The 115,343-nt window shown below is 65.5% G+C and carries 83 protein-coding genes, 3 pseudogenes and 1 other annotated feature (1 of these 87 running past the window's edge); of the genes and pseudogenes, 40 read left to right on the top strand and 46 right to left on the bottom strand.

The genetic code is table 11. The annotated features are described in order from the left end of the window. The 5 genes in view from SP5_RS12575 to SP5_RS12555 are tightly spaced (at most 11 nt apart) and all read right to left on the bottom strand, a layout consistent with a single transcriptional unit that may run on beyond the window. Window positions 1-397, bottom strand: partial view of a peptidylprolyl isomerase gene (locus tag SP5_RS12575; protein WP_042489199.1) — the 5' portion only. Its footprint begins 725 nt before the window's first position; only the first 397 of its 1,122 coding nucleotides appear in the window; its start codon is at window positions 395-397; its stop codon lies off the left edge, out of view. Further along, on the bottom strand, window positions 397-1,116 hold the full coding sequence (gene narI, locus SP5_RS12570) for a respiratory nitrate reductase subunit gamma (RefSeq protein WP_042489197.1): 720 nt from the start codon (window positions 1,114-1,116) through the stop codon (window positions 397-399). The genes SP5_RS12575 and narI overlap by 1 nt, the downstream gene beginning before the upstream one ends. Window positions 1,117-1,127: 11 nt before the next feature. After that, complete coding sequence (gene narJ, locus SP5_RS12565) at window positions 1,128-1,811, bottom strand: nitrate reductase molybdenum cofactor assembly chaperone (RefSeq protein WP_042489194.1); 684 nt, start codon at window positions 1,809-1,811, stop codon at window positions 1,128-1,130. A gap of 2 nt (window positions 1,812-1,813) precedes the next feature. Beyond that, entirely contained in the window at window positions 1,814-3,349 is a 1,536-nt protein-coding gene (narH, locus tag SP5_RS12560; RefSeq protein WP_042489192.1) for a nitrate reductase subunit beta, read from the bottom strand. Beyond that, entirely contained in the window at window positions 3,346-7,074 is a 3,729-nt protein-coding gene (locus SP5_RS12555) for a nitrate reductase subunit alpha (protein ID WP_042489188.1), read from the bottom strand. Before SP5_RS12555 ends, narH begins: the two co-directional genes overlap by 4 nt. A 345-nt stretch (window positions 7,075-7,419) precedes the next feature. Between SP5_RS12555 and SP5_RS12550 the strand changes: the two genes are divergently transcribed. The 9 genes from SP5_RS12550 to SP5_RS18825 all read left to right on the top strand — a co-directional run bounded on the left by SP5_RS12550 (window position 7,420) and on the right by SP5_RS18825 (window position 16,752). Next, window positions 7,420-8,676, top strand: a complete 1,257-nt coding sequence (locus tag SP5_RS12550) for an MFS transporter (RefSeq protein ID WP_042489184.1) — start codon at window positions 7,420-7,422, stop codon at window positions 8,674-8,676. Then, complete coding sequence (gene moaA / locus SP5_RS12545; protein ID WP_042489182.1) at window positions 8,673-9,671, top strand: GTP 3',8-cyclase MoaA; 999 nt, start codon at window positions 8,673-8,675, stop codon at window positions 9,669-9,671. The genes SP5_RS12550 and moaA overlap by 4 nt, the downstream gene beginning before the upstream one ends. A 20-nt stretch (window positions 9,672-9,691) precedes the next feature. After that, window positions 9,692-10,918, top strand: coding sequence for an NnrS family protein (locus tag SP5_RS12540; protein WP_084220685.1), 1,227 nt, complete (start codon window positions 9,692-9,694; stop codon window positions 10,916-10,918). A 149-nt stretch (window positions 10,919-11,067) separates the two neighbouring features. Continuing rightward, a complete protein-coding gene (locus tag SP5_RS12535) occupies window positions 11,068-12,546 on the top strand; it encodes a PAS domain S-box protein (protein ID WP_245613486.1) in 1,479 nt (492 codons plus the stop codon). Next, window positions 12,536-13,147: a response regulator FixJ gene (fixJ, locus tag SP5_RS12530; protein WP_042489175.1), complete on the top strand. Its 612-nt coding sequence runs from the start codon at window positions 12,536-12,538 to the stop codon at window positions 13,145-13,147. The genes SP5_RS12535 and fixJ overlap by 11 nt, the downstream gene beginning before the upstream one ends. A 132-nt stretch (window positions 13,148-13,279) precedes the next feature. Further along, window positions 13,280-13,723, top strand: a complete 444-nt coding sequence (locus SP5_RS12525; protein WP_042489173.1) for a globin domain-containing protein — start codon at window positions 13,280-13,282, stop codon at window positions 13,721-13,723. A gap of 63 nt (window positions 13,724-13,786) precedes the next feature. Next, window positions 13,787-14,323, top strand: a complete 537-nt coding sequence (locus SP5_RS12520; RefSeq protein WP_042489171.1) for a molybdenum cofactor synthesis domain-containing protein — start codon at window positions 13,787-13,789, stop codon at window positions 14,321-14,323. A 9-nt stretch (window positions 14,324-14,332) separates the two neighbouring features. Further along, window positions 14,333-15,514 (top strand): molybdopterin molybdotransferase MoeA, encoded by a 1,182-nt coding sequence (locus tag SP5_RS12515; RefSeq protein ID WP_042489168.1) that lies wholly within the window; start codon window positions 14,333-14,335, stop codon window positions 15,512-15,514. Window positions 15,515-15,582: 68 nt separating this feature from the next. Further along, entirely contained in the window at window positions 15,583-16,752 is a 1,170-nt protein-coding gene (locus tag SP5_RS18825) for an SIMPL domain-containing protein (RefSeq protein WP_084220684.1), read from the top strand. Here the strand turns inward: SP5_RS18825 and SP5_RS12510 are convergent. Continuing rightward, window positions 16,740-17,717, bottom strand: coding sequence for an NAD-dependent epimerase/dehydratase family protein (locus tag SP5_RS12510; protein ID WP_042489165.1), 978 nt, complete (start codon window positions 17,715-17,717; stop codon window positions 16,740-16,742). The genes SP5_RS18825 and SP5_RS12510 overlap by 13 nt on opposite strands. 175 nt (window positions 17,718-17,892) lie before the next feature. Then, window positions 17,893-18,663 (bottom strand): competence/damage-inducible protein A, encoded by a 771-nt coding sequence (locus SP5_RS12505; protein WP_084220683.1) that lies wholly within the window; start codon window positions 18,661-18,663, stop codon window positions 17,893-17,895. Window positions 18,664-18,713: 50 nt separating this feature from the next. On the opposite strand from SP5_RS12505, the gene map reads away from it, so the two are divergent. Genes map through purL form a run of 3 tightly spaced genes read left to right on the top strand, consistent with a single transcriptional unit; the run spans window position 18,714 to window position 23,341 of the window. Continuing rightward, complete coding sequence (map, locus tag SP5_RS12500; protein WP_042489161.1) at window positions 18,714-19,541, top strand: type I methionyl aminopeptidase; 828 nt, start codon at window positions 18,714-18,716, stop codon at window positions 19,539-19,541. Between the two features lie 7 nt (window positions 19,542-19,548). Then, window positions 19,549-21,060 (top strand): ABC1 kinase family protein, encoded by a 1,512-nt coding sequence (locus tag SP5_RS12495; protein WP_042489395.1) that lies wholly within the window; start codon window positions 19,549-19,551, stop codon window positions 21,058-21,060. A 55-nt stretch (window positions 21,061-21,115) separates the two neighbouring features. Next, window positions 21,116-23,341 carry a phosphoribosylformylglycinamidine synthase subunit PurL gene (purL, locus tag SP5_RS12490; protein ID WP_042489159.1) on the top strand — a complete coding sequence of 742 codons (2,226 nt, stop codon included), beginning with the start codon at window positions 21,116-21,118 and terminating at the stop codon, window positions 23,339-23,341. A 2-nt stretch (window positions 23,342-23,343) separates the two neighbouring features. Here purL and nhaA read toward each other — a convergent pair whose 3' ends face one another. After that, window positions 23,344-24,744 carry a Na+/H+ antiporter NhaA gene (gene nhaA, locus SP5_RS12485; RefSeq protein ID WP_042489157.1) on the bottom strand — a complete coding sequence of 467 codons (1,401 nt, stop codon included), beginning with the start codon at window positions 24,742-24,744 and terminating at the stop codon, window positions 23,344-23,346. Between the two features lie 83 nt (window positions 24,745-24,827). Here nhaA and SP5_RS12480 point away from each other — a divergent pair, with 83 nt between their 5' ends. From SP5_RS12480 to SP5_RS12470, 3 genes are all read left to right on the top strand, one after another. Further along, window positions 24,828-26,069: a DUF418 domain-containing protein gene (locus SP5_RS12480; RefSeq protein ID WP_245613485.1), complete on the top strand. Its 1,242-nt coding sequence runs from the start codon at window positions 24,828-24,830 to the stop codon at window positions 26,067-26,069. A gap of 81 nt (window positions 26,070-26,150) precedes the next feature. Further along, window positions 26,151-26,321 carry a (2Fe-2S)-binding protein gene (locus tag SP5_RS12475; protein WP_042489390.1) on the top strand — a complete coding sequence of 57 codons (171 nt, stop codon included), beginning with the start codon at window positions 26,151-26,153 and terminating at the stop codon, window positions 26,319-26,321. 72 nt (window positions 26,322-26,393) lie between these two features. Then, window positions 26,394-26,642 (top strand): hypothetical protein, encoded by a 249-nt coding sequence (locus SP5_RS12470; RefSeq protein WP_042489155.1) that lies wholly within the window; start codon window positions 26,394-26,396, stop codon window positions 26,640-26,642. A gap of 7 nt (window positions 26,643-26,649) precedes the next feature. Here SP5_RS12470 and SP5_RS12465 read toward each other — a convergent pair whose 3' ends face one another. Beyond that, complete coding sequence (locus SP5_RS12465; protein WP_042489152.1) at window positions 26,650-27,720, bottom strand: PepSY-associated TM helix domain-containing protein; 1,071 nt, start codon at window positions 27,718-27,720, stop codon at window positions 26,650-26,652. Between the two features lie 10 nt (window positions 27,721-27,730). After that, window positions 27,731-27,892, bottom strand: a complete 162-nt coding sequence (locus tag SP5_RS12460; protein ID WP_158069183.1) for a hypothetical protein — start codon at window positions 27,890-27,892, stop codon at window positions 27,731-27,733. Window positions 27,893-27,996: 104 nt separating this feature from the next. Here SP5_RS12460 and SP5_RS12455 point away from each other — a divergent pair, with 104 nt between their 5' ends. Then, window positions 27,997-28,971 carry a type 1 glutamine amidotransferase gene (locus SP5_RS12455; RefSeq protein WP_245613484.1) on the top strand — a complete coding sequence of 325 codons (975 nt, stop codon included), beginning with the start codon at window positions 27,997-27,999 and terminating at the stop codon, window positions 28,969-28,971. 12 nt (window positions 28,972-28,983) lie between these two features. Here the strand turns inward: SP5_RS12455 and SP5_RS12450 are convergent, their stop codons facing one another. The 5 genes from SP5_RS12450 to manD form a co-directional block, all read right to left on the bottom strand. Next, the gene (locus tag SP5_RS12450) at window positions 28,984-30,408 is read right to left on the bottom strand and encodes a L,D-transpeptidase family protein (RefSeq protein WP_042489145.1); all 1,425 of its coding nucleotides are present in this window, start codon (window positions 30,406-30,408) and stop codon (window positions 28,984-28,986) included. Between the two features lie 75 nt (window positions 30,409-30,483). Next, window positions 30,484-31,374: a hypothetical protein gene (locus SP5_RS12445; protein WP_052811533.1), complete on the bottom strand. Its 891-nt coding sequence runs from the start codon at window positions 31,372-31,374 to the stop codon at window positions 30,484-30,486. Further along, complete coding sequence (locus tag SP5_RS12440; RefSeq protein ID WP_042489143.1) at window positions 31,371-32,642, bottom strand: PQQ-dependent sugar dehydrogenase; 1,272 nt, start codon at window positions 32,640-32,642, stop codon at window positions 31,371-31,373. The genes SP5_RS12445 and SP5_RS12440 overlap by 4 nt, the downstream gene beginning before the upstream one ends. A 76-nt stretch (window positions 32,643-32,718) precedes the next feature. Continuing rightward, on the bottom strand, window positions 32,719-34,038 hold the full coding sequence (locus SP5_RS12435) for an MFS transporter (RefSeq protein WP_084220682.1): 1,320 nt from the start codon (window positions 34,036-34,038) through the stop codon (window positions 32,719-32,721). A gap of 19 nt (window positions 34,039-34,057) precedes the next feature. Further along, a complete protein-coding gene (gene manD, locus SP5_RS12430; RefSeq protein WP_042489140.1) occupies window positions 34,058-35,269 on the bottom strand; it encodes a D-mannonate dehydratase ManD in 1,212 nt (403 codons plus the stop codon). A 201-nt stretch (window positions 35,270-35,470) separates the two neighbouring features. Here manD and SP5_RS12425 point away from each other — a divergent pair, with 201 nt between their 5' ends. The 3 genes from SP5_RS12425 to SP5_RS12415 all read left to right on the top strand — a co-directional run bounded on the left by SP5_RS12425 (window position 35,471) and on the right by SP5_RS12415 (window position 44,020). After that, window positions 35,471-37,564 carry an alpha-glucuronidase family glycosyl hydrolase gene (locus SP5_RS12425; protein ID WP_042489137.1) on the top strand — a complete coding sequence of 698 codons (2,094 nt, stop codon included), beginning with the start codon at window positions 35,471-35,473 and terminating at the stop codon, window positions 37,562-37,564. Window positions 37,565-38,047: 483 nt separating this feature from the next. Beyond that, the gene (locus tag SP5_RS12420; protein ID WP_042489134.1) at window positions 38,048-41,197 is read left to right on the top strand and encodes a TonB-dependent receptor; all 3,150 of its coding nucleotides are present in this window, start codon (window positions 38,048-38,050) and stop codon (window positions 41,195-41,197) included. Window positions 41,198-41,422: 225 nt separating this feature from the next. Next, window positions 41,423-44,020, top strand: coding sequence for a GAF domain-containing hybrid sensor histidine kinase/response regulator (locus SP5_RS12415; protein WP_245613483.1), 2,598 nt, complete (start codon window positions 41,423-41,425; stop codon window positions 44,018-44,020). Here SP5_RS12415 and SP5_RS12410 read toward each other — a convergent pair. From SP5_RS12410 to SP5_RS12400, 3 genes are all read right to left on the bottom strand, one after another. Then, window positions 44,014-44,607, bottom strand: a complete 594-nt coding sequence (locus tag SP5_RS12410; protein WP_052811532.1) for a DUF2076 domain-containing protein — start codon at window positions 44,605-44,607, stop codon at window positions 44,014-44,016. The two genes, SP5_RS12415 and SP5_RS12410, sit on opposite strands and share 7 nt — an antisense overlap. A 109-nt stretch (window positions 44,608-44,716) precedes the next feature. Continuing rightward, window positions 44,717-46,228 carry an FAD-dependent oxidoreductase gene (locus SP5_RS12405; protein WP_042489131.1) on the bottom strand — a complete coding sequence of 504 codons (1,512 nt, stop codon included), beginning with the start codon at window positions 46,226-46,228 and terminating at the stop codon, window positions 44,717-44,719. 30 nt (window positions 46,229-46,258) lie between these two features. Then, window positions 46,259-46,828, bottom strand: a complete 570-nt coding sequence (locus SP5_RS12400; protein ID WP_174435540.1) for a Dps family protein — start codon at window positions 46,826-46,828, stop codon at window positions 46,259-46,261. 193 nt (window positions 46,829-47,021) lie between these two features. Between SP5_RS12400 and SP5_RS12395 the strand changes: the two genes are divergently transcribed. Continuing rightward, complete coding sequence (locus SP5_RS12395; RefSeq protein ID WP_042489129.1) at window positions 47,022-48,377, top strand: alpha/beta hydrolase; 1,356 nt, start codon at window positions 47,022-47,024, stop codon at window positions 48,375-48,377. After that, window positions 48,374-49,912, top strand: coding sequence for a GMC family oxidoreductase (locus SP5_RS12390; protein ID WP_042489126.1), 1,539 nt, complete (start codon window positions 48,374-48,376; stop codon window positions 49,910-49,912). The genes SP5_RS12395 and SP5_RS12390 overlap by 4 nt, the downstream gene beginning before the upstream one ends. Here SP5_RS12390 and SP5_RS12385 read toward each other — a convergent pair. Further along, entirely contained in the window at window positions 49,909-50,790 is an 882-nt protein-coding gene (locus SP5_RS12385; protein WP_042489123.1) for a polysaccharide deacetylase family protein, read from the bottom strand. The genes SP5_RS12390 and SP5_RS12385 overlap by 4 nt on opposite strands. 175 nt (window positions 50,791-50,965) lie before the next feature. Here SP5_RS12385 and SP5_RS12380 point away from each other — a divergent pair. Next, window positions 50,966-51,988 (top strand): annotated as a pseudogene (locus SP5_RS12380) (glycoside hydrolase family 43 protein); the annotation flags it as partial. Window positions 51,989-52,024: 36 nt separating this feature from the next. Here the strand turns inward: SP5_RS12380 and SP5_RS12375 are convergent. Together SP5_RS12375 and SP5_RS12370 are read right to left on the bottom strand one after the other, a co-directional pair. Next, on the bottom strand, window positions 52,025-53,224 hold the full coding sequence (locus SP5_RS12375; RefSeq protein ID WP_042489118.1) for an MFS transporter: 1,200 nt from the start codon (window positions 53,222-53,224) through the stop codon (window positions 52,025-52,027). A gap of 53 nt (window positions 53,225-53,277) precedes the next feature. After that, on the bottom strand, window positions 53,278-55,548 hold the full coding sequence (locus SP5_RS12370) for a beta-glucosidase (protein ID WP_439645618.1): 2,271 nt from the start codon (window positions 55,546-55,548) through the stop codon (window positions 53,278-53,280). A 168-nt stretch (window positions 55,549-55,716) separates the two neighbouring features. On the opposite strand from SP5_RS12370, the gene SP5_RS19215 reads away from it, so the two are divergent. Further along, on the top strand, window positions 55,717-55,923 hold the full coding sequence (locus SP5_RS19215; protein WP_139330371.1) for a hypothetical protein: 207 nt from the start codon (window positions 55,717-55,719) through the stop codon (window positions 55,921-55,923). A gap of 27 nt (window positions 55,924-55,950) precedes the next feature. Beyond that, window positions 55,951-56,847, top strand: a complete 897-nt coding sequence (locus SP5_RS12360) for a Gfo/Idh/MocA family protein (protein ID WP_042489111.1) — start codon at window positions 55,951-55,953, stop codon at window positions 56,845-56,847. Between the two features lie 21 nt (window positions 56,848-56,868). Here SP5_RS12360 and SP5_RS12355 read toward each other — a convergent pair whose 3' ends face one another. After that, a complete protein-coding gene (locus tag SP5_RS12355; protein ID WP_042489108.1) occupies window positions 56,869-57,585 on the bottom strand; it encodes an arylesterase in 717 nt (238 codons plus the stop codon). A 24-nt stretch (window positions 57,586-57,609) separates the two neighbouring features. On the opposite strand from SP5_RS12355, the gene SP5_RS12350 reads away from it, so the two are divergent. Together SP5_RS12350 and SP5_RS12345 are read left to right on the top strand one after the other, a co-directional pair. After that, entirely contained in the window at window positions 57,610-58,284 is a 675-nt protein-coding gene (locus SP5_RS12350) for an ABC transporter ATP-binding protein (protein ID WP_042489106.1), read from the top strand. After that, window positions 58,281-60,776 carry an ABC transporter permease gene (locus tag SP5_RS12345; RefSeq protein WP_042489103.1) on the top strand — a complete coding sequence of 832 codons (2,496 nt, stop codon included), beginning with the start codon at window positions 58,281-58,283 and terminating at the stop codon, window positions 60,774-60,776. The genes SP5_RS12350 and SP5_RS12345 overlap by 4 nt, the downstream gene beginning before the upstream one ends. A gap of 3 nt (window positions 60,777-60,779) precedes the next feature. On the opposite strand, the gene SP5_RS12340 is transcribed toward SP5_RS12345, so the two are convergent. The 3 genes from SP5_RS12340 to SP5_RS12330 form a co-directional block, all read right to left on the bottom strand. Further along, complete coding sequence (locus tag SP5_RS12340) at window positions 60,780-61,277, bottom strand: DUF427 domain-containing protein (RefSeq protein WP_042489100.1); 498 nt, start codon at window positions 61,275-61,277, stop codon at window positions 60,780-60,782. A gap of 59 nt (window positions 61,278-61,336) precedes the next feature. Beyond that, window positions 61,337-64,354: a glycosyl hydrolase family 28-related protein gene (locus SP5_RS12335; RefSeq protein WP_174435539.1), complete on the bottom strand. Its 3,018-nt coding sequence runs from the start codon at window positions 64,352-64,354 to the stop codon at window positions 61,337-61,339. A gap of 65 nt (window positions 64,355-64,419) precedes the next feature. Then, window positions 64,420-64,677, bottom strand: a complete 258-nt coding sequence (locus tag SP5_RS12330; protein WP_042489371.1) for a helix-turn-helix domain-containing protein — start codon at window positions 64,675-64,677, stop codon at window positions 64,420-64,422. 286 nt (window positions 64,678-64,963) lie between these two features. Between SP5_RS12330 and SP5_RS12325 the strand changes: the two genes are divergently transcribed. Together SP5_RS12325 and SP5_RS12320 are read left to right on the top strand one after the other, a co-directional pair. Beyond that, window positions 64,964-66,310: a GntT/GntP/DsdX family permease gene (locus SP5_RS12325; RefSeq protein ID WP_042489097.1), complete on the top strand. Its 1,347-nt coding sequence runs from the start codon at window positions 64,964-64,966 to the stop codon at window positions 66,308-66,310. A gap of 13 nt (window positions 66,311-66,323) precedes the next feature. After that, complete coding sequence (locus tag SP5_RS12320; RefSeq protein ID WP_042489095.1) at window positions 66,324-67,001, top strand: FadR/GntR family transcriptional regulator; 678 nt, start codon at window positions 66,324-66,326, stop codon at window positions 66,999-67,001. Window positions 67,002-67,006: 5 nt separating this feature from the next. Here SP5_RS12320 and SP5_RS12315 read toward each other — a convergent pair whose 3' ends face one another. After that, on the bottom strand, window positions 67,007-67,546 hold the full coding sequence (locus SP5_RS12315) for a gluconokinase (RefSeq protein ID WP_369386088.1): 540 nt from the start codon (window positions 67,544-67,546) through the stop codon (window positions 67,007-67,009). Window positions 67,547-67,692: 146 nt separating this feature from the next. Between SP5_RS12315 and SP5_RS12310 the strand changes: the two genes are divergently transcribed. Together SP5_RS12310 and SP5_RS12305 are read left to right on the top strand one after the other, a co-directional pair. Further along, the gene (locus SP5_RS12310) at window positions 67,693-70,734 is read left to right on the top strand and encodes a glycosyl hydrolase family 28-related protein (RefSeq protein ID WP_042489092.1); all 3,042 of its coding nucleotides are present in this window, start codon (window positions 67,693-67,695) and stop codon (window positions 70,732-70,734) included. 125 nt (window positions 70,735-70,859) lie between these two features. Continuing rightward, a complete protein-coding gene (locus SP5_RS12305; RefSeq protein WP_042489089.1) occupies window positions 70,860-73,835 on the top strand; it encodes a TonB-dependent receptor plug domain-containing protein in 2,976 nt (991 codons plus the stop codon). A gap of 61 nt (window positions 73,836-73,896) precedes the next feature. Here the strand turns inward: SP5_RS12305 and SP5_RS12300 are convergent, their stop codons facing one another. From SP5_RS12300 to SP5_RS12290, 3 genes are all read right to left on the bottom strand, one after another. Continuing rightward, window positions 73,897-76,827 carry a TonB-dependent receptor plug domain-containing protein gene (locus SP5_RS12300; RefSeq protein ID WP_052811531.1) on the bottom strand — a complete coding sequence of 977 codons (2,931 nt, stop codon included), beginning with the start codon at window positions 76,825-76,827 and terminating at the stop codon, window positions 73,897-73,899. Between the two features lie 387 nt (window positions 76,828-77,214). After that, window positions 77,215-79,266: a putative bifunctional diguanylate cyclase/phosphodiesterase gene (locus tag SP5_RS12295; RefSeq protein WP_042489086.1), complete on the bottom strand. Its 2,052-nt coding sequence runs from the start codon at window positions 79,264-79,266 to the stop codon at window positions 77,215-77,217. After that, on the bottom strand, window positions 79,263-79,775 hold the full coding sequence (locus SP5_RS12290) for a GAF domain-containing protein (RefSeq protein WP_042489081.1): 513 nt from the start codon (window positions 79,773-79,775) through the stop codon (window positions 79,263-79,265). The genes SP5_RS12295 and SP5_RS12290 overlap by 4 nt, the downstream gene beginning before the upstream one ends. Window positions 79,776-80,157: 382 nt before the next feature. Here SP5_RS12290 and SP5_RS12285 point away from each other — a divergent pair, with 382 nt between their 5' ends. The 4 genes from SP5_RS12285 (at window position 80,158) to SP5_RS12270 (ending at window position 87,569) form a co-directional block, all read left to right on the top strand. After that, window positions 80,158-83,157 (top strand): TonB-dependent receptor domain-containing protein, encoded by a 3,000-nt coding sequence (locus tag SP5_RS12285; RefSeq protein WP_439645617.1) that lies wholly within the window; start codon window positions 80,158-80,160, stop codon window positions 83,155-83,157. A gap of 93 nt (window positions 83,158-83,250) precedes the next feature. Next, on the top strand, window positions 83,251-84,324 hold the full coding sequence (locus SP5_RS12280; RefSeq protein ID WP_084220679.1) for a DUF2332 domain-containing protein: 1,074 nt from the start codon (window positions 83,251-83,253) through the stop codon (window positions 84,322-84,324). Between the two features lie 307 nt (window positions 84,325-84,631). Continuing rightward, on the top strand, window positions 84,632-86,404 hold the full coding sequence (locus SP5_RS12275; protein WP_245613481.1) for a HAMP domain-containing methyl-accepting chemotaxis protein: 1,773 nt from the start codon (window positions 84,632-84,634) through the stop codon (window positions 86,402-86,404). Window positions 86,405-86,543: 139 nt separating this feature from the next. Beyond that, window positions 86,544-87,569 (top strand): sensor histidine kinase, encoded by a 1,026-nt coding sequence (locus SP5_RS12270; protein WP_042489357.1) that lies wholly within the window; start codon window positions 86,544-86,546, stop codon window positions 87,567-87,569. A gap of 45 nt (window positions 87,570-87,614) precedes the next feature. Here the strand turns inward: SP5_RS12270 and SP5_RS12265 are convergent, their stop codons facing one another. The 12 genes from SP5_RS12265 to SP5_RS12210 all read right to left on the bottom strand — a co-directional run bounded on the left by SP5_RS12265 (window position 87,615) and on the right by SP5_RS12210 (window position 104,862). Beyond that, window positions 87,615-88,691 (bottom strand): PLP-dependent cysteine synthase family protein, encoded by a 1,077-nt coding sequence (locus tag SP5_RS12265; RefSeq protein WP_042489073.1) that lies wholly within the window; start codon window positions 88,689-88,691, stop codon window positions 87,615-87,617. Continuing rightward, window positions 88,681-90,720: a M3 family metallopeptidase gene (locus tag SP5_RS12260; RefSeq protein WP_042489070.1), complete on the bottom strand. Its 2,040-nt coding sequence runs from the start codon at window positions 90,718-90,720 to the stop codon at window positions 88,681-88,683. The genes SP5_RS12265 and SP5_RS12260 overlap by 11 nt, the downstream gene beginning before the upstream one ends. 10 nt (window positions 90,721-90,730) lie before the next feature. Beyond that, window positions 90,731-91,726: a thioredoxin-disulfide reductase gene (gene trxB, locus SP5_RS12255; protein ID WP_042489068.1), complete on the bottom strand. Its 996-nt coding sequence runs from the start codon at window positions 91,724-91,726 to the stop codon at window positions 90,731-90,733. Window position 91,727: 1 nt separating this feature from the next. Beyond that, window positions 91,728-92,612, bottom strand: coding sequence for a hypothetical protein (locus tag SP5_RS12250; RefSeq protein ID WP_157013709.1), 885 nt, complete (start codon window positions 92,610-92,612; stop codon window positions 91,728-91,730). After that, entirely contained in the window at window positions 92,609-92,932 is a 324-nt protein-coding gene (gene trxA, locus SP5_RS12245; protein WP_042489064.1) for a thioredoxin, read from the bottom strand. The genes SP5_RS12250 and trxA overlap by 4 nt, the downstream gene beginning before the upstream one ends. A gap of 28 nt (window positions 92,933-92,960) precedes the next feature. Then, window positions 92,961-94,421 (bottom strand): metallopeptidase TldD-related protein, encoded by a 1,461-nt coding sequence (locus SP5_RS12240; protein WP_042489062.1) that lies wholly within the window; start codon window positions 94,419-94,421, stop codon window positions 92,961-92,963. Continuing rightward, window positions 94,418-95,767, bottom strand: a complete 1,350-nt coding sequence (locus SP5_RS12235; RefSeq protein ID WP_052811530.1) for a TldD/PmbA family protein — start codon at window positions 95,765-95,767, stop codon at window positions 94,418-94,420. Before SP5_RS12235 ends, SP5_RS12240 begins: the two co-directional genes overlap by 4 nt. Continuing rightward, on the bottom strand, window positions 95,764-97,569 hold the full coding sequence (locus SP5_RS12230) for an ABC transporter ATP-binding protein/permease (RefSeq protein ID WP_052811529.1): 1,806 nt from the start codon (window positions 97,567-97,569) through the stop codon (window positions 95,764-95,766). Before SP5_RS12230 ends, SP5_RS12235 begins: the two co-directional genes overlap by 4 nt. A gap of 16 nt (window positions 97,570-97,585) precedes the next feature. Further along, window positions 97,586-99,922, bottom strand: a complete 2,337-nt coding sequence (locus SP5_RS12225) for a TonB-dependent siderophore receptor (protein ID WP_084220678.1) — start codon at window positions 99,920-99,922, stop codon at window positions 97,586-97,588. A gap of 277 nt (window positions 99,923-100,199) precedes the next feature. Continuing rightward, complete coding sequence (locus tag SP5_RS12220; protein ID WP_042489056.1) at window positions 100,200-100,466, bottom strand: type 2 periplasmic-binding domain-containing protein; 267 nt, start codon at window positions 100,464-100,466, stop codon at window positions 100,200-100,202. A gap of 39 nt (window positions 100,467-100,505) precedes the next feature. After that, the gene (locus SP5_RS12215; protein WP_052811528.1) at window positions 100,506-101,174 is read right to left on the bottom strand and encodes a LysR family transcriptional regulator; all 669 of its coding nucleotides are present in this window, start codon (window positions 101,172-101,174) and stop codon (window positions 100,506-100,508) included. Between the two features lie 163 nt (window positions 101,175-101,337). Beyond that, the gene (locus tag SP5_RS12210; RefSeq protein WP_217995702.1) at window positions 101,338-104,862 is read right to left on the bottom strand and encodes a family 43 glycosylhydrolase; all 3,525 of its coding nucleotides are present in this window, start codon (window positions 104,860-104,862) and stop codon (window positions 101,338-101,340) included. Window positions 104,863-105,476: 614 nt separating this feature from the next. Between SP5_RS12210 and SP5_RS19210 the strand changes: the two genes are divergently transcribed. The 3 genes from SP5_RS19210 (at window position 105,477) to SP5_RS12195 (ending at window position 107,113) form a co-directional block, all read left to right on the top strand. Continuing rightward, window positions 105,477-106,217 (top strand): Tle-like phospholipase domain-containing protein, encoded by a 741-nt coding sequence (locus SP5_RS19210; protein ID WP_157013708.1) that lies wholly within the window; start codon window positions 105,477-105,479, stop codon window positions 106,215-106,217. Window positions 106,218-106,308: 91 nt separating this feature from the next. Next, complete coding sequence (locus tag SP5_RS12200) at window positions 106,309-106,683, top strand: ankyrin repeat domain-containing protein (protein ID WP_084220675.1); 375 nt, start codon at window positions 106,309-106,311, stop codon at window positions 106,681-106,683. Further along, window positions 106,625-107,113 carry a DcrB-related protein gene (locus SP5_RS12195; RefSeq protein ID WP_084220674.1) on the top strand — a complete coding sequence of 163 codons (489 nt, stop codon included), beginning with the start codon at window positions 106,625-106,627 and terminating at the stop codon, window positions 107,111-107,113. The genes SP5_RS12200 and SP5_RS12195 overlap by 59 nt, the downstream gene beginning before the upstream one ends. A gap of 302 nt (window positions 107,114-107,415) precedes the next feature. Here SP5_RS12195 and SP5_RS19900 read toward each other — a convergent pair whose 3' ends face one another. Beyond that, window positions 107,416-107,544 carry a hypothetical protein gene (locus SP5_RS19900; protein ID WP_274533646.1) on the bottom strand — a complete coding sequence of 43 codons (129 nt, stop codon included), beginning with the start codon at window positions 107,542-107,544 and terminating at the stop codon, window positions 107,416-107,418. A 550-nt stretch (window positions 107,545-108,094) separates the two neighbouring features. On the opposite strand from SP5_RS19900, the pseudogene SP5_RS19985 reads away from it, so the two are divergent. Next, window positions 108,095-108,244: pseudogene (locus SP5_RS19985) on the top strand (helix-turn-helix domain-containing protein); the annotation flags it as partial. 33 nt (window positions 108,245-108,277) lie between these two features. On the opposite strand, the gene SP5_RS19980 reads toward SP5_RS19985, so the two are convergent. From SP5_RS19980 to SP5_RS12175, 3 genes are all read right to left on the bottom strand, one after another. Further along, entirely contained in the window at window positions 108,278-108,547 is a 270-nt protein-coding gene (locus SP5_RS19980; RefSeq protein WP_245613480.1) for a hypothetical protein, read from the bottom strand. A 235-nt stretch (window positions 108,548-108,782) separates the two neighbouring features. Then, on the bottom strand, window positions 108,783-110,183 hold the full coding sequence (locus tag SP5_RS12180; RefSeq protein WP_245613479.1) for a sensor histidine kinase: 1,401 nt from the start codon (window positions 110,181-110,183) through the stop codon (window positions 108,783-108,785). After that, on the bottom strand, window positions 110,180-110,896 hold the full coding sequence (locus tag SP5_RS12175; protein ID WP_042489045.1) for a response regulator: 717 nt from the start codon (window positions 110,894-110,896) through the stop codon (window positions 110,180-110,182). The genes SP5_RS12180 and SP5_RS12175 overlap by 4 nt, the downstream gene beginning before the upstream one ends. A 117-nt stretch (window positions 110,897-111,013) precedes the next feature. Between SP5_RS12175 and SP5_RS12170 the strand changes: the two genes are divergently transcribed. Continuing rightward, window positions 111,014-111,385 (top strand): hypothetical protein, encoded by a 372-nt coding sequence (locus SP5_RS12170; protein WP_042489043.1) that lies wholly within the window; start codon window positions 111,014-111,016, stop codon window positions 111,383-111,385. Between the two features lie 4 nt (window positions 111,386-111,389). After that, on the top strand, window positions 111,390-113,807 hold the full coding sequence (locus SP5_RS12165) for a TonB-dependent receptor (RefSeq protein WP_245613478.1): 2,418 nt from the start codon (window positions 111,390-111,392) through the stop codon (window positions 113,805-113,807). A gap of 95 nt (window positions 113,808-113,902) precedes the next feature. On the opposite strand, the pseudogene SP5_RS12160 reads toward SP5_RS12165, so the two are convergent. Continuing rightward, window positions 113,903-115,171, bottom strand: a pseudogene (locus SP5_RS12160) (IS3 family transposase). Then, window positions 114,751-114,890: a sequence feature (AL1L pseudoknot), on the bottom strand. It overlaps the preceding pseudogene by 140 nt. Window positions 115,172-115,343: the final 172 nt, after the last annotated feature.

Below are 115,343 nucleotides of genomic sequence, written 5' to 3'. Positions count from 1 at the left end.
CCGCATCCTCGGCATCGCGCCAGCAGGCGTCACTGGCCGAGCGAGGCTCTATCAGAATATGTCCGGCTTCGTAGAGCTTCGGCACCCGGAAACGGTCGGACTGGGCATCATAAACGCGGCGGCACTCCGCTTCGGTCGGCGTAGCGATTTCGACGTCGGTCTCGAGCACCGCGCGCACCAGCGCGGCCTCTTCGGTCTCCTCGCAGCCCCGCGCGTCCACCTCGGGCATCGCGACCAGTCCCAGTTCGCGGGCGCGGTGTAGCAATAGCGCCTTGGTCGCGAGCGCCTCGGCCGCCGCGCGGCGGGCGTCGCCGATCGACGGACCGGCGTGGTGCTGCGCTTCGGCGGCAATCAGGCGTTCGGGGATCTCAACCCCATAGACGACGACCGCGCGCATCAGCGAACCCCCTTCGCGGCCAGGGTTGCGCCCACCAGCCCCCGCTTCGAGCGCACCAGCTGCCAGCCGCGCCGGTTGAGGTACCAGACGGGCGCGGAGAGCATGTGGACCAGCCGGGTGAAGGGAAAGACGAGCAGGATCGTCATGCCCAGTACCAGATGCGCCTTGAAGATCGGGTGCACGTCGGCGACGATCTGGGCGATGCCGGGCCGGAAGGTGAACACGCCCTGCGCCCAGGTCATGAATTTCACCATCTCATGCCCGTCGAGATGCCCCGCCGAAACCGGGATCGTCGCCAGGCCGAGGCTCAGCTGGAGCATCAGCAGCACCAGGATGGCGATGTCGCTGAAACTGGAAGTCTTGCGGATCCGCGGGTCGAACAGACGACGGTGCAGCAGCAACAGCCCGCCGGCGAGGCAGAGGAGCCCCGCGAGGCCGCCCGCCGCCATCGCGAGGATCTGCTTGGCGCCATGCGGCACGCCGAGCGCATCAAACACCCAGATCGGCGTCAACAGGCCGACGAAATGTCCGCCGAAGATGGTGAGCACACCGACATGGAACAGTACCGAGCCGGCAATCAGCTGCCGACGCCGCAGCAGCTGAGAGGAGCCGGAGCGCCAGCTATATTGCTCGCGATCGAACCGCACGACCGAGCCGACCACCAGCACGGTGATCGCGATATAGGGATAGACACCGAACAATATCTGATTGAGGTCCATGGTCCTGCTCCTCAGGCGGCGTTGGCGGGCGGGTTTATCGCGGCGACCAGCGCCTCGGCCTTGGGGCAGCCCATTTCGGCCGGGCCGAACCGCACCGCGGTTTCGCCCCAGAGCCGGTCGAGTGCGGCGAGATCGTCGGGGTCATCGTCCGGCTCGCGCAGCAGCGCGGCCAGCGCCTCGGCATCGGCGGGGTCATCGGCCAGCGCGGATAGCGCGCCGAACACTGCCCGATAGGGGCTCTGCCGCTTGTGCAGCCGCTCTCCCAGCGCCGCGATCACGTGGGAGGCCTCACCCAGCAGCGACGCCGCTTCCGCTGCCGGCAGCACCGAGAGGAACTCGAGGAACACCGGCAGATGGTCCGGCAATTCGGTCGCGGCGAGGACGAGGCCGTGATGCGTGTAGAGTTCCTTCAGCCCCACCATCGCCGGCCCGCGCTCACGGCTCTCGCCATGCACATGCTCGTAAAGGTTGAGCGAAAGCGATCGGGTACGATCGAAGAGCCAGACATAGCGTTCCTGGAGATCGTAGAGATCGTCCGCCGCCAGCCCCGCCGCCAGCCTAGCCAGCGCACGCCGGATCGGCGCCGGTACCAGACCCTCGGCCTCGATGATCGCCGCGGCATCGCGCGCCGCCGCCTGCACTTCGTGGGTGGGATAGCGCAACAGCAGCGCCAATGCGCGATAGGTGGTCGCCATGATCAGCCCTCTAGCTTGGTATGGGCGTGCACCTGGGTGCTCGGCCGCTTATTGGGACCGAACAGCCCCAGCTTGGTGTGGCCATCGGAACAGCCATTTCCGAAGGTGAAGCCACAGGCACCGCGTAGCCCATAGGCATCCTCGGCCTGTTCGCGGTGCGCCGTGGGAATGACGAAACGGTCCTCGTAATTGGCGATCGCCATGTAGCGGTACATTTCGTCGAGTTGCTGGGCGGTGAGCCCCACCCGATCGGCCACCGGGTGGTCGATCCGCCCCTCCACGCTCTTCGCGCGCATATAGCTGCGCATCGCCAGCATCCGCTCGAGAGCTAGCGTTACCGGCGCTTCTTCGCCCGCGGTCAGCAGGTTGGCGAGATATTTCACCGGGATCCGCAGGGAGGCGACATCGGGCATCTCGCCGTCCATCGCCAGCGCGCCTGCGGCGGCGGCCGATTGTATCGGCGACAGCGGCGGCACGTACCAGACCATCGGCAGCGTGCGATATTCGGGGTGCAGCGGGAAAGCGACTTGCCAATCGATCGCCATCTTGTAGACGGGGCTGCGCCGCGCCGCGTCCAGCCAGGCCTCGGGCACGCCACCGGCGCGGGCCTGCGCGATCACTGCCGGGTCGCTGGGATCAAGGAATACGTCGAGCTGGGCGCGGTACAGGTCCTGCGGATCCTCGGTCGACGCGGCGGCTTCGATCCGGTCGGCGTCATAGAGGAGCACGCCGAGATAGCGGATCCGGCCGACACAGGTCTCCGAGCAGACCGTCGGCTGCCCCACCTCGATGCGCGGGAAGCAGAAGGTGCACTTCTCCGATTTGCCCGAGCTCCAGTTGTAATAGATCTTCTTGTACGGGCAGGCCGATACGCACATTCGCCAGCCGCGGCACTTGTCCTGATCGATCAGGACGATGCCGTCCTCTTCCCGCTTGTAGATCGCGCCCGAGGGGCAGGCTGCGACGCAGGTGGGGTTCAGGCAATGCTCGCACAGGCGGGGCAGATACATCATGAAGGTGTTTTCGAACTGGCCGTAGATCTCCTTCTCCACGGCGTCGAAATTATAGTCCTCGGATCTCTTGGCGAACTCGCCGCCCAGGATCTCTTCCCAATTGGGGCCGCGTTCGATCTTCTCGATCCGCTCGCCGGTCACCGTGGAGCGCGGGCGTGCGGTGGGGAACGCCTTCATTTCCGGTGCGGTCTGGAGAATGCCATAGTCGAAGTCGAACGGCTCGTAATAGTCATCGAGCTCGGGAAGGTCGGGGTTGGCGAAGACCTTCGAGAGGATCCGCCACTTGGCGCCCATGCGCGGCTCGATCTTGCCGTTGGGCTTCCGGCGCCAGCCGCCGTTCCAGCGCTGCTGATTTTCCCAGTCGCGCGGGAAACCGACGCCCGGCTTGGTCTCTACATTGTTGAACCAGGCATATTCGACGCCTTCCCGGTTGGTCCACACGTTCTTGCAGGTTACCGAACAGGTGTGGCAGCCGATGCACTTGTCGAGATTCAGCACCATGCCGATCTGTGCACGCACCTTCATTTCGCGAACTCCTTTTCGGCACGGGCGTCGTCGAGCCAGTTGATCTTGCGCATTTTGCGGACGATGACGAATTCATCGCGGTTGGAGCCCACCGTGCCGTAATAGTTGAAGCCGTAGGCGAGCTGGGCATAGCCGCCGATCATGTGCGTCGGCTTGAGCACGGTACGGGTGCAGCTATTATGGATGCCGCCGCGCCGCCCGGTGATCTCCGATCCCGGCGTGTTCACGATCTTTTCCTGAGCGTGGTACATGAAGGTGGTGCCTTCGCGGATCCGCTGCGAGACCACCGCGCGGGCGGTCAGCGCGCCATTGGCGTTGAACAGCTCGATCCAGTCATTGTCGGCAATCCCCGCCTTCGCGGCATCGACTTCGGAGAGCCACACCACAGGCCCGCCGCGATTGAGCGTGAGCATCAGGAGATTGTCGCTGTAGGTGGAGTGGATGCCCCATTTCTGGTGCGGGGTGATGAAATTCAGGACGATCTCGGTCTCGCCATTGGGCTTGCCGCCCTGGACATAGGTAGTCTTGAGATCGATTGGCGGCCGATAGACGCACAAGGCCTCGCCGAACGCCCGCATCCATGCATGATCCTGATAGAGCTGCTGCCGTCCGGTCAGCGTCCGCCACGGGATCAGTTCGTGCACATTGGTGTACCCGGCGGTGTAGCAGACATGCTCGCTTTCGATGCCCGACCAGGTCGGCGAGCTGATGATCTTGCGCGGCTGCGCGACCAGGTCGCGGAAGCGGATCTTCTCGTCCTCCTTGGGCAGCGCGAGATGGGTGTGATCGCGTCCGGTCTGCGCGCCGAGCGCCGCCCAGGCCTTCACGGCCACCTCGCCATTGGTTTCGGGCGCGAAGGTGAGGATCGTCTCGCAGGCGTCGATGTCCGTATCGATCCGCGCCATCCCCTGCGTGGCGCCGGGTTCGAGCACTTCGCCGTTGAGCTCCTTCAGGAGAGCGACTTCATGGCCGGTTTCCCAGGCAATGCCCTTGCCGCCATTACCGACCTTGCCGAGCAGCGGGCCGAGCGCGGTGAAGCGCTTGTAGGTGTTCGGATAATCGCGTTCGACGATCGTGATCTGGGGCATGGTCTTGCCGGGCACCGCTGGGCACTCGCCCTTCGACCAGTCGCGCACGTCGAAGGGCTGGGCCAATTCACCGGCGCTGTCGTGCTGGATCGGCGTGAGCACCACGTCGGTCTCGACGCCGAGCACCTCGGGAGACACTTCCGAAAAGGCCTTGGCGATCGCCTTGAAGATTTCCCAGTCGGACTTGGCTTCCCAGGAGGGGTCCACCGCTGCCCCGAGTGGGTGGATGAAGGGATGCATGTCCGAGGTGTTGAGGTCGTTCTTCTCGTACCAGGTCGCGGTCGGCAGGACGATGTCCGAATAGACGGCGGTGGTGGACATGCGGAAATCCAGCGTCACCAGCAGGTCGAGTTTCCCTTCCGGGGCTTGGTCGTGCCAGGCGACGTCGCGCGGCTTCTGCCCGCCGCTTTCCCCCAGGTCCTTGCCCTGCACGCCGTGATCGGCGCCGAGCAGGTGCTTGAGGAAATATTCGTGCCCCTTGCCCGACGAGCCGAGCAGGTTGGAGCGCCAGACGAACATGTTGCGTGGCCAGTTGGCGGGATCGTCGGGATCCATGCACGACATCTGCACCGCGCCTGACTGGAGCGCCGAGACGGTATGTGCCTTGGGGTCGGCGCCCAGCGTCTTGGCCTCGCGGGCAAGATCGAGCGGGTTGCGCTGCAGCGCGGGCGCCGAGGGCAGCCAGCCTAGCCGTTCGGCCTTGGCGTTATAGTCGATCATCGACCCGCCCCAGTCGCCCGTCGGCGCCGTAGGGGACAGGATCTCACCCATGGCCACTGTCTCGTAGCGCCACTGATCGGTATGGGCGTAAAAGAAGGAGGTAGAATTCTGCTGGCGCGGCGGCCGGATCCAGTCGGTCGCGAAGGCGAGCGGGGCCCAGCCGGTCTGCGGCCGCAGCTTCTCCTGCCCAACATAGTGCGACCAGCCCCCGCCCGACTGGCCGATGCAGCCGCACATCACGAGCATGTTGATGGCGGTGCGGTAGTTCATGTCCATGTGATACCAGTGGTTCATCGCTGCCCCGATGATCACCATGGACTTGCCGTTGGTGTTCTCGGCGTTACCGGCAAAGCCGCGCGCGGTGGCGATGATCTGGTCGCGCGGCACCGAACTGATCGCCTCGGCCCAGGCCGGCGAATAGGGTTGCACATCGTCATAGTCGGCGGGCATGTGGGCGCCGCCGAAACCCTGATCGACGCCGTAATTGGCGAGCAGCAGGTCGTAGACGCAGGCGACCAGCGTCTCGCCTTCCGGCAGCATCATCCGCTTCACCGGCACGTTGCGGGTGAGCACGTCGGGATGGTCGGTCATCGCGAAGCCGTTGGTCGCCGCCCCGCCGAAATAGGGGAAGCGCACGGGCGCGACGTCGTCGTGTATACCCTTCAGGCCCAGGCGGAGCACGGTGCCGCCGGTCCCTGCCTTTTCCTCCAGGTTCCACTTGCCGGCCTCGCCCCAGCGGAAGCCGATCGAGCCGTTAGGCACGACGACATCGCCGGTCGCCTCGTCGATCGCGACCGTCTTCCATTCGGGATTGTTCGCCTCGCCCAGGGCGGCATCGAACTCGGAGGCGCGCAGCAGGCGCTCGGGCACATAGCCGTCCCCCTGCGGCACCAACCGGACGAGCATCGGCATGTCACTGTATTTGCGGACATAGTCGCGGAAATACGGCACCTGCCGATCGACGTGGAATTCCTTGAGGATGACATGGCCGAACGCCATGCCGAGCGCGGCATCGGTGCCCTGCTTCACCGCCAACCAGAGATCGGCGAATTTCGATGCTTCGGAGTAATCCGGGCAGATCACCACCGACTTGGCGCCGCGATAGCGCGCCTCGGTGTAGAAATGCGCGTCGGGGGTGCGGGTTTGGGGCACGTTCGAGCCCCACAGGATTAGGAAGCCCGCGTTGAACCAGTCGGCGCTCTCGGCGACGTCGGTCTGTTCGCCCCAGGTCTGCGGCGAGGCGGGCGGCAGGTCGCAATACCAGTCGTAGAAGGACCCGCACACGCCGCCGATCAGCTGCAGGTAGCGCGCACCCGCCGCATAGGAGACCATCGACATCGCCGGAATGGGCGAGAAACCGAAAATCCGGTCCGGCCCCCAGGTCTTGATCGTATGGGCATTGGCGGCGCCGATGATTTCAGTCACTTCCTCCCAGGTCGCGCGCACCATCCCGCCCGAGCCGCGCATCCGGGTGTAGGAAGCACGCACGTCCGGATCGTTCTGGATCGCAGCCCAGGCCGCGACCGGCGTCCGCGTCGCCCGCGCCGCACGCCATGCTTTGAGCAGCCGCCCGCGGATCAGCGGATGCTTCACTCGATTGGCGGAATAGAGATACCAGGAATAGCTGGCGCCGCGGGCACAGCCGCGGGGCTCGTGGTTGGGCAGGTCCGGCCGCGTGCGCGGATAATCGGTCTGCTGGGTTTCCCAGGTGACGATGCCGCCCTTGACGTAGATTTTCCACGAACAGGAGCCCGTGCAGTTCACGCCGTGCGTGGAGCGCACGATCTTGTCGTGCTGCCAACGATCCCGATAGGCCTGTTCCCAGGTGCGGTCGTCATTGTTCGTCACGCCGTGGCCATCCGAGAAGGTTTCGGTACGGCGCGTGAAGAAGAAGAGGCGGTCGAGCGTGTGACTCATCCTGGAATCCCGAGCTGGCGCAGCACCGAGTCGATGGTGCGAACGCCCCTTGGCTAGGGGCGGGTGCCGGTGCTGTCGGCCTGGGTATTCTCCCTCCGGTGCGTACCCTAGGTCGCACACCCCAATGTCCCGATCCGCCGGTGCGGCCTATTCCGCCGAGGCACGCAGTCCCGCCACCGGGGTATCCATGACCGACCGACCACCACCCCGACCGATCCTGCCGCGGGACTCGCACGGAACGGAAACCCGCGCCGTCTGGCCGCGCCCGAAATTGCCGCTGCCGGAGGTGCTGGCCCCCGCCGCGCCGCCTGCGCCCCCAACACCCCCCACGCCCGGAGAAGCGCCATGAACCTGGCCGCCCCCCCGCCCCAGCACCGCGCGCTGCTCGTGCTGCTGGTGTCGACGCTCGCCTTCGCCGTCACCTTTGCCGCCTGGATGATGTTCGGCGTCACCGGCATCCCGATCCGCAAGGAACTGGGGCTCACCGCATCCGAGTTCGGCCTGCTGACCGCGACGCCGGTGCTGACCGGCGCCGTGTTGCGGCTGATCTTCGGCATCTGGACCGATCGCTTCGGCGGCCGCGCGGTCATGACCTGGCTGCTTGCCGGCAGCGCCCTCCCGCTGTGGATCTCCTCCTACGCCACCCAGTTCTGGCAGTTTCTCGCCATCGGGCTGGTGCTCGGCGTGGTGGGCGCCACCTTCTCTGTCGGCACCCCCTATGTCGCGCGCTTCTTCACCAGGAGCCGCGGCTTCGCCATGGGCGTGTTCGGCGCCGGGGTGAGCGGCGCTGCGCTCAACATGTTCGTCGCGCCCCAGCTGATCACCCATTTCGGCTGGCAAAGCGTGCCGCGGGTCTATGCGCTGTGCCTTCTCGCCATGGCGCTGCTGTTCCGCCTCGTGGCCCTGCCCGATCCCGGCAAAGGTAAGAGCTCGGCGTCGATTGGCGAGCAGCTGCAGGTGTTGCGCGACCCGCGCGTGTGGAAATACTGCCAATATTATTCGATCGTGTTCGGCGGCTTCACCGCGCTGTCGATCTGGATGCCGCAATATTTCCTCAACCAGTATCACCTGCCGATTGCCCGGGCGGCGCTGCTCGCCACCTGCTTCTCGTTGCCTGGCGGCGTGCTGCGCGCGATGGGCGGCTGGCTGTCGGACCGCTTCGGCCCGCAGCCGGTTACCTGGTGGGTGCTTTGGGCGGCGTGGATCTGCCTGTTCCTGCTCTCCTACCCGCCGACCGACCTGACCATCCAGACGATGCGTGGGCCGCTCACCCTCCATCTCGCGCTGCCGCTCTGGGCCTTTGCCGGGCTGATGTTCGTCCTCGGCGTCAGCTTCGCCTGCGGCATGGCCTCCACCTTCAAATATATCGGCGACGACTTTCCGGAGAACATGGGCGCCGTTTCCGGCGTGGTCGGCATGGCCGGGGGCCTGGGCGGCTTCCTGCTGCCGATCCTGTTCGGTGCGCTGCTCGACCTGACCGGAATCCCGTCCACCTGTTTCATGCTGCTCTACGGGATCGTCTGGGTGTCGCTGATCCTGCTCTACGTGACCGAGATCCGCCGGATGCGGGTGCTCGGCACCGCCCGGGCCGCGCAGGCGTGAGCGGCGCGGCGCCTTCCGGACCGGCGCTGGCCGATACGTTCGGCAGGCGCTTCCGCTATCTGCGACTGTCGGTAACGGAAGTGTGCAACTTCCGCTGCACCTATTGCCTGCCCGACGGCTATCGCAAGCAGGGAACGGCCGACTTCCTGTCGGTCGAGGAAGTCGGCCGTCTCGTCGGCGCCTTCGCCCGGCTCGGCATCGGCAAGGTGCGGCTGACCGGCGGCGAACCCACGGTGCGCCGCGACATCGAGGCGCTGATCGCCCGGGTGGCGGCGACGCCGGGCATCGGCAAGGTGGCGCTCACCACCAATGGCTGGAACCTGCGCCGCCATGTAGCGGCGTGGCGCGGGGCCGGGCTCACCCATCTCAACGTCAGCGTCGACGATCTCGACCGCACCCGTTTCGCCGCGGTCACCGGCGGCGACCGGTTGCCCGCGGTGCTCGCCGGCATCGATGCGGCGCTCGAGGCCGGGATGCCAGCGGTCAAGCTCAACGCCGTGCTCCTCGCCGACCAGGCCGAGCCGGCGTTCCAGCGCTTCGCCGCCTTTGTCCGGGACCGGCCGATCGCCGCGCGCTTCATCGAACTGATGCGCACGGCAGACAATGCCGCCTACTTCGCCGCCAACCATTTGCCCGGCGATCGGCTGCGCGGGTGGCTCGATGCGCAAGGCTGGGCGCCTTTGCCACGTACATCGGACGGCGGACCGGCGACCGAATATGCCCATCCCGATCACCGCGGCCGGATCGGGCTGATCGCCCCCTATGCGCCCGGCTTCTGCGACAGCTGCAACCGGCTTCGCGTCACCGCGCGCGGCCGGCTGCGGCTGTGCCTGTTCGGCAGCGGCGGCGTCGATCTGCGGAGCTTCCTCGCTCAGGGGCAGGAAGCGGCGCTCGCCAACCGCATCCGTTCCGCCCTCACCGGCAAGGCCGCCGGCCACCGTCTTCACCGGGGCGACACCGGTGATCTCCGCCAGCTGGCCCAGCTGGGCGGCTGACCCCACCAGGAATCCCTGCGATGCAACTGCGCCTCCACCCTGCCGATCCCGATGCCCCTTCCGCCCGCCGGCGTCGGTTGACGGCGAGCCCGCCTCTTCTGCGCGGCGGCTTTCGCCCCTTCTTCCTGGCGGGCGCGCTCTGGGCAGTGATCGTGCTGCTGCTCTTCCTGTGCGCCCTCGCCGGGCAGATCACCCTGCCGAGCCGCTTCGATCCCGTTACCTGGCACCGGCACGAGATGCTGTTCGGCTATATTGGCGCGGTGATCGCCGCCTTTCTGCTGACCGCCATTCCCAACTGGACCGGGCGGCTGCCGATCTCGGGGGCACCGCTTGCCGCTTTGGTCGGCCTGTGGGCCGCCGCGCGGGGTGCAATACTGTTCTCCGCCTGGGTGAGCGCACCGCTGGCCGCACTGCTCGGTACCGGCTTCCTGCTGGCGCTGGCGGCCTGTTGCGGCCGAGAGGTGCTGATCGCGCGCAACCGCAACCTGCCGATGATCGCGCTTGTCCTGCTGCTCGCCCTTGCCGACGGACTGGATCATGCCGAGGCGCTCGGTGTCGCCCTTCCTGCCGGGCTCGGCTACCGCCTCGCGATCGCGCTCGTCACCACGATGCTGGGCCTGATCGGCGGCCGCATCATTCCTTCCTTCACCCGCAACTGGCTGGCTCGGCAGCCGCAGCCGGGCAGGCTGCCGGGCCAGCCGACCCGGTTCGACCAGCTCGTGCTGCTGCTGAGCGCAGCGGCGATGCTGGCATGGACGGCGGCACCGTCCGCCGCCGCCACCGGCTGGTTGTTGCTGCTGGCCGGAGCCGGGCAGTTGCTGCGCCTGTGTCGCTGGCAGGGATACCGCACCCTGGCGGATCCGCTCGTCGCCATGCTCCATCTTGCTTATCTGTGGATTCCGACCGGCCTGCTGCTGATGGGCGCAGCGATCCTGACCGACCGGATACTGCCCTCGGCGGCCCTGCATGCGCTCACCGCTGGCGCAATGGCGAGCATGACGCTGGCGGTGATGACGCGGGCCACGCGCGGCCATACCGGTCGCCCGCTGCTGGCAGATGCCGCCACCACGGCGGCATACGCGCTCATTCTGGCTGCCGGCATCCTCCGCGTAACGGCGCAGCTGCTTCCCCTTCCCTACATGGCTGCGATGCAGCTTGCCGCCTTGGCCTGGTTCGGGGCCTTCGGCCTCTTCCTCCTTCGATACGGCCCGATGCTGTGGCGGCCGCGTGTGGACAGCAAGCCATGAGACGCCGATGGGTATTCTTCCCGCCGCGCCGGATCTGATAGACGCGCGCAAAGACCATTGGCAGGCAGCAAAACGTGGACCACTCTCGGACCGAAACCGGAACTGCCAAGCGGCCCGTTCACGCGTTCCCGACTGCATTGCGGGAGGGCGTGCCGGCATCGTTCGTTCGCGAGATGAACGGCGTCGTCGCGCTGCTGTTCGCCGTGTCGGTGCTGACCGTGGGCTTCTGCGCCCGCGTCGGGCTCGATCCGCTGCTCGAACGCCGGGCCACCTACATCTTCTTCGTCCCCGGCATCGTTGCGGCGGCCGTGGGGGGCTTCTGGCCGGCGCTGCTGGCAACGGCGCTAGGAGCAGTTGCCGGGATGACGGCTGACGTCCTCACCGGGCAACTGCTGTTCGGTGATGCGGTGGCGACAAGCGTCTATTGCTGCGTCGGGATCATCCTGGCGCTGGGCGGCGGCTGGCTGCGCCGCGTACGCGATCGGGAAGCAGCCAAGACCCGCGATCTCGCCGAGCGCGAGGCGCACCTGCGCTCGATCCTGCGCACCGTGCCTGACGCGATGATCGTGATCGACGAGGACGGCCTGATCCGCGATTTCAGCGACACCGCGGAACGCCAGTTCGGCTGGACTGCCGAGGAGGTGGCGGGGCGCAATGTCAGCATACTCATGCCCTCCCCCTATCGCGAGCAGCACGACCAGTACCTTCAGCGCTATTACCAGAGCGGAGAGCGAAAGATCATCGGCGTCGGTCGCGTCGTCGTCGGAGAACGCAAGGACGGCACCACTTTCCCGATGGAACTAGCCGTGGGCGAGATCGCGCTGCCCGGCGGCCGCTTCTTCACCGGCTTCGTCCGCGACCTGACCGAACGCCAGCAGACTGAAACCCGCCTCCAGGAACTGCAGACCGAACTCGTCCACGTCTCGCGGGTGACGGCGCTGGGCGAAATGGCCTCGGCGCTCGCCCATGAGCTGAATCAGCCACTGAGCGCGATCGGCAATTATCTCATGGGCAGCCGGTCCCTGCTCGAACGCGACGAGCCGCCGCTCGACCGGGTCTTCGAAGCAGTCGAACGCGCCAGCCGCGAAGCGCTGCGAGCCGGAGAGATCATCCGCCGGCTGCGCGACTTCCTCGCCCGCGGCGAAACCGAACGGCGGCTGGAAAGCCTGCCCAAGCTGCTCGAGGAAGCCTGCGCGCTGGCCCTGGTCGGTGCCAAGGAACATGGTATCCGCGTCCGCTTCGAACTCCACCCGGCGATCGACCTCACGCTGGTGGACAAGGTCCAGATCCAGCAGGTGATCCTCAACCTCATCCGCAATGCGGTCGACGCGATGAGCGTGGCCGAGCGGCGCGAGCTGCTGGTGCGCCTAACGCCCGACAAGGACGACATGGCGCGCGTCACCATCGCCGACACCGGCCCGGGCATTCGGCCCGATATCGCCGCACAGCTGTTCCAGCCCTTCGTCACCACCAAGCGCAGCGGCATGGGGGTCGGCCTGTCGATCTGCCGGACGATCGTGGAAGCGCATGGCGGACGCATCTGGGTAGACGCGGAGAGCGAGGGTGGCGCAATGTTCCACTTCACGGTGCCGGATTTGAGCAGGGAGGAATTGCGAGATGCCGAGTGAGCCCGTCGTTCATGTGATCGACGACGATGAGAGCGTACGCGATTCACTCGCCTTCCTGCTCGATTGCTCGGACATCCCGACTCGCACCTATGAATCGGCGACGCAGTTCCTGGCGGTTGCCTCCGAAATCGACAGCGGCTGCATCATCACGGATGTCCGCATGCCGGAAATGAGCGGGCTCGAGCTGCTCACCAAGCTCAAGGCCATGGGCCATGCGCTGCCAGTGATCGTCATTACCGGCCATGCCGATGTGCCGATGGCGATCCAGGCGCTGCACGCGGGCGTTTCGGACTTCATCGAAAAGCCGTTTGGGGACGAGGCGATCCTCGTCGCAGTCCGTGCCGCCCTGGCCAAGCAGCGCAACCGCGAGGAGATCGCGCTCGAACGCGACGAGATCCGCAAGCGGCTCGCCACGCTGTCCGGTCGCGAGCGCGAGGTGATGGAGGGACTGGTCGAGGGTAAGGCCAACAAGGTGATCGCCTATGACTTGGATATCAGCGCGCGGACCGTGGAGGTCTATCGCGCGAACGTGATGACCAAGATGAAGGTCCGCACGCTTTCGGAACTCGTCCGCCTGGTGATGATCGCGCGGCTGGCCTGATGAAGAAAGCTCGGCGATCCCGCCCCTTAGGGGACGTACCGGAGGGAGAAGACCCGATGCGACAGCCCCGCCCTTTCGCGCGATAGCGACTAGGGACGGCCCGGTTCGGCCGCCACCCTCGAAAGGAATTCCGTGGCCAACGCCCTGTCTCCGGAGACGATCGCGATCGTCAAGTCGACCGCCCCCGCACTCAAGCAGCACGGTCTCGCTATCACCCAGCGCATGTACGAACGGCTGTTCGTCGACGAAGCGATCAAGGGCTTGTTCGATCAGGCCTCGCAGGAGTCGGGCGAGCAGCCCAAGCGCCTCGCCGCGGCGATCCTGGCCTATGCCGAGAATGTCGACAAGCTGACGGTCCTGGGCCCGGCAATCGCCCGCATGGCCGCACGCCATGTCGAAACCGGCATCCGCCCGGAACATTATCCTGCGGTAGCAGAGGCCCTGCTCCCTGCGATCAAAGATGTTCTCGGCGATGCCGTGGACGAAACGATCCTGGCCGCCTGGGGAGCGGCGTATTGGCTTCTGGCCGACGTCCTGATCGCGGAAGAAGCCAAGCGCTACGCCGAGGCAGGCTGAAATCCCTGGCCCCGCACCAGGGGCCAGGTTCTGCAACGCAATTGGAAGACGGGAAGGACGGGCATGGCCGGCATCGACGAGGCGTTGACCTTTTATCCGCTGGGCATGGCCGTCCTCACCATCAGCGACACGCGCACCGTGGCGACCGACAGTTCGGGGGCGTTTCTGGCCGATAGCATCGTTGCCGCCGGGCACACGCTGCACGATTGTGCGATCGTCACCGACGACATCCCGGCAATCCGGCGGCAGATCGTCCGCTGGCTCGAGCGGTCCGAGATCGAAATCATCCTCACGACGGGTGGAACCGGCTTCTCGCAGCGCGACAACACGCCGGAAGCCGTCAAGCCGCTGCTGCGTCGCGAGATGGACGGATTCCCGGTAGCCTTCCACCAAAAGAGCCTGACCACCGTCGGCGTCGCCTCGATGCAGTCCCGCGCCTTTGCTGGGCAGGCAGGCGATGCCTTCATCTTCTGCCTGCCGGGTTCAACCGGGGCCTGCCGCGACGGCTGGCAAGGGCTGCTCGAACTCGAACTGGACAGTCGTCACCGGCCCTGCTCGATCGCGGGCGCCCTGCCCCGCCTGCGCGACGTATGTGCATAGAGCCGGACGATGATCGCCTTCGACGATGCGCAGGCGCTGCTTGCCCGAGTGGTGTCCCCGCTGGGCATCGAAAGGATCGCGCTTGAGGAAGCTGAGGGACGATTTTTAGCCGAGCCACTGCACGCGGCCTTCGACTCGCCGCGTGCGCCGGTTTCCGCAATGGACGGATATGCCGTTTGCGATGCGGCAACGGTTCCGGGCCTCCCCTTGGACGTCGTCGGAGCGGCGTTCCCCGGGAAGTGCTTTCCCGCTCCAATCGCGGCAGGACAGGCTGTACGCATTTACACCGGCGCTCCGCTTCCCGCGGGCGCTGACCGCGTCATCGCGCAGGAACATGCCACAAGATCGGCGGGTCAGGTGACCTTCGACGCGGACTATGGCCCCGGTTGGCACGTCCGTACGCCAGGCAGTGATTTCACCGGGGGCGCGTGCCTGCTCGAGAAGGGGCTGAGGCTCACACCGGGAGCCTTGGTAACCGCAGCGTCCGCGGATGTTTCGCACGTAGACGTCCACCATCGCCCCGTCGTCGCAATGATCGCCACCGGCGACGAACTCGTCTCCCCTGGCACCGCGGCGGCCTTGCCCTGCGCGATTCCCGACAGCCTCAGCTACGGCGTTCGCGCGCTAGCTCGGCGAAACGGTGCACTGGTCAAATTTTTCCGCCGCCTGGGCGACGATGTCGTCGCGCTTGCGGCGGCGGCAGGAGAGGCGCTGGAGCACGCGGATGTGGTCGTCATCTCGGGGGGCGCCTCGGTAGGCGATCGCGATTTCGCCAAGCCTATGTTCACCCCGCACGGCCTCGAACTCGTGTTCGACAAGGTCGCGATGCAGCCGGGAAAACCTGTCTGGTTCGGGCGCGCGCGGGATCGCTGGGTACTGGGGCTTCCGGGGAACCCCACCGCAGCGATGGTGACAGCCCGGTTGTTTCTGATTCCCCTTCTCCACAAGCTGCAGGGGAGGACGGTTCCGGCTACGGAGTGGCGGCGGCTGCCGTTGGCAGCGTCGCTGCCCGCCGTCGGCACGCGGGAGCTATTTGTACGAGCGCAGTGGCGGCCGGAAGGACTGCTGCCTGCAACCAGCCAGGACAGCGGCGCCCAGTCCGTCCTCGCCCAAGTGGACTGGTTAATCCGGCGACCGCCACGCAGTGGCTCCCTTGCGAAGGGCGCGCTCGTGGAGGCGACGCCAATTTAGCGACAGTGGAATGGTGCCCACTGCTCAGCAGCCAATAAGCAATTAGCATGGTGGCAAAGTAACGTTCGCTGAGAGGGTGCCCCGCGGAGGGTGCACATGACAGGCATCCTTTACACGGAGATCAACTACTTCCGCTTCTGATACCGTCTTCCGCTATCGCCCAGTCTGGTGGCGGGGCACTCCCCAGCATCGTTGTCACCGCTGCCGCGACTATCCCGAGTTCGCCCGACCGTGCCGTAATTAGCTTCTCCATCCACGGAGAAGGCCCAACCAGCGACGAGGCAGTGCGCGCGATGGTGACCAAACGCGAGGTGATCGAGAAGGGACTGGCCGGCATTTCGGCCCAGCCCGACATACGCGCGGCGCAGGTCGGCATCACGGAAGTGCGCAGCCCCGATTGCAATCGCACCGGCTATGGCAATCCGCGGCTTTCGACTGGCGCATGCGCGATCATTGGCTATACCGCCGACGTTCAGGTCGAGGTTCGTACCGCGGCGGTGAACGAGGCCGGCACGATGGTATCGCTTGCCGGACGGCTCGGCGCGACCAATCCGCGCGTCGACCGCTTCTTCCTCGCCGAAGACAAAGAGGTACGCCGGCGAGGAGTCGCTCAGGCGTTGGCCGAAGCCAAGCTACAGGCGGAAGCCATTGCCCTCGCCTCCGGGATCAAGTTGGGCGGCGTCCTCAACGTTTCTAACTTAAGCTTCAACGGACCAGGCCCCTATGACAACGTCGTTGTCACGACGCAGCGAGTCAGTGCGCCGCCGCCGCCGCCACCAGTTGCGATTGGATTGAAGCCCCGCTCCATTGAAACGCAGGTGCGTGTCCAGGTCACTTACGCCATTCAATCCGGAACTAAAGGGCAGGGCATGAGAAACAGGTGTTTTCGGCTACCGGCAGGGGCCGCTAAGAGGAAACCGCAGCTCCTCCCCCGACGAACGGGTTGGGCGGGATCTGCCTGTCTGCTTTCTTCGCCGAAGCGACCGGCGATGCGATACCCGATAGCACGAGCTGCATCGTTGAGGCGGTGTGACCGGGCCCGCTGCGTTCGCAGCGGGTCCGGGGGCAGGAGCCGGGAAGCTGGGACATCAGCGGGGGCAGCGCTGCGCTATGAGGAGGGCTCCACGCAGCCCCCGCTGCCGGTGGCGCTGTGCCATTTCTATCTTGCTGCGGAATGTGCCTTTTCTAACTGGCGGCAACAAGTTGTGGTGATCACCGTGCCTTCTCACAAGCGGTAATGATCCCGATACCACGCGACGAAACGCTCCAACCCTTCGGCCAATGCGACCTTGGGTGCATAGCCGGTCAGCGCGTTCAATTTCGACACATCGGCATAGGTGGCGGTCACATCGCCCGGCTGCATCGGCTTCATGATCTTGATCGCATCGCGGCCCAGGGTCCGTTCCAGCGTGGAGATCATGGTCATCAGACCGACCGGTTGACTATCGCCGATGTTCAGGATGCGGTGGTCGCCTCGCTCGGGCGGATGGTCCAGCGCGCCGACGATGCCGTCGACGATATCATCGATATAAGTGAAATCGCGCGCCATCCGGCCTTCGCCAAAAATCTCGATCGGTTCGCCGTTCAGGATTTTGCGGGTGAACGAGAAATAGGCCATGTCCGGCCGTCCCCAGGGGCCATAGACCGTAAAGAAGCGCAGGCCCGTCTGCGGAAAGCGATAGAGTGTCGCATAGGACTGGCTCATCAATTCGCACGCGCGTTTGGTCGCGGCATAGAGTGACACGGGTGAAATCGAAGGCTCGTCCTCGCTGAACCCCTGCCCTCCCATCGGCTTGTCGCCATAGACCGAACTGGACGAGGCATAGACGAGGTGGACGAAGCCCGACTGGTGGCGACAGGCCTCCAGCACCGCGAGATGCCCGCCGATATTGGAATGCTCATAGGCGAACGGGTGGTCGATGCTGTGGCGTACGCCCGCCTGGGCCGCAAGGTGGACGACGCGGTCCACGCCGTTCTCGCGCAACAGGGTGGCGACGGCTCCGGCATCCGCGACGTCCATAGCCTGGAAGGAAAATCCGGGGATATCCTGCAAACTGGCGAGCCGCGTCCGCTTCAATGCCGGTTCGTAATAGTCGTTGAGATTGTCGATCCCGATGACCGTCTCGCCGCGCGCAAGAAGGCGATGAGCGGTGGCGTGACCGATAAAGCCTGCCGCGCCGGTGACGAGAATGGATTCAGCCATGGGCTTAACGTCCCAGAACCGCGCCGGGGCGAACAATCCGCCCCGTTCCAGTCACCGCAATCCGCATCCGGAGCCACTCCATATCATCGACCATTCATGACGGGCACCCGCGCCCCGACGACCCGCCTTTACGGCGTCAATCTTGAAAAAATACAAAATGCAAAAGGATCGGGGTTCAGATGCCGCCCGCGACGACGTCCCGACCATCGGCTTCCAGCGCCATGCTCAGGTCCCGCAGACAGGCGTCGACTTGTGCCGCATCGGGGCTTCGCACGACGAAGTTCGCGCCCGTGCGGCCCTCGCGGAAAAAGGGATAGCTGCCGATCGCCACCCCTTCATGCGTCTTTTCGGCCTGGCGAAGCAATTCGGCCACCTCGCTCTCGCCGACCCAGCAGCCGATCGTTCCGGATACGACCGGGCGGCCCCCCTCCAGCGTGCCGGTCAGCGCGTCGAGCATGCCTGCTGTAATGTGCGGCACCCCGGCCATGATGAAGATGTTGCCGATACGGATGCCCGGCGCGCCGGACACGCGATTGGGGATCAGCGATGCACCATCCGGCGTCCGCGCCATCCGCGCGCGTGCGGCAGTCACCCCGCCGCGCTCCGCATAATAATCCTCTAGGATGGCGCGGGCTTCGGGATGCTCGATCACCGGCAGGCCGAGCGCCGCGGCGATCGCGTCCACGGTGATGTCGTCATGCGTCGGCCCGATGCCGCCGGTCGTGAACAGATAGTCATTGCGTACGCGAAGCGTGTTCACCGCCTCGGCAATCGCCTCGGCCCGGTCGGCCACCACCCGTACCTCGGCCAGCCTTATCCCCTGTACGTTCAACCAGGTGGCCAATTGCGCGATATTGCGGTCCTGCGTCCGGCCCGAGAGGATTTCATCGCCGATGACGATCAGCGCGGCGGTCCAGATACGCTCGGGTTGGGTCGCGGTTTCCATGCGCCCGACATAGCCTCGCAAAAACGGTCGCGCCACGCTATATCGCCGTCATGACCGATTATGTGACCGTTTCCGCCGACGCGCCCCAGGGGCGGACCGGCGCAATCAAGCTCTGGGGCCGCGAGGCGTTCGACGGGATGCACAAGGCGGGCCGTCTGGCCGCCGAGACGCTGGACATGCTGGTCCCGCATATGGTGCCGGGCGTCAGCACCGGCGAGATCGACCGCCTGATCCACCAGTTCATCCTCGAGCGCGGCGGCGTCCCTGCGACGCTGGGCTATCGCGGGTACACCCATTCGACCTGCATCTCGATCAACCATGTCGTCTGCCATGGCATTCCGTCCGAGAAGACGTTGAAGGCTGGTGATATCGTCAATGTCGACGTGACCCCGATCGTCGATGGCTGGCATGGTGATACCAGCCGCATGTATCTGATCGGCGATGTGCCGCTCAAGGCGCGCAAGCTGGTGGAAGTCACCTATGAGTGCCTGATGCTCGGCATCGAGCAGGCCCGGCCCGGCAACCACATGGGCGACGTCGCCCATGCCATTCAGCAGCACGCCGAAAAGCATCGTTACGGCGTGGTCCGCGATTTCTGCGGCCATGGCCTGGGCCTGTTGTTCCACGACGCCCCCGAGGTGGTGCATGTCGGTCGCCCCGGCACCGGCCCCGAGCTGAAGCCCGGCATGATCTTCACCATCGAGCCGATGATCAATATCGGTCGCCCTGACGTGAAGCTGCTCGATGATGGCTGGACGGCGGTGACGCGCGACCGCTCACTGTCGGCGCAGTTCGAGCATTCGATCGGCATCACTGAAGAAGGCTGCGAAATCTTCACCCTCAGCCCGGCGGGCTATACCCAGCCGCCTTATATCTGAAGCCATGATGCTGGGCGCGATCCGGGTTGCGGCACGTGACCGCGCCCGACTGGCCGAGGTGATCGCCACGGCCTCGCGCTTCGGGCTGGACGTGCTGTTGGCGCGGCTGGGGCTAGATCCGGCGCGGCGGGATCCGGATGCCCTGCCCTTCGACTTGCCCGCCCGCACCCGCCAGGCGATGGAGGCCCTCGGCCCGGTCTGGGTCAAGCTTGGCCAGATCCTGGCCACCCGAGCCGATCTGCTGGCGCCCGAATGGATCGCCGAGCTCGAACAGCTCCATAGTGCCGCTCCGCGCCTGCCCTTCGCCGACCTGCGAGAACAGGTGGAAGCCGCGCTGGGCGAATCGCCCGAGAGCGCCTTTGCTCGGTTCGACTCCGAACCGCTGGCTGCCGCCTCGATCGCGCAGGTCCACCGCGCGGCGCTGGCGGATGGCACGGAAGTCGTCCTCAAGATTCGCCGCCCCGGCATCCGTGCGGTGATGGAGGCCGACCTCCGCCTGCTGACCCAGCTGGCCGTAATGGTCGAGGCGACCAATACCGAAGCTAGGCGCTACGGTGCAGTTCGGATGGTGCGCGAGCTTGGCCGCGACATCCTCGAAGAACTCGACTTCACCAACGAAGGCCGCAACGCCGACCGCCTGCGCGAGGATTTTACGGGCGACGCGCGCGTCCTCGTTCCGACCATCCACTGGACGCAAACCTCCGAGACGTTGCTGGTGATGGACTTCATCGAAGGCGTGCCCCCGCGCAACGCCGAGATGTTGCATCAGGCAGGGATCGATCCGTCGGCCATCGCCTCGGCCGGGGCGGATATCGTGCTGGATATGACGCTCATCAACGGGCGCTTCCACGGCGACCCGCATCCGGGCAATCTGCTATGCCTGCCGGGCAACCGGATCGCCATGCTCGACCTGGGCTTGGTCGGCCATGTGTCCCCGCGCCGCCGCGAAGAGGTGATCGCCTTTACGCAGTCGATCGCCAACAGCGACCCCGCACTGCTGGCGGAAACGCTGAAACAATGGTCGCAAACCGCTGATATCGCGCCGGAACGCTTTCAGGCGGTCGCCGACCGCCTCGTGGCCCGGCATGGCGGCGGCGCGTTGCGGCTGGCGGCGATCCTGGGTGACATCTTTCCGGTGCTGCGCGAAGAACGCATCGTCCTTCAGCCCGATATGCTGCTGTTGTTCAAGTCGCTCATCACCATCGACGGCGTATTGAGCGGCATCCAGCCGGACTTCGACCTGTCGGCCGCCCTTCGCCGGGCCAGCGCGCGGATCGTCGAAACGCGCCTCTCGCCAGAACGCTGGACCAAGCGCGCGGCCGCGCTGGCGCTCGAACTGGACCGGCTGGGCGACGACCTGCCCCGGTTGATTCGCGCCACGACGCGCAAGCTGGAGGGCGAGCAGGCTGGCCTTTCCACCGGCGGCATCGAGGCGGCGATCCGGACCGGCGCGGGCTGGATCGCCGCCGCATTGGCCTTTTCCGGCCTTGCCATCGCGGCGGCCATGCACTTCGGATAACATCTTCGCATCCCCATAGTGACGAACCCGCGACACCACGTTAAAGGCGCGGGCCATGACCGAGATCACGCCCCAGATCGTCGCCGACCACGGCCTGTCCGAAGAAGAATATCAGCGCGTCCTCACCGCGCTGGGCCGCGAGCCGAACCTCGTGGAGCTTGGCATCTTCTCGGTCATGTGGTCCGAGCATTGCAGCTACAAGTCGAGCCGCATCCACCTGAAGAAGCTACCCACCGAAGGGCCACAGGTCATTTGCGGCCCCGGCGAGAATGCGGGCGTCATCGACATCGGCGACGGCCAGGCCGCCATCTTCAAGATGGAGAGCCACAACCACCCGTCCTATATCGAACCCTATCAGGGTGCGGCGACGGGCGTCGGCGGCATCCTGCGCGACGTGTTCACCATGGGCGCGCGGCCGGTCGCGAACCTGAACGCTCTGCGCTTTGGGCGGCCGGATCACCCCAAGATGCGCCACCTGATTTCGGGCGTCGTGCATGGCATCGGCGGTTACGGCAATTGCGTCGGCGTGCCAACCGTGGGCGGCGAGGTGAATTTCCACCCGGCCTATGACGGCAACATCCTGGTCAATGCGATGACCGTCGGTGTCGCCGATCAGGACAAGATCTTCTATTCGGCCGCCAGCGGCGTCGGCAATCCGATCGTCTATGTCGGCTCGAAGACCGGCCGCGACGGCATCCACGGCGCGACCATGGCCTCGGCCGATTTCGGTGAGGATGCGGAGGCCAAGCGCCCGACCGTACAGGTCGGCGACCCCTTCACCGAAAAACTGCTGATCGAGGCATGCCTCGAACTCATGGCCTCGGACGCGATTGTCGCGATCCAGGACATGGGCGCAGCGGGGCTGACCTCCTCGTCGGTCGAGATGGCGTCCAAGGGCGGCGTCGGCATCGAGCTGATCATGGATGACGTGCCCCAGCGCGAAGAAGGCATGACGGCCTATGAGATGATGCTGTCGGAGAGCCAGGAGCGGATGCTCATGGTGCTCAAGCCCGGCCGCGAGGATTTCGCCGAAGCGATCTTCCGCAAGTGGGAGCTGGACTTCGCAGTTATCGGCCATGTGACCGAGACCGGCCGCATGGTCCTGCGCCACAAGGGCGAGGTGGTGTGCGACATTCCGCTTGCGCCGCTGGCCGATGACGCACCGCTCTACGACCGCCCGCATGTGCCCACCGAGGTTCCGGCCGCGATCACCTCGCCGGGCTGCCAGGATCCGGCGGCGGACCTGCTGAAGCTGATGGGCTCGCCCGACATCGCCTCGCGCCGGTGGATCTGGGAACAGTATGACCATATGGTCGGCGGCGACACGGTGCAGCGTCCCGGTGGCGACGCCGCCGTGGTCCGCGTCCATGGCACGCAAAAGGGGCTCGCGATGAGCACCGACTGCACGCCGCGCTATTGCTATGCCGATCCCGTCACCGGCGGCATGCAGGCGGTGGTCGAGACGTGGCGTAACATCACGGCGGTGGGCGCCAAGCCGCTCGCCATCACCAACTGCCTCAACTTCGCCAACCCTCAGCGCCCCGAGATCATGGGCCAGATCGTCGGCTGTCTGGAGGGCATGAGCCAGGCGTGCCGCGCGCTCGACTATCCGATCGTGTCGGGCAACGTCTCGCTCTACAACGAGTCGAAGGCGACCGGCGGCGGGTCGGCGATCCTGCCGACCCCGGCGATTGGCGGCGTCGGCCTGATGGCGGACTGGTCCAAGTCGGCGACCATCGCGTTCAAGGGCACTGGTGACGTCATCGTCCTGATCGGCACGCCGAAGGGCGAAATCGGCCAGTCGCTGTGGCTGCGCGAAGTGCATGGGATCGAAGGCCGCGAGGCTGGCCCGCCCCCATCGATCGATCTGGATGCAGAGCGTCGCACCGGCGACCTGGTGCGCGACGCGATCACCGCCGGGCATCTGACCGCCGTGCACGACGTGTCGGACGGCGGCATCGCGGTCACGGTCGCGGAGATGGCGCTGGCCGGGAATATCGGCGCGCTGATCCAGTTCCCCGAGCAGGGCGAGGCCTGCCGCCAGCTCTTCGCCGAGGATCAGGGCCTGTACATCGCCACGGTCGAGGACACCGCGCTGATGGACTTCCTGGCGAACGCGCATCAGGCGGGCGTCGAGGTCGAGCGGATCGGCCGCACGGCGGGCACGCGCCTGATCTTCGAACGCGAGGACGGCGACTTCGTGGTGGCGCTCGACGACCTGCGTCGCGCGCATGAGGGCTTCTTTCCCGCGCTGATGGGCGCGGACGCCGCCCTTGCCTGACCCTATGACGGAGCCTCGGCCGCGTGCCGGGGCTCCGCGCAGTGGCGAAGGATCGCGTAGCCGATCGCCGCTTCGAGCACCGAAGCCAACAACACGCCCAGCGACGCCGCATCGCGCATCGCGCCATCGCCGAATGCTAGCCCCGCGATGAACAGGGAGATCGTAAAGCCGATCCCGGCCAAAGCGCCAACGCCTGCCACCATCGGCCATGTCACCTGATCGGGCCGCTGCGCCAGACCCGTCGCACTTGCCACCCAAGTGAATGCCAGGAAACCCAGCGGCTTGCCGACGACCAGGCCCAGCACCACGCCCATGACCAGTGGGCCGCCGATCATCGACAGCAAATCCCCCGAAATATGGATGCGCACGTTCGACAGCGCGAACAGCGGCAGGACGACATAGTTGACCCACGGCGTCAGCACCTCGATCAACCGGCTGCTCGCCTCGCGCGTGGCCGACGCCATCTCGTGCAGATAGCCCAGCCGGTCCTCGGCGCGCTCGCGGTGCCGATGCTCTTCCTCGTCGTCATGGGCATCCTCGGCCGCGTCGTGCGCGTTACGAAACTCGTCGACCCGCCGCTGTACGCGCTGCGCGAAGTCGTGCGGCTCCAGCCGGGGCTGGACCGGAACGGTCAGGCCGATCAGAACCCCGGCGATCGTCGCATGGATGCCGGACTCCAGCACGCCGCCCCACACGAGCAGCGCAAGCAGCACATAGGGCACCGACGACACCCAGCCGATCCGGCGTAGCCCCATGATGCCCGCCAGCCCAGCGGCCGCGACGACCAGCCCCCATGGATCGATCGCGCCACTATAGGCGAAGGCGATGACCAGCAGTCCGCCGACATCGTCCACCGCCGCGAACGCCAGCATCGTCGCACGCAAGCCTGCCGGCAGCCGGTTCGCAAAGACCGCGATCAGCGCGAGGCCGAAAGCCGTGTCGGTGGTAATGACCGCACCCCAACCGGGCTGCGCCGGTGTTCCCCCGGCGACCGCCAAGTAAAGCCCCACCGGCACCAGCATTCCGCCCAAGGCCCCCGAAAGGGGAAACGCTGCGCTGCGCCAATGCGCCAATGGCCCCACCGCGATTTCCCGCTTCACGTCGGCACCGACGATCACGAAAAACAGCGGCAGCAGCGCGTGGTCGATCCATTCGGCCAGGCCGTGCGACACTTCGCTCGCTCCGAAACCGATGGTGACGGGCGTGTCCCAGAAGCGCTCGAAGCCATCCGCCCATGGGCTGTTGGCCATCACCAGCGCCAGGATCGTCGCAAGCAACAGCGGCCCGCCGGTCACCTCCCGCCCAGCGAACAGCGGCTCGATCTTCCGCAGGAACGCCGACGCGGCGGGCGAGTGATGCGCGCGCGCCGCGGCACGTCCGGTCAGGCGAGGCGATAATCCCATGCCATCGCAATGCTTCGCTTCCCCGGACGGTTGCATCCCAGGCATGTCAGGCTAAGCCCCGGCGGGATAGACGGAGCTACCCTTTGGCCGATGGTCCTGCCCCCACCCTGACGTTACCCGCCCCGGGCGAGCGGCTATTGTCTCTGGACGTGCTGCGCGGGGTGGCGGTGATGGCGATCCTGCTCGCCAACCTGCCCGGCTTCGCATTGCCCGACCCGGCCTATTCCAACCCGATGGCCTGGGGCGGGCAGCGGCCGATCGATATCGGCACGTGGTTCCTGACCGAAACCTTCGTCAACGGACGGATGCGGGGGCTGTTCTCGCTGCTGTTTGGAGCATCGACTCTGCTGGTCATCCAGCGGGCGGATGCGGCAGGGTGGAACGGAGCGTCGTTCCACCTCCGGCGGATGGCGGTCCTGTTCGTCCTGGGCCTGATCCACCTGACATTTATCTGGACCGGCGATATCCTGGCGCATTACGCACTGGTCGGGATCGTCGCACTCGCCTTTGTGGGCCTGACGCCCAGGGTGTTGTGCTGGACCGCTCTGGCCTTTGCGGGACTGTCCATGGCGTTCGGTTTCCTCGATTGCCTGGGGTTGTTCGCTTCGGCTGCTCGGGACACGCCGCGGATGGCGGCGTTATGGGACATCTATCAACAGGCGTTCGGCACGCCCCCTGCTGTAAGCCTCGCCCCGGAGATCGCGGCGATGCGCGGGTCCTGGGCCATGGCGACTGCCTTTCGGCTGGAGAATAATGGCAATCCGCTGATCGACCTCGTTCAGATCGGTCCCGACACGCTCTGCGCCATGCTGCTGGGCATGGCCGCCTTCAAATCCGGCTTCCTATCGGGAGAATGGCCGCGCGCCGGCTATCGTCGCTGGGCCGTGTTGGGCCTTGGTCCGACCATCCTCGCCTATGCCGCCATGGCATGGGGCGTCATGGCAAGCGGTTATGACGTTCGCGCCGTTGCGCTGGTCGAGTTGTTCCTGAACGTACCCTTCCGGCTGATCGGCACGATCGGATATGCAGCGTTGATCCTGTTGCTGATTCACCCCGGCGGCTGGTGGACGGTCCGGATTGCGGCGGCGGGACGGATGGCCTTTACCAACTATATCGCGACCAGCGTACTGATGACGGCGGTCTTTTACGGCCACGGCCTGGGGCAATTCGCCCGCTGGAGCAGGGCCGAACTCTATGTCCTTGCGCCCCTGATGTGGGGCCTGATGCTATTCTGGTCAAAGCCCTGGCTTGCCCGTTTCCGGTACGGGCCGCTGGAGCGAATATGGCGGCTGGCAAGTCGCGGCGTGATCGGCCGGGGAGGATAATTTTTCTGCAAACGCCTCGCAATATGCTTGCGATCCACTCTCATTAGCGCTAGAGCTAAGGCATAATCGATGGAGAGCGCCTTGGTCGTCTGCGTCTGCAATGCCATTCGGGAATCCCAGGTCCGCGATGCGGCTCGCGCCGGTTCCATGACCCCGTGCCAAATGTATCAAGCGCTCGGTCGCCAGCCCAAATGCGGCCAGTGCGCGGTCCTGGCACGGGCCATCATCGAAGAAGAACGCGCCGCCGCCTGAATTCGACCGCAGGCTGACCGCCATGCGACCATAGCCCCCGCGTGCGCGTTGGGGAACTTTGGGAGAGCGGCCATGAACGACCGGGTCAACCTGCAGATCGGCTTGCGCCGCAGCGGCGAGATGGCTGCCGTCTTCATGATCGGCGATGGCTTGCTAGGCCTGTTGCAACCGAAGCGGCATGTCGAACTCTGGCAATCGGACGTGTCGGCGGTCGATATGCTAGTCCGCCCCTTCACCAACCATCCGCTGCGCCGCCGGGCATATGGCCTGCTCCAACTGGCGGCCGGTATCGCCCTGGCCTCTGCCCTGCGAAAGCCATAGCCCCGGGCTAAACGCGGGACGGCCGGATAGGGCGGCGTGGTCGCCGGAACCAGAAGGTCCACACCGCCAACGATCCCAGCAGGGTCAGCGCCAGGCCGCTGACGGTCATCAGCAGCTTCCACGCCACCCCGCCGACACGTCCGGCGTGAAGTGGGTAAAGCATGTTATAGACGCGGGCGGCTTGCGGCATCGCCATCGCGTCACGACTGGTCAACAGACGGCCCGTGGCCGCGTCGAAGGTCAGGGTCGTTCGCCCATTGGGCAACCATTCGTCCGCCCGGCGCATCCGCAGCGTGATCGGGTCACCTGGCTTGCGCGGCACGGACAGGATACGGGGCACGGCGTCGGGGAAACGCTGGCTCGCCGCCGTCAGCATCGCCCGCCAGGGTGGGCTGGCCGCCAGCGGGCCGCCATGCACCTTGCCCGGCCGCAATGCCGCCAGTGCCTTGGCGGGTGAGCCAAACGGGGCGACGACGATCATCGCCACCGGACGAAAAACCATCGCGGCGCCCGTGATGCTTGAAAGCAGCAGGAGCGGCGCGACGACGATGCCTAGATCGCGGTGATGCATGACGATCGCGGGGCGGCTTAACCGCTTGGGAAGCATCCGCCATTTGAAGGTCCGGCGGGTCCGCCACCACAGGATCGTGCCCGACACCACGAAGAACAGCCCACACAGCCCGGCAATGCCGATCACCGTCTCGCCGATATCGCTGGCGAACAGGTGGTGGTGGAAATCGAACAGCCACAGCTCGGGGCGCTCCCACTGGCTGCTCCAGCGCTCGACGATCCGACCGCCCTGGTCAGCATAGGCCCCTGCCCCATGGGCAAGCCGCAGCTGGTGCAGCGCAAAGCCGTTATCGGCGAATATCACGCTCTCGCCGCCTTTTGGCTGGGGCAGCATGCGCTGAACCGCCGCCGCGACTGCGGCCGGATCGCGGACCAGCGGTAGCGCCTTGCCCGGCACCGTGATCAGCGCGGTCTTCCAGACGAGCAGACATCCCGTCAGCCCCAGCAGACCCAGGACCAGACCGATGACACCGCCGGTCCAGCGATGAAGCAGATCGAGCCATTTCATCGTCAGAACCTCACATCCCAGCCAAGCGTAACGGTCCACCCGCGCCCGAAGGATACTGGCGCGTCGGCGAGAAGGACGGGGTCAGCGGCAAGGCATCGCCCGCCCCCTGCGCCTGCGGCATATCCGAGGCAAGACCCGCCGCCGGATAAAGCGCGATCGAGGTCATCGCCATAAGCCGGCAACCCATATTCATGCCCGCCACCCCCTTTGTGGTGAGGGGCTCATAGGCAAAATTCATGCAATTGCAAAGCGGTCGCATTAGTCAGGCGGCGGTAAATGTGTTCGCCGCTGGCCACCAGACGATCTTACTGGCGACAGACAGAAGCATTTTCCGGTAATATCAGTGATGTAGAGGCGAACCATCCGGCGCGGGCACGCGTTGTCGCGGCTCATCATCGAAAGTATGCCATGCCGCATTATCTGATCGCGCAAAGCGAATTGCCTGAGGAACGCGAAGCCCGCCGCCGCCGTGCCGGCAAAAGCTCAGGCGAGACCTACGCCGCGACGCTGGAACAAATGCAGCCGGGCATCAAAACGACGATCGTGTCCCCGGCCGACGATGCAGCCTCCGGTTTTTCGAATGACAAATTGGCGGCGTTCGATGCGGTGTTCCTCACCGGCTCGCCGATGCACGTCTATGATGACAGCTCGGAGGTCCGACGTCAGCTCGACTTCATGCTCCGTGTATTCGCGGCAGGCATACCCTCTTTCGGCTCCTGCGCCGGATTGCAGATCGCGGTTGCGGCCGCGGGCGGACAGGTACGCAAGATGCCCGAGCGGATGGAGGCAGGTATCGCCCGCCGCATCACGCCGACCGATGCGGGGCGCAGCCATCCACTGCTTGCAGGTCGGCCATCCAGCTGGGACGCGCCCGCCATCCATGGCGACGAGGTGGAGGAACTGCCGCCCGGCGCGACGCTGCTTGCTGGCAATGCCGTGACATGGGTGCAGGCGGCGGAAATCCGTTTCGACCGCGGCGTCTTCTGGGGCGTGCAATATCATCCCGAGCTGGCGCTCCGCGAGATTGCGCTGGCCATTGCCGCTCAGGCCGGTGATCTGGTCGAGGCGGGGCTGGCCAATCGCGAAGAGGATGTCAAAGCGTGGAGCGACGATCTCGACGCGCTTTACGAAGCACCCGATGACCGGGCACTGCGCTGGCGGCTGGGGGTCGATGGCGAATTCGCGGAGGAACGGTTGCGCCGCCGCGAACTCGCCAACTTCCTGTCCAACCTCAGGATGTTGAGGGGCTAGCCCGCCGGGCCGTTACGGCCCGACATCCGCCGCGCCGGTCATGACCCGGAGCGCCTTGCCCGCCTTGAAGCCCAACGCCGCACCGACCCGGTCGTCCCAGCCATAGGGATCGTTGCGCACGATCGGCTCTCCGCCATCGTCGAACAGCACCGTCTGATAGAGCAGACGGACGGGGATCTGGCGCGGCAGCTTCACGAAGCTCTCCTTGCCCGTCTCACGTGCCTTGTGCCACTCGTCGGACACGCCTTCGTCCTTGGCCAGCATCTCGGCAAAGCCCAGCGCGTCGTCGACGCGGACGCAACCATGGCTCCGCTGACGCTGGACCATGCCGAACAACGCCTTCGCAGGCGTATCATGCAGATAGATGGCATGATCGTTCAGCATGTCGAACTTGACCAGCCCGAGCGAATTCTTGGGGCCGGGCTGCTGGACGATCCAGCCATCCTTCCAGACCATGTTGTTGGCCTTCAGATAACCGGCCCCCTTCTTGGCCAGATCCTTCTGCTGGATCGAGCGCGGTACGGTCCAGGTCGGGTTGGCCACGAGGCGATAGATGGGCGACCCCAATTGCGGCGTCTCGGTATCCGGCTCGCCGACCACGACCTTGCGGCTGTCGACGATCTTGCCGTCCCGCCAATAGGTCAAGCGGGCGGCGGCGATGTTGACGTCGATGCGCGTGGCGGGCGGCGTCCGCTCCAACCAGCGCAACCGTTCCATCGCAACGGCGATGGCGCGCGCCCGGTCGGCGTTCGACATGTTGAGGATGGCCAGCGCCTCACTGCCGATGATGCCATCGGGCTTCATGCCGTAATCGGCCTGCATCCTGCGGACCGCATCGACGATGGTCGGGCTATAGCTGGTCTCTTGGGCCGCGTTGGGCTCCAGATAGTCGAGGACGACCAGCTCGCGCAGAATGACGGGCAGGCGCGGATCGGCCGTGCCGGGCTTGATCGGCTCGCCGGTGCCCGCGATCTTGATGTCGGCGTCCTGCGGCTGCTGGCGAAGCTTCAGATAGGCGTCGGACAGTCGCTTGTAATTGCCGTCCTGCGGCGCCAGGCTGTTCAGCCATTTGGTCAGATCTCCGCCCCGCAGCGCTGCCGCCAGCCCGGCCTTCAGATCGGGCGACGGGCGCGGCACGGTATATACATCGTAGAGCTTGGTCGGATCAGTCGCGCCCCGCGCCAGGGCCGTGGCGAAGCGGAGAGCCTGTTCGGTGGTCTTGGCCCCATCGCTGCCCGATACGTCGAAAGTCATATGGTCCAGACCATGCGTCGCCCGCCCGTCGATCGCCTGACGCAGCTGTCCGCGCGTGCGGTCGCTCCACTGAGCGGGGCCGGATTCCTCGTTCGTCGAAGACGTGGCATTCTGATCCGTTGCGACCTGACCGCCACAGGCCGACAGCAGCAGTCCCAGCGCCAATACCGATCCCGTCCGCATAACCGTTCGTCACTCCCATATATCAGGTCGTAAACGCACCGAAATGAAGTCGGCTCCCGTTTCGGTCGGAAGGCGTCACCAGGCCATGGTCAGTGAGATGGTGGCATGCGGAACCACCGCCGCCGTCGTCCCGCCCGGCATGTCGAGGCGGCCCAGCCGGTCGTCCCGGACCAGCGCGACGATGTCGGCCTGCAAGGTCGCGGTGCTCCCACCAAGATTGATGGGCTGAGACAGCGTAAGCCCGCCGCTGCCGTAGAGGCGCGTGCCGCTGCCCTCCGCGTAGAAGCCGTTCCAACCGACGCCGACCATTACCGGCACGCCGAGCGACGGCCCATTCTCCCGGGTGAGGAGCTTGAAAGACGGGTTGATCCCGGCAATCGTATAGAAACCACCCTCACCCTGCGTTCGGCGGGTGATCGCGGCGCGCGGCTTCAAACGCCCCAGCCCGCGATCCGCCGTGTAGAGGATGCTTACGCTCGCTTCGTGCGTCGTGGAGGCGACCCCGTTGGGGCTGGTCTTGAGCGTATAGGTCGCAGCCGTCGTCAGCCCTTTCGCCGGACGCCAGGCGAGCCCAAGCAGGTTGTTACTCTCGTACCAGGCGCGCGGCTTGACCCTCTCGTCCGAACGAGGGGCGTGAAAACCGTTGGAGCTTTGTCCGATGACGAACAGATCGCCGTTACCGTCGCCGCTGCGCCGAAGCACCAGTGCGCCGCCAAAGGCCATATGCAGCGGAACCCGGTCAAGCGCGGCATCGTCATCGTCCAGCGCACCGCGCGCATAATCGCCGTTGCGGATGTCGAGCGTGACGACCGGATGCCAGTCCCTGCCCCCATCCTTCACATCGATCTCCGACAGGGTGGCATCCTCGGTATCGGCGAACGGGATCGACTGGCCCCGGGCGGGACCGGCGGCCCCGGCGATGGCGAACGCGATCGCCGCCATCACCGCACCCTGATCGCGCCTCACGAACTCCGACGGACCAGCCAGACCGTATCGCCCGCATCGTCCAGTACAAAGATCGCCCCGTCCGCGCGGGTCTGGATACTGACCGGACGACCATAGACTTCGCCCTTCTTGGCATCGGCGACGAAGCCGGTCAGGAAGGGCTGCGGCGCGGCGGTCGGGCGGCCGCCTGCAAATGGCACGGCCAGCACGTCATAGCCGCTGAAGCTGGACCGGTTCCACGAACCATGTCGCGCGACATAGGCGGTTTGCCCCGCATTCCCCTTGTCGAACGCGAGACCCAGCGCGGCGGCATGGGCACCGACCGCCACATCGGGCATCAACGTCGTCGCCAGCAGGTCACGGCGTTCATTCGCATGGCGGGGGTCCTGCTTGCCATAATAGCTGTACGGCCAGCCATAGAAGCCGCCCTCCTTCACCCCGACCAGATAGTCGGGCGAGATGTCGTCGCCAATCTCGTCCCGTTCGTTTACCGCCGTCCACAACACCCCGCCGGGTGCCCAGGCCATGCCGACCGGATTGCGCAGGCCCGAGGCGTAGAGCCGCTCCCGCCCGCTCGCCAGATCGACCGCGAGGATCGCGGCGCGGCGCTTTTCCTCGTCCATACCAAACTCGCCGACATTGGAGGCCGAGCCGACCGAGACATAGAGCGTGCGGCCATCCGGGCTGAGCAGCAGGTTGCGGGTCCAGTGGTTGTTATAACCTCCGGCAGGCAGCGCGATCAGCGGCTTTGACATAGCGGTGATCGTCGTCTGGCCGGGCTGGAACGGAAAGCTCACCACGCCGTCGGTGTTCGCGACATAGAGCCGCCCACCGACATATTGCATCCCGAACGGCTGGTTCAGCCCCTCGCGTAGCACGAAGCGTTGTTCCGCCACCCCGTCCCGATCCGCATCGCGCAGGAGCGTCAGGCGATTGGCGCTGAAGCCGGTGGTCTTGGACAGCGCCTGTCCGCGCTGAACCTCGGGATCGGCGTCGAGCTTGGGCTTGGTCCGCGCCTCCGCGACGATCACATCTCCATTGGGCAGCAACAGCGCCTGGCGTGGATAATCGAGACCGCCTGCGAATTTCACCACCTCATAGCCGCGCGGTGCGACGGGCTTGCGCCCTTCCGGCCAACCGATGGTCTTGGGATGGTTGACCACCGACTCCGTTGCATAGGGCTCGGGCTGTGGTGGCAGGCCGACGACCTTCGATGTCGACTGGGCGGAGGCCCCGCCTGCGACCATGGTCGAGGCGAGGAGAAGATGGGCGAAGGCGATCCTGTTCATGCTGGCTCCCGGCTGCGTGAGCGAGGAACCACCCGATCCGGCCGTATATCCGCCGCCGGGACCGGGACATGAAATGTTACACGCCCCCGATCCGCATGTCGCGGTAACGCGGGTTGAGAATATGGAAGACCAGCAGCGCGACGAGATAGGCGACGCCGCACGCGATGAAGAAGGGCTGATAGCTCCCCACCCGGTCGAGCAATGCCCCCAGCGCCTTGGACGCGATGAAGCCGCCTGCTGCCCCGGCAAAACCACCCAGGCCGATCAGTGTCCCTTGCGCATAGCGGGGAAACTGGTCGCCGGGCAGCGCGAAGAGGTTGGTCGAGAAGCCCTGATGCGCGGCACAGGCCAGACCGATCATCGCCACCGCAACCCAGATGCTGCTTGCCTGTGCGGCGAACATCACCGGCAGGGCGAACAGCGCGCAGGCGAACATCGCCCGCTTGCGCGCGCGGCCCGTCTCGACACCACGCTTCAACAGCCGTGACGAATACCAGCCGCCGACGATCGCACCGACATCGGCCATGATATAGATGGCGACCAGTGGCGGCCCGAAATTCTTCAGATCATAGCCGTAACGGCTGTGGAAGAAATCCGGCAGCCAGAACAAAAAGGTCCACCAGACCGGATCGATCAGGAAGCGCCCGGTCATGTAGGACCAGGATTCGCGGTGCCGCAACACGGTCAGGAAGCCAGCGCGGCCCGTCGTCTCGACCGGTTCTGCCTCGATCCAGGCACGCTCCTCGGATGTAATGCGCGGATGGCTGTGCGGCGGGTGATAGAGCCGCCACCACGCGGTCAGCCAGACAAGGTTGAACAGCCCGGTGACGATGAAGGCCCAGCGCCAATCGAGCACCAGATCGGCGATCAGGAACCCGATCAGCAGCGGCGTCACCACCGCGCCGACATTGGCCCCGGCATTGAAGATGCCGATCGCCATCGCGCGTTCCTTTTTGGGAAACCATTGCGAAGCGGCCGCCAGTGCCGATGGGAAGGTGCCCGCCTCCCCCAGCGCCAGCGGGATGCGGGCGAGCGCGAAACCGGTCGTCGAGGTGACGAGCGTCTGCGCGAAATGCCCGACCGTCCACGCGCCCATCGCCAGCATATAACCCGCACGCGGTCCGATCCGGTCGATCAGCCAGCCGAACAGCAGGAAACCCAGGCCATAGGCCACCTGGAAATAGCCGGTGATGTCGCCGTAACCGCTGTTGGTCCAGCCATAGAGTGCGGTCAGCTGCGGCTTGAGCACGCCCAGCACCAGCCGGTCGATGTAACTCAGCACCACGGCGGCGAAGAGCAGTCCGCAGATGACCCAGCGCACCCGCCCGCGCGGGGGCGGCACGGCCTGGGCCACGGTGTCTGGCGCGGTGGCGGCGGCCTGGGTCAGATCGCTCATCTCACCGACTCCACCCTCTTTACCAACTCCATAGCGTCCCGTCCTCCAGACGGTTCACCGGCAGATAGGCACGCTTGTACGGATACGTCTCGGCCAGCGCCTCGTCGATCTCGACGCCCAGGCCGGGCGCGTCGCCGGGGTGCATCATGCCGTCCTCGAAGCGATAATGATGCGGGAAGACCGCATCCGTCTCATCGGTGTGCGGCATATGCTCCTGAATGCCGAAATTGGGGATCGACAGCCCGAAATGCAGCGCCGCCGCCATGGTGACGGGTGACAGGTCTGTCGCGCCGTGGCAGCCGGTGCGCACCTGATAAAGGTCCGCCAGCGACGCGATCTGCCGCAAATGGGTCAGCCCGCCCGCATGGACGACGGTGGCGCGGATATAGTCGATGAGCCGGTTCTCGATCAGATGCTTGGCATCCCAGATTGAATTGAAGATCTCGCCCACCGCCAGCGGTGTCGTCGTATGCTGGCGGATCAGGCGGAAGGCATCCTGATCCTCGGCGGGGGTCGCATCCTCGATCCAGAAGGGCCGATAGGGCTCCAGATCCTTGCCCAGCCGCGCCGCCTCGATCGGGGTCAGGCGGTGATGGACATCGTGGAGCAGATGGACGTCCCAGCCCAGCGCCTCACGCGCGGCGGCGAAAAGTTCGGGAACAACGCGCAGATATTTCTCGGTCGACCAGACGCTTTCGGTCGGCAGGTCGGCATCGGCGGGTTCGTAGCGCTGCCCCGCCTTGGCGACGCCATAGGTGGAGGCGAGGCCCGGCACGCCGCATTGCAGGCGGATCGCGCGATAACCCTCGTCGCGGTGCCGGATCGCGGTGGCGATCGTGTCCTCGATCGTTGTGCCATTGGCATGGCAATAGACCATGCAGCCTTCACGCGCGGCCCCGCCCAGCAGCTGATAGACAGGCAGTCCGGCGACCTTGCCCTTGATGTCCCACAGCGCCATGTCGACCGCCGCGATCGCGGTCATCGTCACCGGCCCGCGCCGCCAGTATGCGCCCTTGTAGAGATACTGCCAGATATCCTCTATCCGGTGCGCCTCGCGTCCGATCAGGCAGGGGATGACATGGTCCTGCAGATAGCTGGCGACGGCCATCTCGCGTCCGTTGAGCGTGGCATCGCCAAGGCCGGTGGTGCCGTCGTTGCACTCGATCTTCAGCGTGACGAAGTTGCGCCCCGGTGAGGTAACGATCAGGCGGGCGGAAACGATCTTGGGCATGGAAACGTCCTTCAGGCGAACACGAACGCGACAGAAGGATGGCCGCACGATGCGGCATGGCGGATCGGGTCTTGCCACCGGGTCATTCAGGCCCCTCCTGTCAGGCAGCCGGTCCAACCCGACTTGCCAATTGGTCTGATAGCGGTAACGTGCGGGCCAAGCGTCGGCTTGTCAATCGTCGACACATCGGGAGAGTATGGCATGAAACGGATTCGCGCATGGACCACCGCGCTGTCCCTGTCCTTGGTCGCACTGCCATGTCCGGCGGCGGCAGAGGACGGCTATGCGCTATGGCTGCGCAGCGTCGCACCATCGGTCGGACAGGTAAATGTCAGGGTGTCGGGGGTGTCAGCGACGCTCGATCTGGCTGCCTCCGAGCTGCGCCGCGCGCTGCCTTCCGGCACGCCGCCCGTCATGGTCGCGACGGCGGCCGACCCCGCCCTCCGTTCGCTGCGCCTGCCGTTCGAGGGGTTGGGTGACGAAGGCTATCTCGTCCGTAGCGTCACGCTGGACGGGCAGAACGTCCTACTAGTCGCGGGCAACAGCGATCGCGGCGCACTCTATGGTGCGTTCGCGCTGATCCGCCACCTCGCTACCGGCGGCAAGGCGAACAGCGTCAGGCTGCGTTCAGTGCCCAAGGTCAAGCTGCGCGTGCTCAACCATTGGGACAATCTCGATGAAACCGTCGAGCGCGGCTATGCGGGCCAGTCGCTGTGGGACTGGTGGACGCTGCCCGACTTCAAGGACCCGCGCTATATCGACTATGCCCGCGCCAATGCCTCGATCGGGATCAACGGCACCGTCCTGAACAACGTGAACGCGAAGGCTGACAGCCTGACCGCGCCCTATATCGCCAAGGCGGCGGCACTGGCGGACGTGTTCCGTCCTTGGGGTATCAAGGTCTATCTGTCGGTCAAATTCTCCGCCCCGATCGAGTTGGGCGGCCTGAAGACCGCCGATCCGCGCGACCCAGCGGTGGCGGCGTGGTGGAAAGCAAAGGCCGACGAAATCTATCGCACCATCCCCGATTTCGGTGGCTTCCTGGTCAAAGCGAACAGCGAGGGCCAGCCCGGCCCGCACGACTATGGCGCATCCCATGCGGACGGCGCGAACATGCTGGCCGCTGCGGTCAAGCCCCATGGCGGCATCGTGATGTGGCGCGCCTTCGTCTATGCCGAGACCGACCCCGAAGACCGCGCGAAACAGGCCTATACCGAGTTCAAGCCGCTCGACGGCAAATTCGCCGACAACGTGCTGGTGCAGGTGAAGAACGGCGCGATCGACTTCCAGCCACGCGAGCCTTTCCATCCGCTATTCGGCGCGATGCCGCACACGCCGCTAATGATCGAGTTCCAAATCACCAAGGAATATCTGGGCTTTGCGACCCACCTCGCCTATCTCGGCCCGCTGTTCACCGAGGTGCTGGACTCCAAGACAGGACGCAGGCCGGGTGAGACGGTGGCCGATGTCGTCGACGGTCAGGCCGAACATCACACGCTGTCCGGCATGGCGGGCGTCGCCAATATCGGGCGCGATCGCGACTGGAGCGGATCGACCTTCAACCAAGCGAACTGGTACGCCTTTGGGCGTCTGGCCTGGGACCCCGATCTCTCGGCGGAGGATATTGCGCGCGCCTGGGCCGCACAAACCTTCGGCACCGACGCCCAGGTCATCGATACCGTCACCGCGATGATGATGGGAAGCCGGGAAGCGGTGGTCGATTATACCGGCGCGCTGGGCCTCGCGCATCTGATGGCGACGGGTCATCATTATGGGCCGGGACCATGGGTATCCGAACTGGCCCGGCCGGAATGGAACCCGACCTATTATCATCGCGCCGATGCCGACGGGATCGGCTTCGACCGCACCGCCTCGGGCAGCAACGCGGTCGGCCAATATGCGGGGCCGGTGGCCAAGGCATTTGCCAAGCCGGAGACGACGCCCGAGTCCATGGTCCTCTGGTTCCATCACCTGCCGTGGGACCGACGGATGAAGGATGGCCGCACCCTCTGGGAGGATTTGGTCGCCCATTATGATCGCGGCGTAGCCTATGTCGTGCAGATGCAGCGCCAATGGGAAAGTCTGCGCCCGAAGATAGATGCCGAGCGGTGGCAGAAGACGGCAACCTATCTCGCCGTTCAGGAACGCGAGGCCCGGTGGTGGCGCGATGCGAGCCTGGCCTATTGGATGTCGGTCAATCATCGCCCGCTGCCCGCCGGGGTGCGGGCGCCCGACCATGATCTGGCCTGGTACAAGGCGCAGCGCGTTCCCTACGCGCCGGGGCACACCTCATAAGACGGTTAATGGTCGTGGCCTGTCATGGCCGCGACCGACCGCTATTCCTCACCGGCAAAACCAGAATTATAAGCTTTGGTCGGGCCGGTGCCGGTCTGCTTGCCGATCTGTAAAACGATTGTAGCAAAATAAACGACTTTCGGCCGGCGCCTGGACTTAGCGCTCTCGTTTCATCTTGATACGGCCGGGCTGTGGCAGAACGGCCATAGTTCGTCACGAACCCGTTGCGGCCTAACCAATTTTCATTGACTTGTGGACCAATAGCGCAGAACGATAGCGCTATCAGCATACGCCGCATTAGACGGTTGGAGGGGATAGCATGGTTAACGGCATCGTCATGGCCGACGCATCGGCAGACCGCGAGACGCGTGTTCCCAGCCATCATCGCGGGCCACCGGCACCCTGATCCGACACCGACCCGATCCAACGAAATCAATCCGCATGTCGCAACGAACGACAGCGGGCCGCAAGAGAGGACCTGACATGAAATCCGTGCCCACCATCCGGCTCAGCCGCATCGCCCTGCTTTGCGCCACGGCCGTTGGCGCGATGAGCGCTTCGACGGCCTGGGCGCAGGCGGTTCCCGCCCCGCAAGGGCAGATACTTAATGACGGCCAGGATAACGGCCGCTCCGTGCCGCCCGCACCGCAAACCGATCAGACCCCGGGCACGCCCTCCGAAGACATCGTCGTCACCGGCTATCGCTCGAGCCTTGCGAAGTCGACCAATGCCAAGCGCGCGGCGACCGGCTTCACCGACTCGATCTTTGCCGAGGATATCGGCAAGTTTCCGGACACCAACATCGCGGAATCCTTCAATCGCATTCCGGGCGTCACCATCACCCGCGACGTGACCGGCGAAGGCACCAACGTCGCCATTCGCGGCCTGGGATCGAACTTCACCAACGTCACGCTGAACGGCGCGCCGATCGCGGTCGCCTCCTCGGGTTCGACCGACGCGCAGGGCACCGACCGCTCGGTCGACCTCAGCTTCTTCCCGACCGACCTGTTCACCAAGCTGACCGTGAACAAGAGCTACACCGCCGACCTGCTGGAAGGCGGCGCGGCGGGTAATATCGACCTGCGCTCTGCCCGCCCGTTCGACCGCAGCGGCCCCTTCCTCGCCTATAACATCCAGGGGTCGAAGCAGACGCCGGAAGACCGGATCGGTGCGCGTGGCTCGCTGATCGGCAGCTGGCGCAACGAAACGTTCGGCGTCCTTGCGGGCGTCTCGGCGCAGCGCCTGTTCACCGACACGCGCGGTTTCGAGACGATCGGCTATACCAACCCGCAGTTGACCGCCGCACAATGCGGTACGACGACCGTTTGCAACACCGGCACCGGTGGCGGCAACTGGACGATCCCGTCCACCGTTCCGAATGGCGCAGGTGCGGGCCTGATCCCCGGCACGGTGATCGACCGCAACTTCCTGCTCGCCAACAATCCGGGCGCGACCATCCAGCAGATCGACAACGGCCTGCTGCCGCGCCTGGGCCGCGTGACCAGCATTCGCGGTCCGCGTGACCGCATCAATGCGATCCTGAGCGCCGAATATCGCCCGACCGACGAGCTGCATTTCTATGTCGACGGCCTGTACGGCTTCAAGAAGAACGAGCTGACCCGTGAGAATATGGCCTGGATCGTCCGCAACGGCGCGATCATCCCGACCAACCTCACCTTCGACAAGTCGGATTGCAGCGCGGGCTGCACCGTCACCGGCGGCACCTTTGCCAATGCCCAGTTCTTCAACGAATTCCGCCCCTATACCGAGACGACGCGCCTCTGGAGCGTCAATCCGGGCGCCGAGTGGCAGATCAACGACAAGCTGAAGCTGAACTTCCAGGGTAATTACGCCCGGTCGACCTTCCACCGCGAAAGCCCGACCGTCGGCATGACGACGCCGCTGGGCGTCGGCAACACCGTCACCTTCTCGAACAATGGCGGCATCCCGACGATCACTAGCGCGCTGGACCTGAACGATCCTAAGAATTTCGGCTGGTATGCGGGCAGCCGCGTCAACCTGCAGGACGAGCGTCGCCTGAACATCAACAAGGGCCTTCGCGGCGACCTGACCTGGGGCGACACCGCGCTGAACCTGAAGGTCGGCGGCGCTTATGACGACACGTCGCGCCGCATCCGGGGCTTCGACAACAGCCAGTTCTGGCAGAACGCCGTGTGCGGCAACAACCCGAACGTCGCCGTCCCCTCGCCCAACTCGCAGCCGCCCTGCGAAGGCCTGAACGCACCGGGCGCAGCCCCTGCGGGCTATCCGACTTATCCGGGTTATGGCACGGGCTTCAGCTCGGGCATGAGCGGCCCGGTCAGCTATGGCGGGTCGCTGATCCCCAACAGCGCGGCCCCCAGCTATCTGTCGCCGGGACCCGCCGGTTTCGTGACGGTCAATTGGCCCGCCTTTGCCAAGGCCAGCAACTACCAGTTCTTCCACGACAACGCGCCTGAGAATGGCGGCGCGAACACGGGCGCCAGCGCGGGTTTCATCCGCGAGGTCGTGAAGTCGGCCTTCGCGACCGTCAACGGCGCGCAGGAACTGGGCGGCAACACGCTGCGCTTCAATGTCGGCCTGCGCTACGTCAACACGATCCAGACGATCTCGGGCCGCGTCTCGCTGCCCGATCCCCGCAACACCACCGCTTCCGGCGCGTCGTTGCCCGACGGCAGCCGTTACCCGAGCATCATCAACATCGCTGAGACGCGCAACGTCTATTCCGAATGGCTGCCCGCCGCGACCTTCGCCTATGATATCGGCGAGCATGCCGTGGTCCGTGTCGCGGGTTCGCGCACCATGACCCGGCCCGATCCCTCGGCACAGCTGCCGGGCATCAACTTCGGCGCGCCCTCGGCCGACCAGGCCTCGATCGGCAACCCGGCACTCGCGCCCTATCTGTCGACCAATCTCGACCTGGGCTTCGAATATTATACCGGCCGTGAGGGCGTGATCAGCTTCAACGCGTTTCGCAAGTCGCTGGAAGGGTTCACCACCACCGCGATCAGCACGGTGCCCTTCTCGAACCTGGCGCAGTATGGCATCACCTATGACACGCTGAACCCGACGCAGCAGATCGCGATCAACGCGCGCGGTGGGCCTGGTGCGGCCCAGGTGCAGGTCACGTCACAGGTCAACGTGCCCAACAAGCTGACCATCAACGGCCTGGAATTCCAGTGGGTTCAGCCGCTCGACTTCCTGACCCGCGCGATCGGCATCACCGGCTTCGGCTTCAACGCCAACGCCACGATCGTCGACCAGCGCAGCGACGGCCCGGCCGTTGCGTTCGGCGTGGCGCCCTTCACCTACAATATCACCGGCTATTACGAGAAGAACGGCGTCATGCTGCGCGTCGCCACGACCTCGCGTCAGGGTGCTCAGAACAGCGGTGCGGCGCAGAACGGCATCCCCAACGCGGCGCTGTTCGGCACCGACTATACCACCTACGACTTCTCGTCGGCCTTCGACCTCGACAAGATCTTCGGGATTGCCGGTGCGCCGCAGCTGACCGTCAACGTCGCCAACTTCACCAATGCGACGCTGCGCTCCTACTTCCAGTTCGAGAACGCGACGTTCACCCAGTACAAGCCCGGCCGTCAGTTCCTGATCGGTCTGCGCGGCACCTTCTAAACTTTCCATCGCTCTTCCCTCGCGAGCGGATCGAGGCCCCGGCGAAAACCGGGGCCTTTTTTTGCGCGCGGTGCCGCCATCATATGCGGGCGAGGGCCATAGTTTGAGGCCGGTTAATGAGCGTTTCGCGCTTTTCGCTTTATAGAGTATCGTACGCTGGTGACAGCCGCATCCCCATCATTCCGTGAGACGCATGGCAAGGGCGTCGCTGCCGTCAGTGCTGGCGTGGAAACGCCCCCCTTTCTCACCGGCGGTGGCGATTGTGCCGATCGGATCGCTTACATGGACTGGTCCGCCACGGCGCTCGGCCCGGTCGAGCGCTGGACGATCGCGCTGAAGATGACGCTTGCCTTGGTGCTGCGTTCGACCGTTCCGTACCTCCTGCTCTGGGGAGAGGACGGAGTGATGCTGTACAACGACGCTTATGCCGCGTTTGTCGGGGACAGCCATCCGAAATTGCTGGGCAAGACGGTCCATGACGGCTGGCCCGACCATACCGCTTTCAGCGACGTCATCATGACCGCCGGTCTCGGCGGCAAGACACTGCATTTTCCGGACCGGCCGGTGACCCTCTGCCGTGATGGGCAGCAAATGCAGGCCTGGGCCAATTTCGACATTTCGCCCATCGCCGATGCACAGGGCAAGCCGGTCGGCGTCCTTTGCCTGATGGCCGACACGACGCAGCGGGTGCTGGCGGAACGCCGCGCCGCGTTCCTGTTGACCCTGTCCGATCATATTCGTGCGCTGGAGACACCGACCGAGATCATGGCGCTGGTGGCGGAGCGACTGGGTGAGGAACTGTCGGCCAGCCGCGTCTTCTATGCCGAGATCACGTCGCAAGGCTGGATGACCGTGGAGCGCGATTATGCGCGCGGCGTATCGTCGATCGTCGGCCGCCATTCGCTGGTCAGTTTCGGACCGGACCTGCTGGCCGCCTATCGTGGCGGCGCGCCGGTGGTCGTCACCAATGTCGGTGCCGACCACCGTCTGAGCGAGGGCGCGCGTTCGGGGCTTCAGGCCCGCGAGGTCGGCGCGTTCGTCGATGTCGTGCTCTTCGAGGAAACCGAATGGGTCGGCCTGCTCGCGGTCCAGAGCGCCACGCCGCGCATCTGGACACCCGAGGAGGAAGCGCTGGTCCAGAATGTCGGCGAACGGGTCAAGGTCGCGGTCGAACGTGCCCGCGCCGAGATGGCGCTGCGCGAACTGAAGGACACGCTGGAGCAGCAGGTCGTCGAGCGCACCGCCGAAATCCGCCGCTATCACGAGATCGTCGAGGCAATCGCCTCGCCCATCTGCGCTTTCGACACGGACTATAGGCTGATCGCCTTCAACAAGGCGCATAATCAGGAATTCCGACGGATCTTCGGTTTCGAAACCAAGATCGGTGACGTCTTGCCAGACCAATTCGTGCCTGATCAGCGTGATGCCATCCGATCGCTGATGACCCGCGCGCTGACCGGCGAGCATTTCACCGTCGCCGAAGCCTTTGGCAATCCGGATTTCGTCAGACCGAACTGGGAAATCACCTATACGCCGCTTCGTGACAGCGCGGGTCGGGTGATTGCAGCCTTTCATCAGGCCACCGACATTTCCGAGCGCCTGATGGCCGCAGCCGAACTGGAAGCGGCGCAGGAGGCTCTGCGGCAAAGCCAGAAGGTGGAGGCGATGGGCAGCCTGACCGGCGGCGTCGCGCACGACTTCAACAACCTGCTGACCCCGATCATCGGCTCGCTGGACATGCTGATGCGCAGGGGCTCCGGCACGGCGCGTGAAAAGCGGTTGATCGACGGTGCGCTCCAATCGGCCGAACGCGCCAAGACCCTTGTCCAGCGGCTTCTCGCCTTCGCCCGCCGCCAGCCGCTTCAGCCGACCGCCGTTGATCTGAGCCAGCTGGTCGACAGCATGGCCGACCTGATCGAATCGACGGTCGGCCCGACCATCACGCTGGAGGTTGAGGTCGCCGACGCCCTGCCCCCCGCCAGGGCCGACGCCAACCAGCTTGAGATGGCGCTGCTCAATCTGGCGGTCAATGCGCGTGATGCCATGCCGAACGGCGGCACGCTGTCGGTCAAGGTCCACCGCTACGGGGTCGACAGCCAGCAGATCGTCGACGTTCCGGCGGGTGATTATATCTGCCTGAGCGTGGGCGATACCGGCATGGGCATGGATGAGGCGACCCGCCAGCGCGCGATCGAACCCTTTTTCTCGACCAAGGGCGTCGGCAAGGGGACGGGCCTGGGGCTGTCCATGGTGCATGGTCTGGCAGCCCAGCTTGGCGGCGGCCTGACGATTTTGAGTGCGCTGGGGCGGGGGACGGCGATCACACTCTGGCTGCCGCTCAGCGACGTCAAAACGGCGACGACCGCGCCTGTGGTCCCTGCCTCGGCAAAGGCCGATGGCACCGGCACCGTCTTGCTGGTGGACGACGAGGACCTGGTGCGGATGAGCACCGCCGACATGCTGGCCGATCTGGGCTACGGCGTGGTCGAGGCATCGTCCGGCGAACAGGCACTGGAACTGGTGCAAGCCGGGCTGCGCCCCGACCTGCTCGTTACCGATCACCTCATGCCCGGTCTGAGTGGCGCGCAGCTGGCCCGCGACCTGCAGGGCAAACTGCCCGGGATTCGTTGCATCATCGTATCAGGCTATGCCGAGGCGGAGGGGATGGACATTGAGATGGCGCGGCTGACCAAGCCGTTCCGCAGCGAGGAACTGGCGGCCGGTCTGGCCGCCATCGGAGTGCAGGCCTCCGGCGCTTCTGCCTTCGCAAACCGGACGGCCCCCGAAGAAGGGGACGCCGCCCGGCCGATCATCGCTCAATAATCGTCGAAATTGTCAAAGGCGGAATTGCCTTCGTCAAAACGGCCTCCATCGTCATCGTTGAACGTGTTGATGGTAATATTCTCGGGTTGGCCCATAAAGCCCTGACCTCCGCCGCCGAACAAGCCGCCAACACCGCCGCCGCGATGGCCCAACATGTCGGACAGGCCGGAAAACAGCATCTCGCCGCCGACGACGCCTGCCGCCGTGGTGCCCGCGCTGCGCAGGAAGCTGCCCAGCCCGCCACCGCCGGAGAAGACGCCGGGCCGGGCCTCGGCTGGGGGTGGTGAATAGCTGTCTTCGGTCCGCGAACCCCAGGGACCGCCAGCACCGCCCTGCGGCAGGAAGCTGTTGCTTGCCGGTGCCGGGCGCGCCAGCTGCTCACGCTCCAGCTCGGTGATCCGCTGCTGGGCGGCGTGAAGCGACTGGTCGGCGACGATGGCATGCTGGACCAACAGATAGGCCGCATCCGGATTGGATGACAGCGTACGGGCGATCATGGCATCGGCCTCGGGGTCCTTCATACGCGCGCGCGCAACAGACAATTCATCGAGAAACCGAGTGAGCAGCGTGTGTTCTTCGACGTTCATCGGGGCACTCCAGTCATACGCCCCGAAAGATCGTCCAGTCCGCCGCCAAATCAAGACTGGACGGCGTGGATGACCGATTATTCATCCCGACGGCATCTTGCCTCCAGCCTCATGAACGACCTCGCTGCTCCCACTCATATTCCTTTTGCAAAGCAAGTTCGTCGCGCCCTGCTGTCAGTATCGCCTGCTCGCGACCATCTTCAGCAAACGACACGACAAAGTCCTTCGTCGGAACATCGCCATCGATCGTCCGGTCTTCAGGTGACGCGACATGTCCGACATAGCGCAGGCTGAGGTCGTAATGACCCGACCAGAAAAACGGCACCTCCTGATAGCCGCCATTCGCCTGCCCCATGAAATGCCGGGCGAGCCACTGGCCCATGCGCTGTGCTACGACCCAATGCTCGACCCGAATGGAATGGCCAAGCCGGAGATCCGGCGCGTTGGCGATATCACCGATTGCGTAGATGGCGGGATCGGACGTCTGCAGTCGCGCATCGACCTTCACGCCGCCGCCATCGGCCTTGGCGGCCAGATCGAGCCCGGCCGCTTCCGCCAGTTCCACCCGCGGTCGCACCCCGATTCCAGCGACGACGATATCGCCGGTCACTTCGGAACCGTCGTCGAGCATGGCGACATGGCCGTCCCAGCGCGCGATGCGGCGGTTCAGATGGAACGCGACGCCCTTGGACTCGTGCAGGTTGCGGATCATTGCGCCGACTTCAGGCCCGGCCGTCTTCTCCAGCGGCAGTTCGTCTTCGGATATGACCACGACTTCCAGCCCCCGTGCAATCAGCGAGGCGGCAACCTCCAGGCCGATATAGCTCGACCCGATCACGATGGCGCGCTTCGCCTGCCCTGCCGCAGCGATCAGCCGATCGGCATCGGCCAGTGTTCGCAAGGCGAACACATCCCCGCGATCCGCACCGTAAAAATCGGGAGACACGACCGCCGCGCCCGTTGCCAGCACCAGCCGGTCATAAGACATGGTATCACCATCCGTCAGGACGACCGCTTTGGCCGCGCGGTCGATCCACGACACCGCCATGCCCGAACGCAGGTCCACGCCCTCCAGCACTGGGAGGCTCGTTTCGTCGCGCTTTGCCTTGCCCGCCAGATACTGTTTTGAGCAGAAGGTGCGATCATAAGGCGCATCACCCTCCTCGCCAATCACCGTCACCGTCGCGCCTGCTCCGTGGCGCGCCAGCATTTCGGCACAGGCGTGCCCCGCGGCGCCAGCGCCGATGATGACGATACAGCCAAGGTCGGTGGTGTCCGCCGCTTTGGGTGCAGGGACCGGATCGGCGGAACCGATTACCCGCAATTGGCCGTCATCCTCGACCACTTCGAACCGCTCCAGCGGTGCGAAGGCGGGCGCCCCCACCGCCTCGCCCGTCTCGATATCGAAACGGGCATGATGCCAGGGGCAGCGAAGCGTGCCGTCCGCGACGATCCCGTCGGCCAGGGGCGCTTTCAGATGCGTACACTGGCCCGCCAGCGCGCAGACCCGCCCCTTGTGCCGGACAAGCACGACATCCTGTCCGTCCAGCATACCGACGACGATCCGCCCCTCCTGCACGTCGCTAGAGGCGATGCCCTTCGCCAGATCACGATCCGCCATCGCCTCTTGCCTTTCCGATCTCGCTGGGGGTCAGTCGGCGCGCTGGAGCGCGGTCGCGGCCAGATGCTCACCGATGAACCAGACCTGCGGCTCGTTGGAGCGGATGATGTCGCTGACCAGCAGGTCGTTGGTGCCGTCATCGCCGGACTCGTCGGCGGTCTTTGCGCCCTCATGCGCCTGTTCCAGCACGACCCGATGCGCCTCCAGCAGGCGGGCGAGCATCGTCGGCACATCCTCGCGGCCCCGTGGCGGACGCGGGATACGTGTCATCTCTGCCACGTCATGCGGCGTTGCGATGCTAATGCCTCCCAGCGCCTGGATACGCTCGGCCACCATGTCGACCAGCTCGGCCTGTTTCTCGTAATGCGTGTCGAGCAGCAGATGGAGCTGGTAAAAGGTCGCCCCCGACATCTGCCAATGATGCTTCTTGTAGAGATCGCGCAGCATCATCGTGTCGGCCAGAACCTGGTTCAGAATCGATACGCTTTGCTTGCGGGCATTTTCGGACAGACCAAGCGGCAAGTCCTTCAGTGTGCCGAACGGCTGGATTTCGCGATATTCGATCTTGTACTGCGGCTGCGCCTGGTCGGTATCGGCCACGACTTTACTCCGATCATGGATATGGACCGTGGCCAAGCGCTTACGTTGGCGCAGGGTTCCATGAATTTTGCGGCATCGCGCGGGCGACGAGAATTATCGCCTGTGATCCAAATTAATTTCTGTTGGGCGACATTTGTCAGGAACGGACCGTGTCGTGCGGCGTCCAGCATGGGCTTTCAAGGAACCCGGCCGCATGATCCAACCGACCTTCGTCTTTCTCCACGCCCTGGGCTCCAGCCGTCGGGAATGGGAGCCGGTATGCCAGCATCTCGGTGATGCGCCCTGTATCGCGCTCGACTTGCCGGGCTTTGGCGCGCGGATCGATGAAGGCTATGCCGATGTCGCCGCAATGGCCGACGATCTGGCCGACACGATCCGCCACCACCGCCTGACCGCCTCTATTCTGGTCGGGCACAGCATGGGCGGCAAGATCGCCACGATCGTCGCGGCCCGCGCCGCGGCGGGGGAGATCGGGCTGGCCGGGGTCGTCGGCGTGGTGCTGGTCGCAGCCTCCCCGCCCTCTCCCGAACCAATGGAAGAGGAACGGCGCACGCAGATGATCGGCTGGGTCGATAGCGGATCGATCGGGCAAGAGGATGCCGAGACCTTCGTGAAGGCCAATACCGCGTCGGCGTTGCCACCTGAACGGCATGATCGGGCAGTTGCGGACGTACAAGCTTCGAGCCGAGAGGCGTGGCTCGGCTGGCTGGAGCGCGGAAGCCTGGAGGACTGGAGCGGCCAGGTCGGCCGGATTTCCATACCCGCAATGATCGTCGCTGGCTCGGAAGACGGCGATCTGAACGTGGATGCGCAGCGCCAGCTCAACGCCCCGCATTATCGTCACGCGGATATCCGCGTGGTGGATGGTGCCGCCCATATGATTCCTTTTGAACAGCCCGAGGCGCTTGTCCGGTTGCTCGCAGACCATGCCGCATCGCTGTCCTCGTCGATCCTTCCGGTCGGGTTCGTTGATATCCTGAGTTCCGCCCGGGTCAGCCGACGCACTCGCGCTGCCATGCTGGAACGGACCCGGCCCGTTTCCGACGCCGGACTTCCATGGTCGGAGGCCGAACGGGCGACCGTCGAGGCCCTGATCGCGCATATCCTGCCGGAAGACGTCTCCACCCATGATCTCGCGCGGCGGATCGAGGCGGTCATCGTGCAGGGGCCGGGAGACGGTTGGCGCTTTGCCGACTTACCGCCCGATCCGGAGGCCTGGCGGCAGGGCTTGCTGACGCTTGACACGCTCACTGGCGGATTTACCGCCCTGGACCATCAGGCCCGGTCCGAATGGCTGGACCGCATCGCTGCGGGAGGCCAAGACGCCGCCGTGGATACGGGACCGCTGTCGCCGAAGCAAATGGCCCTGTGGTTCCAGGACGTTCGGGCCGAGGTCGTGCGCCAATGGGCGGCGCTGCCCTCGACGATGGCGGCAATCGGTTATGACGGCTTTGCGGTCGGCGGCGATGGACCGCGCAACCAGGGCTATCGGCGGACCGGCGCGAACGATGTCGAAGTCTGGCAGATGGTAGAGGAGAAGATCGCATGAGCCGCGCCCCCTATGCCACGACCGAGATGGTCGATGCCGTTGTGATCGGCACCGGCGCGGGCGGCGCCCCGCTGACCGCGCGACTGGCCGAAGCCGGGCTGTCGGTCGTCGCGCTCGAGGCAGGTCGGTCCTTCACCCCGAGCGAACATGTCGCGGACGAACTCGCCGCCGATATCTACTGGATGGAAGAGCGACTGAGCGGCGGCAACGATCCGACCGCCTTCGGATCGAACAATTCCGGCATGGGTGTCGGCGGCTCGACGCTCCATTGGGGGGCCTTTTGCCCGCGCCCCGATCCCCGCGACCTGCAACTGAAGACGATGACCGGCCAAGGTGCGGACTGGCCCGTCCCCCATGCCGAACTGATCGCCTATGTCGAACAGGTCGAACAATTTACCGGTGTTTCCGGCCCCGCCCGCTACCCCTGGGATGAGGCCCGCCGCTATGCCTATCCGCCGGTTCCGCGCAACGCCTCTGCCGAGGTGATGGCGCGAGGGTGCGAGGCATTGGGGATCACCGCGACCGATGCTCCGGCCGCACTCGTCTCGCGCGATCGGGAACAGCCATATTGGGGGCAGCGGCAGGCCTGCGTCAGTTGCGGCACATGCCATCAGGGCTGCCGCAATGCCGCCAAGACCAGCATGGACACCAGCTATCTGCCCAAAGCCGTCGCACATGGCGCCGAAATCCGGTCCCGGGCACGCGTCCTGTCCTTCGAGTTCGACCAGGAGGGTCGGATCGACGGGGTCGTCTATCATCAGGGCGGCGAGGAGCATCGCCAGCGCTGCCGCGCCGTCTTCCTGTGCGCGGGCGGGGTGGAGAGCCCGCGCCTGTTGTTGAACCTCGGCCTTGCCAATTCCAGCGGCCAGGTCGGCCGCAACTTCATGGCGCATGTCGCGACCCAGATCTGGGGGCGCTTCGATGACGAGATGCGGATGAACCGGGGCTATCCCTCCTCGCTGATCAGTGAGGACATGATGCGCCCCGACGATGCCGATTGCGTCGGCGGCTATCTGATGCAGAGCCTGGGCGTGCTGCCGGTCAACCTCGCCACCGGACTGGCGCGCGGGGCGGGCATGTGGGGGACGCGGCTCCAGTCGATCCTGCGAAACTATAACCGCATGGCGGGGATCGGCATCAACGGCGATTGCCTGCCGCATCCCGACAACCGCCTGACCCTGTCGGACGAAACCGACGCCTTCGGCCATCGCAAGGCGCGGATAAATTTCAGCTATCACGCCAACGAGCGCGCCATCGATCAGCATTCCCGGCGCGTCATGACCGCCATCTGGGAAGCGGCGGGCGCGCAGGACATTTTTGCGGTCGATCGCTCGGCGCACACCATCGGCACGTGCCGGATGGGCGACAAGGGCGACGAAGCGGTGGTCGATGCGGACGGGCGCAGCTTCGACATCGCCAATCTGTGGATTTGCGACAACTCGGTCTTCCCGAGTGCGCTGGCCGCCAATCCCGCGCTGACGATCATGGCGCTGTCGCTGCGCACGGCGGATCGCTTCCTGGCGTCGGGGCGCTAGGCGGCGAGCCCGTTCGCCTCGACATGGTCGGCGATCGCTCCGGCGGTCGTCCACCATATCCGGGGATCATCGGCCTCGCGCAGCGCCGTCAGCACGCGGGCGAGAGGCGGCACGCGGTGTGCCTGCCCCATGATATAGGGGTGTAGCGCGATCCCCAGGACAGAGGGGCGGCGATCGGCTTCGGACAGCAATTGCTCGACGGCATCGCGGATCATCGCGGCAAAAGCGTCCGCCTCCTGCTTGCGCTGGATCACGGCGGGCAGGTCGTTGATCTCCTGCGAATAGGGAATGGACAGAAGTTCGCCGTGCTCGGTCGCCAAACGGGTCGGCTGGTCGTCATGCGCCCAGTCCAGGACATAGCGATACCCCGCCGCCTTGAGCAGATCGGGCGTCGCCTCGCTCTCCGAAATCCAGGGGCCTAGCCAGCCGATCGGGCGCGTGCCGAGCGCGGCCAGCTTGTCGCTCACGTCGGCAATCAGGCGGCGTTCCTCATCCTGCCCCAGCTTCCCCTGCGCCTTCGCATTGGTGCCGCCATGCGCAGCGATCTCGTCACCCCGGTCGCGACAGGCCTCGGCCAGTCCCGGACAGCGATCGAGCACATCCGCGTTCAGCAGTGCGGTCGTCTTCAGTTCCAGCCGGTCGAACAACTCGAACAGCCGCCAAGCGCCGACCCGATTGCCATAGTCGCGCCAGGCATAGTTCATCACGTCCGGCTGGTTCTGCGACGGGGCAAGCTCGGCCCCCAGGCCGCCGCCAAAGTCGAATACCTCATGATTGACACCCAGATAGATGGCGACCCTGCGCCCCTCGGGCCAATCATAGGCGGGGCGGTCGATGATAGGGCGAAAGGGGTAACGACCCGGATCGGATGAAGACATGGCGCGTCAACGTCGCCCCGCACCAATGGATGCTCGGTGTCTCCAAATCCGCAGATTTGTAATGTCGGAGTTTTGGGCTAGGGCTGTGGCTTCGATGTGCCCCGTGGCGATTCGAATAACAAGGACCGCTACGATCCCGTCCGGGACGGCGCGGCCGACAGGCGGAGGATGGACCATGCTGACCCGACGTTCCTTCATGGCTGGTGCGACCGCCGCCATGGCCCTGCCCTCTGTCGCACGGGCGGCGGGTACGCCGACCATCGTCAATCCGGTTGTCCGTCAGCGCGCCGATGCGCAGGTCTTCCGCCACACCGACGGCTGGTATTACATGACCGGATCGGTGCCTGAATATGACCGGCTGGTCTTGCGCCGCTCGAAGACGCTGGCGGGTCTGACGACGGCGACCGAAAGGGTGCTGTGGCGGCATCTGCCGAGCGGGCCGATGTCGGGCTTCATCTGGGCGCCCGAGATGCATCTGATCGACGGCCGCTGGACCATGTATTTCGCGGCAGGACCGAGCGGCGGCGGTGAAGACGTGTTCCGCATCCGCACCTTCGCGGTGGTGTGCGACGGCCCCGATCCGATGACCGGCAACTGGTCGGTGCTGGGCCAGTTGCAGACCGAATGGGACAGCTTCACTCTCGACTCGACCAGCTTCGTCCACAAGGGCCAGCGTTATCTGGCATGGGCACAGAGCGAGCCGGGCATTGCCACCAATTCCAACCTCTATCTCGCGCCGCTCAAGACCTCGCTGACCCTGGCCGCCAAGCCGGTGCGGCTGTCGGTGCCGACGCTGGACTGGGAGATCCAGGGTTTCAAGGTCAATGAGGCTCCCGCCCTGCTCGCCCGCAACGGCAAGCTGTTCATGACCTATTCGGCCAGTGCGACCGATGCCCGCTACTGCATGGGGATGCTGACCTGCAACGCCGATGCCGAGCTGATGAACGCGGCTAACTGGTCCAAATCGACGGTGCCGGTCTTCAAGACCTCCACCGCGCACAAGGTTTACGGACCGGGGCACAACAGCTTCACGGTCGACGAGCGCGGGCGTGATGTGCTGGTTTACCACGCCCGCGACTATCGTGAAATCAAGGGCGATCCGTTGTTCGATCCCAATCGCGATACGCGGATGCAGTATTTCCGATACCGCGCCGATGGCTCACCCGATTTCGGCGAGCCGGTCGCCAATGGGCCGCTCCGCCGGACCTGAGCGAATATTGCTCTGACAATTGCCCTATCGCCACGCCTGGACGCCCAAAATGGCCAGGCCGCCAGCCATCGTGACCATGGCAAGCATCACCAGCACGGCGTCGAAGTCCTGCGGCGTGGCGAAGGTCCAGGTCAGGCCCGCACCGATGATGGTCGACAGGGTGTTGGTCAGGTTGAACAGGCCCAGATCGCGGCCCCGATGCCGGGGATCGGGCAGAAGCTGGAAGCTGAGCCCGACGTGCAAGGCGACGAAGACGGACGATCCGGCAGTATAGAGTATGAACGCCGCCGCTGCGGCAAGACGGCTAGTTGCCCCGGCCATGGCCAGCAGGCCCAGCGCCGCGACCAGCGCCGCCAGCAACAGGATGTCCCGGCGGCGCTCCATCCGGTCCGCCAATCGCCCCAGCAGCAGGGCGATCGGCAAGGGCAGGACAAAGGCACAGGTAAAGACCCGCCCGACCCAGCGCGGCAGATCGGCATATTCGGCGGGCGGAACTATGGTCTCGAAATAATAGAGCAGATAGACCTGGGTCACGACCGCCGCGACCTGGACGCACAGCCGCGCGACACCCGCAATGATGAAATCCTGCCTGGACGGTCTCGACGGCGTGGCCGCGATGCCCTCGTCCGATATGGAGCCTCCTGCCCCGACCAGCAGCAACGGCAGGACGCAGAGCATGACCGCCATCACCAAGGCCGCCAGCCGCCCCTGCTCCCCCAGCAGCATTTCGCCCACCAGCCAGGTCGACATGGCCGAGGCCACCGGATTGCCGAGCGCGATCAGGCCCCCCGTCAGCCCACGCTTCGCATCGGGTATTTCCTCCGCCATGATTGCCATCAGCGGGGCGAGGAGCGCGTTGACCGCGAACTGGAAGAACAGGATCGCCGCGACCAGCATCACGGGCGTAGCGGCCATTCCGATCGCGGCATAGCTGGCCACCACCCCCGCCAGCCCGATCGCCATCAAGCGCCGCCGACCACGCCCCGCCCGCTGCGACCGATCGCTCAGCCAGCCGAACAGGATATTGGCGAGGCTCGCCGTCGCCGCGCCCAGCACCGCGACCAGCGAGAGCAAGGCGATCCGGCCATCCGGGCTGACCGCCTCCACCTTCATCGGCACCAACAGGGTCAGCAGTGGCAGATACGCCGCCACCCCGCCGATATTGGCCAGCGCATAGAGCCCCAGGGGCGGACGCTGGCGTGGATGGGTGCGATCAGGGGCCATCGCCCACCCTTGCCCCCGATCGCACGCCAAGGGCAACGGGCCTTACGACTTCCTCAAGGCTTCATCGTCTGCGCATCGATCCGGGTGGCGCTGACCATCGCCCGGTCGGTCGCGTCATGCGCCACCGCGACGCGATAGGTACCGCCCCGGATCCGCCAGCCGGGAAGCGCGGTGTCGTAATCCGCCAGCAGACGCGGTTCGGCGATCAGGGTGATGCGGCGCGCCTCACCGGGCTTCAGCGTCACGCGCTGGAACGCCGCCAATCGCATCGGATCACCGCTGCCGTCGCGCGTCACATAGATTTGCGGCACGTCCGACCCGGCGCGCTGGCCGGTGTTGACGATATCGACCGTGACACGGACCGTCTTGCCGCCGGTGACGACCGGATTGCGATAGGCGAAATTGGTATAGCTAAGGCCATGGCCGAAGGGGAAAAGCGGCTTCAACCCCTTTTTCTCATACCAGCGATAGCCGACATCGGCGCCCTCGACATAATCGACCGGGAAGCTCTGGAGGGTCGGTGCCGGCGTCGCCGCCGGATTGGCGGCGGCCGCCGCTTCGACCTCGCTCAGCCTGTCGAGCCCGACCGGACGCGGGCGCGGCGGTTGCGAAGCGTCGGCGGGGAAGGTGATCGGCAAGCGGCCCGAGGGATCGACCTGACCCGTCAGGATGGCGGCCAGCGCCTCGCCGCCGCGCTGCCCGGGATACCAGGCCTGGACCACGGCGGGGACCTTCGTGATCCAGGGCATGAGCACCGGGCCGCCCGTCTCCATCACCGCCACGGTATGCGGCTGCACGGCGGCGATCGCGGCGATCAGCGCGTCCTGCTGGTTCGGCAGGCGCAGGTCGGGCACGTCGTCCGCCTCGGTCGTCCACTGGGTCGCGAAGAAGATGGCCATGTCTGCATTTTTCGCCGCCGCGACCGTCGCGTTCAGGTTGCGCCCGTCCTGCCATTCGATCTCTACGCCCGGCAGTGCCTTGCGCAGCGCGTTGAGCGGCGAAGAGGCATGATAGGTGATCCGCGCGAACGAGGACGATCCGCCATAGGCGAGCGGGATCTCGACCGGCGCGCCGCCGACCGAGCGGACCTGCGACGATCCGCCGCCCGACAGTACGCCGACATCGGCATTGCCACCGATCACCACGATCCGCTTGGCGGTGAGCGCGATCGGCAGGAGATTGCCGTCGTTCTTCAGCAGGACGATCCCCGCCTCCGCCGCGCGCTGGGCCACCTCGGCATGGGCGGCATAGTCGGGCGTCACCGCCTGGGCGGGCACGGCCGCGTCATAGGCGCCGGTTTCGATCAGTCCCGTCAGATAGCGCGCGACCATGTCGTTCAGCCGTGCCTCGGGCACCTCGCCCTTGACCACCGCCTCGGCGAGCGGCTCGGCGAAATAAATGGCCTTGTCCAGTTCCTGCCCGGACTCCTGGTCCAATCCGGCATTGGCGGCCTTCACGGTCGAATGCACCGCGCCCCAGTCGCTCATGACCCAGCCATGATAGCCCCAGTCGCGCTTCAGCACGTCGGTCAGCAAGTGGCGGTTCTCGCACGCCCAGTCGCCGTTGATCTTGTTATAGGCGCACATGACCGAGCCGGGCCGCCCCTGCTCGATCGCGATCTGGAAGGCGAGCAGGTCGCTCATCCGCAGCGCCGCCTCGCCGATCCGGGCGTCCAGGATGTTGCGGCCGGTTTCCTGTGCATTGAGCACATAATGCTTGATCGTCGAGACGATGCGGTTCGACTGCACGCCCGCGATATGCGCGCCGCCCAGCGTGCCAGCCAGCAGCGGATCCTCGCCCAGATATTCGAAATTGCGGCCGTTCCACGGATCGCGGGTCAGGTTGACGCCGCCCGCCAGCAGCACGTTGAACCGCTTGTCGCGCGCCTCCGCGCCGATCATCGCGCCACCGGCGCGGGCGATGGCCGGGTCGAAGCTGGCGGCCGTCGCCAGGCCGGAGGGCAGCGCGGTGGCGACGTCGCCGACCCGCTGTTCGACCTGATTGGCCACACCGAGCGAGGCGTCGCTCTCGCGCACCAGCGGGATGCCCAACCGAGGAATACCGTCGATATGTCCGGCCGAGGGGATCAGTTCCTCCTTCGACTTGCCCGCCGCCATGGTCGGGAACAGGCCATGGACCAGCAGGATCTTTTCCTCGCGGGTCATCTTCGCAACGATCCGGTCGGCACGCGCGCGTGCATCGGCGATGCTGGTTCGCGCCGCCTTCGCTGGCATAGGCTGCCGCGTCTGCGCCGACGCCCCGGTGCCCGCTGCGATCAGCGCCATCATCGCCAAGCCGCCCGCCATCTTGCCCTTCGTTACCATCACCCTCTCCCGATCATGCTGTTTTGCCGACCTGTGTTGCATTGCTGGCGGCCTGTCCAGAGAGCGTTCACAATCGTGCAAAATCAATGGCTGACGGCCTTGACGGCCACCGGCTTTGGCAGACTGAACGTTCTCCACGCTGCGGACAACCTCGCATGGCCCTTGACCATGGGTGTATCCACCGTCGCCTTGTCCCTGCCCGCCGCGGCGCTTCGCCGGTCACCCGCGCATGACCGGGTATGGAACATACCGGGCGACCTGTCGCTGGTCAGGCTCGACGGCACGCCAACCGGCCGGGTCGTCACCCCCGCCCACCTCGCCATCCGCGCCTCTACCGCTCCGCCAAGACAGGACAAGCGTGCCGACATGCGATAGGCGTGGTTTGAAGCACTTGGAGACGACATGCGAATATTGGTCACAGGATTGGGCGACATTGCGCACAAGGCCTATCTGCCGGTCCTGTCGGCCATGCCCGACGTCCAGTTGCACCTCGCGACCCGCAACGCGCAGGTGCTCGATCAGGCCGGACGAAGCTTCCGCGTTGCCGGGCTGCATTCCAGCCTGGACCAAGCTCTTCGCACCGAGACTTTCGATGCCGCCTTCGTTCACGCCGCAACCGATGCGCATCCGGCGCTGGTCCGGACGCTGCTCGAACGCCGCATCCCGACCCTGGTCGACAAGCCGCTGGCCAACACCTTCGGGGAGGTGGAGCAGTTGGTCGCGCTGGCGCAGCGGCAGGAGACGTTGATGACCATCGGCTTCAACCGTCGTTTTGCGCCCGCCCATGTCGCGCTGAAAGCCTTGCAGGCCGATCTGATTATCATGGAAAAGCATCGTCACAGACAGCCGGACGCGCCGCGCCGGGTGGTCTTCGACGACTGCATCCATGTCGTCGACACGCTGCTGTTCCTGGCGCCCGGCCCGGTCCTGCGCCGCACGATCGAGACCCATGTCGAGCAGGGCCAAATGCTCTCGGCGACGCTGATGCTGGCGGGCGACGGCTTTACCGCGATCGGGACCATGCACCGCAATAGCGGACTCGACGAAGAGCGGCTGGACGTCATCGGCAACGGCCTTCGTCATTCGGTCCTCAACATGGCCGAGGAACGGCGCATGGAAGGCGGCGCGTGGCATCGGCGCCGAGGCGACTGGACGACGGTCGGCAAGCAACGCGGGTTCGAGGCGATGTGCGCCGACTTTCTCGCCGCCGCCAAGGAGCGCCGCGCAACTGACGCCGATGCGATCCTGGCCACACACCAAATCTGCGAGGCGATCACCCGTCACGCCGAAGGGGTGTGAGCCTTCGCGAACGCCGCGCGGTCAATCGACGAGCTGCTTCGCCACCAGCGGCGCCACGCGATCGGCGATGCGCGAGACGCCGGTCGCATTGGGATGGACCCCGTCGCCCAGCATCAACTGACGCTGCCCCAATACGCCCTGAAGGATGAACGGGTCGAGCGCGGCTTTATGCTGGCGCGCAAGATCGGGCCATATCGTGTTGAACATGTTGCCGAACTCAGGCCCTAGATTGGGCGGCGCCATCATGCCGGTCAGGATCACCGGAATGCCGCGACGGTCCAGTTCGTCCAGCATCGCCGCCATATTCGCGCGCGTCTCGGCCGGATCGACCTGTCGCAACACGTCATTGCCGCCAAGACCCAGCATGACCAGGTCGGGCTTGGCCTTCATCCGGTCCAACGTATAGGCGAGCCGCCGCCGCCCATCGGCGCTTGTATCGCCCGACACACCGGCATTCACCACCGTCGCATCGATGCCCTGCCCGCGCAGCCGCGCCTGGATCGCGTCGGGCAGGCTCTGCCCGCGCTGGAGTCCGTAACCCGCATAGAGGCTGTCCCCAAAAGCCAGCACGACCCGCTTCGGTCCCGACACCGGCACGTTGGGCGACGCCGCCGGAGTGGGCGCGGGCGCAGCGGCATTGGCCGCAGGCAGTGGTTCGTCGCCCTGGTTGTCGCAGGCTGACAGCAGTACGGCGACTTGGAGAAGCGCGGCCCCGGCCACATATGGCATTTTCATCATCTCTGGCGTGGAACCCCCGCAACTATGGTCGCAGGCAATATGGTCATCCGGGCCACGGATGTAAGGCTGACGCTGGGCGGGGCCGCGCCGGTCGAAATCCTGAAGGGTATCGACCTGGAGGTGGCGGATGGCGAGAGCCTGGCGCTGCTCGGCGCGTCGGGGTCGGGCAAATCCTCGCTGATGGCCGTGCTATCCGGGCTGGAGCGCGCGACCTCGGGGCGTGTCGAGGTGGCGGGCGCCGATTTCGGAGCGTTGGACGAAGACGGGCTGGCCATCGCGCGGCGCGGCCGGATCGGGATCGTCCTCCAGGCCTTCCACCTCCTGCCCACGATGACCGCGCGCGAGAATGTCGCAGTGCCGATGGAACTGGCCGGGGAAACCGATGCCTTTGCGCGTGCCGAAGCCGAACTGGCAGCGGTCGGACTGGCGCATCGACTGGACCATTATCCCGCCCAGCTGTCGGGCGGTGAGCAGCAGCGGGTTGCCATTGCTCGCGCGCTCGGCCCACGCCCCCGGATCGTCTTTGCCGACGAACCGACCGGCAATCTCGACGGCGCCACAGGCGCACGCGTGATGGACCTGCTGTTCGATCGCCGCGCCGCAACCGGCGCGACCCTGGTCGTCATTACCCATGACCCTTCACTCGCACGACGCTGCGACCGGGTGATCGAACTTGCCGATGGCCGGATCGTCGCATGAGCGATTGGCCTTTGGCGTGGAGGCTCGCCCGGCGGGAGCTATCTGTTCGCTTCCGGGGGTTGCGGCTGTTGCTGCTCTGCCTGTTCCTGGGCGTCGGCGCGCTTGCGGCGATCGGCAGCCTGGGCGAGGCGATCGGCGGCGAACTGGCGGCGCGGGGACGGGTGCTGCTGGGCGGTGATCTGGAATTGTCGGTGTCGCAGCGTCGGGCCGAGCCGCCCGAGCTGGCGGCGATGCAGGCGGTCGGGCGCGTCTCGGAAACCCAGCGCATGCAGTCGATGGCGGTCACGGTGACCGGAGCGACCGCGCCCGTCCAGTTGAAGGCCGTCGACGCGGCCTATCCGCTCTATGGACGAATGACCCTGACCGACGGGCAGGTCGTCCGAGCGCCGAACGACCAAACCGTTTGGATCGGGCGCGGTCTCGCCGAGCGGCTGGCGGTCGCCAAGGGTGATCGCTTGCGCTTCGGAACGGCAAATTTCCGGGTCGGCGGGATCATCGCGGACGAGCCGGACCGTCTGGGCGAAGGGTTCACCTTGGGGCCGGTGGCCATCGTGTCACGCGGCGGGCTGAACCGGACCGGGCTGATCCAGCCTGGCAGCCTGTACGAAAGCAAATATCGGCTCGCCACGGTCAATGATCCGTCGCGGATCGCCAAGGCGTTCGAGCAGCGTTTTGCGACGGCCGGTTGGGAAACCCGGACCCGCGACCGCGCCTCGCCCGGTGCCAGCCGCTTCGTCGCGCGCATGGCGGAGTTCCTGACTTTGGTCGGGCTGGCCGCGCTGGTGATCTCAGGGATCGGGGTCGGCAATGGCGTCAGCTCCTATCTGGATGCGCGGCGCACGACAATTGCGATGCTGAAGGTTCTTGGCGCGACATCCGGTTTGGTGGCGAAGGTCTATCTGCTGCAGGTGCTGGCGGTCGCCGGGGTCGGCATTCTGCTCGGCCTGGTCGCGGGGATCGTGGCGGTGCCGCTGGTCGGGATCGCGGTTGGAGCCGTGTTGCCGATAGCCCCCGGGCTGACCCTCGCGCCGGGACCGCTGGCGCTGGCAGCGGCCTATGGCCTGTTGATCGCACTGGCCTTTTGCGCGCGGCCGCTGGTCGCGGCGGGGCGGGTTCCGGCTGCCGCCCTGCTGCGCGGCGTTCTGGACCCGCGCTCCGGTGGAGAATGGCGCGGAATCTTCTGGGGTGCGGCGGCGGGCCTTCCCGTCGTGGCGCTGGCCCTGTCGACCACCGGCCGCCCGGCCTTTGCCGCCGCCTTTCTCGGTGCGACCGCCGGGACCCTGACGGTACTGGTCGCAATCGGCCTGGCGGTCCGCACCATCGCCCGGCGGCTTCCCCGTCCGCGCCGTCCGCTGCCGCGACTGGCGCTCACCGCGCTCTATCGCCCCGGTTCGCGGACGGTATCGCTCGTCGTCGCACTCGGGCTGGGCCTGACCCTGTTCGTGCTGCTCGCCAGCATCCGCACCAGCATCGACGGCAATATCCGCCGATCCGTCCCGGCCCGAGCGCCTGCGTTGTTCGCCCTCGACGTACCGCCCGAGCGGGAAGCCGAATTTCGCAGGACGATCATGTCGGTCGCCCCTACGGCTCGCATTTCCACCGTCCCGCTGATGCGTGGCACGATCACCGCCTATGGCGCGACCCGCGTCGCCGATCTCCAGTCGATCCCCGATGGCGCATGGGCGCTGCGGGGGGAGCGCGGGCTGACCTTCGCCGCGACGCTGCCCCCCGGCAGTTCGCTGACCGCCGGGCGGTGGTGGGACGGAGCGGAGCAACGTCAGAGCCTGGTGTCGATCGACGAACGGCTGGCCAAAGCGCTGGACCTGCGGATCGGCGACCTGCTGACGATCTCGGTCCTGGGTCTGGAGCGCACGGCACGGATCGCCTCGTTCCGGCGGATTGCCTGGGACACGCTGGGTTTCAACTTCGTGATGGTCTTTTCACCCGGTGCATTGCAGGACGTGCCGCACAATCTGGCCGCGACCATCGACATGCCTGCCGCGCAAGGCTCTGCCGTGACGCGTGCCCTGCTGCCCCGTTTTCCGTCTACCTCGGTCGTCGAAGTCGGCGGCGTCTTGAAGCAGATCCAGGACGTCGTCGGGCAGATGGCCACCGCCATCACCGTCGCAGCCGGGATCGCGGTGCTGGCGGGGATCGCGGTGCTGCTCGGCGCGATTGCGGCGGCGCGGGCGGCGCGGACCTATGATGCGGTCATGCTGAAGGTGCTGGGCGCGACACGCGCACAGGTGCTGGCGATGCAGGCAATCGAATATGCGCTGCTGGCGGCCATTGTGGGGACGGTTGCGCTGATACTGGGCGCAGGCGGCGGGTGGTTCGTCGTCACGCGCATCTTCGAATTCGAATGGCTGCCCGACTGGGGCATCATCCTGGCCACGCTGACGACCGGTGCGGCCGTGACGGTGGGGATTGGTGTCGCCGGAACCTTGCCGGTGCTGCGGGCGAGGCCTTCGGCGGCCCTCAGGGCGCTGTAAGAGCTACCAGCCCATGCTGCCCGGCACGCCCTTGAAGGGGCCTGCCAGATCGGCCGTAATCCAGCCGCCATAGAAACCGCCCGGCTGTGGCCTGACCTGCTCCCCATCGACCGTGCAATGGTCGAACGGCCCCGCGTAAAAGGCGAGGTGATCGCGCAGGATCGCAAAGCCCGGCATAGGGTTAGGGTAGCTCCACGCGACATCACGGAGCACCGTCTCTCCGAGAGTGACATGCCAGTAGATCGCCTCGCCCTTCCATTCGCAAAAAGACCGGCGATCCGACCGCCTGAGCACGCCCTGATTGATATCGGCAGGCGGCAGATACCAGCTGGGCGGATGGCTGGTCTCCAGCGTCCGGACGGCCGCGCGGGTGTCGGCGATCACGATACCCCGATGCGCGATCCGGACATGGCGCGGGCTTGGCTCGGCGATGGCAGGGCGCGGATAGGTCCAGACGCTTTCCTGACCGGGGCCGACGGGATCGGATTGAGGCTTTGTCATGCCACGATAACGTGCCGCAAGACGTCCGGCTCCTCAACAAACGGATCGGCTCCGCCTCCCTATAGCGCAGCGGCGTAGAGGCCGTGATGGGTCAGGATGAACAGCCGCCCCGGCTCCCCTTTGCCCAGCACCAGTTGCAGCGGCCGTTCGGGCATGTCGATCCGGCGTAACAGCGAACCGTCGGGATTGTAGACAAAGACCTGTCCGTTCGCGACATACAGCCTGCCTGTCGCATCGCGCACCGCGCTCTCGCCCCCACGCTCCGCCAGCACCCGCAGATCGGTGACGCGGCCGCCCTCGCCGACCCGTCCGGCGTAGGTCCGGTTCTCCGAGCCGTTGGTCAGCACCACTTCGCCGCCAACCGGCGCATCCGTCAGGCCATAGGCGTCGAGCGTATCCGACCAGCGCCAGCCCTGATGATCGTCCGGCCCCTGGTTCCAGACGCGAAAAGCGGGCAGCACCACCGATCCGTCGGGCGACACATATTCCTGCGCCTTGGTTTCACGCAGCTTGGCGGCGAACATCTCGGCCATGGTCGGATAGCGATAGCTTATGGGATCGATCCGGTCGGCGAACTCGCCATTCTCCCAGACATTGACGGGAAGCAGCGTCCGCGCCCCCGAATGCGCCTGGGCCGGGGTCGGCGCGATCACGGTCACGGCCGCCGGAGCGGTGGGGTCGATGCTGTACACGGTTCCATTCCGCCCAGCCGACGACAGGACGAGCAGGCGGCCCGAGCGATCGACCGCAAGATTGACCGCGTCGAGGGGCGCATCGGCGACGATGTTCAGCCCTTTCGCCTCCGACCAGCTATAGATGCGCTGGAAAAAGCGGTCGATGAAATAGAGCGTGCCCGCCCTATCCACCGCACCCCCGGCGATCGAATAAAGGCCGTCCGCCAGCTTGCTGACGCCCGGCGACACCGGAACTCCCGTAGCCGTCGCCGCGCTGGTCGGTGCAGGCGGCACGTCGAGGCGGGCTAATTCCCGCTCGCGCACTTCCGTCCGGCGGGTCATGTCCCTGATCGCATTCTCGAACGGGTATTTGCTAGCCCGGACAAAGGTGCCGCAGCCCTTGGCGTCACAACTCGCAAAGCCGCTCTCGGCATTCACATGGACATTGCGAAAGCGGATGTCGCCGGAGTCGTACAGCTTGACCGCCGCATCCATCGGCTTGACCGTGCGGGTGACGCGATAGCCGTGATAATTGGCGAACAGGATGTTGCGGCTGTGACGGAACTCGGTCGAGACGGCATTGACGCCGTCGCGCACCTCCTGCTCGGTCTGCGGGGCGAGGAATTCCCAGTTGGCGACATGATCGAGCACGATCTCGGCGCGGTAATGATGCTCGGCCGATAGCTGATAGACATGGCCCGGCGTGGTCGTATTCGAGACATAGAACCCGGCCGAGGCCAGCGTGTTGGGCGACCAGAGCGCGTTGAACGTACCGCCGCCGCCGTCCGTCACCCAGATGCTGGGATGCTGCCCGTCGAACCGGGCGCGCGGGTCGCCAAAGCCGATCGGGCTGCCCGGCGTCAGCAGCGTGCCGCCGCCGCCCTGGATCTTCACGTCATCGACCAGCGAAGCCTCGCCCGCCTTCCACAGCAAGGCGGTAGCGCGCGGATTGACCCCGCCGGTCCAAAGTCCGACGCCCGAGACGATCCCCGCCCCGCCCTTCGCGCTTTCGATCAACGCCTTGGCCGAGCCGACCCCACGATAGCCGGGCGCGTCGTCGGCCAGATAGATGTGGGTCAGGCTGGGATGCAGCGCGATCAGCACCGTGTCGGGGCGCAGCCGCAGCGTGTCGCTCACCCGGTAACGCCCTATCGGCAGATAGAGGACGCGGTGCGTGTCGATTGCGCGTTGCAGCGCGGCGGTGTCGTCGGTGGCATCGTCGCCCTTCACCCCCAGATCGCGGACATTCGCCCAGGCGGCGACCGGCGGCAGCGCAGGAATGGCGGGCTTGGGTCGAGCCGGTATGCGGGCGAGCGGGGTCATCTTCACATCCGTCGCGAAGTCGCCCATCCGTCCCAGCGCCTGGACCTTCAGACCATAGCCGAAATCGGCGACGCGGTAGCGCGGCCCCTGGCCCGCGACCACCCGCCCGCTATCGCGGAACCGCGCAAAGACGGGTGTGGCGATGCCGATCGCATCGTCAAAGCCGATCTGGGTGAACACGCTCTTTTCGGATGAGATGAGGACACCCGCGTCGCGGACATTCTCGAACCGCACCTGCTTGCCCCAGAGCGAGTCCGAATAGCCCCGGTCGATCTCGATCCCGACCGGCGTGTCGCGGATCGCGACGTTGACCAAGGTCAGGTCGACCTCATGCTCGCGGATCGCCGCCTCTCGCTGGTCGGTGAAGTCGCTGTCGATCAACGTGAACTGCCAGGCGGGCGACGTCTTCTCGGTAACGATACCATATCGGCCACCGAAAAAGCGCAGGTTCTGGGCGGCGTTTCCCGCCTGATAGACACCGGCAAAGCCCGACCCGATGTGGAAATCCACATGCCGGATATAGCCATGCTGGGCGACGCGGAACCGCACCCCGACCGCCCCCGCATTGCCCTCTCCGATACGGAAATCGACATTGGCGAGCGCGGAATAGAAGGTGGAGGAGGTGGCGTCGTACAGCGTCGGATCGAAAGGCACGGTCGTCGGCACCGGCACGGGCGGCTTGCCCGAGCGATACTGGTCATCGCCTGCAAAGGTCATCATCGCGGCGATGCCCGATCCGAAGCCCGGCGTGGCGTCGGCCAGCACGATCTCGGGCCGGGTCGGACCGACCCCGAACAGGCGAACGCCCGACCGCACGATGATCGTCCGGCTGATCCGGTATCGCCCCGAGGGCAGGAAGACGATGCCGCCATGGCCGCCCTTCGCCGCCTGGTCGATCCCTTGCTGAATCGCGGCACTGTCATCGGCCCGGCCATCGCCCACGCCACGAATGGTGATCGCGCGCGGATCGGCCGGGGCGGTGCGATAGAGGGAGGTCGAGGGCGGGGCTGCGGCGGGGGCCACCATCACGGGTGCAGCGGCCATCACCCCCGCTGCGCTCAGCAGCCAGTTCGTCTTCATCGCCCTCTCCTTTTTATCGCTGGCCCCCAGCGTAGCGGCGCGACGACCGGCGTCGCCAACATGGATCAGGCGTGGAGACTGAGCGCCTGCGCCGCGATCGCGACCTGCGTCCGATTGCGGACGTTCAGCTTGCGCATCAGCGCGGTCATATGCGCCTTCACCGTGGCCTCGGTGATGCCCAGGTCGAACGCGATCTGCTTGTTCAGCATCCCCGAATGGACGCCGCGCAGCACCTTCATCTGTGTCGGTGTCAGCCGTGCCAGCGGCAGCGCTTCGGCGCTTGCGCTCAGCGATTGGCAGGCGGTCGGACGTATCCCTTCCATCGTCATCCTCCACTATGCGGCCCGGTTGGGCCAAAGGCTGTCGGTCGTATGCGCCGACATGATCCCGCGTCCTCTTTAACCCGATCCATGTGGATTCGGTTGGACAGGTTTTCATCATGCGCCCCCCGATTGCCTCCGATCAAGCCCTTTCCTATTGCCCAGCCCCAAAAACCTGTCCTACAGATTGCGGGAGAAGTCCGGCAGGCGAAAACGCCGTCATGGATCATGGAGGGGTGTCGATGCGCGATCCGCAGAGCTTGAACCAGATGACGCGCGGAGCCCGCCCGTGACCGGCGAGGATATCCGCCTGATTGCCTCGGCGCTGGCGGGAATCCTGCTCGCCGTCCTGATGATCGTGAAGGGGCGGCTGCATCCCTTCATCGGCCTGCTCTGCGGTGCCTTCACGGTAGGACTGCTCGCAGGGCTGCCGCTCGCCGACATCGCCAAGGCGGTGCAGAAGGGCGTGGGCGATATCGTCGGCGGAACCGGCCTGGTCGTAGCGCTCGGCCTGTCGCTGGGAGCGATGCTGCACCTGTCCGGCGCGGCGGCGGCACTGGCGCAGAGTGCGCTGCGATTGACCGGGGCCAAGGCGGCCCCCTGGGCGACGCTGGGCATCGCGATCCTGATCGGCCTGCCGCTCTTCTTCGAGACGGGCCTCGTCCTGCTGCTGCCGATCGTCGTGGCGGCGGCGGAGGCGATGAACACGCCGGACGGCGAAGCGCGCGATGCCGCCAAGTTGCGCCTCATCATGCCCGCCCTCGCCGGGCTGGGTGTGGTCCATGCGCTGGTGCCGCCGCATCCCGGCCCGCTGCTGGCCGTCGAGGCGCTGGGGGCCAATCTGGGCCGGACGATGCTCTACGGCATCCTCATCGCCATCCCGACCGCGATCATCGCGGGGCCGGTGCTGGCACGGATCGTCACGCCGGGCGTCCGCCTTGCGCCGCCGGCTATCGGCGACCACCGGCTGGACATCGCAGTGCCGGGACGCGGCGCGGCGCTGTTCATCGTGCTGCTGCCGGTCCTGCTGATCGCGACGGGGGAGCTGGGCCAGCTTTCCGCAGGCTTGAAAGGCGCAACGTGGCTGGTCGCGGCGAGCAATCCGGTCATCGCGCTGCTCGTCACCAACCTGTTCGCCCTGCCCCTGCTGTTCGGGCGGCGCCTGCGCGAGGCGAAGATCCAGGACGCGGTGTGGCATGAGACGATGGGCGCGGCAGGCGCGATCCTGCTGGCGATCGGGGCGGGCGGCGCGCTGAAGCAGGTGTTGGTGAGCGCGGGGCTGTCGGACCTGCTCGCCCGGCTCGTCACCATGTACGCCATTTCGCCGCTGCTTCTCGGCTGGCTGGTCGCGGTCGGCATCAGGCTCGCCGCGGGGTCGGCGACGGTCGCGACGATCACGGCCGTCGGCATCATGCCGGGGGTGGTCGCCGGGTCAGGCGTATCCCCCGAATTGGTTGTTCTCGCCATCGGCGCGGGCTCGGTATTTTTCAGCCACGTGAATGACCCGGGCTTCTGGCTGGTCAAAAGCTATGTCGGCACCAGCACCGCCGACACCTTCAGGACCTGGTCAATGCTGGAGACGGTGATCTCGGTCGTCGGCCTCGCCCTGGTGATGGTCCTGAGCCATTTCGTCTGAAGCGGGGGCAGTGATGAACGAAGGGCGGCTGGCGGACCGGGCCTATACGGCGATCGTCCGCATCATCAACGACGAGGGGCTGGCGATCGGCGACCGCCTGCCCTCCGAGGCCCGGTTGGCCGAGACGTTCGGCATGTCACGGACCATTGTGCGCGAGGCGCTGGCCCGGCTTGCGTCGGACGGGATTACCGAGGCGCGGCGGGGGGCGGGTTCCTACGTAAAGCGCCGCCCGTCCGAACGGCTCGGCACCCATATGCCGATGGACGAGCTGGCCAAGACGTTGGGCACCTATGAGGTTCGCTTCGTCCTGGAGGCGGAAACCGCGCGCCTGGCTGCGCTGCGCCGGTCGAGCGAGCAGATGGAAGTCATCGAGCAGGCGCTCGCCGCGTTGCGCGCCGCGCTCCTGTCCGATGCGCCCGCGCATGACGAGGACTGGGTGCTCCACCGTGCGATCGTCGAGGCGACCGGCAATTCGGCGTTCATCCCCGTCTTCGACCATTTGAAGGACGAGGTGATGCACATCCTGCGCGCTGGGGTCGACATCTCGCGCTCGCGCCCGCCCGAGGTGATCGGCGCGATGATGGACGAGCATGACGCCATCGTCGAGGCGATCCGGGGCCGCGATCCCGACGGTGCGGCGCTGGCGATGCGCTGGCATTTGTCGCAGGGGCGCAAGCGGCTGATGCCGTGAACGGGTCAGCGGCCCTCCACCCAGGCGAGCGTCTGCGCCACCAGCGTTTCGGGCGGCTGCCGCGCATCCAGCGTCAGCGCGCATTCGTCCGCCATGGGCCGTTCCAGCGTCGCCAGCTGGCTATCGAGCAGGCTGGTCGGCATATAGTGATCCTTGCGCCCGCTCATCCGCTTTGCGATTTCCTGCGCATCGGTGTCGAGGAACACGAAGAACAGCGGCACGCCCGCCGCCGTCCGCAATCGCTCGCGATATACCCGGCGGAGCGCGGAACAGGCGGCGATCACGGTCCCGCCCTCCCGTGCCGCCTCGCCGATGGCGCGACCCAGCCGGTCGAGCCACGGCCAGCGATCCGCATCGGTCAACGGATGGCCGTTACGCATCTTGGCGACATTCTCGGCCGAGTGAAACGCATCGCCCTCCAGCATCGGGCAACCCAGTTGCGCCCCCAGACGCTCCGACAGCGTAGTCTTCCCGGTGCCGCTGACGCCCATCACCACGATGCCATAAGCGCGTCCGCCTGCGTCACTGCCGTCTGTCGCCTTCACCCGCATCCCTTATCGCTCGTGCCCGTTCGGCCTTCGCTATCGCGCCTTGGCCGAGAAAGGCCATTACGACCTTTGTCGCAGTCGTACCGACGCGCCGCCTTGCCTATCCCAATGGCCCTGCCCCCGATCCGTTCCGCCTGATGAGGATGACCGTCATGACGCGCCCGCTTTCCCTTGCCGTTCTGGCGCTGCTCGCCGGGACCGCTGCGTCACCCGTCTGGGCCGGTCGCCCCGCCTCGGTCTTCACCCGCGCGCCTGCCGATCCGCGCGCGGTGACGGTGCAGGCGCGCGGCGACGGGCGGAGCGACGATGGCGCGGCGATTCAGCAGGCGATCGACCGGGTGGCGGGGCAAGGCGGCGGCGGGATCGTCTTCCTCCCCTCGGGCCGCTACCGGCTGACCCGCACGCTCTATATGCGGCCGGGCGTCCGCCTGTTTGGGGTCGGCAGAACGCGCCCCGTCTTCGTCCTCGCCCCCGCCACGCCGGGGTTCCAGCAAGGCGTCGGCACCATGGTCTTCTTCACCGGCACGCTGCCCCCCGAGGCGGGCAGGGAAGCCCCTCCGGTCCCCGTGCCGCCGCCGACCAGCGTCCCCTTCGACAAGAGCATCGCCGATGCCAATTCGGGCACCTTCTACTCGGCGATGGCCAATGTCGACTTCGAGATAGGCGCAGGCAATCCGGCCGCGACCGCCGTCCGTTTCCACACGGCGCAGCACAGCTATCTGGCGCATATCGACTTTCGGCTGGGCGATGCGCTGGCGGGCATCTATCAGGTCGGCAATCTGGGGCAGGACCTGCACTTCCATGGCGGGCGCTATGGCATATTGACCGAAAAGCCCTCCCCCGCCTGGTCCTATACGCTGCTCGACTCCAGCTTCGACGGACAGCGCGACGCGGCCATCCGCGAGCATGAGGCCGGGCTGACGCTGGTCAACACGGTGATCCGCAATGTGCCGGTCGGGATCGAGATCGACCGGGGCTATGGCGACTGGTTCTGGGGCAAAAACGTCCGGTTGGAGCGGGTCGCACGTGCAGGCATCGTCATCAGCAACGAGGACAATGCCTATACCCAGATCGGCTTTCAGGACGCGACCGCCAGCGACACCCCGGTCTTCGCCCGGTTCCGCGACAGCGGATGGACGATCACCGGGCCTGCGCGGCGCTACCGGATGCGGGACTTTTCCTATGGCCTGGCGGTGCCATCACTGGGGCAGACGGGACGTTTTGCGACCAGGGCGGATGCGGTGCCGCTGTCCCCATCGGTATCTCGCAAGGATCCCGCCATCCGCGCCCTGCCGCCGGTCGAGCAATGGACCAATGTTCGGGACCTCGGCACGAAGGGCGATAACGCGACCGACGACACCGCCGCGTTGCAAAAAGCCATCGATACGCACCGTGTCCTCTATTTCCCCGCCGGTTTCTACCGGGTCAGCGACAGCTTGCGCCTGCGCCCCGACAGCGTGCTGATCGGGCTGCACCCCAGCCTGACCCAGATCGTCCTGACCGACGACAGCCCGGCCTTTCGCGGCGTCGGCAGCGCGAAGGGACTGATCGAGAGCGCCAAGGGGGGCGACGCCATCGTCTCCGGCCTTGGGCTGGCGGCGGGCGGGCGCAACCCGCGCGCGACCGCTTTGCTCTGGCGCGCGGGTGAAGGCTCGCTGGTCGATGACGTCAAGTTTCAGGGCGGACACGGCACCTTCCGCGCCGATGGCAGCCGCTTCGATCCTTATAATTCCGATCACACCGGCGATCCCGATCCGACCCAGCGCTGGGACGGTCATTATCCCAGCCTGTGGGTGACGGACGGCGGCGGCGGTACGTTCAACGGGTTGTGGACGCCCGATACCTATGCTTCGGCGGGCATGCTGGTGTCGAACACCGAGACGCCCGGCCATGTCTATCAAATCTCCGCCGAGCATCACCGCCGCGCCGAGATCGTGCTCGACAGCGTCGCGCATTGGGAGTTCCTCGCCCCCCAGACCGAGGAGGAGGCGGGCGAGAGCCGCGATGCCGTCGCCTTCGAGGTCCGCAATGTGCGAGACGTCCTGTTCGCCAATCTCCACGCCTACCGCGTCACCCGTTCGCTCCAGCCTGCGCGCGCGGCAATCGCGCTGTACGGCCAAAACGACATCCGTTTCCGCAACGTCCATGTGAATGCGGAGAGCGGCTTTGCCACCTGTCAGGCGGATGGCTGCGGCACCTATCTGCGCGCCAGCAAATATCCGTATGAGAACGCCGTTCGCGACATGACCCGAGGCGCGGAGGTTCGCGAGCGAGAGTTCGCGACGCTGGACGTCACCCCCGCCGCCCTGCCCGCCCCCTCGCCCAGTCTGACGCCGGTCCGGCGGCTGGCCGATGGCTTCTATTCGTTGGGGGGCGGCGCAGTCGATGCCACCGGCAAGCTCTATTTCGTCGACCGCTATTTCCAGCGTATCCATGGCTGGAGCGAGGCGGAGGGCCTGTCGGTCGTGTCCGACGCGCCGCTCGATCCGGTGAACCTGGCGGTCGACGGGTCGGGCAAGCTGCTGGTGCTGTCCTCGGCCGGGCCTGCCGCGACGGTCTATAGTATCGATCCCAAGGCCCCCGCCGCCGTCACGCTACAGTCGCCAACCGGCACGACACCGGCGAACGCGCGGGTCGTCCTGCCCGGCAGTCTATGGGTCAATGGCGAGTTCCGCGATCAATACGACCCCCCGACCGGCCAGTTCACCACCCTGGCCGAAATGTTCGCACGCGACATCGGCCAGCCCAAGGCCGCGTCCTATGTGTCCCCCGATGGCAGCATCGCCCTGCCCGCCTTTCGCGTGTGGCAGCAGGGGCCGACCGATCATCGCGGCTGGCGCTTTTCGGACACGCTCGACACCTATGGCCTGATCGCCGCGCAGCCAGGCACGCGTATCGCAATCGCCAACGGATCGGAGGATCGTACCTATACCGGGCTGGTCGGCGCGGACGGCGCCGTCACCGAGCTGAAACCCTTCGCCCATCGCGGCGGCGAGAGCGTCGTCACGGGCGCGGACGGGCGGGTCTATGTCGCGAACGGGCAGGTTTTCGTCTATGACGCGGGCGGGACGGAACTCGGCCGGATCGATGTGCCCGAGCGCCCCCTGCAACTGGCCTTCGGCGGGGTCGATGGGCGAACCCTGTTCATCCTGACCCATCACGGACTTTACGCCGCACAACCCTGAGTCACCCAGGATACCGACTATGGTCGTAGATGCCGCCCCTGCGTCCCTGCGGTAAAGCGGGTGGGAGACGGAGGGGCCAGCGATCACCGGCCCATGCTCCGCAGGTAGAGTGAGGGGATGGAGTGATGAGCATCGGCAATCGGCGCAGCCGCGCCTCGTGGAAATCCGGTAACGCTACCAGCGTCGCAGCCTTGGCCCTCGCTCTGATGGCCAGCCCCGCGCTGGCCGCGCCGGTTCAACAGACCCCGGTCCCCGATCCGGTGGCCGCCCCGCAGGAAGCAGCGGCCAGCGAGCGTGACATCGTCGTCACCGGCACGCGTATCACCGCCAACGGCTATAACGCCCCCACGCCGACCACGGTCATCGGCGAAGAGCAGATTCAGGCCAACGCCCAGCCCAACATCTTCAACACCGTCGCCCAGTTGCCGTCCTTGCAGGGATCGACGGGCGCGACGACGGGCACCTTCAGCACGTCGAGCGGACAACAAGGCCTCAGCTCCTTCTCGCTGCGTGGCCTCGGCACCATCCGCACCCTGACGCTGCTCGACGGCCAGCGGGTCGTGGGCGCGAACGTCACCGGCGTTCCCGATATCAGCCAGTTTCCGCAATTGCTGATCAAGCGGGTCGATGTCGTGACCGGCGGCGCCTCGGCCTCCTGGGGTTCGGACGCGGTCGGCGGCGTCATCAATTTCATCACCGACACCCGCTTCACCGGCTTCAAGGGCAATCTCCAGACCGGCGTCACCACCTATGGCGACAATGGCCAGGTGCTGGCACAGGCCGCCTTCGGCAAGGCGCTGGCGGGCGACCGGCTGCACATCATCGTCAGCGGCGAATATGCCAAGGACCAGGGTGTCGGACCGGGCAATTTCGGCGAGGATCTGGCGGGTAGCCGCGACTGGTATCGCGCCTCGACGCTGGTCGATACAGGCATCCGCAACGGCAGCACGCCGCAATTCCTGTACCGCGACCATGGCCAGGCCTATCAATATACCAAATACGGCCTGATCAGCGCCGGGCCGCTCCAGGGCATCGCGTTCGACGCCAACGGCAATCCCTTCCCCTTCCAATACGGGTCGAACGGCGTTCCCGCCAAGAATGCGGCGGGCAACGTCATCGGATGCTATGTGGGTTTCTGCGTCGGCGGCGACCAGTCCGGCCATGTCGGCTCGGGCACCTCGCTGCAATCCGCGCTGGAGCGGGTCAACGGCTATACCCGTATCGGCTATGACATCGCGCCCGACATGGAGCTGTATGTCACCGCCAATATCGCGCAGGTGAAGACCAGCAACCAGCCCAACCCGGGGGCGGCCAAAACCGGCCTGACCATCCAGTGTTCCAACCCCTATCTGCCACAATCCATCCAGCAGCAATGCGCCGCCAACGGGATCACCCAGTTCAGCTATGGCCTGAGCAACGCGATCCTGCCGAACATCAAGGTCAGCACCGATCGCCGCCAATATCGTTTCGTCGGCGGCCTGAAGGGCAAGGCCGATGTGTTCGGCGGCAGCTGGACCTATGACGTCTACTACGAGCATGGCATCAACGTCACCGACATCGATGTCGACAATATCAGCCTGACCGGCCGGTATAACGAGGCGATCAACGCGACGACGCTGAACGGCCAGATCGTCTGCGCCAATGCCGCCGCGCGGGCCAGCGGGTGCCAGCCGATCAACATCTTCGGCGGTGCCACGCCATCGGCCGCAGCCTTGGCCTATTTAACCCCCGCCAACGGCCCGTTCCAGCATACCCGCCAGACCCAGGACGCGGCGGCGGGCAGCATCTCGGGCAATCTGATCGACCTGTGGGCCGGGCCGCTGTCCATCGCGACCGGCGTCGAATATCGGCGCGAAGCCTACCGGGTTAACGCCGATCCTTATGGCGCGGGTGTATCGGCGATCAGCCCCAATTCGGCCGCCTATCCCGCCGACCCGTTTCTGAATTCGGCGACCGGCAGCAACTGGTATGCGGGCAACTACAAGAACGGCTCGGGCAAGTACGACGTCTATGAGAGCTTCCTTGAGATGAACCTGCCGCTCATCAATTCCGAAAGCCTGGGCCGCGCCAACCTCAGCGCGGCGGGCCGCGCCACCCATTATTCGACCTCGGGCGCGGTCTATGCGTGGAAGCTTGGCGGCACCTGGGACACGCCGCTCGACGGCTTCCGCCTGCGTGCCGTGACCTCACGCGATGTGCGTGCGCCGAACCTGTCGGAGCTCTTTGCGGCCCCCACCACGACGACGGTGCCCAACTTCACCGATCCGTTCCGCAACACCCAGGTGCTGATTATCCAGAATTCGCTCGGCAATCCCAATCTGCGCCCTGAAATCGCGCGCAGCACCGAGGCGGGCGTGGTCCTGTCGCGGCCGAGCTGGGCACCGGGGCTCAGCCTGTCCTTCGACTATTACACGATCAAGGTGAACGACGTCGTCTCCAGCCTGTCGGCGGCGCAGATCGTCAATCTTTGCTTCCAGGGCAATACCGAGACGTGCGGCGCCTTCAACCTTCAGAACACGGCCGGGCCGAACTTCGTCAACGTCCAGGCCTTCAATCTCGCCTCGATCAAGACCAGCGGCTTCGATATCGAGGGCAGCTATCAGTGGCGCAACCCGATAGGGCTGAACGGCAATCTGACGCTGCGCGCGCTCGCCACCCATGTCATCAAATTCGTGACCGATCCCGGCCTGCCCGGCACGATCCCGATCGACAGCGCAGGTGCCAATTCGGGGGCGACCCCAAGCTGGAAGTGGCTGGCGATCCAGAGTTACGACACCGATAAATTCAGCCTGCTGGTTCAGGAACGCTGGTTCAGCGACGGCGTATTCGGCAACCAGTATGTCGTCTGCTCGACCAGCTGCCCGGTCTCGACCGGCAACAACCCGACGATCGACCGCAACTTCATGAAGGGTGCCTTCTATGTCGATATCGGCGGCTCGCTGAACGTCACGTCGGCCGTCAGCATGTTCTTCAAGGTCGACAATCTGCTGGACCGCGATCCCGAGCCTTCGCCGCAGACCAATACCGGCCTCGATGTCAATCCGGCGCTGTATGACACGCTGGGTCGCTCCTACCGGATCGGCCTGCGCGCCAAATTCTGATATGGAAAGGGGTGGATTTCGCCCTGCCGAAATCCACCCCTTTCGTTCCGTCATGAGGAGATCAGAGCTTCAGGCTGATACCCGCGAAGAAGGTCCGGCCCAGCGCATCATAGACGTTGGGGAAGGTATTGCCCGAATTTGACCCGGCGCTACCGGCCACGCCACCCACGACGGGCGGATTGACGTTGAACAGATTGCTGACGCCTAGGCGGAACGTGTACTGCTTGTTCACGTCGAAGCTGACATTGGTGTCGAAGAAGGAATAGGACGGAATACGGCTGACCAGGATCGGCGTGCCCGGATCCGCGCTCACCGGTCCGATATAGCGCCAGCGGCCCTGGATCGAGACATCGCCCAGATCGAGAGTGGCCGATGCCTGATGTTTCCAGCGCGGGATCGGGTTGATCGACACCGCCGCACAGCTGTTACCGAACTTGCCCGCACAGTTGATCGGGCTCGCCTGCGCCCCCAGGTTGAAGGTGTAGCGGTCGACATAGGTGCCCGCCATCGCCAGTGTCAGGCTGGTCTCGCCGGGCAGCTTGAAGCGATAATCGGCCGACACGTCGATGCCGCTGGTCTGCAGCGTGGCGACGTTGATCAACTGCTCGGTGACGCCCGGGAACTGGCCGTTCGCATTGGGCGAACCCGTCAACTGGCCGGAGATGTTGTTGCGGACGATCAGCGAGCAATAGGCCGAGATATTGTTGTTGAAGCACTGGTTCACGATGTCCTGCGAACCGTCCGAGGCGATATAGTTGTTCACCTTCATCCGATAATAGTCGACCGTGACGTTCAGGCCCGGGGCGAATCGTGGAGAGAACACCGCCCCCACCGTCAGCGTATTGGCGGTTTCCGGCCGCAGCGCTGGATTACCGCCCGCGTTGATATTGGTCTGGCCAGAGGTCACGTCCTGGATGATGCCCGAATTGACGAGGTTGGCGGGGGCACCTTGCGCGATGCACTTGGCCGCCAAGGCCGCATTGCCCTGCGGAGCGCCGCGCGCGCACGGATCCGTCGACAGCACGTCGGTCCCCGCCTGGGTGATCGGGCTGTTCAGCTCGGCAATGTTGGGGTCACGCGTCGCCCGGTTGAAGATCGCCCGGAAGCGCACGCCCTCGACCGGACTCCAGTCGCCGCCCAGCTTGTAGGTGACGGCGTCCAGCGTGTTGCGGCCCGCCACCGTGTTATTGGTATAGGCCGAGTAACGCACGCCGCCTTCGAAGTTCAGCGCGCGGACGAAGGGCCGGTCGGTGACCAGCGGCATCTGCAACTCGCCGTAGACTTCCTTGACGTTGAACGACGCGTTGGGGACGGCCGTGCCCTGCCCGTAATAGATCAGGTTGCCCGAGCCGTAATTGGCATCGACCGACTGGCTGCCCGTCTCGCGGCGATACTCCGCACCCAGCGCGACCGCCGCCGGCTTGTCGGCCAGCGGGCTTTGCAGAAAGTTCAGGTCACCCGACAGGCTGCCGCCGGTGACGAACTGGGTATAACGATTGTCCTGCGATCCGTTTGCGGTGATGAACGACAGCGCCGCCGTTGAGATCGGTTGTGACGTGAACAGGTTGACGGGGACGCAGCCATTGCGGGGATCGACGCAGACGGGAGTGCCGTTCGCCCCCACCGTCGCGTTGATGGCCTGCGCGGTCCGGTTATAGTCCAGGTCGTTCAGCAGCGCCTCATGCCGCTTGGCCAGGCCATATTGCGCAAAGACATCGTAATGGAAGCTGTCGGCGAAATCGCCGCGCAGACCCGCGATCCCGAAATAGGTGTCGTTGGTGAATTGCTGGATGCGACCGCCCGTCTCCGTCACGCGGCGACGGATGCCGACATTGGCGGTGCCGTCGGCGTTCAGATTGGTGGGATCGCCAAAGATCAGCGCGGAGTTGGTCGCGTTGAGGAACGGATTGCTGGGCGAGATGGCGAAGTTGAAGCCGCCCGTCGCCGTCGGCGCCAGGATCGCGGTGACGTCGCTGCGCGTATAGCTGCCGCGTGCATAGAATTCCGCGGCATCGGAGAATTTGTAGCTGCCCAGCGCCGTCACATTGTACCGCTCCAGCGGCACTTGCAGATAATTGGCCGGGTTGAAATTATAGGGGCTGTAATAGGGCACGAAATTGTCCGTGCCGCCCGGCTGGCTGCCGTCGTTGATCTGGTAGCGGCCGGACTTGATGTCGATGACCGTCGGCGTGGCGTTGCTCGACCCGGTCGGCTTCAGATTGCCGTCGAGGCTTTGCGCCGAATAGGCGCGCGCCGACTGATAGACGCCGTTCCGCTTGGTGTACTGACCCGCAATGACGATGTGCCCGGCATCGTCGTTGCCGAACTTCACGCCCGCCGCCAGGCCTGCGTTATATTGGGCGGCGTCGCCATGCCCGGTGACCTGCGAACTGGCATCGGCACGCACGCCCTCCAGCTTGTCGTCGAGCACGAAGTTGACGACCCCCGAAATGGCATCGGCACCGTACACCGCCGAAGCGCCACCGGTCAGCACATCGACGCGCTTGATGAGGACGGTCGGGATCGCGTTGATGTCCACCGCGCCGCCGATATCCGACGGCACCATGCGACGGCCGTTCACCAGCACCAGTGTCCGCTGCGAACCCAGGCCGCGCAGATCGACCGTGGCGGTGCCGCCATTGCCGTTGTTCGTCGTGCCGCTGGCGGCGGGTACGAACTGCGGCGAGGACGACAGATAGGCCTCGGCGGTGACGGTATTGGTCGCCTTCAGCTCACCCGCGCTGATCGTCGCGACGGGGCTGCTGCTCTGGAGGTCGGGACGCTGGATGCGCGACCCGGTGACTACGATATCGCCTGTCGGCGCCGGGGTGGCGGCAGCTGAGCTGTTGTCCGTCGCCGCACCCTGTACGGCCTGGGCCGACGCCGCCGTCGCGAAACTCGCCATGCCAAGCCCCAAACCGAGCAGCGTCAGGTTCTGAAGGGCTGTCCCGATATGCAACCGGCGACGGGCAGGCATGGAATTCTTGATCATGACGCGTCCTCATTCTGCTGGGGACCGGGGCCATCCGATCCTCAAGCCAAAACTTTCGCCCCTGCCCCTTCACGAGGGCCGCGAGCGTGGCGTCATAAAATCGACACACCGAAACGCTGTAAATTTACGGAAATTTCATGTTGATCTATCTGGTAGAATGTGACCGAGAAAGCACATCCACCTACCCTATAAGCAACAACGGATCAGGAAGTACTGAGAAGACGGCAATTATGTTTCTTTTTTTGGATGAAATGGACGTCATCATCCTTTCATTGCGGCTATTCGAATGTCAGAGAGGCGCAATATCGCCTCGCACCTTACTGCATATGTTCATATTCCGTCCGCTTCATGGGCACGGCCTGCCCCTGTCTCGCTGGCGCCGGGCGGTCACGCCACCGCTTCGCCCCCCACGATCCGGGGCCGGAGGCTCGCGACCCGTCGAACATGGTCGGGATCGGCCAGCGTGCGCGAGGGCCTGCCGATCAGATAGCCCTGGACCGCGGCACAGCCCTCCCGGGTCACGATGGCCAGTTGAGCAGGCTCCTCCACCCCCTCGGCCAACACCGGCATGTTGAGCGTCGCCCCCAGCGCCGCGACGGACCGCAGGATCGACACCGCCTGCTCGTCATGCTCGATCTCGGAGACGAAGGACGCATCGAGCTTGATCCGGTCGAAGGGAAAGGAGCGCAGCACCTCCAGCGAGGAATAGCCCACTCCGAAATCGTCCAGCGCGATGGCGATGCCCATCCCCTTCAGGGCCTTCAACTGCTCGAGCGCGAAATGCTTGTCGTGAATGATCGCGCTCTCGGTCAGCTCCAGCGTCAGTCGCTCGGGCGGCAGGCCGCTGTCCGCAAGGGCCGAGCGCACCGTCTCGACCAGCTGCTTTTCAGCCAGATGCATCGGCGACAGGTTGACCGAGACGGGCTGCGGATCGGCCCAGCCCGCCGCCTCGCAACAGGCCCGCCGAAGCACCCAGTTGCTCAGCGGCACGATGTCGCCGCTCTTTTCGGCAAGCGGGATGAACCGGTTCGGCGGTATCATGCCCCGGACGGGGTGGTTCCAGCGGATCAGCGCCTCATAGCCGCAGATCTCGCCCGACGGGATGGCCGACTGTACCTGATAATGAAGCTCGAACGCGTCGGCATCCAGCGCATGGCGGAGATCGGCGATCAACTCGCGCCGCTCGCGCACGGCATCGTCCATATGCGCGTCGTAGAAGCACGGTTCCTTCGAGTGCGCCGACTTCGCCCGGTACATGGCCAGATCGGCCTTGGCGAGCAGCGCGTCGGCATCGGTTCCGTCCCGTATGGCCAGCGCGACCCCGATATTGGCGCCGATCGACGCGGTGAACCGGTCGAACAGGAACGGCGCTTCGGACGCCGCGGTCAGCCGGCCCAGAAAATCCTCAAGCTCGGCCGGATCGTCATACGAGACGACGGCCGAGAACTCGTCACCGCCCAGCCGCGCGATGCGCTCGCCGGGCCGCAGGATGGACGAAAAGCGCGCTGCCAGCGCCGCCAGCAGCTGGTCGCCCGCCTGGTGGCCATAGGTATCGTTGACTACCTTGAAGCGGGACAGGTCCATCATGACCACCGCCATGCGCTGATAACCGCCCCGGATGCCGAAACGGGCCTCGAGATCCTCGATGAAGCTGATCCGGTTGGGCAGGTCGGTCAGGCTGTCGTGCAGCGCCATGTGACGCAGGCGGCGATAGGTTTCCGACTGGGTATGCCCGTCGATCAGGGCGCTGATCGCCGCGCATCCGACGATGATGAGCGTGGCGACCGTCGTCGTGGTCGCCAGCGTCGCCATGGTCATGCCCGACAGGCCCTGGCCGAGTTTCAGGACGGTGATCTTCATCGCCGTCATGCCGGTGAAGTGGAGTGCCGCGACGGCAAGGCTCAGCCATGCCACCGCCGTCTTGTTCCGCCAGCGTCCCCGCCCGGCCAGGACGTGGAAGGCCATGGCGGACAGACCGCTCGACAACAGGATCGAGGCCACGACATAGGGCCAGTTCCAGGTGACGATGCCGTCGACCCGGTACGCCGCCATGCCGATATAATGCATGACCGAGATGCCAGTGCCGATCACGGCCCCGCCGACTGCCCCCGACCAGCGCCGCCGCCCGGCGGCCAAGGCCAGTCCCGGAACGGCGATCACGATCACCGCCAACAGGGACAGGAGCGTCAGGATCGGATTCAGAATGACGGGCGCGGTCGTCCGAAACGCCATCATCGCGACAAAATGGGTCGCCCAGACCATCGTGCCCGCACCGACCGCGCCCAGCACGACCCAGCCAGAGCGGCGATAGCCCCGTGAGGCCCGGACGCGGCTGAACAGCTGGACGGTCGCGAGCGACCCCGTAACGCAGATCAGCAGCGCCAGCGCGACGAAGCGCAGGTCATGCTGCTGCGTCAGGCACAGGACCACATCGATCACGCGGCGCCCTCCATCTGGAGCAGGTCCGCCCGGCTTTCCAGGGCGACCGCCGCCTGCCGGGCCAGCGCGATGAGATAGGCTTTCTGATCCGACGAAGCGGGGCCTCGTCGCTGTGTGTCGAAGACGCACAGCGCCCCGACATCGATATCCCCGGCGACGCGCAAGGGCACACCGATATAATAGCGGACGAACGGCGCGGCGTTGATGGCTGGCAGTTCGGCCACGCGCGGATCACTGCACGGGTCGCAGATCTCCAGCACGCCGGGATTGTCGAGCGCGAAGGTACAGAAGCTGCGGTGGCGCGGGTTGCACACGATATCCAGGCCACGGGCCGCCTTGAACCATTGCTGATCGCCATGGATCAGGGACAGGAGCGCGATCGGGGCATTGAAGGATATCGCAGCCCGCTCGACGAAACGGTCGAAGCCGGGCTCGCGCGACGATTCCAGAATGTTCAACGCATGTACGGCGCTGGTACGTCGCCTTTCCCGGAACAGGGTCTTGAGCATCGTCTCTCTTCAATATTGAGTGCCCATTTTGGTCGCACCCGAACCTTTAAAACTTGATTTACCGATATAAATTAATCTGACCGCGTCAGTTGATGGCGCAGGGACAGGCAGTTGCCCCCTCACCCGGACGTCCGCCGAAACGACGATCAAAAGCCTCACCCTGCTGGACAAGTCACCGCGGCCTAAACCGTCGCAGCCGCGCTTACCTTTAACGACCCGGTAACTTCGCGGGTGATAGGCGCCCCGCCATCGCAGCGCCAGATCATGGCGAGTGGAATACCGGCGACGTCAGTCGCTGCTGCGTCAGAGGGGGAATTGTTAAGTGACTTCGAAGACTTCCGCATTTGGCAGACTGCGCCTTGGGATTTCGACGGCGGCATTGCTGACCGCGATCGCAAGCCCGGCCTTTGCGCAGGAGGCAGCACCGGCCCAAAGCGCCGATGCCGCCGACCAGAACGCGACCGCAGCCGCCGCACCCGCCACGACCGAACAGGACGTTCAGATCAAGCGGGCCGCGCCTGCGCCCGCCACGTCGGAAGGCGCGACCGTCGTCGTCACCGGCACGCTGTTCCGCGATTCCAACGCCAGCTCGATCTCGCCCGTGACCGTGGTGAACTCGAACGTGATGCTGCGCGCCAACATCACCACCGCACAGGACGCCATCCGTTCGGTTTCGGCCGACAGCGCGGGTTCGATCTCGACCGGTTTCAAGAACGGCTTCTCGGCCGGTGGCGCGGCGGTGTCGCTGCGCGGCCTGGGCGTTTCGTCGACGGTCGTGCTGATCGACGGCCTGCGCTCGGCCAACTTCCCGCTGAACGATGACGGCCATAACGCCTATGTCGACCTGAACTCGATCCCGTTCAGCACCATCGAGCGCATCGAAGTGCTGAAGGACGGTGCGTCGTCGACCTATGGCGCCGACGCGATCGGCGGCGTGGTCAACCTGATCAGCAAAAAGAACGTCCAGGGCATTTCGGGCTCGGTCCAGGGGGGCACCACCGAAAAGGCTGACGGCGCGCATTATCGCGCCACGCTGACCGCCGGGTTCGGTGATTATCGCGAGCAGGGGTTCAACTTCTACGTCAACGGTGAATACACCTATGACGGGTTCATCACCAACAACTCGCGCGGCTACCCGTTCAACACGCTCGACCTGCGCCCCAGCGGCCTGCAGGACCGCAATCGCAACGACGATTCGCTGCTCCAGCAGAACCCGCAGGCGGTCGTCACCCGCGTATCGCAGAGCGACCTGAACAATCCGCTGTCGGGCCAGGTCGGCTCGCCGCCGACCAACCAGTATCGCCTGCTCAATCCGAATGCCTGCCCCTTCGGCACCTTCACCGTGACCTCGGGCGCGGCACAGGGCACCGGTTGCGCGCATAACCTGCCCGCCGAATATTCGATCATCCAGCCGCGCCAGGAGCGTTACTCGACCACGGCGCGCCTGAACGTCCGGATCGCCGAGGGTTGGGAAGCCTTTGCCAGCGGCAGCTATTCGCATTCCGAAGTCGATATCCGCGGCGCGCCGTCGGGCATCCGCCAGACCCAGCCCTTCGGTGGCTCGGCGGCGCTCGCATCCAGCAGCCCGGGCATCGTCCTGCCGATGTATGTCTGCGCCGCCGGCGTGAACTGCGCCACCGCCGCCGACCGTCGCCTGAACCCCAACAACCCCTATGCCGTGGCGGGCGCCAACCCGGCGGACAGCGCAGCACGCATCTATTACCTGTTCGGCGACATCCCCGCCAACAGCCATCGCTATGTCGACGTATTCCGGGCGACCTATGGCATTTCAGGCGATCTGGGCGATGGATTCAAGTTCCGCCTGAACGGCGTCTATGCCCGTGACAATTTCGCGGTCACGCAGCGCGGCTTCATCAACATCCAGGGCCTTCTGAATGCGGTCAACACCGGGGCGTACAACTTCGTCAATCCGGAACAGAACACGCAGGCCGTGCGCGACCAGATCTCGCCGGAGCGGACCACCCCGTCCTATTCGACGGTGGCGACGATCGGCGGTTCGCTGCTGAAGTCGCTGATGGAACTGCCGGGCGGCGACCTGAATGTCGGTGGCGGGTTCCAGGTCCGTCGCGAGACGTTGATGAACCGCAACCAGAATGCGGACCTGTCCTATTACGGCCTGAACACCTCGTCGGCGCAGGGTCGTCAGACCGTGACCGCTGGGTTCTTCGAGATCGACGCCCCCTTTGCACGCTCGTTCGACCTGAACGTCTCGGGCCGTTACGATCACTATTCGCAGGGTTATAGCCACTTCTCGCCGAAGGTGGGTGCCAAGTTCACCCCGGTCCGCGAATTCTCGCTGCGCGCCACCTATTCGCAGGGTTTCCGTGCGCCGACCTTCGCCGAATACAACCCGGCGAGCAGCTATTCCGGCTTCTCTTCGTTCAACCCGCCCGCCAGCTTCATTGCGGCGCACCAGGGCAATCCCGCCTATACGACCTCGTACAATATCGGCAGCGGGGCGCAGGGCAACCCGGACATCCTGCCCGAGGTGTCGCGCAGCTTCACCGTCGGTACGATCGTCAACCCGACGCGCTGGCTGAATGTCACGGTCGATTACTACAACATCCGCAAGTCGAACCTGATCGTCAGCGGACCGCTGCGTGCCGAGGCGATCAACGCCTATTACAAGCAGACCAATGCAACCGACGGTTGCGCGGCGCTGGCCAAGGTGGGTCCGGGCTACAAGTGCAACGTCATCGACGCGCCCGATCCCGTCAACCCGAACGCCCTGCCCCGTCTGCTAGTGTTCGACGTTCCCTACGTCAACGCCAACTACATGGTCAGCTCGGGTATCGACATGCAGGCCAATGCGAACTTCCAGTTCGACAATGGCGTGAAGCTGATCAGCCGCGTCGACGTCACTCGCGTCCTGCGTCTTGACCTCGTCACCCCGGCGGGCGTGGTGCAGAAATATGCGGGTACGCTGGGGCCGTACGAGCTGTCGTCGGGTGGCGGCACGCCGCGTATCCGTGGCAACTGGCAGAACACGATCGAAGTCGGCAATTTCTCGCTGACCAGCACGACCTATTATGTCGGACGGATCAAGCAGGTGGCGGCCGATCGCATCCAGCCGACCAACGGCGTGATCGACCTGTCGTGCAAGAACACGCTGGTGCCGATCATCGCGGGCAGCGACGTGAACAACCAGTGCTTCGTTCGCCCGTTCATCTATACCGATCTGAACATCGGCGTGCGGGTCAATGACGACTTCCGTTTCTTCTTCAACATCCAGAACCTGACCAATGCCCGCGCTCCGCTGGCGGCGGCGGCTTATACCAGCAATCCGAACTATCTGAGCAGCTGGCATTATGCCGGTCTGGTCGGTCGCAACTTCAGCGCCGGTGCGAACTTCAACTTCTGATCCGGCCTGACCGGGTGATACGCGCCGGGGTCGACTTTCCCGTCGTCCCGGCGCGTATTGCCTTCTTATCTTTCGCGGCGTCATAGGCGACCGATGCAGCCGGAGCATTCCAAGACCATGTATCCGGGTTCGGAAAAACCGACCGCCCAGCCCAGCGAACTGTACCGACAGTCGCTGGTGATGCGGGCGATCGGTACGCCCTTTGTCGCCGACCTGCTCGCCGCAGTGGATCGGCAGCTCGACAAGGCACCGCTCAGCGCCGCGCTGATCCGCTCCTGGGGCAGCACCGCCGCCTCCTCCGCGATCGCGATGCGGATCAACGCTGCCCTGCACGCCCTGGCGAGGCGCGGTGTCGAGCCGCAATTGGCCGCGCTCTATGCCGGGGACCATGATCGCTACGACGAGGCGGTCGCCCTGGCGCTGGCGGCCCATGACGAATTCCTGGTCGACTGGTTGCTGCGGGTGCCGCAGACCAACGAGATCGGCCGCGCGGCGGCCTTGTACGCCGCCCTGATGGTCCTGGCGCAGAACCATGGCCATGATTTCGACCTGTTCGAAATCGGGGCAAGCGCCGGGCTGAACCTCAACCTGTCCCGCTATGCCTATGATCTGGGTGGCGTCCGGGCGGGGGCGACGGACTCGATGGTGCGGATCGCGCCGGAGTGGCGTGGCCCCCCGCCTCCCGATGCCGCCGTAACCGTCCGCGCGGCGCGGGGCGTCGATCTCCACCCGCTCGACGTCAATGATCCGGCGGCCTGCGAACGGCTGGCGTCGTTCATCTTCGCCGACCAGCCCGAACGAGCCGAGCGCCTGGACCGGGCGCTGGCGATCGCGCGACACCATCCGCCCCGGCTCGATACCGGCGATGCGGCATCCTGGCTGGCGACACAGCTTGCCCTTCCCGCGCCGGACGGTCGCCACCGGGTCGTCCTGCATTCGATGGTGCTGCAATATCTCAGCGCCGAGGACCGCGCCCGGATCGAGGCGACGCTGCACGAAGCCGGTGCGTCCGCGACCATGACGAGGCCTTTCGCCGCTGTCGGTTTCGAATGGGACCAGGCGCGCCAGCGGGTCGAGCTTCGCGTGCGCTCCTGGCCTGATGGGCGCGACCGCGTGCTCGCCCATTGCCATCCTTATGGTGCGTGGATCCACTGGCTGACGGCCTGACGAATATATGTCACGATAATGGTTACACGCTTCACCCATCCTTAACCTTGCGGTTCTACCCGTTGTCCGACGAAACCAAGGTTTCACGCAGGATCGGGGGGATAGGACATTGCGCGACGACGACTGCGCCAGTGTATTTCGCGGCACGTTTCAAAGCCGAATCCATGATCGCCTTTGATGCTCTCCCCGTCGTCGCAGCGACCTTCGATGCGACGCATGACCGACCGGTCCTTCCCGCCCCCGATAATGATAACGCAATGAATCCACGCGTATCGTCCTTCGTCCGACCTGTTGAGAGAAACGCATAATGCTTACGAACATGAACATCCCCAAGAAACTGGGTGTATCGTTCCTGATCGTCAGCCTGTCGGCCGCGGTGATGACGATCGTGTTCTTCGTGAACATCTGGGAAATCAAGAACGCAACGGCGGGCAACAACCATGCCCAGGAAGTCTATGCCAAGGCGCTGACGCTGGAGACATCGATCCTGCGTGAGAACAGCCAGCTGCGCGGGTTCCTGGTCACCGGAGACAAAAGCTATCTGAAGTCGTATGAAGAAGCCCGCAAGGAATATGACACCACCAGCCGCGAACTGAACGCGATGCTGAACGACCCGGCCGAGCTTGCGTTGCTCGCCAAGTCGAATGTGGAAAAGGCGAAGTGGCGGCGGACATGGAGCGATCGTCTGACCGATTGGGTCAAGGACGGGCGGCGCGACGAGGCGCAACAGGCCGTTCGTGACGCCGGAAAGGCCGTTCTGACCAGTGACATCGTGTTGCCGCTTCGCGCCATTCGCGACCAGGAAACAGCGGCGATCGCCAGCAACGCTGCCTCGCAAGAAAATGCCATCAGCACCGCCATCATTGCCCTGGTGCTGGGCGGCGTGATGCTGATCGGCGTCGTCATCACCCTTCAGATGGTGCTGAGCCGTAGCATCGCGCGGCCGATCACCGCCCTCACCCGCCTGATGGCCGAGCTGGCGCGCGGTCGCAACGATATCGACGTGCCGGGCAGCGCGCGCGGCGACGAACTGGGCGACATGGCCCGCGCCGTCGTCGTCTTCCGCGACGCGGCCAAGGCCAAGGTGAGCGACGACCGCGAGCGCGATCTGGCCCTGGACGCGATCGGTTCCGGCCTGCAAAGCCTTTCGGCGGCCGATCTGACCGTTCGCCTGACCGATCTGCCCCCCGCCTTCCATCAGCTGGCAACCGACTTCAACCGTGCGGTCCAGAACCTTTCCGGCCTGACCAGCGACGTTCGCGGCAGCGCCGGTTCCATCCGCTCGAATATCGAGGAAATCCGCCAGGCCACGGACAATCTGTCGGCGCGCAGCGAGCAGCAGGCCGCCAGCCTGCGCGAGACCGCCGCTGCGGTCGGCGAAATCACGCAAGGCGTCCGCGAAGGCGCCGCCAGCGCCAGCCAGGCGAACCGCGCCGTGACCGAGGCTCGCGACGAAGCCGAAAAGGGCGGGCAGATCGTCGCCAAGTCGATCACCGCGATGAACGGCATCGACCAGGCCAGCCGCGAGATCGTGGACATCATCACCGTCATCGACGGCATCGCCTTCCAGACCAATCTGCTCGCCCTGAACGCGGGCGTCGAGGCGGCGCGGGCTGGCGATGCGGGCAAGGGCTTTGCCGTCGTCGCCTCCGAAGTCCGCGCGCTGGCGCAGCGCTCGGCCGATGCGGCATCCGACGTCAAGGCGCGCATCCTGTCGGCGATCGAACATGTCCGGTCGGGCGTGGTGCTGGTCGACGAAACTGGCAATGCCCTGCAACGGATCATCGGCAAGGTGTCGGACGTCAGCACCGTGGTCGACGTCATCGCCCGCTCCTCCGAACAGCAGGCCCACAGCTTGGGCCAGGTCAACATCGCCATTGGAGAGATCGATTCGGTCACGCAACAGAATGCCGCGATGGTCGAGGAATCGACGGCCGCCGCCAGCCTGCTCGCGCAGGAGTGCGGGACGCTGATGGCCTCGGTCATGCGCTTCAACGTGGATGCGGCCGCGCAACATGCCTCCACCGCCTCGCCGCAATACCAGACGGATTTTGGCCACTCGTCCAGATACGCCGCCTGATATTGGACAGATCCCGCCCGTCACGGCTGATACGGGGTCGCGGTTCAAAGCGACGACCCCGATGCCGTATTAACCTGGGTTTGCAACGGATGGCGTGATCGCGCAGGAGAACCTCACACAGGAGGACGTGATAGGGCATATGGACGCGAAGCGCCGGATATTCGAGCAACTGCCGCTGCTTGGCGAGCGCAGGGCGCTGGCCTATGCCGTGGCGTTGCTACTTCCGGCCATTGCGTGGTGGATACGCTGGAAACTGGACGCGGCCTTTCCGCCGGGGTTTCCCTATCTGACATTCTTCCCGGCCGTCATCATCTCGTCCTTCCTGTTCGGGCGTGGCCCGGGAACGCTGTCAGCCATCGTCTGCGGCCTGCTCGCCTGGTATTTCTTCATACCGCCGGCCAACAGCTTCGATCTTGCGCCGCGCACGCTCGTCGCCCTGGGCTTCTATGCCGGGGTCGTGGCGGTCGACATCGGCCTTGTCGACGCCATGCAGCGCGCCAATCGGCGATCGTCTCGGCTGGCCGCGGAACAGCGACAACTCGCCGAACGCACCGAGTTGCTCTTCAGCGAGTTGCAGCACCGCGTCTCCAACAACATCCAGATGGTCGGCGCGATGCTGTCGCTGCAGCAGCGACAGGTCGTCGATCCGATCGCGCGCATGGTCCTGTCCGATGCATCCACGAAGCTGCAACTGATCGGGCGTATTCAGCGGCAGCTCTATGCGACGACGGGCGAGCAGGTGCCGCTGGACATCTTCCTGCGCGACCTGATGGCGGACCTGTTCGCCACCGACACGAAACCCGGCATCATCCACCGGATCGAGGCCGTCTCCGGACTCCGACTTTCGCCCGATGCGGCGATCCCGCTGGCGCTGATCATGGCGGAGGGCGTCGCCAATGCGATGGAACACGGCTTTGCCGACCGCGAGGTCGGGCAATTGATCGTCACCCTCACCCGACAGGATGACGTCATCGCGCTTTGCGTGATCGACGATGGCGCCGGCCTGCCGCCGGGGTTCGACCTTCAGGGCTCGAACAGTCTCGGCCTGAAACTGGTGCGCAGTCTGGCCAAACAGATGGGTGCGCAGCTGAGCGTCGAAAACGGACCGTCAACAGGAACGATCCTGCGCCTGTCACTGCCCGATGGCAAGGGCCGTCGCCCGTGAGCGCGCACGCGCCAAGGGTCGCCATAAACACCCCGTATCTTCCTATCACAGGCCGAATATGGCGCTGAATGCGGTTTCCTGCGCCCGCCAGTCCAAGCCGCGAGCGTCGAGCCATGGGTCGTCATAATAGGTGCAGCCGTAACGCTCGCCGCCATCGCACAATATGGTGACGATCGAGCCAACGTCTCCGCGTGCCGCCATTTCCTCCACCAATTGGGTCACGGCGACCAGGTTGGTGCCGGTCGAACCGCCCACCCTGCGCCCCAACCGGCGGGAAAGCGCGCGCATCGCACCGATGCTGGCGACATCCTCGACCGCGATCATCCGGTCGATCACGGAGGGGATGAAGCTGGGTTCGACGCGCGGTCGCCCGATCCCCTCGATGCAACTGCCGCAACCCTCGGGCAGCGACAGGGCCTGGCGGTCGGAAAAGTGCCGGTGAAAGACCGAATGCACCGGGTCGGCGACGCATAGCCGCGTCGCATGGCGCTGATAACCGATGAATCGCCCGATCGTCGCCGATGTCCCCCCTGTCCCGGCCCCACAGACGATCCAGCGGGGAACGGGATGCTCCTCCGCCGACATCTGCGCAAAGATGCTCTCGGCAATATTGTTGTTGCCGCGCCAGTCGGTCGCCCGCTCGGCATAGGTGAATTGGTCGAGATAATGACCGCCCGTCTCCGTCGCCAGGGTGTTGGAGACGTCGTAGACGGTGCGCGGATCGTCGACCATGTGGATCTCGCCACCATGGAAACGGATCGCATCCAGCTTGGGCGCGGCGGTCGAGGCGGGCACCACTGCGATGAAACGCAGGGCCAGCATCTTGGCGAAATAGGCTTCGCTCACCGCCGTCGAGCCGGAGGACGACTCGATCACACAGGTATCCGGCCCGATCCAGCCATTGCACAGCGCGTACAGGAACAGCGAGCGCGCCAGCCGGTGCTTCAGGCTACCCGTCGGATGGCTGCTTTCGTCCTTCAGGTACAGCGTGATGCCCGGATGGCGCGGCAGTTCCACCCGGATCAGGTGTGTATCGGCCGAGCGGTTGAAATCCGCCTCGATGCGGTGGATCGCCTCGGACCGCCAGCGTCGAACGGCGCCCGTGTCGCGATCAGCGCGCATTGGTCGTCAGCCCATGGCGCGCCAGCATCGCCTGCGGATCGGCGTCGCGTCCGCGAAAGGCGCGGAAGCTGTCGGCGGCAGGGCGGCTTGCCCCGCGCGAAAGGACCTCGGAGCAGAAGCGTGCGGCCACGGCCCTATCGACCAGCCCCGCTTCGATGAAACGCTGGAACCCGTCGGCGGCTAGCACCTCGGCCCAGAGATAGCTGTAATAGCCCGACGCATAGCCGCCGGCGAAAATATGGGTGAAGGCGTGCGGAAAACGATGCCAGGCGGGCGGGTGGACCACCGCCACCTCGTCACGCACGGCCTCGATCACCTCGATGGGGTCATGGCCCAGCGTCCCCATGTGGAGGAGAAGGTCGAACAGCGCGAACTCGACCTGCCGGACGATGAACATGCCCGACAGGAAATGCCGTGCGGCGACCAGCCGGTCGAACAGCCAATCCGACAGCGGTTCCCCGGTTTCATAATGGCCCGACATATCGCGCAGGACGGCCCGGTCCCAGGCAAAATCCTCCATCAGCTGGCTGGGCAGCTCGATCGCGTCCCACTCGAACCCGTTCGTCCCTGCGATGTTGGGGCGATCGACCTCGGTGAACAGGTGATGCAGGCAATGGCCGGTCTCGTGGAGGAATGTCACCACTTCCTTGTGACTGAGCAGCGACGGGCTGCCCGGCATCTTGGGCGCGAAGTTACAGACCAGATAGGCGACCGGCACGCGCTGGACATCGCCGTCGTTCAACCGGGGCCGCGCCTGCGCCATCCAGGCGCCGCCGCGCTTGCCCGCGCGGGCGTGCAGGTCGAGATAGACACCCGCAAAAACCTTACCCTGGTCATCCACGACGTCGTAATAGCAGGCGTCCGGGTGATAGACCGGGACGTCGGGACGCCCGACAAGGCTGATACCGAACAGGCGATCGAGCAGGTTCTTCCAACCGGCGATCACATTCTCGACCGGAAAATGCGCACGCACTGCCTGTTCGTCGACCGCAAACTGCGCCTCGCGCAGCCGCTCCGCGACATAGGTCACGTCCCAGGGTTGCAGTTCGTCGATCCCCAGATGCTTCGCGGCATAAGTGGCGAGCGCGGCGAATTCGAGTTCGGCCGCCGGCTTGGCACGACCCGCCAGATCGCGCAGGAAGGCCAGCACCTCCCCAGCATTGGGCGCCATCTTGGTGGCAAGCGACCATTCGACCGGATCGGGAAAGCCGAGGAGCCGGGCGCCCTCTTGCCGTCGCGCGAGAATCGCCGCGATCCGAGCCGAATTGTCGAACTGCCCGGCATGAGGCCCCTGATCGGATGCACGGGTCGCCGACGCGGCATAGACCCGTTCGCGCAGACCCCGGTCCCGCGCGAAGGTCATGACCGCGTTGACATGCGGCATCTGAAGCGTGACGACCCAGCCGGACAGGTCCCTGGTCTTGGCGGCTGCGGCAAACATCGCCTTGTCCGCATCCGACAGTCCGGCGAGCAGGCGTTCGTCCTCGACATGCTCGAACCAGGCATCGGTCGCATCCAGCACGGCATTGCCGAACTCGGTCGACAGCTGTGACAGCTCCACCGACAGGGCGGCAAAACGGGTCCTTTCCTTGGGATCGAGCGCGACGCCCGACAGCCGGAAGTCGCGGATCATATGGTCGACCGCCGCCCGATCCGCCTCGTCCCGCGCGGCGAAGTCCGGCGTGGCAGTCAATGCGACCAGGACGTCGTACAAAGCGTGGTTCTGCATGACCTGAAGCCGGTTCTCGACCAACCGCTTCTGCCCTTCCGCATAGGCGCCGCACAGGTCGGGCGTGTCGGCGACGGCCTGCAAATGGGTCACCGCAGACCAGACCGCCGCAATGGCGGTGTCCGCGCGCTCCAGCGGCATCCACGCTTCCGCGAAGTTCGCCGGGCGCTCCTCCACGATCCGCACAACCGCCGCTCGGTGATCGGCCAGCACCCGGTCCAGCGCGGGGCCGATATGGTCGGGGCGGATATCACCGAAATGCGGCAGGGCGAATGTGTCTAGCAACGGGTTCTTCATCATGGCTTTTCCCTCAAACCAGCGTGCCGTAATCCGCGCCCTCGGCCGCGATCGCCGGGATATTGTGCCCGGCGAGATACCGCTCGGCCTCCAGCGCGGCCATGCAGCCCATGCCCGCGGACGTGACGGCCTGGCGGAACAGCTTGTCCTGCACGTCACCCGCCGCGAAGACGCCAGGCACGCTGGTCGCGGTCGAGCCCGGGGTGACCAGGATATAGCCCTCGTCATCCATATGGAGCTGCCCCTTGAACAGCGACGTCGCCGGGTCGTGGCCGATCGCGACGAACAGGCCGTGCACGGCCAGTTCCGACACCGTGCCGTCGCGGGTGTCGTGCAGCGCGATGCCGGTCACCCCCGTGGCGTCGCCCAGCACCTCGACAACCTCGCTATTCCAGATCGTCTCGACCTTGGGATTGGCGTGCAGCCGCGCCTGGTTGGTACGATCGGCACGCAGGCTGTCGCGGCGATGGACCAGATAGACCTTCTCGGCGAAGTTGGTGAGATACAGCGCTTCCTCGACCGCCGTATTGCCGCCGCCGACGACCGCGCAGACGCGGCCGCGATAGAAGAAGCCGTCACAGGTCGCGCAAGCCGAGACCCCGCGCCCGCGATACTCGGTCTCGCTCTCCAACCCCAGCCACCGAGCCGACGCGCCCGTAGCCACGACGATCGTATCGGCCGTGTAGCGGGTGCCGCCATCGCCGATCGCAAGGAAAGGGGTTCGGGTGAGGTCGACCTCGACGATCAGGTCGCCGACGACATCGACGCCCGCCTTGCGGACCTGATCGCGCATCCGTGCCATCAACTCTGGCCCGAGCACGCTTTCGTCGCCCGGCCAATTCTCGACCTCGGTGGTGATGGTCAGCTGTCCGCCGGGCTGCGGTCCCTCGATCAGCCTGGGCGCCAGCGCGGCGCGCGCGGCATAGACGCCCGCCGTACAGCCCGCCGGGCCGGAGCCGATGATCAGAACCTTGCTGTGCAGCTCGTCCACGCCCTGCGCCCCCTTCATCCTACGCCTGTGCCGTGAGGATGGGTGAGGTCTCGATCATTTCGATCAGCCTCCAGCCGGTCGTGACATACATTTCGCTCGACTGTTCCAGCCGCTCGCATCGCTTGCGAAAGCGCGCGCTCAGTTCGGGATGGTCGGCGTCGAGGATCGCATAGACCCGCTCAAGCCCCTGGAACTCCGCCTTGTACGCATTCTTCTCGGCCTGCTCGCGAAGCTGGAAGACGCGACTTTCCTCTTCCGGTGTCCAGCCGATCTCGGCCAGCGCCACGCGCAGTTCGAACGCGCCGAGGGCGTTCAGCGTATCACGCAGCACCGTCCGCATGGTGCCGGGCCACGCCGCCGACTCCACCGTGCTGGCCGCCGCGCGGTCCAGTACATCGTCGCCAAGGGCATCGGTCGCCGCCACCGCAGCAAGGCGCACCGCCTTCCATTGCTGACGATCCGGCTCGTCCCCCTCGACCGCCCGACGATGCAGGGCGATGATCGCCAGGCGGCTCTCCTCCAGCGCCGGATGGCGACAGGTGGTGTCGCACAGGCGCGGCTTTGCCAGCAGGTCCAGAATCATCCGCGACACGACGGCAGACAGATCGCCGCCGACCGGCGTGCGCGCCAGCCAGGCTTCGGCAAAGCGGGCGGCCTCGGAAAGCGGACGAAAGCCGTTGATGAGCATCGGCAACGTTTCGGCCAAGGCCGTCGGATAGCCGAGCCTGGCGGCATAGGCGGGCGTATCATCCGCCTCGACCACGGCACCGATCGCATTGGCCTTTCCGTCTTCCCATGCGGGGAAATAGACGAAACTGCCCGCCGCGACATGCTGCCTCAGCTGCGCTATCGCCTGGGCCTTGATCGCCGGATCGCCGTGGAAAGCGATAGCATCGGCCATCATGCCGCACTCACATTCGCATCGACAAAGGCATCGAGACGGCTGCGCGACATGGTGCCGAACGCGCGCGCCGCTTCCGCGCCGTCCCTGACGATCAGCAACAGCGGAATGCCGCGCACCTCGAACCGCTCGGCAAGCTTGGGATTTTCGTCGATATTGACCTTCACGATCTCGATCTCGTCGGCATATTCCTCCGCGAGCTCGTCCAGCGTCGGGGCCAGCGCCTTGCATGGGCCGCACCAGGGCGCCCAGAAATCGACCAGAACGGGCTTGTCATTCTGCAGGACGATCTCGTCGAAATCCTGCTCGGTTGCATTCCGCATAGTCACTGTCCTTCTGAAATGGGGGGGATCAGCCGGCCTGCCCGCCGACCATCATGCGGTCGATGCGAAGCGTGGGCTGGCCGACGCTGACATGAAGCGACTGGCCCTGCTTGCCGCAGGTCGCCATGCCGGTGTCGTGGTCCAGATCGTTGCCGATCATCGAGATATGGCGCAGCGCCTCATGCCCGACGCCGATCAGGGTCGCGCCGCGCACCGGGGCGACCAGCCGCCCCTTCTCGACCAGCCACGCCTCGATCGTGGTGAAGTTGAAGCGGCCGGTGACGATATCGACCTGCCCGCCATCGAACTCGGTGGCGTAGATACCACGGTCGATCGAGGCGATGATGTCGGCCGGATCGGCGCGGCCATTGGCCAGGAAGGTGTTGGTCATGCGCGGCATCGGGAGATGCGCATAGGACTGGCGACGGCCATTGCCCGTCGAGCGCGCGTTCATCAGTCCGGCATTCAGCCGGTCCTGCATCAGCCCGGTCAGCACCCCGTCCTCGACCAGCACGGTGCGATCGGGCGGCGTGCCCTCGTCATCCATGCCAAGCGACCCCAGCCGCCCGGGAAGACCGCCATCGTCGACCACGGTCACGCCGGGCGCGGCGATCCGCTCGCCGACCTTTCCGTCGAAAGCGGAGAGATGCTTGCGGTGATGATCGCCCTCCAGCCCATGGCCGACCGCCTCGTGGAACAGCACACCGGGATAGCCCGGCCCCAGCACCACCGGCATCTCGCCCACCGGCGCCGCGATGGCATCGAGATTGTTCAGGGCCATGTTCGCCGCGCTGGCGACCATCCGTTCGACCGACGCGGCGTCGAACCCGCCCAGCCCGGCCCGCCGCCCCAGCCCCGCCTGGCCACGCGCGCGACGACCATCCTGTTCGGCGATCACGACGACCGACAGGATTGTCATCGGTCGCACGTCCCCGGCCAGCAGCCCGTCCGCCCCCGCGACCAGGATCGTCGTGTCGGTCGCCCGGACATTGGCGTCGACCTGGATGATACGGGCGTCATGCGTCCGGGCGAGGTTGTCGATCATCACCAACAGGGCGATCCAAGCCGCCGCATCCTCGGCCGCGACCGTCTCGATCGCGGGGTAAAGATGATGGCTGGCCGAATGTCGGCTCAGGACGACGCCATGACCAGACCGCCCCGCATCGCCGTGGCGCGCCAGCGTGCGGACCGCGCGTACCGTGTCCAGCAACGCGCCCTCGCGCATGTCGGCGGAGTGCGCGAAGCTCACTTGCCCACCATGCGCCGCGCGAGCCCCGACGCCTTGCCGAATCGAGAAGCCGCCCTGGGTGACCCGGCCGCTCTCCAGCCGCCAGCTACGCATGGCCGTCGTCTCGAAATACAGATCGGCCAGATCCGCGCCGCCGCCTGCCAGTTCGCCCAGGGCGCGGCCGATCGCCGCCTCGTCGAGGCCCGCCGGACCGAACAGCGCCGTACGCGCTCGGTCCAGTGCCAGTGCGCCGCCGTTCATGCCTTTCCTCCCACCTGCATGTCGTCGACCAGGATGGATCCGGTGCGCAGCGCGCCCTGCCGCTCGACATCGTGGCCGACCGCACGAATGCCGTTCAGCATCGCCGGCATCTGGCCCGCCAGCGTCACGTCGGTGACGGCATGGACGATCTCGCCGCCTTCGATCCACAGCCCCTTCACCGCCTGGGTCCAGTTGCCGCTGGCCGGGTCGGTCTTGCCGCCCTGAAATTCGGTCACGACCAGGCCGGTGCCCAGCATCCGCAACATCGCGGCCCAGTCGCCGCCGGGTGCGGTGCTGGTCAGGCGCAGATTGTAGAAGCCATCGGCATTGCCGGTCGACGCCATGCCCAGCTTGCGCCCCGAGACGCTCGACAGGAACAGTCCCTCGACCACGCCGCCGCGCAGGATGTGGCGGGCCGATCCGGCGATACCCTCGCTATCAAAGGGGCCGCTGGCCAATCCCAGCGGCTCGAAGGGATCTTCCGTCAGTTCCAGATGCGCGGCCGCGACGCTTTGGCCGAGCGGCGCGCGCAGGAAGGTCATGCCGCGAAACTGCGCCATGCCGGTCAGAGCGCCAGCCAGGTCCGAAACCAGCGACATGGCCGTGCGCGCCGCGAACAGCACCGGGCAACGCTGGCTGGCGATTGTCCGTCCGCCCAATGCCGAGCGGGCGCGATCGGCAGCGGTGCGTACCAGTTGCTCGGGCGGGGTCAGGGCATCGACGCGTCGCTCCTGCGACTGGCAGAAGGCGGACGTGCTGCCGCCCTCGTCCTGCGCCAGCATCACCGACCAGCGCCCGTCATTGGAGCGCCGGATGCTGCGACAGAAACCGTCGCTGGTCGCCAGCGCCCACAGCCCCTCGGTCGCGACCGCCACCGACTCGCCGACCCGCAGCCGGAGATCGTCGGCGGCCACCTCGACAGCGATCCGGTCGGCCAAGGTCGCCGAGGACAGAAGCGTGTCCGGATCGCGCGGGCTGTCGGCGTAGAGCGGGGGAGACGGGCTGGAATAGGCCAGGCTGTCCGCCAGTGGCAGACCGGCATCAGGGTCTGGCAAGACATGGCTGGCAATCATCATCGCCTCCTCGACCACCCGTTCGATCGCCGCACGGTCGAAGCTCCCGGTCGAGGCCATGCCGCGCCGTCCGTTGTGGAAGACGGTCAGCCCCAGCCCCTGCGTCCCGCTGCGCTCGGCCGTTTCGACCTCGCCGCGTCGCACCGCGATGCGGGCAATGCCCTCATGATGGGCCGAGGCGCGCGCTGTCGCTCCACGCCGCGCGGCAAGTTCGACGGCCAGCGTCGCGGCATCGCGCAGCTCCGCCTCGTCCTGGGTCAGGAGCACACTCATGCATCAGCCTCCGTGATGGCCGCTGCCGTCGCGTGACCATGGTGAACGCGCAGGCGGTGCGTGTGATAGGCGGCCAGCTTCTCGTTGTGTACGACGCTGACGATGGTGGTGTCCGGCATCGCATCGAGTATGGCCTGGTAGAGGAAGGCCGCGTTATGGGCGTCGAGCGCGCTGGTCGCCTCGTCGAGGATCAGCAAGGTCGGGCGCTGCAACAGGATGCGGGCCAGCGCGACACGCTGCTGCTCACCGGGCGAAAGCTCGTCCTGCCACATGCGCAGTTCGTGCAGGGCCGTCCTATGAGCCTCCAGTCCGACCTGGCCCAATAAGGCGCGGATGGCCCCGTCGTCATGCTCTTCCGGCTGGTCGGGGAAGCATATCGCGGCCTTCAACGTCCCGAGCGGCAGATACAGCCGTTGCGGCACCAGCATCGCACTGCCGCGGCGGGTCATCGCCACGTCGCCCGCCCCGTCCGGCCACAGGCCCGCAATCGCACGCAGCAGCGTGGTCTTGCCGGTGCCGGACGGCCCCTGGATCACCCACCGCTCACCGTCACGCACCATCCAGTCGGCCACGGCCATCAGGGGCGCGCCATTGGGGCGGCGCAATTCGAGACCCTCGACCCGGATCGCCACGCCATCGGCCGTCCCGCCCGGCGTGAAGGCGATTCCGCGCGGACGCTCGTAATCGAGCGAGTCATCCAGCGTCTTGAGGCGATTGATGTTGGCGACCTGCCGCGCGATGGTGGGATAGGCCTGGACGATATAGGACAGGCTCGAGGCGAACTGCGTGAAGGCATCGCGCGCGCCCTGGACCTGTCCGAAGGTGATCGAACCGGCAAAATATTTCGGCACCGTCAGGAAAAGCGGTACGACCTGCATGGTCCGTTGATAGATATCCTGCCCCGCGCTGAGCCCTGCATTGGCCAGCATCAACTGGTAGAAATTGCGCCGAATGTTGCCAAAGGCGCTTTTCAGCCCGTCCTGCTCGATGCGCTGGGCGTGGGAAAAGGCGATCTGCTCGCCATTGCGACGGACATGGATAAGCCCGGCGCGATAATCGGCTTCGTAATGCTGCTCGCGCATCTTGCGCCGGATATACGGCCTGCCGATCCAGGTGATGAAGACGGTGCCGAAGATCACATAGACGATCGAGAACCAGATCAGGTCCCCACCCGGCAGCGGGATGCGATAGCCGAACAGCGGTAGCGTGAGCGGCGACGAGGTTTCGAGCAGGATCGCGGCGAAGGCGACCGCACGCACCAGGCTGAAGATCAGCGAGATGGCGATGCTGAGCGGCGACTGGCCATATTCCAGGCCCATCGAGGTGAAGGCCCGTACATCCTCCGCGATACGCTGATCGGGGTTGTCGATCATGCGCAACCGCTCGATCTCGTAGAAACGGTCCCGTGCGAACCAGCGACCGAGATACCAGTCGTTCAGCCAGTGCCGCCACCGGATCGACAGGGTCCAGCCGACGATATTGTGCAGAAACTGCGTCCCGATCGCCAGCCCTGCGATCATCATGAACATCACGACCAGCGACAGGAATTGCGCGCCCTGCCGCTGCTCGATCGCATCATAGAATTCCCGCTGCCATTTGTTGGACAACAGAAAGGCGGACGTCGTGCCGACCTCGATCACGCAATAGCATGCGACCAGGAACCATGCCCATTTCCAGTCCTGTGACACGAAGTACCGCGTGCTCAGTCGCCAGGCATGCGCCCAGCGCTCGCTGGCCGGCTGGGCGGGCTGGAGACCCGCTTCACGGCGGGTCTCCTCGACATGGGCAGGGGGTGGCATCATTGGTGGGGAACCCCGATCAGAACAGGCGCTTGGAAATGGTGAGGCGCACGTTGCGCGGCTCGGCGACGGGGATATAGGTGAAGGTGGATGCCGACCCGTAATTGCGCCGATCGAAGATGTTGCGGATGCCGATATTGATGTCGAAACCCCGGACGCTCAGGAAGCCGTTGACATCCACCTGCCGCGACGGCGGCACGACATATTGGCCCAGCAGATTGGCGTAGGAGCTTGAGCGTCCATACAGGCCGGTCGAAAGCCCCCCGCTGAGGCCATCCGTGATCTTCGAGCGATAGGAGGAGAACAGGCTGTAGGTATCGCGCGGCTGCTGCGCCACGACCGTCTGAAGCGCATTGACCGTCAGCAGGGCATATTTGGTCCGCGTCAGCGATGCCAGCACCGACCAGCCCGGCAGCAACTGACCGGCGATGTTCAGGTCGATTCCCCGCCCGCGCTGGCCCGGCCCGGACGAAAGATCGGTCGGGTCCGCCGGGTTGCGGAGAATGATATTGTCCTGCTGTATGTCGAAATAGGATGCGTTGATCGTTGCACGCTTGTGGAACAGGTCGAGCTTGACGCCTGCTTCCTTGTTGGTCGTGATGATGTTCGGCAGGATGCTGCCATTCTTCGCCACCGTGAAGGTCGCCTGCTCGCCGCGCGAATAATTGGCGAAGAGCGACAGATTGTTCGTGGCGTCGAAGATGAGGCCAGCGCTGGGCGATACGCCGTTCTTCCGCTGGACGTTGACGGGCGAAGGCCCCGCGAAGAAGGTCTGCGATGTGGTCTCGAACCAGTTCTTGCGGACGCCGCCCAGGATCTTGAACTTCCAGAATTCAAGGAGTGCCTGGCCGTAGACACCTTCCTGCTTGCCGCTGTTACGGATCTGCACCGCACCGAACGGGGACCAGGGAACGACGGCAACGCTGGTGTTCGCTCCCAGCGGCAGGGTGGGGATCCGGGTATAGACCAGCCCGCTCCGCTGCGCCGTTCCCCCGTCGCCATAATTGTAGCCGGCGTTGAAGCTCGCCTTTACCGCGTCACCGATATGGGTCCTGACCCGCAGGAAGGCATCAATCGCGTTGGCAGAGCCCGACTGCTGCGAACCCTGAAGATCGGCGGCGAGCACGCCGGTGCGACTATAGCCGACATTCGCCGCCCGCGTCGTCAGCAGGGTCTGGTTGTGCATACCCCGCGCGACCAGTTCGACACCGGGCACGATCTCTCGCGTCGCATCGAAATAGAAGCGGCGGGTGCTGATCCGAATACCCTGGTTCGGCGAATAGATCGGCACCGAAGGATCGCGATCGATGATCCGAAACGTCTTGTTGTCGAACAGCGTGAAGGCACCGATGCCGCTGGTCGCTTCATTCAGGCTGGCGCCAATGACGATATCGGTCAGGCGGTCCTTGTAACGAAGCGACGGCGCGAACAGCCAGTCCTTGTTGCCCGTATAGCCGCCATAATTCCGATCCATCGTCTGCTTGCTGCCGATGACGCGTGCCGACAGCTTCTTGTCGGCGGTGACGGCATTATTGGCATCGATCACGCCGCGCGCCAGACCGAAAGAGCCGGTGTCGAAGCTGACCGCCAACCGTTCCTCGGCGCTCGGCTTCTTGGTCACGACGTTGATGTTGCCGCCCAGATTGCCGAACCCGGCCAGGATCGCGTCCGGTCCTTTCAGGATTTCGACCCGCTCGATATTGGCCACCGGCTGATCGGCACCGGCCGCCACGCCATATTGCGACGACGTCGTCAGGCCGTTCACCAGCCCCCCGGCCGCAAAGCCACGAATGGTATAGGACGCACCGCTGTTGGGATTGTTACCCAGTGCGGACACACCGCCCGCATTGCGCAGGATGTCGGTGATGTTCAGCGCCTGCTGTTCCTCGATCGTCTTGGCCGTGATGACCTGGGTGTTGCGCGGCTGATTGCGCAGGCCGAGGCCATTGCGGTCCGAAGTGGTCGCCTGACGCACCAGCACGCTGGTTTCCGCTTCGTCACGCTGTGCCGTCACCACGATGTCGTTGACGACCACCAGGCCCCCCTGCACCGCCGGAACGACGGTCAGGCCCGTGCCGCCAATGACCGTCCTGATCGCCTTCGCCGCCGACCCCGCGCCGCGCACGGGACGCGAAGTCAGTCCCTTGACCGCGTCGGGATCGAAGTTGACGTTCACACCCGATTGCCTGCCGATCATATCCAGCGCGCGGTCCATCGGCATGGCGGGCACGGTGATGCCCCCCGTCCGTACGGCCTGCGCAGCGGCAACGCCCGGCATGCTCGCGCCCAGGGCACCGATGACGCTCAGGCTGGCAAATCCCAGTACACGACGCCCCCTAGCAGTCAGATTCAGCATGCAATCCCCTCCCCAGGGCGCGCGCCATCCTCCACGGCAAAGCCGCGTTCGGACAGAAAGCCATCCCTGTAGACAAACGGTTAGCGCCTCGCGGCGGATGATGCGGTGGCGGTCCTCGAAGGATGCCGCCGCGGCCGTACTCCTGCTGACGACAGTCCGTGTCTTGGCGATGCGAGATGCCAGCCGGACCTTCTGTCAGGGGAGACGCTATGCGTCAGTCATGTGACAGGCAAATTCGAAATGTTCATAGGGGCATGAACCTTTTCGATGGCGGAGCTTACACCTTATAATATTGCTCGAAATACGCCCTGACTTGCATGATGAACCATTTCAGCACCGGGTCGTGGCGATTGCGCGGCCACTGGGCGACGTTGACGATCCCCCGACGGGCGAATGGCGCCTCGAACACCTTGAACGGCATCAGTGCCGCATAATGCTGGAACACCCATGAATTGCCCGTGGCGACCAGATCGCTGCCGATCACGATCGCCGGCAGCGTCGCCTGGGACGTGGCGCGGACGCAGATGCGTCGCGCGCGCAACATGTCCACCCCGTTCTGGTCGAGCGCGAAGGTGTGCTTCTCCTACCCGCGGGCGACGATATGACGCGCGGCACGATATTGCGCTTCGGTGATGTGGATGCAGTCCTGGAATTCCGGATGGCGATCCCAGACCAGACAGCTGGGCCAGACGGTCAGCATCGGCATCGTCTCCAGCCCGTCGAGCGCCATATGCTCGGGGAGCAGCAGCAGATCGGCCCCTTGATCCAGCGATCTGTCCGGCCGCTCGATATCGAGGGGAATAACGTTCACCTGCAAGCCGGGGGCCAGGGTCGCAAAGCTGCGCAGCACCGGGCCTAGCAGCATCTGCTCGTTCGCATCGTCGGCGGCGATGGTGATGGTCTCGGTCGTAGTCAGGGGATCGAAGGCGATCGAATAGTTGAACGCCCCCTCCACCTCCCGCATGATCCGTCTTACCTCGGGCCGCAAGGCGTGCGCCAGCGGTGTCAGGTGCGGCTCCCCCCCTGCGTGGACCACCAGATCGTCGCCGAAATGATCGCGCAGGCGCCGCAGCGCATGGCTCATCGCCGATTGGCTCAGGCTGACCCGACGTCCCGCCTCGGTCAGGGTCGGAGCGTGCAGGATGGCATCGAGCGGATAGAGAAGGTTGAGATTGAGCCGACGGACCGTGCCACCATGCACCGAGGCCGACGCGCCGTCCTGATCGTCCGACGATTGATCCGAAGCCGTCATGCCACGCCCTTCCCCACCAAAGGCCATAAGGCCTTGCGATGCATAACAAGAGCTTGGACGGGTTGGTAGATCGACCGATCAGGCTCGGCGGCCCCGGCTCCCCGACAGGGAATATCGTGCCGAACGCTGGGATAGCGCCGCCGGGCGGATATTGCGGACGATGCTATGACGCCTCGACCCTGACCTCCATCGTCACGCGACGGTTGGCGGGCGCGACCTCTTCGTCATCACGCATCTCGAGCAGCGGGCGGCCGTCGGCGGCCCAGTGAACACGGCGCAGGCGCGCATCCCGTCCGTCCTTGCCGACGCCGTTGCCCCAGCTGTGATAGACATAGAGATCGTTGCCGTCCTCGTCGGTCGTGAACGAGCCATGTCCCGGTCCCTGCTCGTAACGCCGATAATCTTCGTCGCCCTTGGGCATCGGCACGCTTTTCTGGAGCGGTGCGGACCATTTGCGCCAAGCGTCGATACGGGTCAGGTCACTATCGAGCGGCGCGGACGTGCCATTGACGACATAGGTCGGACTGACCCCCGAGCTGGAATAGACAAGCGCCACTCGCTGGCCCCGGATCAGCGCGAAGGCCCCCTCGGCGAGGTTTTCCTCCACCGACGTCTCCGGTGCGATGATGGGCGACGGCGGACCGGCGAGCCGTGTGGGTCGGGCGGGATCGACCTTGGCGATCCACGTCAACGGATCGCCGATCGGCCCGGATGTCGGCAAGTATCGCTGGGACCAGGTATAATAGCCCTGCCCCCGAACCTCGAAATAGGACATGTCGAGACTGATATTGGCGGGCATGTCCGCCCGCCCGAGTGCGGTGGCATCCGCCTTGCGGATCGCGGCCGGTTTCGACCAGTCGGCAGGATTGGCGGGATCGCCGTCCTTGCGAAGCTGCATGATATGCGACTCCACCGTCGACCATGCTCCGCCCTCGTTCGACTGCGGATCGGTCGGATGGAAGCAGGGCGCAAAGAGGATCGACAGTCGCCCGCCGATCTCGTGAATTTCAGGTGCCCAATAGCATCCCGCGATCACGCGACCTTCCGCCGTCCGATCGCGACGGGTCCGTCGATTGAGCAGGTCGACTTCCCGCGCGCGGCCGCCTTTGTCATCGGCAAGGTCGGCGATCGTATCGGCGACGCGAAGCGGCAGATGGGGCGAGCCGACATTGTCGTTGTTCGTGTCGTCGGTCGCGACGAACAGATAGCGGACCCGGCCCTTATGCTCCCAGCGAAAGATATTGGGATCGGCGCGTTCATAGGCAAAGATCGTCGGATAGCGGCGCTGGCGGACGGTGCCATGGACGAGATACCGTCCCGGCGTGCTCAATTGCGCAAGATCGGCGGCGTCCCAATCCACCGCACGCGTCGCGGTGGAGCCGTCCGAATAGCCCAGTTTCACCGGCACCGCGGCAAGGCCAACAGCACCGCCCGTCCGGATCGTCTGGGGCGCAACGGTCGCCGTCGTGTTGACGATGCGGCCAAAACGATTGCTCAGCGCGGTTGCAGTGATGTCGTCGACAGGCAGGGTATCGTTGGCGGTGGTCATCACATCACCCATGCGGACCTCGCCCACATTACCCGCGGAAGCGATCCGTGCGCGACGCCCCCCTGTCTCGGGGAAAAAGGGCGTCTGATGCCATTCCTGGCGAGCCAGATCGGTCACGGTCGTCCAGCGCGGCTGTCCCGAACGGTCGGTCCACGAAACGACGTAACGCCGGTTGGCGCTGTCCCAGATGGCGCGGGGATGGTCGATGCCGTCATTCGCCTTGAGGTCCAGCGTGCCAAGCTCGACGAACTCGGCCGATCTGGGATCACCGCGGAAGATGACGATGGCGGACCGGGGCGGGTCCTGTCGGCCGTTCATGTCCACGCGTGTCGCGATGACACCGATCGTGCCATCGGAAAAATGGAATAGCGAGGGATCCGCCACCCCGCGAAGCGCGACGCGATCGACGCCGATATAATCCCCTCGGGCGAACATCACGCCATAGTCGTCGTTGAGCGCGGTCATCATGCCGTCGTCGCCCGACATGGCCAGATGGACGCTTCGCGCAACGGTCGGCTGGTTCGCATCCTGTGGCGTCGTCGGCATGCGCGCATAGGCTTCCAACTGGCGGGCGGACTTGCCGAGCAGCGTCACGGTGAACCGCTTGGTCAGGGTCGTGCCATCCGGCCGCGTCAGCGTACCTTCAAGGCTGATGACGCGGGCGTCCGCAGCCATGTTGGTCAGGATGCCGTCGGGTACGTCGCGACCATCGGCGCGCCAGGTGGCGACATACCCCACAGGCACCGGCAGGTGCGTTCCCGACGTCAGTATCGGGGCGACGATCCAGCGATCGGCGACGGTCGCGGCATCGGGCGCGGGCCGGCTCCAATGCGCCACCAGAGCGGCGCGCTCCGCTGCGGTGATGGGAAGGACCGTGCCGTGTCGGGGGGACTCGGGCAGATGGAACCGGCGTGGGTAGGTCCACGCAATCCGGCCGTCGAGCGAATGGGTGGCAAGCGGAATGTAACCGACGCCGCCATAATTATCGACCCACAGGAAATACCGAAACCCACTCGTATCACCGGGATTGGCGCGAAACGCGGTCGGTCCTTCCACCTCGGGCGTGCCGGCGCGACGACCGATGCAGCGGTCGATAATCTTCCACGCACCCGACGCACCATCGGCCCGGAGCGAGGAAGACGTCTGCGCCAGGATATCGCTGGACGGGCAGCCTGCCACATCGCTGACCTTGGTGAAGCGATAATAGCGATCGCCATCACGTAGGCCCGTTGCGTCGATCATGCCTTTCGCCTTGTCGGCACCGGGTACGTCGGCAGCGCGGAACCATGGCTCTGGCGTGGTGAAGTGACGGAAGTCTCGAGTGATCGCGCGCAATATCTGCGGACCGTTGCCATCCTCCACCTTGTGCGCTGCATCCCTGTACCGCGTGGAGGTCCAATAGACGACATAGGCGCCGATGGTCGGGTCATAGGTCGCCTCCGGTGCCCAGGTCATGCCCGCGTCGGGCAGATTGACGAGGACATGCCGTTGCTTCCCCCAGTGGATCAGGTCGGTCGATTCCCAGACTTCGAGATACCGACTGCCCTGGCTGGTCGAATCACGCCACCCGGTACGCCCGGTCGAAAGATCGGTCGCGAGCAGGAAGAAGCGGTCCCCTTCGGCAGAGCGCATGATGAACGGATCACGCAGGCCACGCGTACCCTCGCGGGACTCGAGGACCGGCTGGGCATCGTTCAACGTCTTCCATTGCAGGGCATTGTTGCCGTCCGACACGGCAAATCGCACCTTTTCGCCGTCGATGCTATTCCCGGTGAAATAGACGAACATATAGGCCGAGGGCACGGGAACGGCGGCGGGCGCGGCCTGCACGGTGACGTCGATCGGGACGGATACGGGCTGGCGGTCAGGCAAGGCCACGGTGGCGGTCAGGCGGATCCGACGATCACCCGCGCCCCGCGTGACGCGCCCCTTGCGTATGACGTCAGGACCGTGCCTCATATCGGCGTCCGAAATGACGGCAGGATCGGAGGATCGCCACGTAATCCGCGCCTTGCCGATATTCGGGATATTGGGAAGCCCCGACAGGGCCGAGGCGTCGTCGGGGAGCGTGACGTTTCCACGGAGTGGGGCTGCGAATGCGGGATCGGAGCGCAACGCCTTCGCAATAGCATCCGTCAACGGGTCCACGGCTGGTGCCGCCCCGATCAATGCCATGCCCGCCAAGGCGTACACCATGGCGCCAAGGGGATGCGGTCCGCCATTCATCCTGTATCTCCCGGTCTCAGCGGTGGCGAATGCCTTGCCGTGCTGCTCTATTGGCCGCTCATTATGTCCGACATTTGCGCTGCCGCAAGGGGGGGGGCTTGGGATGTTTTGACCACAGCGGGCAGATGACAGTCATCGCATTGGAAACGCGTCACAGTATTTCCGGTGGTCGAGGACGATTTCGATGCGGGTGCCGTGTCGGAATCGGTCGATCCCATATCCGTTTGGTCAACAGAATGATTCTGAGCTCGGGATGCACGATTAGCAATCATGCGGCGCACCTGCGGACAAATGCTCGCCCCCGGCGAAAGCCCGAGTCTATCGTCGATCATGAGGGTCTTCAACTCGGCACCCCGGACTGTCGCAAGAACGTGCCGCACGTCCGCGAAAGCGGTTTCGGCTACGGTGTGTTCACCATGGGCGTCTTCGGCCGCCTGTAGCGGCCGACCCGCATCCACAGCGACATCTCCACCTTTGGCCTGTACTTTTCGGGGCGGACCTGGCTGATCTTCTATAGCTTCGTTCGCATGGACAAGGTCGTCAAGGCACCCTGGGCTAGGGGGCTGAACGTCAATGTCACGGTGGAGAACCTGCGTAAGCTGCGCCTGAAACCCGACATGCCGGAACATCCGGTCAACCCAGAGACAAAGCAGCCGACCGAATCCCGTGCCGCTATGTTCATCAACAACACGACGAATACGCCTCTTAAAGCCTATCAAGGCACCACTGGCTGGAAAGATGTCAAGATGGACATTGGGCAAGGCCTGGGTAATCGGACATTCTACTGTGATCCGGCACAAATGATCGCGACGAACGTCGCTGAAGCGCCCGATGGAAAGGGCGCGCGCCTGACAGGGCATTCATTGGGTGGAGGAATGGCTTCTGCGGGTTCTCGAGTTTCGGGGCTGCCAGCGACGACCTTCAATCCTGCTGGCCTTCACGCAAAGACGGTGCCGCATCCGGTCGCGGCGAATATAGACGAAGTCTACGTCAAGGGCGAACCGTTACACGGGCTCAACACGATGCCGGTGGCACCCGATGCGGCCGCAACCCGCACTTGGCCGCTCGATCCTCCCAGCCTGAGAAGCGCAGCAAGCGATCCGCGCTGGAAAGTCCGGGCAGGATGGCGGCCACTTCGCTCGATCCATGCCGGTGGAAATATTGCCGTGATCGACGTTCTGCTTCACATGACGGACAACGTTGATGCGTCGCTCAGCCAAAGACGACGTCAAATCAACCGATCCTTGCAGAAAAACGGATACGAATGATGCGCAATCTAAAAATAATCCTCATTATAAGCATAGTGAAAACTGGTTGCAATCAGAATGATAATAAGGTGTAAATTATCCCGATATCCCGATGATCGGTGCCGCCATGAATTCCAGAACCGAAAAGGTTCGTGAACTTGCTGCCAAAGGGATCGGCCTCAATGAACGCGCGCCAGAAGATCAATCTACCCCGATGATCAATGCCGCACAGACGGATCAATGGCCAGTGGTCGAAATCTTGATCGACCACGGCGCCGACATTTGGACGCATGACGAATTCGGTATCACCGTTGCACAGCGGACGATCACCAGCCTTATCCTGCGCGGGTCGGACGAGGACAAGGCGCGGTTGCGCGTGATCGAGAAGCTCAAGGCACGCGGCTATCCCTTGCCGCCGCCCGGCCGGGATGAAATTCTTGCGCTCGACAAGACGGGCAAGTGGCCGCCCGCGGGCACGCGCCAATGACCCGCGTGCAAGGAATGACCATCGACTGCCCGGGGGATGGCAAGACCAATCCATGCTCGTCCTGTCGGCTGGCCCGGGTACGCTAGGCCTAGCCCCCAGCTTCGTCGTGACGCGCGAAATCGCGCCCAGCGGCCTGCCCACCGATCGCACGGAACGTCTGGACGTCTTCGCCGACCGGCAGGCCGAACAGATACGCGATACGCTCCCCGCGCCGGTCGAGCTTCAACGACACCGCGCCGACATCCCCGGCTCAGCGCCCGAACTTCGCCTGGACCGGATATCGAACGGCATCCCGATCCGGCAGTGGATTACCTATGCCAATGCGCCGGACGGTAGCGTGATGATCGCCACCGGCACCGCCGTCCGTGCTGATTACGACATGGTCGAACCGGTATTCCGCGCCATGCTCCAAACCTTTCGTCTCACCTGATCCACGGATCGGCAATGACGGCCTTATTTCTCAGGGTAGCGCTTGGGGTATCATTTCTACCTTGGCAGGAACGCCCCTTTCGGGTGTGTTGGAAGCAATATGGCGAGTGGCCGGAGTGACCGCCCGCCGCTTCGGCCGCCACATCAATGACCGTCCATAAGGGCGCGCAGGCGCTCGTCACGCACGGTGAATACGGTAAAAACGCTGAGTGCTCTAAGCGCTGGCACGGACCCCGCGATTTCATGCGCAAGGGCATCGCGATCGGCATCAGGTGTTTCGGGATCGCTTCACTGGATCGCGTTCTAAAGAAAGGCTGCTACGGTGCCTTTGCGGACCGTCACGCCGCCGATCTCCGCATGGTCGATCTGATCGGGCAAAGCGTCTTCGGGGCGAAGCGGGGTAACGCGACGGTTGGGCTGGGTGTTCATCATGTCCCAGCCGCTTGTCCCCCCTGACTTGATAGAAGCGGCTCGCATTGGTCGGATCTTGGCTGTCGAGCAGCGCGGAGCCGAGACGCGGGATACCGCGTCGCACGCCCACGCGCCGGGGCAGTTGATCGGCGGCCTCGCCGGCCTTCTGTCGGTCACAGCGGCCAGCGGGTCATGGGTGGTGCCTGCCACCCATGCAATCTGGATACCGCCGCACGTCCCCCACGCCTTGCGCTCGCACGGGCCGTTCCAGGGTTGGAGCGTGTGTGTCGTGGAGGACGCCTGCCCGCGACTTCCCCTGGAGCCGCGCACGCGGCGTGCCAGCAGCCTGTTGCGCAAAGCGGTCCACCGAGTCGCTGGCTGGAGGCGTCCCCCTGAAACGGAGGCTGAACACCGGCTCGCCGATGTCGTGCTGGATGAGATTGCTGCGCTACCTGTCCAACCGCTCGGCCTGCCTTACCCGTCCGATCCGAACGTTCAGCGCGTCACCGACGCCATATTGGCGAACTTGGCGGATGATCGTTCACCGAAAGCCTGGGCAAGCTAGGCGGACATTTCATCCCGCACGCTGGCACGACGCTTCACCGCCGAAACTGGCTTTGGCTTCTCCGAATGGCGTCAGCGTGCCCGTATTTTGCACGCAATCGAGCAACTTGCGGAAGGGTTGGCCGTGACGACGATCGCGCTCAATCTTGGGTATGACAATGTTCGCGCCTTTATTGCCATGTTCGCGCCTTTATTGCCATGTTCCGCCGCACGATGGGGGGCACGCCGGGTCGCTATATCCGCTCACAGACAAAGGCACCAAGTAACTGACCTGAAGTTTTGCGCCTTTAGCCATCTCACCGGGAATAGCATAGCTGTCGAGCTCCTTGAAGAAAGCGACACGCATCGCGAAATAGGTTTTGGTAAAAAGCTTGATCGCCTCGGCCTTGCGGGTGTCGGTGAACAGGACGGCAATGTCCAGCCTTTCGCGCCTTGGACCAGCAGGGCGGCAAAGATCCACGCGCGCTCTGACTGTTCGCCGACATAGCTTCCAAGGAGACGTCTTGGGCAATAGAAGCCGCTTTGTATCAAGCAGTTGATGGCCTGACACCCCGACAGTGTGTCTTTATCGTAGCGGCGGCCTTGTTCATCCGTCGTTCGTTCATATTTGAAACAATAGTGGCACCAAGCTTTCGCCCAGTATAGACCGCCGAGCCCAGTACATTGCCAAAGCTGCCAACTTTTGCTCCGGCATTCTATTGGACCAGCGCAGGGACGGCCAAGGTCGCGATTGTCCCGCCGCCCTCCGCTTCGTCCAACGACAATGTCCCGCCATGTAGATCAGCAAATGTCTGCACGATACTGAGCCCCAGTCCCACGCCGCCGGTGTCTCGGCTGCGCGACGCGTCGCCACGTTCGAACGGGCGCAACAATCGAGCACGGTCGGCGGGTGGTATACCGGGACCGGCGTCGATCACGCGGACGATGGCGATGTCGTCTTCGTGGGTAACCTCAACCCGGCTGCCGCCGGCATAGTCCTCGGCGTTCCGAACGAGATTCTCGATCGCGCGCCGAAAGGCCGCCTCGACTGCGATCACGGTGACCTCCGGTCCGTCCATCAGACGTACGGTCGGCATGTCTCCCACAATCTCCGCCACCATCGTCCGGACCTGCACCGGGTGTCGCGGTGCGTTGGCGGTGCGGGCGTAATCAAGAACATCGGCGATCATCGCGCCCATGCGGTCGGCGTCGGCGGCCATGCGGGCGCGTTGCGGCTCCGGGACCGCTTCGATCCGCAGCTTCAGGCTGGTCAGCGGAGTGCGCAGGTCGTGTGCGACAGCGGTCAGCATGCGCATGCGTTCATCGGTTTCGGCGGACAGGCGAGCGCGCAGGTGAAGGATCGCGCGCGCGGCATCCTGCAATTCGCGCGGCCCTTGCGCTTGCGGCGGATCGCGGCCGTGGTCGATCGCCGACGCCAATGTGCGAAACGGTCGGGTGAGGCGTCGGGCGAACAGCCAGACGAGGGGTGCCAGCACCGCGAGGCTGGCAACGAGCGCGACCAGCACCTTCAGCCGCCACCCGCCAAAGGTCGGCGACTGCGGTGCGACGGTCAGCCATCGGCCATCCGCCAGACGCATGCTGGCAGCAAATGCGGGTTGCGGCAACGAGAGCAGGACCTTGCCGATCAGCGCATCCGTCATGCCTCTCGGAACAATCCGCATGGGCAGCACGCCCTGGCGGCGGATGACGACCGGTCCGCTGGGCGGGGTACCGCCCGGCCACGGCATCTTACCGACGGCCTCGCCCTTGCCACGCGCCGTGAAGACGACGACGCCGCCGCTGCGGGTCGGGCGTGCGCTCCGATCAAGCCAAACGACCCGCACGTCCGCAATCGGCCGGCCGACCGCCTGCGCCAGAACCGGCCGAAGCAGTGCCGCCGGCGACCCGCCCGGGGGACTCCCGATCGTACGGGCCAGACCGGCGTTGGCACCCCGCAGCGCCGCGACGGCGTCGGCGACGGTCATGCGCACGGCGGGCGGATCGGGCATCAGCAGGACGATGCTGGCGGTAATCGCAACGCTGAGTACGGCAATCGCGACGCTGAACCCACCAATTGCGGTCAGGGCGCTCGGCCGCCGCCAGACGCTGCGCATCATGCCGGTCGAACTGTGGGCAGAAAGCGATAACCAGCCCCGCGGACCGTTTCGATCAGCGGGGCACTGTCACCTTCCGCAAGCTTGCGACGCAACCGGCTGACGGCGATGTCGATCGCCCGATCATAGGACGCGGCGTCAATACCCCGCGCGATGTCCAGCAGCGTGTCCCGGCTGAGCACGCGTCCGGGGCGCCGCACGAAAGCCGCCAACAGAGCGTGCTCGCCTTCGCTCAGCAGCAACGGGCGACCGTGCGGATCGCGCAGGCGGCGTTCTTCCGGACTGAACCACCAGCCGGCGAAAGCGACGGCATCGCCGTGTGTCGCTGGACTCTCTGTGCGCGGCCGCCGCAGCAATGCCCGTACTCGCGCCAGCAATTCGCGGGGCTCGAACGGCTTGGCCAGATAATCCCATGCCCCGACCTCCAGCCCGACGACGCGATCGGTGACGCCGTCGAGCGCACTCAGCATTAGGATCGGCGTACCTGTCGGAGCCAGACGACGGCACAGCGACAAGCCGTCCTCCCCTGGCATCATCACATCGATAACCAGCAGGTCGGCCGGTCCCTCGGCCAGCAAGCGATCGCAGCCAGCGGCACCGCTGGCGGTGCGAACTGCGTAACCGTGATCGCCAAGATAATCGCCCAAAGCATCACGGATGCTGGTGTCGTCGTCCACCACGACGATTCGGTCTTGGGATAGGGCCGCGCTGTGCATCGCATCAGGCGATAGCACGGGATTGTAGCATCTTCGTATCACGCACCGTCACGAACGCGGCATCGTCCCGCTACCTCGATCTGCTTTCCTTGACCCGGCTTCAATCCGGAGAGCTTCATGATCGCCGCCATTCTTCTCGCCACGGCCCTGCCCGCCGCGCCCCCCGTACCGGCCCCGGCATGTACATCGACTCAACTGGCCGATCACCTCGCCGGACGCTGGATCGGCGAATTCGCAGGGGCCGACTGGACGTTCGAACTGACCCGCAATGCGACAGGGTGGTCCGGGCGCTACCAATCGTCGAGGGCGCAGGTCTGGCGGCCGCTTGAGGCGGTGTCCGTGACCGAAGGCTGCGCGACGTTCAGCCTGAAGTCCGAACCCCGAGTGACCTTTGTCGTGACGCTCGATGCCGAGGGCGCGGCGCTGACGGGCGATGTGCATATCGCAGGCCTTGCAACCCTGCCGTTCGCGGCCAAGCGGACGTCGTGACGCGATGACGACGATCATCGGCATAGGCCTGCTCGCGGCAGCACAGGTAACGCCACCCACTACTCCCCCAAGCCCGCCGTCCGCCATCCAATTCCGCGGCTCGGACGGACAGCCGCTACCCGAGGATGTCCAGCGGAGACTGCGCGAGCAGTACAAGGACGCACCGCCCCCGACGCGACCGCCGACCGCATCTGGCGACATCGTCGTCAACGGGCGGCCGCCGCGTGGTTCGGTCATCGGCGATATCAAGCCCGAACGCACGCTATCGGCCTTGGACATCCGATCTTATGGCACGGCGACGGTGTCCGAATTGATCCAAGCGCTCGGCGCGCAGGTGTCGAGCGGACGCAATGATGCGTCGGTCGATCCGATCGTCCTGTTGAACGGCCGCCGCGTGTCGAGCTTTGCCGAAATCGCCCGGCTTCCCACCGAAGCGATCGAACGAACCGAGATCCTGCCCGAAGAGGTCGCACTCAAATACGGCTATCCGGCCGATCGCAAGGTGGTGAACGTCGTCGCCTTCGAACGCTTCACGTCGCGGATCGTCCAGGCAAGCCTCGCCGCGCCGACCGCGGGCGGACAGGCGACGACTGCGGGCGGTGCCAGTTATCTGCGCATCCGCGGTGATACGCGCACGATGCTCGATGCCGATGTCAGCCGGTCGAGTGCCCTGCTGGAAAGCGAGCGCGACGTACGGCAGCCGGGCGGTAATCCGACGCTAGGTGACTATCGCACACTCTTGCCTGCTACCCATCGCGTCACCCTGAATGCGACCGTCGCAGCCAGTCCGATTGCCGACGTGGCAGCAACGCTCAACGGACGGGTCGAGACGAGCAAGACCAAGGCGCTGGTCGGGCTGGGACCGGATGGCGTGCTGCGCCGCGACGTCGACAGCGCGACGCTGCACCTCGGCACGACGATCGCCGGGCGGCTGGGCCAGTGGCAATGGACCGCGACCGGCAACCTCGACCGCACTACGAACGACAGCACAACCGACACCGGCGTTCCCGCCATTTCGCGGAACCTGGCACGCTTCGCCACCCTGACGGCCAATGCCGACTTGCTGGTCAACGGATCCCCTTTCACCCTGCCGGCCGGGGCCGCGTCGCTCAGCCTGCGATCGGGCATCACGACGCGCGACGTCAGCAGCCAATCCCAACTCGGAGCGTTGACGCGGATCGGGTCGCTGGGCCGCGACACCGCCAGCTTCCAGGCCAACATCGACCTGCCGATCGCAGGGGCCGCGACGCCATCGCTCACGTCGATCGGTACGCTGTCGGCCAACGCGACCGTCGCCGCAGAACGACTGTCGGACGTCGGCACGCTATGGACCCTGGGCTATGGCCTACACTGGACGCCCCTGCCCGCGCTGTCGCTACTCGCATCGGTCAGCGATACGCGATCGGCCCCGGCGGTCGAGCAGCTTGGCGCACCGCTGATCGTCGTGCCAAACGTTCGCACCTTTGATGGGCGCCGTGGGGAGACGGTCGATATAACGCGCAGCTTCGGAGGCAATCCAGGGCTTCGCGCCGATGATCGTCACGTCTTCACCGCAGGTGCGACGTTCAAGCCCATGACCAGGACGGATCTGGTATTCACACTCGACTACATCCGCACGCAGATCAACGATCCAATCGCCGCCTTTCCCATCGCGTTGCCGCAGGTCGAGGATGCGTTCCCGGATCGCTTCACCCGCGACCCGACGGGTCGTCTGCAGCGCATCGACGCGACGCCGATCAACTTCGCGCGATCGAACCAGCAGCAGATTCGCTGGGGCCTGAGCTTCATGCGGCCGCTCGGCCCGTTGCCGCCCGGTCTTCAGAACGCCAACGTCCGCGTGTTCTCGAGTCTTGAAGAGGCCAAGCGCCGCCTGCCGCCCGGCGCGCGCCTGGAGACGGTGGAGGCCGGGAGCCCTGCCGCCCGACGGGTCGAAAACCTTACGAGCCGGCTGATGCTGTCGCTGCAACACAGCTGGCGGCTGGAGGACCGGGTATCGCTGCGCCCCGGTGGGCCGGTTCTGAACCTGCTCGATGGGGGTGCGCTGGACGCCCGCGGCGGTCGCCCCCGGCACGAGGTGGAGTTCCAGGCCAGCGCCTTCAGGCGCGGCCTCGGGGCCCGGCTCACCGCGACGTGGCAGAGCGGAACATCAATTCGTGAATCCGGCACGCCGGCGGGAGATCTGAAATTCGGCGACCTGACAACCATCAACCTCGCGCTCTTCGCCAACGTCGGCGACTATCTGGGGCGAGCGAAGGCACCCTCCTGGCTCAAGGGTACGCAAATGACGCTTGGCGTGACCAACATCTTCGACACGCGCCAGAGCGTGCGCGATGGCTTGGGCGCTACGCCATTGAACTATCAAAATGCCTATCTGAACCCGGTGGGGCGGACGGTCGCATTTGGCTTGCGAAAAATATTGTAGCGCATCAGGGGGACGAACATCAGCCCTCATCCCGCGCCATACAGAGCATCCATTCCTGAAGCGTCCCGGGTTTCCCGGAGGCAGTTTGGTTTGGGTCATGCTGCCATATCGCGTTTCTTTTGTGAGGCATGGTAGTCGGCCTCGGCGGGGGTTACGTATCCGATGGGACCGAAGAGGCGATGATTGTTGGACCAGTCCCCTCACCGCAGCGCCGCCATTTCGACGGCAGCGAGGCTGGGCCAGGAGCGCTGACGCCAGATGACCTCGGCCTTGAACAGGCCGTTGATGGTCTCGGCCAGGGCATTGTCGCAGGAATCTCCGACGCTGCCGACCGATGGCACCAGCTTTGCCTCCGCCAGGCGCTGGGTGTAGCTCATGGCGAGGTATTGCGAGCCCCTGTCCGAGTGATGCACGAGCGCGTCCTTCTCCGTGGGGCGCCGGGCATGGATGGCCTGCTCCAGTGCATCCAGCACGAAACCCGCGGTAGCGCTGCTGCTGGCCTTCCAGCCGACGATCCGGCGGGCGAACGCGTCGATGACGAACGCCACATAGACGAAGCCTGCCCAGCTGTGGACATAGGTGAAATCGACGACCCACAGCGCGTTCGGCCGCTGGACCTTGAAGCCGCGGTTGACCTTGTCGAGCGGGCACGGTGCCTTGTGGTCGGGAACGGTGATGACGCAGGATTTCCCGCGCCGGACACCGGCCAGCCCCATCACCTTCATCAGCCGCTCGACCGTGCATTTGGCGATGGTGACGCCCTCGCGCAGAAGTTGCCGCCACACCCCGGCCTTCGCCGGGGCAGGCTCTTGCGCGACCCGTACAGGCCGAAACTCGCCTCATGGACGCGCCGGATGTGCCCCTTCAGCTCGTCGTCCCGCCGGGCGCGAGCGGAACGCCTGCCCGGGTCGGCAAGGCGCGCGGCATGCTGATGATACGAGGAGGGGGCGACCGCCAGTTCCCGGCAGATCGGCTCGATCCCCAACTCCTCTCGATGCGCGTCGATGAACGCCCCTTCGACACGCTCAGGGCAGGCTTCGTCATCGCCCGGGGCGGTCGAGCTCCGCCATCGCGAAATATGCCGATGCCTTTCTGAGGATCTCGTTGGCCCGGCGAAGTTCCTTCAGTTCCCGCTCGAGCAGCTTCAGCCGGGCACGGTCATCGTCGGCCATCGCTGCTGGTCCTGCAAGCCGGCCAGCCTCGTCACGACACCAGCGACGCAGCGTCTCCGCCGTACAGCCGATCCTGCCGGCGATCGACACCATCGCGTTCCATTTCGAACGGTAATCCGCCCGGTGCTCGCCTACCATCCGGACCGCGCGTTCGCGGACCTCGGGCGAAAACTTGTTCGTCGTCTTGCTCATTCCGATGCTTCTACTCACAAGTGGGAGCCTCCGGAAAACCCGGGATGCTTCACCTTGAAGGCTCCAATAGGCGGCAACCTGCACAAGGAAGTGGACTCTGGCGAACGCAATGGCGGAGCTGACGTGCCCCCCATTTTTATCATCCACCCGGACCTAGAGACCGGCCCTCGAA

It is taken from the genome of Sphingomonas parapaucimobilis NBRC 15100, from assembly GCF_000787715.1.
GTDB lineage: Bacteria > Pseudomonadota > Alphaproteobacteria > Sphingomonadales > Sphingomonadaceae > Sphingomonas > Sphingomonas parapaucimobilis.
This window is presented reverse-complemented; position numbering and strand designations above follow the sequence as displayed.

What these genes read in the sequence shown, in the direction of transcription:
- SP5_RS12225 (WP_084220678.1), bottom strand. Translation starts at nt 99,922, where the DNA reads ATGCTGAATCTGACTGCTAGGGGGCGTCGTGTACTGGGATTTGCCAGC.
- SP5_RS19215 (WP_139330371.1), top strand. Translation starts at nt 55,717, where the DNA reads ATGGGTGTATCCACCGTCGCCTTGTCCCTGCCCGCCGCGGCGCTTCGC.
- SP5_RS12420 (WP_042489134.1), top strand. Translation starts at nt 38,048, where the DNA reads ATGAAATCCGTGCCCACCATCCGGCTCAGCCGCATCGCCCTGCTTTGC.
- SP5_RS12515 (WP_042489168.1), top strand. Translation starts at nt 14,333, where the DNA reads ATGATCGCCTTCGACGATGCGCAGGCGCTGCTTGCCCGAGTGGTGTCC.
- SP5_RS12165 (WP_245613478.1), top strand. Translation starts at nt 111,390, where the DNA reads ATGACGACGATCATCGGCATAGGCCTGCTCGCGGCAGCACAGGTAACG.
- SP5_RS12330 (WP_042489371.1), bottom strand. Translation starts at nt 64,677, where the DNA reads ATGGAAGGGATACGTCCGACCGCCTGCCAATCGCTGAGCGCAAGCGCC.
- SP5_RS12200 (WP_084220675.1), top strand. Translation starts at nt 106,309, where the DNA reads ATGATCGGTGCCGCCATGAATTCCAGAACCGAAAAGGTTCGTGAACTT.
- SP5_RS12465 (WP_042489152.1), bottom strand. Translation starts at nt 27,720, where the DNA reads ATGAAATGGCTCGATCTGCTTCATCGCTGGACCGGCGGTGTCATCGGT.
- SP5_RS12395 (WP_042489129.1), top strand. Translation starts at nt 47,022, where the DNA reads ATGATCCAACCGACCTTCGTCTTTCTCCACGCCCTGGGCTCCAGCCGT.
- SP5_RS12275 (WP_245613481.1), top strand. Translation starts at nt 84,632, where the DNA reads ATGCTTACGAACATGAACATCCCCAAGAAACTGGGTGTATCGTTCCTG.
- SP5_RS12455 (WP_245613484.1), top strand. Translation starts at nt 27,997, where the DNA reads ATGTGTTCGCCGCTGGCCACCAGACGATCTTACTGGCGACAGACAGAA.
- SP5_RS12410 (WP_052811532.1), bottom strand. Translation starts at nt 44,607, where the DNA reads ATGAACGTCGAAGAACACACGCTGCTCACTCGGTTTCTCGATGAATTG.
- SP5_RS12390 (WP_042489126.1), top strand. Translation starts at nt 48,374, where the DNA reads ATGAGCCGCGCCCCCTATGCCACGACCGAGATGGTCGATGCCGTTGTG.
- SP5_RS12270 (WP_042489357.1), top strand. Translation starts at nt 86,544, where the DNA reads ATGGACGCGAAGCGCCGGATATTCGAGCAACTGCCGCTGCTTGGCGAG.
- SP5_RS12550 (WP_042489184.1), top strand. Translation starts at nt 7,420, where the DNA reads ATGAACCTGGCCGCCCCCCCGCCCCAGCACCGCGCGCTGCTCGTGCTG.
- SP5_RS12260 (WP_042489070.1), bottom strand. Translation starts at nt 90,720, where the DNA reads ATGATGAAGAACCCGTTGCTAGACACATTCGCCCTGCCGCATTTCGGT.
- fixJ (WP_042489175.1), top strand. Translation starts at nt 12,536, where the DNA reads ATGCCGAGTGAGCCCGTCGTTCATGTGATCGACGACGATGAGAGCGTA.
- purL (WP_042489159.1), top strand. Translation starts at nt 21,116, where the DNA reads ATGACCGAGATCACGCCCCAGATCGTCGCCGACCACGGCCTGTCCGAA.
- SP5_RS12555 (WP_042489188.1), bottom strand. Translation starts at nt 7,074, where the DNA reads ATGAGTCACACGCTCGACCGCCTCTTCTTCTTCACGCGCCGTACCGAA.
- SP5_RS12460 (WP_158069183.1), bottom strand. Translation starts at nt 27,892, where the DNA reads ATGGCGATGACCTCGATCGCGCTTTATCCGGCGGCGGGTCTTGCCTCG.
- SP5_RS12310 (WP_042489092.1), top strand. Translation starts at nt 67,693, where the DNA reads ATGACCGTCATGACGCGCCCGCTTTCCCTTGCCGTTCTGGCGCTGCTC.
- trxB (WP_042489068.1), bottom strand. Translation starts at nt 91,726, where the DNA reads ATGAAGGGGGCGCAGGGCGTGGACGAGCTGCACAGCAAGGTTCTGATC.
- SP5_RS12520 (WP_042489171.1), top strand. Translation starts at nt 13,787, where the DNA reads ATGGCCGGCATCGACGAGGCGTTGACCTTTTATCCGCTGGGCATGGCC.
- SP5_RS12170 (WP_042489043.1), top strand. Translation starts at nt 111,014, where the DNA reads ATGATCGCCGCCATTCTTCTCGCCACGGCCCTGCCCGCCGCGCCCCCC.
- SP5_RS19900 (WP_274533646.1), bottom strand. Translation starts at nt 107,544, where the DNA reads ATGATGAACACCCAGCCCAACCGTCGCGTTACCCCGCTTCGCCCCGAA.
- SP5_RS12300 (WP_052811531.1), bottom strand. Translation starts at nt 76,827, where the DNA reads ATGATCAAGAATTCCATGCCTGCCCGTCGCCGGTTGCATATCGGGACA.
- nhaA (WP_042489157.1), bottom strand. Translation starts at nt 24,744, where the DNA reads ATGGGATTATCGCCTCGCCTGACCGGACGTGCCGCGGCGCGCGCGCAT.
- SP5_RS12220 (WP_042489056.1), bottom strand. Translation starts at nt 100,466, where the DNA reads ATGTTGCGCGCGCGACGCATCTGCGTCCGCGCCACGTCCCAGGCGACG.
- SP5_RS12505 (WP_084220683.1), bottom strand. Translation starts at nt 18,663, where the DNA reads ATGGAAACCGCGACCCAACCCGAGCGTATCTGGACCGCCGCGCTGATC.
- SP5_RS12385 (WP_042489123.1), bottom strand. Translation starts at nt 50,790, where the DNA reads ATGTCTTCATCCGATCCGGGTCGTTACCCCTTTCGCCCTATCATCGAC.
- SP5_RS12345 (WP_042489103.1), top strand. Translation starts at nt 58,281, where the DNA reads ATGAGCGATTGGCCTTTGGCGTGGAGGCTCGCCCGGCGGGAGCTATCT.
- SP5_RS12495 (WP_042489395.1), top strand. Translation starts at nt 19,549, where the DNA reads ATGCTGGGCGCGATCCGGGTTGCGGCACGTGACCGCGCCCGACTGGCC.
- narI (WP_042489197.1), bottom strand. Translation starts at nt 1,116, where the DNA reads ATGGACCTCAATCAGATATTGTTCGGTGTCTATCCCTATATCGCGATC.
- manD (WP_042489140.1), bottom strand. Translation starts at nt 35,269, where the DNA reads ATGCCCAAGATCGTTTCCGCCCGCCTGATCGTTACCTCACCGGGGCGC.
- SP5_RS12235 (WP_052811530.1), bottom strand. Translation starts at nt 95,767, where the DNA reads ATGAGTGTGCTCCTGACCCAGGACGAGGCGGAGCTGCGCGATGCCGCG.
- SP5_RS12425 (WP_042489137.1), top strand. Translation starts at nt 35,471, where the DNA reads ATGAAACGGATTCGCGCATGGACCACCGCGCTGTCCCTGTCCTTGGTC.
- SP5_RS12175 (WP_042489045.1), bottom strand. Translation starts at nt 110,896, where the DNA reads ATGCACAGCGCGGCCCTATCCCAAGACCGAATCGTCGTGGTGGACGAC.
- SP5_RS12320 (WP_042489095.1), top strand. Translation starts at nt 66,324, where the DNA reads ATGAACGAAGGGCGGCTGGCGGACCGGGCCTATACGGCGATCGTCCGC.
- SP5_RS12195 (WP_084220674.1), top strand. Translation starts at nt 106,625, where the DNA reads ATGAAATTCTTGCGCTCGACAAGACGGGCAAGTGGCCGCCCGCGGGCA.
- SP5_RS12230 (WP_052811529.1), bottom strand. Translation starts at nt 97,569, where the DNA reads ATGATGCCACCCCCTGCCCATGTCGAGGAGACCCGCCGTGAAGCGGGT.
- SP5_RS12335 (WP_174435539.1), bottom strand. Translation starts at nt 64,354, where the DNA reads ATGAAGACGAACTGGCTGCTGAGCGCAGCGGGGGTGATGGCCGCTGCA.
- SP5_RS12340 (WP_042489100.1), bottom strand. Translation starts at nt 61,277, where the DNA reads ATGACAAAGCCTCAATCCGATCCCGTCGGCCCCGGTCAGGAAAGCGTC.
- narH (WP_042489192.1), bottom strand. Translation starts at nt 3,349, where the DNA reads ATGAAGGTGCGTGCACAGATCGGCATGGTGCTGAATCTCGACAAGTGC.
- SP5_RS12305 (WP_042489089.1), top strand. Translation starts at nt 70,860, where the DNA reads ATGAGCATCGGCAATCGGCGCAGCCGCGCCTCGTGGAAATCCGGTAAC.
- SP5_RS19210 (WP_157013708.1), top strand. Translation starts at nt 105,477, where the DNA reads ATGGACAAGGTCGTCAAGGCACCCTGGGCTAGGGGGCTGAACGTCAAT.
- SP5_RS12280 (WP_084220679.1), top strand. Translation starts at nt 83,251, where the DNA reads ATGCAGCCGGAGCATTCCAAGACCATGTATCCGGGTTCGGAAAAACCG.
- SP5_RS12240 (WP_042489062.1), bottom strand. Translation starts at nt 94,421, where the DNA reads ATGAACGGCGGCGCACTGGCACTGGACCGAGCGCGTACGGCGCTGTTC.
- SP5_RS12370 (WP_439645618.1), bottom strand. Translation starts at nt 55,548, where the DNA reads ATGGTAACGAAGGGCAAGATGGCGGGCGGCTTGGCGATGATGGCGCTG.
- SP5_RS12350 (WP_042489106.1), top strand. Translation starts at nt 57,610, where the DNA reads ATGGTCGCAGGCAATATGGTCATCCGGGCCACGGATGTAAGGCTGACG.
- SP5_RS12405 (WP_042489131.1), bottom strand. Translation starts at nt 46,228, where the DNA reads ATGGCGGATCGTGATCTGGCGAAGGGCATCGCCTCTAGCGACGTGCAG.
- SP5_RS12540 (WP_084220685.1), top strand. Translation starts at nt 9,692, where the DNA reads ATGCAACTGCGCCTCCACCCTGCCGATCCCGATGCCCCTTCCGCCCGC.
- SP5_RS12470 (WP_042489155.1), top strand. Translation starts at nt 26,394, where the DNA reads ATGAACGACCGGGTCAACCTGCAGATCGGCTTGCGCCGCAGCGGCGAG.
- SP5_RS12375 (WP_042489118.1), bottom strand. Translation starts at nt 53,224, where the DNA reads ATGGCCCCTGATCGCACCCATCCACGCCAGCGTCCGCCCCTGGGGCTC.
- SP5_RS12510 (WP_042489165.1), bottom strand. Translation starts at nt 17,717, where the DNA reads ATGGCTGAATCCATTCTCGTCACCGGCGCGGCAGGCTTTATCGGTCAC.
- SP5_RS12450 (WP_042489145.1), bottom strand. Translation starts at nt 30,408, where the DNA reads ATGCGGACGGGATCGGTATTGGCGCTGGGACTGCTGCTGTCGGCCTGT.
- map (WP_042489161.1), top strand. Translation starts at nt 18,714, where the DNA reads ATGACCGATTATGTGACCGTTTCCGCCGACGCGCCCCAGGGGCGGACC.
- SP5_RS12180 (WP_245613479.1), bottom strand. Translation starts at nt 110,183, where the DNA reads ATGATGCGCAGCGTCTGGCGGCGGCCGAGCGCCCTGACCGCAATTGGT.
- trxA (WP_042489064.1), bottom strand. Translation starts at nt 92,932, where the DNA reads ATGCGGAATGCAACCGAGCAGGATTTCGACGAGATCGTCCTGCAGAAT.
- SP5_RS12250 (WP_157013709.1), bottom strand. Translation starts at nt 92,612, where the DNA reads ATGATGGCCGATGCTATCGCTTTCCACGGCGATCCGGCGATCAAGGCC.
- SP5_RS12290 (WP_042489081.1), bottom strand. Translation starts at nt 79,775, where the DNA reads ATGCTCAAGACCCTGTTCCGGGAAAGGCGACGTACCAGCGCCGTACAT.
- SP5_RS12440 (WP_042489143.1), bottom strand. Translation starts at nt 32,642, where the DNA reads ATGAACAGGATCGCCTTCGCCCATCTTCTCCTCGCCTCGACCATGGTC.
- SP5_RS12355 (WP_042489108.1), bottom strand. Translation starts at nt 57,585, where the DNA reads ATGATGAAAATGCCATATGTGGCCGGGGCCGCGCTTCTCCAAGTCGCC.
- SP5_RS12360 (WP_042489111.1), top strand. Translation starts at nt 55,951, where the DNA reads ATGCGAATATTGGTCACAGGATTGGGCGACATTGCGCACAAGGCCTAT.
- SP5_RS12265 (WP_042489073.1), bottom strand. Translation starts at nt 88,691, where the DNA reads ATGCGCGCTGATCGCGACACGGGCGCCGTTCGACGCTGGCGGTCCGAG.
- SP5_RS12435 (WP_084220682.1), bottom strand. Translation starts at nt 34,038, where the DNA reads ATGAGCGATCTGACCCAGGCCGCCGCCACCGCGCCAGACACCGTGGCC.
- narJ (WP_042489194.1), bottom strand. Translation starts at nt 1,811, where the DNA reads ATGGCGACCACCTATCGCGCATTGGCGCTGCTGTTGCGCTATCCCACC.
- SP5_RS12215 (WP_052811528.1), bottom strand. Translation starts at nt 101,174, where the DNA reads ATGACGGCTTCGGATCAATCGTCGGACGATCAGGACGGCGCGTCGGCC.